Below are 113939 nucleotides of genomic sequence, written 5' to 3'. Positions count from 1 at the left end.
TGAAGGACAACATCCCCGACCGCGACGCGGCGGTGGTGACACGGATGCGCGAGTCCGGTGGGCTGTTCCTCGGCAAGACGAACACGATCGAAAGCGGCTACCACTGCGGGAGCACCGACAACCACCTCTTCGGCCCCACACACAACCCGTGGAAGCACGGCAGCATCGCCGGCGGGTCGAGCGGTGGGGCGGCCGCCGCCGCGGCGGCCGGGATGGGGCAGCTGCACGAAGGCAGTGACGGCGCCGGTTCCGTGCGTTCGCCGTCTTCGCTGTGCGGGGTCGTCGGGCTGAAGCGGGCGGGCGGATCCCGCAGAGCATCCTGCCGGGCCGCTACAACACCTGGGTGCACCACGGGCCGATCACGCGCACGGTCACCGACAACGCGCTGATGCTGAACATCCTCGCCGGCCAAGGACTCCTCCGACCCGACGAGCCTGCCTGACGACGTGATCGACTACGTCGCGGAGATCGACCACGACATCAAGGGCTGGCGCGTCGCCTACTCACCGGACCTCGGTTACGCCCACGTCGACCCGGAGGTCGCCGAGATCTGCCGGACGGCGGTGGCGGCGTTCGAGGAGCTGGGCGCCCATGTCACGGAGGCCACGCCGGCGTGGGGCGACCCCGTCGAGGCGATGTGGAACGGCGTCTGGGTGCCGGGCATCGGCAGCGGCTACGACCTGGTCGACTGGGAGAACGAGCGCGGCCGCGTCGACGACAACCTCATCGAGCTGATGCACGAGGCCGAGCGGCTGACCGGCGTCGACGTCGCGCGCGCCGACGTGTTCCGCGGCGCCATGTGGGACACCTTCGCCGAGTTCATGACCGGCTACGACCTGCTCGTCTGCCCGACGTTGACCGACGCGGCGTTCCCGCTCACGCAGTTCGCACCCGACCGGCTGCTCGACGCGCCGCTGCGGCGCCAGGCGCTGGAGTGGGTGCTGACCTTCCCGTTCAACATGCTCACGACGCCGGCCATCTCCGTGCCCGTGGGCTTCACGTCCGACGGCCGTCCGGTCGGCCTGCAGATCACCGGGCGCCAGCAGGCGGACGCCGCCGTGCTGCGGGCGGCGGCCAACTTCGAGCGGGCTCGGCCGTGGGCGCAGCATCGTCCGTGACAGTGTTTTAAAACGGTGTTATGGTTCTCCTCCCAGAACGGCTCTGGGAGGAGAAAGCCATGCACGGACTGGTCCAGCTGTTCACCGTCATCGTCCTCGTGTCGCTGCCCACCGTGATGTACGGGGGTTACGCGCTGATGGGGCTGCTCAAGCGCGGGGTGCTCAACGACCAGCAGGAGAGTTTCTTCCGCGCCGGCCACGCGCACGCCGGAGTGCTGCTCGTGCTCGCGCTGGTGGCGTTGCAGGTGCTCGACCACAGCGGGCTGTCGGATTCGCTGCGGTGGGTGGTGTGCCTCCTGCTGCTGTTCGGCGTGCTGGCGCAGTCGGGCGGGTTCTTCCTGGCGATGCTGCGCACGCGGGTCGGCATGTCGATCACCACCGCCGGAGCCGTGCTGCTCGGCGCGGCCATGCTGATCACGGCGTACGGGGTGGCCTTCCTTTAAGGGTTGGGCGCGGTCGTTAAGCTTGATGACGTGCCTGAATACCTGTCGACCGCGCCTGTCAAGGGGACCCGAGACTTCCTCCCCGCCGAAATGTCCGTTCGCACGCAGGTGTTCGGCCATCTCTACGACGTCCTGGAGCGCTACGGCTTCCTCCGCTACGACGGTCCCGTGCTGGAGCCCGCCGAGATCTACGAGCGGAAGTCGGGCCAGGAGATCGCCGACCAGCAGCTGTACACGCTGACGACGAAGGGCGGCGAGCGCCTCGCGCTGCGCCCGGAGATGACGCCGTCGGTGGCCCGGATGATCGCCGGCAACGCGAAGTCGCTGTCGTTCCCCGTGCGCTGGTACAGCCACCCGAACTGCTTCCGCTACGAGCGCCCGCAGCGCGGCCGCGTGCGGGAGCACTGGCAGATCAACGCGGACATCTTCGGTTCCGAGAGCGCGAACTGCGAGATCGAGATGTTCGAGCTCATCCACGACCTCATGGAGTCGGTGGGCGCGTCTTCGGACATGTTCGCCGTGCGCGTGAACGACCGGAACCTGCTCACGTCGGCGCTCACCGACGTCGTGGGCGTCTCCCCGGAGCACCTGCCGGCCGTGTTCGGCCTGGTGGACCGCTGGGAGAAGACATCGGCGGAGGAGCACGCGACGTCGGCCGAGGAGATCGGGCTCACGGACAAGCAATTCGAGAAGCTCACCGAGGCCCTCGGCTCCGGCGCCGCGCTGCTCGACGAGCTGCCCGCGGAGGTCAAGGAGCAGTCGAACCTGGTGCGCGTGCTGTCCAGTTCGGCCGCGAGCCTGGTGAAGTTCGAGCCGATGATCGTGCGCGGGCTGGCCTACTACACGTCGACCGTGTTCGAGGTCTTCGACACCTCGCCGAAGAACCGCCGCGCCCTCTTCGGCGGCGGTCGCTACGCCGACCTGGCGTCGATGTTCACCAAGGAGCGCATCCCGGGCATCGGCTTCGGCATGGGCGACGTGACGCTCATCGACTTCCTCGACACCCACGGCCTCACGCCCACCCCGCGCAACGAGGTGGACGTCATGGTCATCCCGGTCACCGAGGAGCTCGCCGACGCCGCTCGCCAGGTCGCGACTTCCCTGCGCAAGGCCGGTCTCCGCACGTCGACCCCGATCGAGCACCGCAAGCTCGGCAAAGAGCTCACCCGCGCCGACAAAGCCGGCGCCGCGGCCGTGGTGATCGTGGGCCAGGAGGACTGGGACGGTGGCAATGTGACCGTCCGGAGCCTGGCCACGCGGGAACAGCAGCAGGTCGCGCTGGCCGACGTCGCCGCGACCGTGGGTGGGCTGGTTACGCCGGCTTGAGTTTTTCCTTGTAGATCACACGAAACAGCCCCGCCCGGCGCAAGCCCGGCGGGGCTGTTTCGTGTCTCCCGCGCAGCCGCTGCAGCGGTCCCGCCCCCTCGGCGGGGCCGGGTCAGGGCCGGAGGGAGAAGGAGGCGACCAGCGAGGCGACTTCGGCGGGCTGGTCGACGAACGGGGTGTGGCCGGAATCGAGGAACGTGACGTCGGCACCGGCGGTGCGGTAGCGGGTGGCGGCGGAGGTGTGGTCGTAGAGGCGGTCGCGGCGGCCGAGGATCGCGAGGGTGGGCAGGCCGAGCGCGGAGATCTGCGCGTCGAGCGGGTTGGCGGCCAGGAGACGGCGCCGTTCGGTGAGGACGGCGTGGGCCATGGCCGGGCTGGTGGCGGAGAAGTCGGCGTGGGCCTGGCGTAGCGGGGTGGGGCGCAACACGAAACCGATTGGGGCGAACGAAACCAGGTGGTGCAGCAAGCGGCCGGCGAACGGCGCCGCGAGCAAACCGTTGCCCGGCGGGAAAGTGGCGTGGCTGTAGTCCGGTGCCTGTCCGATGAGGACGGTCCGGGTCACGGCCCCCGAAAGCGTTGCCAGCGCCAGCACCACGTCGGCGCCGAAGGAGTGGCCGACGGCCGTCGCGTGGTCGGCGCCGATCAGCTTCAGGGCGCCGGCCAGGGTTGTGGCCTGGGAAACGGCGTCGAGGCCCGTGTGGCCGCCCGTGCAGCCGTGGCCGCGCAGGTCGGGACGCAGCACGCGGAAGCGGTCGGCCAGCAGGGGCGCCAGGCGGTCGAAGGAGTGCAGCGAGCCGCTGAAGCCGTGTACCAGCAACACCACCGGCGCGTCGGCGGGGCCGTCTTCGCGCAGGTGCAGGGCGACCCCGTCGACGTCGAGGACGGTGCCGGTCGTTCGCCGCGTCACTTCACCGCCCGGGCCATGGCGCGCCCGGCGGCGCGGCCGGAGAAGATGCAGCCGCCGAGGAACGTGCCCTCCAGCGCGTTGTAGCCGTGCACGCCACCGCCGCCGAAGCCCGCGATCTCGCCCGCTGCGTACAGCCCGGGCAGCGGCGCACCGTCGGCCCGCAGCACGCGCGAGTCCAGGTCCGTCTGCACGCCGCCCAACGTCTTGCGCGTGAGGATGTTCAGCCGCACGGCGATCAACGGCCCGTGCGCCGGGTCGAGGATCCGGTGCGGCTTCGCCACGCGCGCCACGCGGTCACCGACGAACTTGCGCGCGTTGGCCACCGCCATCAGCTGAAGGTCCTTCGAGTACCGGTTGCCGACCTCGAGGTCACGAGCCACGATCTGGCGCTCCAGTGAGGAAACGTCCAGCGCCGGCCCGCGAGCGATCTTGTTCATCCCGTCGACGAGCTGCGCCAGGTTGTCGGCCACCACGAAGTCGACGCCGTGCCGCTTGAACGCGTCCACCGGCCCCGGCGCGCCCTTCGCGGTGCGGCTGAGCAACGTCTGCTTCAGGTCTTTCCCCGTGATGTCCGGGTTCTGCTCGGAGCCCGACAGCATGAACTCCTTCTCGAGGATCGACTGCGTGAGCACGAACCACGAGTAGTCGTAACCGGTCGACAGCACGGCCTTCAGCGTCTGCAGCGTGTCGAACCCCGGGAAGTTCGGCGCGGGCAGCCGCACCCCGTTGGCGTCGAACCACATCGACGACGGTCCGGGGATGATCCGGATCGCGTGGTCCGGCCAGATCGGGTCCCAGTTGTGGATGCCCTCCACGTAGTGCCACATGCGATCCCGGTTCACCACGCGCGCGCCCGCGGCCTCGCTGATGCCGATCATGCGACCGTCCACATGGGCCGGAACGCCGGGGATCATCGTCGCCGGCGCCGGGCCCAGCCGGTCGACGGGCCAGTTCTGCCGCACCAGTTCGTGGTTGTGGCCGATGCCGCCGGAGCTCACCAGCACCGCCGGCGCCGACAGCTCGAACTCGCCGGCGGCGACCCGCGAAGACTTCTTGCCCCGCGGCAGATCACTCGGCTCCAGCACGGTCCCGCGCACGCCCGTGACCACGCCGTCGGTCTCCACCAGCTCGTCGACCTGGTGCCGGAACGCGAAGCGCACCTGGCCGCGCTGCTCCGCCGCCAGCACCGGCTCGGCGAACACCCGCACCACCTCGGGCCCGGTGCCCCACGTCAGGTGGAACCGCGGCACGGAGTTGCCGTGCCCGCCCGCCTTGCCGCCGCCGCGCTCGGCCCAGCCGACCAGCGGCGTCACGCGCAGGCCCAGCTCATGCAGGTAGTCGCGCTTTTCGTACGTGGCGAAGCGGACGTAGGCCTCGGCCCACCTGCGCGCCCACAGGTCCTCGTCCTCGCGGTCGAAGCCGGCCGAGTCGAGCCAGTCGCGCAACGCCAGCTCGTAGGAGTCCTTGATCCCGAGCCGGCGCTGCTCGGGGCTGTTCACGAACAGCAGCCCGCCCAGGGACCAGAACGCCTGGCCGCCGAGGTTCGCGCGGTTCTCCTGGTCCAGCACGAGCACGCGGCGCCCGGCCTTCACGAGCTCGTGGGTCGCGACCAGCCCGGCCAGGCCGGCGCCGACCACGATCGCGTCCGCAGAAGCTGCGTCCAACTCAAGTCTCCTCGGTGTAGGCCGTGATCACCTGCACGCACAGTTCACGGCGTCGCTGCCACACGAGCGGGTTGTCGGGGTCCATCAGGCATTGCGCGCTGGTGCCGTCGTGCATCGCGACGAGCGCCTGGCCCAGCGCAACGGGGTCGGGGATCGAGCGGCCGGCCCGCGCGAGCAGCTCGACCATCAGCGGCATCAGCGCTTCGGCGATGGCTTCCTCCCGCGCGGTCATCACGCGCCGTAGGCTGGGGTTGCGCAAGGCGTGGGCGGTGAACTCGGCGCTCACCCGGAACCACGCGTCGTCCACGGGGATCGCGGGCAGCACGTGCTCGACGACCGCCCGCACGTCGGGCAGCTCGACCGGCGTGAACGCGTCGAATGCCGCGCGCACGGCCGCGATCATCGCCGCCGACCGCCCTTCCCACATGGCCAGGAACAGCTCGTCGAGCGAGGCGAAGTTCGAGTAGAACGCACCGCGTGTGTAGCCCGCGCGCTCGCAAATCTGCTCCACTGTAGACCGTCCGAAGCCCTCTTCGGCGAACACCGGAAGAGCGGCTTCGAGCAGGCGCCGGCGGGTCTCCGCGCGACGGCGCGGCACGCGGTCCGCCGTCGGTTCGATCATCAGGCCTCCCGCTTTCGATACGCCAGCGTACTCAATGCACCGATGTATCGAAAGGGAGCGTGAGCAAGGTCAAGATCGACCCTGTTCAGTGACTCAGTACTTCAGCAAGTGAGTAGCTCAAGAAGCCGCGACGCCGCGCGCTATGACCAGCAACGGCTTGCCCAGCGCCGCCAGCTCGGCCAGCGGATCACCGTCGACCACCAGCAGGTCGGCCGCCAGCCCGGGCTCCAGCCGGCCCGTGACCGCGCCCAGGCCGAGGCCCGCCGCGCTGTCCTCGGTGGCGATCTCGAGGATCCGCCGCCGCGAGAAGCCGAGCCATTCGTACAGCTCCAGCGCGCCCACGGGGTCGTCGAACGTCGAGCCGGGCAGGCCCGCGTCGGTGCCCGAGAGCAGGCGCACGCCGTGTTCCTCCAGCCACGGCAGCCGCCCGTAGACGCGCCGTGCGAGCTCCTCGCCCATGCGCTCGACCATCATCCGCCAGTTGCGGCTGCTCGTGGAGCACGCCGAGACGCCGCCCTTGGCCATGCGGCGCGCGACCTCCGGGCGCAGGTCGGTCTGCTGCGGGCCGGTCATGAACGTGCAGTGCTCGATCGTCGAGACACCGGCCTCGACGCAGTCGGCGATCGCGCCGGCGCCGTGGGCGTGCGCGGCGACCGGCAGCCCGCGCCGCGCGGCCTGCGAGACGACCACACCGAGCTGCCGCGCGTCGAACTGCGACTCCCACATCTGGGCGCCACCCGGCGTGATCTGGCCGCCGCCCGCCATCACCTTGATCACGTCGGCGCCCGCGGCCGCGTTGGCGTCGATCCGCGCGCGGATCTCGGCGTCGGAGGAGACCACGCCGCCGAAGAAGTGGCAGTGTCCATCCGGGACGGTCAGCGGCGGCCCGGCCGCGAGCACCCGCGGTCCGCCGGCCGGCTTCACCACGGTGCGGCCGCCGAGGTCGCGCACGGTCGTGACGCCGCTGCGCAGCAGTTGCCCGAGCCGTTCCTCCGCGCCGTTCGCGACATCGGTGTCATCACCGGCCAGGAAGTTCGGCAGCATCTCGCGCGTGGCGTCGAAACACAGGTGCACGTGGGAGTTGAACAGCCCCGCCAGCACGGTCGCGTCCGGGAAGTCGCGCACCACGGGGTCGACGGCCGCCGCGGCCACCTCGTCGGGCCGGCCGACCGCGACGATCTCGCCGTCGCGCACCAGCACGGCGCCACCGTCGATCGGGGTCGAGGGCCGGGGCAGCACCCGGGCCGCCGTGATCAGGGTGTCCACGTTCAGTTTTCCTTTCCCACAAGCGTTGCCGACAGCGACAGCAGCGGTCGCACGTCCGATTCCAGGTCCGCGCCGCCGCCCGGCAACACGAGCTTGGCCCGCCCGTCGCTCGCTTCACCCGAGGCCTGGCGGGCCAGCGCGGTCCGCAGTGCCGCGGCCGCGGCGGAGGGATCGTCGGCCGCGAGCGAGGCCAGGTCCGTCTCCAGGTACGGGCTCAGCTGCACCAGCCCGTCGCGGATCTCGATCACGCGCCGGTAATAGCGGCGGTGCACGGCGAACCGGTCGCGCAGGCTGTTGCCCGGCGGCGTCCGCAGCACGATGCTCGGGTACGCGGCCACCAGCAGCGTCCACAGTGGAGCGAGCCGGTGGTGGTCGGCCCGGTGCCTGCGCCGCCGGACCACAGCCGCCACGCGAGCCCGTACGCCGGGATAGGTGATGCCCGCGAGGAACAGCACGCTGCCGAGGATCACCAGCGGCACCCCGAGCCACAGCAACGCCGGCACGGTCACGTCGAACACCCACGCCAGCACCAGGTAGATCGCCCGCAACACGCTGCCGGCGGCCGCCGCGACGAGGCTCGCCGCACCGATGCGCAGACCCGTGCGCAGGTGCGGGTCGGCCACGCGCTGGTAGCGCACGATCCACACCGCACACGCCGTGATCGCGTAGATCAGGTACGCCCCGCCACTGAAGTAGAACAACGCGATCCCGGGCTCGTGCACCGTGCCCGGCCCGAGCGCGGCGCCCCGCAGCGGCACCGGCGTGATCGCCACCGCGAACGTCATCACGGCGATCGCAGCCGCCAGCGGCACGAGCTCCAGCGCGACGCGGCGCGCCTGGCGCGGGCCGAGCGCGGAGCCGAGGAAGAAGATCAGCAGCGAGCAGACGCCGGACGAGAGCAGCACGTTGTTCGCCAGTCGCGCGCCACCCGGCGCGGTCAGGCCGTCGAACCACGTGGTGACCCCGCGTTGCTGCGCGAGGAACGCCAGCGCGAACGCGGCGATCGTGACCGTGACGGCCCAGTTCGGCAGCCGTGGCGAGCGCGCCAGCTGGAAGAGGCGCCAGGCGAGCGCCGCGGCGAAGAGGACGAAGATGGCAGCGGTCACAGCCAGCCCTGGTGGTCGCCCAACGTACCTTGGATGCGCCGCAGGTCGTGGTCGGCCGCGGCGCGCGGGATCGTGTAGTTCAGCACCGACGCCCACTCGAGGATGATCGTGGCGACCGTCTCGGCCTCCCACTCGTGGGCCTCGTCGTAGGAGGTGCGGCGCAACGCGCGGCGCACGGCGTCCCCGTCGAGGCTTTCCACGGCCGGACCCCGCAGAAAATCGGCCGGTTCCGCGTCTCCGCCCGGTTCGTGGTCGGCGAGCAGGTGGCCGAGCTCGTGCAGGATGATGTGGTCCTGGTGGGCTTTCGTGGTTTCCTGCTGGAAGAAGATGTAGTCGGCCGAGGCGGTCGCGATCCAGCAGCCGAACGGGCCGGGGACTTCGAGCGGGTAGGCCATGAGCCGGATCGGGCGGTCGCGGCGCTCGCCGAGGCGTTCGCAGAGCTGCCCGACGTCGAGCGGCGGGCTGATGTCGAGGTCTTTCAGCAGCCGCCGGCAGCGTTTGCGGAGTTCGCGTTCCTTCACGGCCCGCTGGGGCCTTCCCGTTCGGCGCGCTCGTAGCGCTCGACGAGATCGAGCAGGTCCATCACCTGGCGCCTGCCCTGCGGCGAGAGCTCCTGCGCGCGCATGGCCATCAGCTTGGCCTCGACGGCCGGGGCGTCTCCGGAGGCGCGCTCGTCCTCGTCGTCGAAGAAGTAGGTGACCGGCACGCCGAACAGCTTCGCCAGCGCCTCGACGTAGTGGATCTTCGGGTTGATCCGCTTTCCGGTCGCCAGCTGCTGCAGGTACGCCGGGGACATCGCGGGCCCGCCCGCGCGTTCGATCGCCGCCGACATCTCCCGGTAGCTGTGCGGTGCGCGGCCGTCCGCCCGGGACGAGTCGATGAGCGTGCTCAGCTTCTCCGCGAAGGTGCGTCGCCGTGGCATCACCGCCCCCTTCTCCCTTGTCCGGATAGTACTGTGCCGTCTGTTGCCGATCCGACCACAGCGACGGCGGGAATGGTTGCCGGACGCGGGAGCGTCCGGCTCGGTGCCCGCCTGCTTTCGGCCGGATTGGTGACGGCGGGTCTACTGTACGCACTTGTTGACACCACCTGTATGCAGTGGTTTACAGTGGCCCGCGTCCCGCTTCGGACACGTCCGCACTCTGGGGGTGTTCGGAACCCGGAGCGGGATCTTGTCCTGCGCCTGGCTCGCCGTGATCAGCCATTTGTAGTACGCTTGAGTGGTCAAGGTTGATCGCCTCGTTGCGAACCCTTGATCTGGCCTGTTGCCGGAGGTCGACCCCCAGGGCTTCCGGTGACAGGCCCCTTACTTTTCCAGGGCCGGGTCTTCGGTGGCCCGTCTATGGGGCCTGCCTGTGAGCGGGTCAGCCCATGAGTGTCGCGGCCACTGTCGCGCCCAGCTCCTGCAACGCTTCCAGCGCGGCCTTGTCGGGTTCCCCCGTGAGCAGCACGGGGTCCGCCACCTGTGTCCAGCCCAGCCCCGTGGTGATCGACGCGAGCTGGCGCGCGGTGCCGGCCGTGTCGTTGTTCCCGTGCACGTACGCGCCGAACGGACGGCCGCGCGTCGAGTCGAGGCACGGGTAGTAGACGGTGTCGAAGAAGTGTTTGAGGGCGCCGCTCATGCTGCCGAGGTTCGCGGGTGTGCCGAGCAGATAGCCGTCGGCGGCCAGCACGTCGGCCGCGGTCGCGCCGAGCGCGGGGCGGCGGACGACGTCGACGCCCTCGATGTCCGGGTGCTTCGCACCGGCGAGCACGGCTTCGAACATCGCCTGCATCGACGGCGATGGGGTGTGGTGCACGAGTAACAGCGTGGCCATGAGCGCAGCCTGCCACTTGTGCCCTTGTCCACGCGCGGGCAGGCTGGGTCCGGTGATGGGGGACAGACTGCGGCCCCAGCTTGCGGTGGCCGCATTCGTACTGCTCGGCTTGGCCGGGCTCGTCAGCACGCTCTCGCTGGTCTTCGCCGCGTTCGCCGACGCGATCTTCGCGCCCGGCGGCTGGACCAGCGAGGTGGACCGGCTGTGGCCGTGGATGGTGCCCGCGGTGGTCGGCCTGCTCGCCGCCATCCTCTCGCGGCGGCGGGAGTTCATCGCGGCGTTCGTGGTGCTGCTGCTGGTCGACGTCGCCGGCCTGCTCGGGCCGAGCCTGCTGGGCCGGGACCCGGTACCCGGGCCCCCGACCGCGGTCAGCTCAGCAACGTGTTCATGTCCTCCCGCACCGCGCTGAGCCGGGCGGACGCGGTTTCGCGCGCCGCCGCGAGGTCACCGGTCACCGGTGTGACCACCTGCAGGTAGGCCTTCAGCTTCGGCTCGGTGCCCGACGGGCGGATCACCACGCGCAGGCCGTCGCCGCGCAGCCGCAGCACGTCGGCGTCGGGCAGGAGGTCTTCCTGCGTGACAGGTGTGCCGCCGAGTGTCACCGGCGGCTCGGCGCGCAGGGCCGCCATCAGCCTGCCGCGCACGGCAAGGTCGGTGACCCGCAAGGAAACCTGGTCCGTCAGGTGCACGCCGTGGCCGGTGGCGATGTCGTCGAGCACGTCGAGGGGCGTGCGGCCCGCGGCCTTGAGCGCCGCGGCGAACCCGGCGGCGAACACGGAGGCGGCGATGCCGTCCTTGTCCCGCACGAAACCCGGGTTCACGCAGAGGCCGAGCGCTTCCTCGTAGGCGAAGATCAGGCCTTCGCCCGCGCGCACCAGCCACTTGAAGCCGGTGAGCGTCTCGGCGTAGCGCGCGCCCGCGGCCTTTGCCAGCTCGCCGAGCAGCGAGGACGACACGATGGTGGTGGCCACGAGCGGGTCGGGAGTGTCCGTTGTGGACAGCACGTGCGAGCCGAGCAGCACGCCCGTCTCATCGCCGCGCAGCATGCGCCACTCGCCGTCGCGGCCGCGCACGCCGAGAGCGCAGCGGTCGGCGTCCGGGTCGAGCGCCACGGCGAGGTCGGCGTCCACTTCGGACGCGAGCGCCAGCAGCAGGTCGGTGGCGCCGGGTTCCTCGGGGTTGGGGAACGAGACGGTGGGGAAGTCGGCGTCGGGCCGCGACTGCTCGGCGACGAAGTGCACGTCGGTGAACCCCGCCTGCGTGAGCGCCGCTTCCAGCGTCGCCGCGCCGACGCCGTGCAACGCGGTGGCGGCGATCCGCAGCTCGCGCTCCGGGCTCCGGGGCAGGTTCGCGACGTCGGCGAGGTACGCGGCGCGCGGGTCGACGACCTCGGCGCCGGGTGCGCGCGGCACGTCGACCGCGGCGGGCGCGGCCTGGATGGCGTGCTCGATCTCGCCGTCGGACGGCGGCACGATCTGGCCACCGGTGCTGTCGTAGAGCTTGTACCCGTTGTCCGCGGGCGGGTTGTGCGACGCGGTGATCTGGATTCCGGCGATCGCGTCGTAGTGCTTCACCGAGTACGCGAGTAGCGGCGTCGGCAACGGCAGCGGCATCGTCTTCACGGCGAAGCCCGCCGCGGTGAGCACCTCGGCGGCCGCCTGCGCGAACGCTTCCGACCCGTGCCGCGCGTCGCGCCCGACCACGACCACGCCACCTGCGAGGCCCTTGTCGGTGAGCCACTGCGCGACGCCCGCGGTGGTCCGCGTGACGACGGCGACGTTCATCCCGTTCGGCCCCGCGCGCACCGGCCCGCGCAACCCGGCCGTGCCGAACTCGAGCGGTCCCGCCATCCGGTCGGCGACGTCGTCTGCCGCGGTGGCGTCGCCGGCGAGGGCGCGGTCGAGCACTTGCCGCAGCTCTTCGCGCGTCGATTGGTCGGGGTCCTCGGCGATCCACCGGTAGGCGGCGTCGCGCAGGTCGGGAGTAATCGTGTTCTGCACCGGGTCAGCGTACGGGTTTCGGCCGCCGGACTCCGGCCACGACGAGGGCGAGCAGGGCGTCGGCGCGGTCCGCGTCGTCCTCGGTGGCGAGGGATGTTGCGGGTCGCGCGCGAGCTGGCCGACGGAACCGTGACGTGGCTGGCCGGGCCGCGGACGTCGGGGGAGCACGTCGTGCCGTCGATCGGGACGGCAAGCGGGGCTGCCGGTGTGCGTCACCGCAGAGGAAACCTCGGTACGGCAACGGATTTCGGCGGATTTCGCACTGGCGGCGCGCTCGCCGGAATACCGCGCGGTGTTCGACCGCGAGGGCGTGGCCGGCGCCGGCGACGTCGCGGTGGTGGGCGACGAGGACGCGGTCGCCACTCAGCTCGGCCGGCTGCGTGACGCCGGGGTGACCGAATTCTTCTTTTCGCCGCAAGGATCCCTCGCCGAACAACGGCGAACCATCACGGTCCTTGCGGAATTCACCTGACGGGGCGGCACACAAGTCACTACCGTCGCAGTGGTGCGACTTGTGTTCACCTCCCTCGCGTCCCACGGCCACCTCTACCCCCTGATCCCGCTCGCGGTCGCCGCGCGCGGTGCCGGGCACGACGTCGCCTTCGCGACAGCGGAGGATTTCCATCCGGTGCTCGAAAAGGCGGGCCTGCGCGCCGAGAAGGCCGGCCTGACGATCTACGACGCGTTCGCCGCGAAGTACGCCGGTGACCCGGCCCAGCGCCGGCGGGAGGCGTCGGAGGATGAAATGGCCGAGGTCATCGGCCAGGTGTTCGGCCGCGCGCTGCCCGAGCGCTTTGTCGCCGACCTCGGCGCACTGTTCGAGCGGGAGCGGCCCGACCTGGTGATTTACGAGGTCGGCAACTCCGGCGGCGCGTTCGCGGCCAGGAAGGCCGGCATCCCGGCCATGGGCCACGGATTCGGGCGCGTCTCGGCAGACGGACTGATGACGGAGATCCGCGGCGCCCTCGACGACTACGCCGCCGAACTCGGCATCACCGGCGGAGACCGGCCTTCGTGGGGCAACCCGTTCGTGGACATCTGCCCGCCGTCGGTGCAGTCGCCCGAGTTCATCGCCCGAGCGCGGAGGCTGCCGTTGCGGCCGGTGGGCTGGAGCGAGCCGGGCGACCTGCCCGCGGGGGTCGTGGACCACGGCCGCCCGCTCGTCTACCTCACGCTCGGCACCACGCCGATGAGTCAGGCGCACATCCTCACCGCGGCGATCACCGGGCTCGCGGCGCTCGACGTCGACGTGCTGGTGGCGACCGGACCGTCGGTCGACGTCGCTTCACTCGGCGAGGTGCCGGCCAACGTGCGGCTCGAAGCGTGGGTGCCGCAGTCGGAACTGCTGCCGCACGTCGACCTCGTCGTGCACCACGGCGGCAGCGGTACGACGATGGGCGCGTTTTCCGCCGGGGTGCCGCAGCTCGTGCTGCCGCAGGGCGCCGACCAGTTCACCAACGCCGAAGCCGTCGCCGGGTCTGGCGTTGGCGAGCGCCTGCTGGGCAACGCGGTGACGGCCGAGGCAGTGCGGGAGAGCGCGCGGCGGCTTCTGGCGGACTCGACGGTGGCCGACGCCGTGCGGGCATTGGCGGCGGAGGTGGCGGCGATGCCGTCGCCGGACGAGGTTGCCGCGCAGCTGCCCGACTACGTCTGACGACGGGTGAAGGGCACCTCGCGTTCGAGGTGCCCTTCACCGCACGTCGTCACGCGCGGGCGATGAGCTCCTTGAGCAGCGAACCCATGCGCGTGGCCGCTTGTCGGCCGGCTTCGAGGACCTCTTTGTGGTTGAGCGGCTCGCCCGTCATGCCGGCGGCGAGGTTGGTGACGAGCGACAGCCCGAACACCTCGACCCCGGCGGCGCGGGCTGCGATGGCCTCCAGAACCGTCGACATGCCGACGAGGTCCGCGCCCATCGTGCGCAGCATGCGGATCTCGGCGGGCGTCTCGAAGTGGGGGCCGGTGAGGCCGGCGTAGACGCCTTCCTCCAGCGAACCGTCGATCTCCTTCGCGAGACCGCGCAGGCGGGCGGAGTAGAGGTCGGTGAGGTCCACGAAGTTCGCGCCGACGATCGGCGAGCGGGCCGTGAGGTTGAGGTGGTCGGAGATCAGCACCGGCTGCCCGACGCTGAAGCCCTCGCGTACGCCGCCGGCAGCGTTGGTGAGCAGCACGGTGCGCGCGCCGGCCGCCGCGGCGGTGCGCACGTTGTGCACCACCGGGTCGATGCCCTTGCCCTCGTAGAAGTGCGTGCGGCCCAGCAGCACCAGTGCGCGCTTGTCGCCGATCTTCAGCGACCGGGCGGTCCCGCTGTGCCCCACGGCGCCGGGAGTGGTGAAACCGGGCAGCTCGCCGAACGGGATCTCCGCCTCGGCCGTCCCGATCACGTCCGCGGCCGGGCGCCAGCCCGAGCCCAGCACCACGGCGATGTCGTGCTTCTCGACGCCGGTCCGCTCGGCGATGGCGGCCGCGGCCGCTTCCTCGTGGTTGGTCATGGCGCCGAGCGTATCCGGGCACTGCGCAGCGCCAGGAACACCACCAGCCCGAACGGAGACAGAAAAATCGTCAGCACCAGCACCGGGCTGACCTGCCACCACGGGATCCCCCGCTCCCGCGCCTCGAAGAACATCCACCGCCCGAGGAACAGGTCGAACGCGATCAGCTGCGCCCACAGCAACGCCGCCCCCGCCGACGACCCCGCAAACGCTTGCAGCAGGGCGAGGTCCGGCCGGCTCACCGCCTGCCACAGCTGTCCGAAGTGCGGGATCGCGATGGCGAAGTAACACGCCAAGGGCAGCAGCGGCACCCACGGCGAAGCCATGATCTGCCGCGTCCGCCGCCAGGTGGGGGCGAAGATCATCAGCGCCCAGAAGGGCGTCGCGAGGGGGAAGGTCCAGGTGAACAACTGCTGGGTCATCGCACGAGCTCCCGATGGGTTGGGCGGCCCGCCGACCGCGCGGCGGCCCGGCCGGCGCGCCGCCGCGGAGTGCGGGCGGCGGAGGGTGCCTCGCCGCCGCCGAAGGTGACGGTGAACGCGGTCATCGCACGAGCTCGCGGGTCGGGCGATACACCGAGGCGAAGCCGCCCAACGCCACCGCGACGAGCAGGGCGCCTGCGGCCGCGAGGGTCGCAGCGGTGGGGTGGATCAGCGACTCGCCGCGCAACGCCTGCCAGGTCACGAGGGCGACCAGGCCCGCGTAGCCGAATGTCGCGACCCACACCAGCCGGACACGAACCGCACTGTCGCGAAGCCGCGGCACCCGCGTGGCGAGCAGGCCCAGCCCCAGGGCAACCAGCGGCAGCAGTTGCAGCGCGTGCATCCCCGTGAAGTGCGGGATGCGCAGGTCGCCGCCGGTGGTGCTCCAGCCGAGGATGGGCAGGCCGGGGCCGCCGTCGGGGACGCCGACGCTGTGGGCGCCGACGAGGGCCGACACGCCGGTCGCGTTCAACGCCTGCTGCTGGGCGGCCGTCGGGCCGGTCATGAGCGCGCCGAGGCCGATGCCGATCAGTGAGATGACCGCTCCGGTGCGGACGGCCCAGTGGGTGGCGCGGTCTTCGAGGCGCGTGAACATCAGGAGCACGGTGAGCACGAGCGTCGCGATCCAGATGGTGGCGACCATGCCGCCCATGAGCTGGAACAGCGTGTTGTCCAGGGGTGTCGCGTTGTTGAAGTGGCTGGGCCGGCCGCGCACCGCCTGGAAGACCATCACCACGTACTCGGCGGCGAACAACACGATCACCACACTCGTGGCGCGTGCGCGGTCCGGCGGAAGCGCGGCAGCAGCGACACCAGCCAGCCCCACGTGAAGAAGTACAGCGCACCCGAAATGGCGAACTTCAGCAGCTTCGCCCACACGGGTGCGCCGAGCACCGTGCGCTGATCCACCACCATCGCGACGACGCAGGCCAGCGCGGTGACGACGAGCCCCGCCGCGAAGAGCGTGGACGGCCGGTGCCAGGTGTTCGTTCGGCTCGGAAGCAAGGTCATGGTGCCCTCCCAGGATGGATAGTCACAGTATCCATTATGGAAAGCTAGACTATCCAAGCTGAGAAGTCCTCAGGGATGTCCCTGAAATGACCCGAGTCCTGAACTGACCCGAGTCCCGAGTTCAAGGGAGTTGATGCGGCCGTGCGGATGGCCGAACTGAGCGCCGAGTCCGGCATGCCGGTCGCGACGATCAAGTACTACCTGCGCGAAGGCCTGCTCCACCCGGGCGAGCGCACCAGCCCCAACCAGGCGCGCTACGGCGACGAGCACGTGCAGCGCCTCAAGCTCATCCGCGCGTTGCTCGACGTCGGCGGCCTGTCGGTGTCCACCGTCGGCGGCGTGCTCGCGGCCATCGACGCGGGCGAGCCCACCAATGAGGTCCTCGGCGTCACCCAGCGCGCCCTCGTGGGCGGCACGACCGACGTCGACGAGGAGGCCCGCGCGTGGGCGCTGAACCTGCTGGAAAAGCTGACCGCCGCCCACGGCTGGAAGTTCGCGCCCGAGCACCCCGCGGCGCCCGGGCTGATCACCACGCTGTGCACGATCCGCGCGCTCGGTCACCCCGCCCTGCTGGACCGCATCGAGGACTACGCCACGCTCGCCGACCGCATCGCCGAGGTCGACCTCGACACGCTCGCCGCGCAGCCGTCGCTGGACCGGATCGTGGAGGCGGCCGTGGTCGGCACGGTGCTCGGCGACCGGCTGTTCGCGGGCCTGCGCCGCCTCGCGCAGGCGGCGGAGTCGGGCCGGCGCTACCCGGGCGGCCTGGGCTGAGGCCCTACTGGTCGCCCGGGAACGACAGCGTCTGCTTGATCCGGTCCCACGTTGCGGCGCCGTCGGGCTCGATCTCCGGCGGCACAGTGAGCGAGACGGCCCACAGCGACTCGCCCGAGGTCTTCAGCAAGGCGAAGGTCGTGCGGGTGATCGAGGAATCGGGGCCGTTCTGCGCGGAATCGCCGTGCTCCACGGTGCGGTAGATCATCTCGGTCCCGGAGCCGGTCTGCTCGGGGACCTTGGCGAAGGCGAACCCGCCCGGGTCCGCCGAGGCTCGCAGGCTCACCTCGTAGGTCGAGACGTCGTGCTTCCTGAGGAAGTTCGGGAAGCGTTCGATGCGCAACGACTGGTGCCCGTCCGGCGACACGTACTGCACCACCGTGGACGATCCGACGATGTTCGACGACCGTCCGGCGATGAAGCGCTGCCAGCCTTCCGGCACCGAGACGACGTACTCGGTGTCGCGCGTGGCGTTGGCCGTTTCGCTCGCTTTGCCGCGCTGCTCCACCAGCTTCACCTCTTGCGGCGGCACCGTCGTGCCCGGCGCACCGGCGGAGGCCGCGCTGCCGGCGGGCGGGATCAGCGACTGCCCGCTGATCAGGCGCGCCAGCGCGAACCCGCCGACACCGGCGACCAGGAACAGCACCACCGCTGCGACGGCCAGCAACGCCGACGACCGCGGGTTGCGTCGCGGCGAAGCAGAAGCAACCGGAGCGGCGACAACAGGAGCCGGAGCGGCGCCCTGCCGCAGGAACGGCAACGGACCCGGGTCCGCCGCCAGTGCGCCACTGGCCTCCGACTTCTTTTCGGTCGGTGCCACCGTCTCCAAGACCTGCGTGTCGGTCGCGTCGAGCTGCGCCGAAGTCTTCTTCCCGTCCGGCGTGCGGAACAGCTCCGGTCCGAACAGGTCCAGCGCCGTCTTGCCCTGCAACGGGTACAGCCGGTGACGCACCTCGCGCAGCGAGATCCGCTTCTCCGGCTCCTTCTTCATCAACGCGGCGATCACGTCGGCCAGCGGGCCCGGCTTCGGCTTGGGCACCGAGCCGTTCACGACCTTGCCGACTGTCTCCAGTGGATCGCCGTCCGCGTCGTACGGCGGCGCGCCCTCGACGGCCGCGAACAGTGTCGCGCCCAGGCCCCACAGGTCGGCCGCCGGCGTGACCGCGCCGCCCGACGCGACCTCCGGCGCGATGTAGGCGGGCGAACCGAGCATGATCCCGGTGCGGGTCATCGTGGCTTCGGAGACGTTGCGCGCGATGCCGAAGTCGGTGAGCTTGATCCGCCCGTCTCCGGCCACGAGCACGTTGCCCGGCTTCACGTCGCGGTGCGTGATGCCCGCGTCGTGCGCCGCTTCGAGCGCGGCGGCGACGGCGATGCCGACGGCGGCCGCCTGCTCCACGTTCAACGGCCCGTGGTCGCGCAGGATGTGCGCGAGGCTGCGCGAGGGCAGCAGCTCCATGACCACGAACGGTTCGTTGTTGTCGCGCGCGACGTCGTGAAGGATGATCACGTTCGGGTGGGACAGCACTGCGATCGCGCGCGCCTCGCGCAGCGTCCGCTCACGCAACTCGTCCGCTTGCGACGCCGGGACGCCCGGCGGCAGCTTCATCTCCTTGACGGCCACCGGCCGGTGGAGGAACTCGTCGTAGGCCGACCACACCGTGCCCATCGACCCCGAGCCGAGCACGGATCGCAGCCGGTAGCGCCCGGCGACCACACGGGACTGCGGCTCGGCTGCGCTCGATGGTGCTGGGCTCGGCTCTTCCTTCGAGGAGGACACCCCCTGATTGTGTCGTAAGGCAGCGACACTGTTCGACCCAGTGTGCAAGACCTGCCCACCCGTGTTCCGCGGATACCCCCGAACACTCTGGTGGGGCGACTAGAGTCACAGGTGCCGGCACTGGCGTGCCTCTACCATCACTGGGTATGACGAACGTGGCTGGGCCGGAGTCGGTGCCGATCTCCGAAGCTGAGCTCGCGCTGGCGGCCGAGTTTCCGGCCGCTGACCGGGCCCGGTGGCAGGAACTCGTGGCGGGAGTGCTGCGCAAGAGCGGCCGCCTGCCGGAGGACTTCGCGGGCGCGCCGGAGAGCAAACTCGTCACCCACACGTACGACGGCATCGACATCCAGCCGCTGTACACGCGCGAAGACGCCGTCGGCGAGCCCGGCTATCCGGGACTGCCGCCGTTCGTCCGCGGCGCGCGGCCCGAAGGCGTGATCGGCACCGGGTGGGACGTGCGCGTGCGCCACCTGCGGGCCGACGCCAAGGCCACCAACACCGCGATCCTCGCCGACCTCGAAGGCGGCGCCACGTCCGTGTGGCTGCGCGTCGGCGGCGAAGCGCTCCCGCTCGACGCGCTGGCCGACGCGCTCAACGAGGTCTACCTCGACCTGGCGCCGGTGGTCCTCGACGCCGGCGCGGAGTACGCCGCCGCGGCCGACGCTCTGCTGGACGTGTTGGCCGAGCGTGAAATTCCGCCCAGCGAGGCGGTCGCCGTGCTCGGCGCGGACCCGATCGGCGTCGGTGCGCGGGCGGGCGAAGCGCTGCCTGTCGCCCCTGCCGCCGAGCTGGCCGCGCGCGTCGCCGCGAAGTACCCGAAGGTGCGCACGCTCGTGGCCGACGGCCTGCCGTTCCACGAGGCCGGCGGTTCCGACGCGCAGGAGCTGGGCGCGACGATCGCCGTCGGTGTCGCGTACCTGCGGGCGCTGACCGAAGCTGGTCTGGACGTCTCTGCCGCGGCCGGGCAGCTGGAGTTCCGCCTGGCCGCCACGGCCGACCAGTTCCTCACCATCGCCAAGTTCCGCGCCGCCCGCCGGCTGTGGGACCGCGTGCTCGAAGTTTCGGGTGCGCCCGCCGCCGCGCGTGGTATGCACCAGCACGCCGTGACCTCGCCCGCGATGCTGACGCAGCGCGACCCGTGGGTGAACATGCTGCGCACCACCGTCGCGTGCTTCGCCGCGGGCGTCGGCGGCGCCGACGCCGTGACCGTGCTGCCGTTCGACTCCGCGATCGGCCTGCCCGACGCGTTCTCCGCGCGCATCGCCCGCAACACCAACGCGGTGCTGCTGGAGGAGTCGAAGCTGGGCAGTGTGATCGACCCGGCCGGCGGCTCCTGGTACGTCGAGCAGCTCACCGACGAGCTGGCGAAAGCCGCGTGGACCGAGTTCACCGCGATCGAAGGCGCCGGCGGCGTCGAGGCCGAGCTGGCATCGGGCGCGTTGGCCGCGCGGCTGGCCGCGACGTGGGACAACCGCGCGAAGCGCCTGGCCACGCGCCGAGACCCGATCACCGGCGTGAGCGAGTTCCCGAACCTCACCGAGAAACCCGTGACCAGGGAAGCAGTAAGATCTACTGTGGACGGTGGCCTGCCGCGCCACCGCTACGCCGAAGCGTTCGAGCAGCTGCGCGACGCCTCCGACAAGTACCTGGCCGAGCACGGCGAACGGCCGAAGGTCTTCCTCGCCACGCTCGGTCCCGTCGCCGCGCACACCACGCGCGCCGGGTTCGCCGCGAACCTGTTCCAGGCCGGCGGCCTCGAGGCCGTGAACCCGGGCGCGATCGACGACCTGCCCGGCGCGTTCCGGGAAAGTGGTGCGCGCATCGCGTGCCTCTGCGGCACCGACGCCGCGTACGAAGAGCAGGCGGCCGACGTCGCCGCGTCGCTCGGCGCCGAGACGGTGCTGCTCGCGGGCAAGGCGAGCTACCCGGGTGTGAGCGGCAACGTCTTCGCCGGCTGCGACGCGCTCGAAGTCCTGACCGGCATCCACGTACAGCTGGGAGTGTCAGCATGAGCGCAGCTTGCAAGCGAATCATCGATATTCATGCCGACGCCTCCGGGCCAGTCGGCGTGCAACTCCTCATGGAGGCGTCGGCATGAGCATCCCGAACTTCGCCGACGTGCCGCTCGGCACCCCCGAGCCGGGAGACCGCGCCGCGTGGGCGCAGGCCGTGCAGGAAGCCACCGGCAAGGGCCCCGACGCGCTGGCCTGGGAGACACCCGAGGGCATCGGCGTGAAGCCGGTGTACACGGCCGAGGATCTGTCCGATGTGGACTTCCTGGACACCTACCCGGGCATCGCGCCGTTCCTGCGCGGGCCGTATCCCACGATGTACGTGAACCAGCCGTGGACGATCCGCCAGTACGCCGGGTTCTCCACCGCGCAGGAGTCCAACGCCTTCTACCGCCGCAACCTCGCGGCCGGGCAGAAGGGCCTGTCGGTGGCGTTCGACCTGGCCACCCACCGCGGCTACGACTCCGACCACCCGCGCGTGTCCGGCGACGTCGGCATGGCGGGCGTGGCGATCGACTCGATCTACGACATGCGCCAGCTCTTCGACGGCATCCCGCTCGACAAGATGAGCGTGTCGATGACGATGAACGGCGCCGTGCTGCCGGTGCTGGCGCTGTACGTGGTCGCGGCGGAGGAGCAGGGGGTGAAACCGGAGCAGCTCGCGGGGACGATCCAGAACGACATCCTCAAGGAGTTCATGGTCCGCAACACCTACATCTATCCGCCGCAGCCCTCGATGCGGGTCATCTCCGACATCTTCGCGTTCACCTCGCAGCACATGCCGAAGTACAACTCGATCTCGATCTCCGGCTACCACATGCAGGAGGCCGGGGCGACCGCCGACCTGGAGCTGGCGTACACGCTCGCCGACGGCGTCGAGTACATCCGCGCCGGCGTCGACGCGGGGCTGGACGTGGACAAGTTCGCGCCGCGGCTGTCGTTCTTCTGGGCGATCGGCATGAACTTCTTCATGGAGGTCGCGAAGCTTCGGGCGGCTCGGCTGTTGTGGGCGAAGCTGGTGAAGCAGTTCGATCCCAAGAGCGAGAAGTCGCTTTCGCTGCGCACGCACTCGCAGACGTCGGGCTGGTCGCTGACCGCGCAGGACGTCTACAACAACGTGGCGCGCACCTGCGTCGAGGCGATGGCCGCGACCCAGGGTCACACGCAGTCGCTGCACACCAACGCGCTCGACGAGGCGCTCGCGCTGCCCACCGACTTCTCCGCGCGCATCGCCCGCAACACGCAGCTGCTGCTGCAGCAGGAATCGGGCACCACGCGGGTGATCGACCCGTGGGGCGGCAGCGCGTTCGTCGAGAAGCTGACCTACGACCTCGCGCGCAAGGCGTGGGGCCACATCACGGAGGTCGAGAGCGCGGGCGGCATGGCGCGCGCGATCGACGAGGGCATCCCGAAGCTGCGCATCGAGGAGGCCGCCGCGCGCACGCAGGCGCGCATCGACTCCGGCCGCCAGCCCGTGATCGGGGTGAACAAGTACCAGGTCACCGACGACGAGCAGATCGATGTGCTGAAGGTCGACAACGACGGCGTGCGCACCCAGCAGCTGGAGAAGCTGCGGCGGTTGCGCGAGGAGCGTGACTCGGCGGCCACGGAAGACGCGTTGCGGCGGTTGACCGAAGGTGCTCAGGGGGGTGGGAACCTGCTGGCGCTGGCAATCGACGCGGCGCGCGCGAAGGCCACCGTCGGCGAGATCTCCGACGCGCTGGAGAAGATCTGGGGCCGCCACTCCGGGCAGATCCGCACGATCTCCGGCGTGTACCGGGAAGAGGTGGGGAAGTCGGACAACGTCGAGAAGGCGCGCTCGCTGGTCGAGAAGTTCGCCGAGGACGAGGGGCGCCGGCCGCGCATCCTGATCGCGAAGATGGGCCAGGACGGCCACGATCGCGGCCAGAAGGTGATCGCCACCGGCTTCGCCGACCTGGGCTTCGACGTCGACGTCGGCCCGCTGTTCTCCACGCCCGGTGAGGTGGCGCGGCAGGCGTCGGAGGCCGACGTGCACGTGATCGGCGTGTCTTCGCTGGCTGCCGGGCACCTGTCTTTGGTGCCGGCGCTGCGCCACGAGCTCGCCGAACTGGGCCGGTCGGACATCATGGTCGTCGTGGGCGGCGTCATCCCGCCGCAGGACTACGACGAGCTGCGCGCCGCCGGTGCCGCCGCCATCTTCGGGCCCGGCACGGTCATCGCCGACGCGGCGATCGGCCTGCTGGAGCAGCTCGCGCACCAGGAGTCCTGAGCCTTGCCGCGCAGGATCGACGTCGCCGCCTACGCGAAAGGCGTGCTCGCGGGCGACCGCGGCACCCTGTCCAAGGCGATCACGCTGGTCGAGTCGCACCGGGCGGACCACCGGGCACAGGCGCAGGAGCTGCTCGTCGAGCTGCTGCCGCACGCCGGGGGCGCCCAGCGGGTCGGCATCACGGGCGTGCCCGGTGTCGGCAAGTCGACTTTCATCGACCAGCTGGGCACGGACCTCACGGCGGCCGGCCACCGCGTCGCCGTGCTCGCCGTGGACCCGTCCTCCACCCGCACGGGCGGCTCGATCCTCGGCGACAAGACGCGCATGTCGCGGCTGGCCGTGGATCCCCGGGCCTTCATCCGCCCGTCCCCGACGTCGGGGACGTTGGGCGGAGTCGCGCGGGCGACCCGCGAGACGATCGTGCTGATGGAAGCCGCCGGCTTCGACGTGGTGCTGGTGGAGACCGTCGGCGTCGGGCAGTCCGAGGTCGCCGTGGCCAACATGGTCGACTCCTTTCTGTTTTTGACGTTGGCCCGCACGGGCGACCAGCTGCAGGGCATCAAGAAGGGCGTGCTCGAACTGGCCGACGTCATCGCCGTGAACAAGGCCGACGGCCCGCACACCCGCGACGCCACCCGCGCCGCCCGCGAGCTCTCGGGCGCACTGCGGATGATCTACGGCAAGGACGCACCGTGGACGCCACCCGTGCTGACCTGCAGCGCCCTGGAGGGCTCCGGTCTGGACGAGGTATGGGCGACCATCGGCCGGCACCGCACGCTGATGCAGGAGTCCGGTGAGCTCTCCGACCGCCGCCGCCGGCAACAGGTCGACTGGACCTGGTCGATGGTGCGGGAGCAATTGCTGGACCGCCTGACGTCGCACCCTTCGGTGCGAGCCCAGGTCGCGGACATCGAACGCGCGGTCCGCGACGGCGAACTGACGGCGACGCTGGCGGCGGAGCGGATCTTGACGGCTTTCGGGGAGCCGACGGACGGCTGAGCTGTCTTTGTGTCGGTTGCTTGTCTTTACTGGACAGCCGCCTGCGGTGGTTTCGGCCGCTCGGCAGCCGTCTCGCGGGCGGCATGCGGCGCTCTGGTTGCTGGTTGCCGGCTGTTCGCGGTGGGCGGTTGATCATGGAGACCGGCCGAGTCCACTCGGCCGCGATCGCCCGCAGCGCCGCTGCGAGTCGGTGGACCCGATCCCCGATCTCGATCCGCGCGGCCACGCTCAAGGGCCGACACCGCCGTTGCCACAGCCGTCTGGCAGCCTGCGCAGCTGCCGCCGCCTCGGCTCCTCGCCAGTTTTCGCCATTTGATGTTTGGCTAGTTGATCCTCAGTCGCCCGTCGGTCCGTACCTCGGGACAGCCCCCGCCCGCCAGACAGCCCCCGCCCTGCCTTGGGGGCGTCCCCATCCCAGTCTATCGGCCCCTGACCTTGAAAAACGGCCGAAACGGAATCTGTGGACAACTCGGCTCATCGCGAGCGCCCTGTGGATAAAAGGGGAGCCGCCACCCGTCAACCCCGTGGATATCTGCGGAGCCGCCACCGCCATCCCCGCAGTCATTTGCCGAGCCGCCACCGCCATCCCCCGCAGATGACTGCCGCGACAAAGGACGGCCGGCGGCCCTTGCGTGTGTCGCCATAGAGCGTGAACTGGGACACCACACGCAGATGCCTGCGGAGCCGTCACCCCCCGCCACCGCCCGCCAACCCCGCAGATCCCTGGAAGCCACCACCGCCAACCCCCTTTCGAGCCCGCGAGGCGAAAAAAGGCCCGCCGAACCCACCCTCGGTGGCCCACCGGCCCCGTTCGGCTTGACGAACGGTCCCCCGAAGTGACTTTGGTCTGACCTCACGACCGCTCCACGCTCCGTGACGACCGGTCACCGTGTGAAGAGGCGATCGGCGGGCGATGGCACGGGCTGAGCGCGGGGCCTCCACCGCGTGGCGGCTGACGTCGCGGCCGTTCGGCGGGCAGAATGCGACGCAGTGCCGTAGAAGGGATGTCATGGCGAAGGTGCGGGGACTGCTGCTGGTCGGCCTGCTGGGCGCGCTGTTCTACTGCGCGGCTCCGGCTCAGGCGGCCGTCGTCGAGGCGCCGGCTCAGGCTCAAGCCCAGGTCCAGGCGCAGGCCGCGGCATTTGCGGAAGCACTGCTCCCGGCCCCGCAGCAGGCGGCACCGGGTCCGGTGCTGGACCCGACGCAGACCGACAAGGCCAACGCGCAGAAGACGCGGAACAAGCTGATCGCGGGCGGTGTCGCCGTCGTGCTGCTCGCCATCGTGTTCTTCGGGCGGCGGAAGCGTAAGAAGGGCAACGGCTGAATCGGCCCGGTTCACCCTGACCGAATTTCGTCGGGCCGTTCAACGCAGATCCGGTACCGGCCGTCTCGGGTCCCCCGTCGCAGGGCGCGGCTTGCCACCTGCATGGTGCACGATCATCTGCAAATGCGTACGACAGATCGAACGGCACGGTGCGGGTCCCCAAGCGCCACCCGTGTTGCGGGAACGGGAGGAGGTGCGGCGTGACTGTGCTTGACTCACGTCCGGACGTTCCAGGTGACCCCGAGGGTCGCATGGCCAACCCGATCGAGGCGCCCACCGCGCTGATCACCGAAGCCGGCGTCAGCATGGCACCTGTGGACGATCTCGGTGCGGGGCGTGGCCCGTTCTGGCTGGACGACTGGCTGCGGGCCAACGTCACCGACGTACTCGCGTGGCGCCGCCACATCCACGCCCACCCGGAGCTGTCGCGGCACGAGTTCGCGACCACGGAGCTGGTCGTGTCGCTGCTGCGCGCCGTCGGGCTCAAGCCGTGGGTGCTGCCCGGCGGTACCGGTGTGGTGTGTGACATCGGCCAGGGTGAGCGCTGCGTCGCTCTCCGTGCCGACATGGACGCGCTGCCGCTGACGGAGGACACGGGTCTGCCGTATGCCTCCACCACGGAGGGCGCGGCCCACATGTGCGGGCATGACGCCCACACCGCGATCCTGCTGGGCGCGGCCCGCGCGCTGGCCGGAGCTTCCGAGCTGCCCGGCCGCGTGCGCCTGATCTTCCAGGCCGCCGAGGAGGTCATGCCCGGCGGCGCGCTGGACATGATCGCGGCGGGCGCGCTCGAAGGCGTCGAGCGGATCTTCGGCCTGCACTGCGACCCGCGGCTGGAGGTCGGCAAGGTCGGCACCCGCGTGGGTGCCCTGACCTCGGCCGCCGATCTGATCGAGCTGCGGCTCACCTCGCCCGGCGGCCACACATCGCGGCCGCACCTCACTGCGGACCTCGTGTACGCCCTGGGCACGGTCATCACGTCGCTGCCGTCGGTGCTGTCCCGCCGCGTCGACCCGCGCTCGGGCACGGTGCTCGTGTGGGGCGCGGTGCACGCCGGCCAGGCCGCCAACGCGGTCCCGCAGGACGGCGTGCTGCGCGGCACCCTGCGCACGGCCGACCACGAGGTGTGGACGGCGCTCGAACCGCTCGTCGCGTCGTCCGTGGAGTCGCTGCTCGCGCCCACCGGGGTCGGCTTCTCGCTCGACTACCGCCGTGGCGTGCCCCCGGTCGTCTCCGACCCGGAGAACACGGCGCTGCTGCGCGCGGGCGTCGAAGCCGCGCTCGGGGAGCAAGGCCTGGCCGGCACGGAGCAGTCCTCCGGCGGCGAGGACTTCGGCTGGTACCTCGAGCACGTCCAGGGCGCGTTCGCCCGCCTCGGCGTGTGGCCCGGTCCGCCGGCCCCTCAGGCCGACATCCACCGCCCCACCTTCACCCTCGACGAGCGGGCGCTGATGGTCGGTGTCCGCACGCTGGTCCACACCGCGCTGGCCGCTCTGGCCTGAGTTATCCGCAGCCTCACCCGCTTGAGTTATCCACAGCCCAGCCGAGCTGTGGATAACTCAAGCGGGTGGTTTTTGCGTCCAGGCAAAGCCCTGTGAACACCTATTTCACCCGGTCTCGTGAACCCTCGTCGAGCCGCCGACCCGCCTATTCACAGCGGGTGATCAACAGTCACCGAGGCACTTCCGGGAAAGTGGTTGAACGAGCGTTTTTACCTACGCCCCAACGACTCCCTGCCGCCTATAGGCACCTTTGACAACTCGCGCGACGGTCGCAAAACAAAGCGTCGCAAGCAGAAAACGTGAAGCGGTGTCAGAGCTTTGCCGGCTGATGGTGAACACCGTTCATGATGCCCAGGTCGGCGCGTAAATCCGCCGAGTTGTCCACAGGGCTGTGGTCAGCCGGTGATCCCGGAGCACGGCCGGGTGCGCAGGTCATCCACATAGTCGGCGGGGGCTCCGGCGGCCTCGGCCGCGTCGGCGAGCACGCCCAGGTAGCGCGCGGACGGCAGGCCGCCCTCGTAGGCGTCGACCACATACAGCCAGGCGAGCACCGAGCCGTCCATGGTCTGGACCCGCAGGCGGATCTTGTTGTGCATGCCGAGCTCGCCGCCTTCCCAGCGGTCGAGCCCGGCCTCGTCGAGCGAGGTCACGTCGTAGAGCACCACGAAGACCCGGGAGGCCGGGTCCTCGACGATGGTGGCCAGCGCGCCTTCCCAGCCGAGGTCCTCACCCCCGAAGGTCAGCCGCCAGCCCTCCAGCCAGCCGGTGCCGGCCATCGGTGCGTGCGGGGCGCGCTCCAGCATCTGGGCGGGCTCCATGTTCGATCCGTAAGCGGCATACAACGGCACGGGCGACAGCCTAGCGACCCGCTCAGCGCACGAGCGGATGCACATGCCGTGTCCGGCCACTTCGCTTGGCGACGGACCCCTCCGCGTACCGTTGGACCCACCGGCCACACGCGTATCGAGGAGGACCTCAGGTGACCAGGATCGTGATCATGGGCGGGGGCCCGGCGGGTTACGAAGCCGCCTTGGTCGCCGCTCAGCACGGCGCCGACGTGACGATCGTCGAGCGCGATGGCCTGGGCGGCGCTTGTGTCCTCTACGACTGCGTTCCGTCGAAGACGTTCATCGCGTCGTCCGGCGCGCTGGCGAAGATGCACGACCTCGGTGAGCTGGGCATCAACACCGATCTGGCCGACACGAGCGTCGACCTGCTGACCGTCCACGGCCGGGTGAAGGGCCTCGCGCTCGCGCAGTCGGCCGATATCCGCGCCCGCGTGCAGCGTGAGGGTGTGCGCGTGATCAACGGCACCGCCAGCTTCTGCGACGAGGAGCCGGGCCTGGCGACGCACAAAGTCGCCGTGACCCACGCCGACGGCACCACGGAGGCCGTGGGCGCCGACGTCGTGCTGATCGCCACCGGCGCCACCCCGCGCGTGCTGCCCGGCGCCGTGCCCGACGGCGAGCGCATCCTCGACTGGCGCCAGCTCTACGACCTCACCGAGCTGCCCGAGCACCTCGCCGTGATCGGTTCGGGTGTCACGGGCGCCGAGTTCGCCTCCGCGTACACCGAGATGGGCGTGAAGGTCACCGTCGTGTCCAGCCGCGACCGCGTGCTGCCCCACGAGGACGCCGACGCCGCCGCGGTGCTCGAAGAGGTCTTCTCGCAGCGTGGCACCACCGTCGCGAAGCACGCGCGCGCCGAGCGCGTGGAGCGCACGGAGAAGGGCGTTGCGGTGCACCTGGCCGACGGCCGGGTGATCGAGGCCAGCCATGCGCTGATGACCGTCGGGTCCATCCCGAACACCGCCGACATCGGCCTCGACCGCGTGGGCATCGAGCCCGGCCCCGGCGGGTTCATCACCGTCGACCGCGTGTCGCGCACCAGCGTGCCCGGCATCTACGCGGCGGGTGACTGCACCGGCCTGCTGATGCTCGCGTCGGTGGCGAGCATGCAGGGCCGCATCGCGATGTGGCACGCGCTGGGCGAGGGCGTCGCGCCGATCAAGCTGAAGACCGTGGCCGCCAACGTGTTCACGCACCCGGAGATCGCGACCGTCGGCATCAGCCAGCACGCCATCGACTCCGGCGAGGTGCCCGCGCGCACGATCATGCTGCCGCTGGCCACCAACGCTCGCGCCAAGATGGAAGGCCTCCGCCGCGGTTTCGTGAAGCTCTTCTGCCGCCCCGCCACGGGTGTGGTGGTCGGCGGTGTGGTCGTGGCGCCGTCAGCGAGCGAGCTCATCCTGCCGATCGCGCTGGCCGTGCAGAACCAGCTGACGGTGGACCACCTGGCGCTGACGTTCTCGGTGTACCCGTCACTGTCGGGCTCGATCACCGAGGCGGGGCGTCAGCTGATGCGCCACGACGACCTCGACTGATCCCGGCCGATCTGGTTCGGACAGTTTTCCATTTCCGCGCAACCCCGCGTGGCTCGCCGCGTCTTGTGCGGTGACAGGCTGATGACTGAGCGGGACAAGGGGCCGAGGGTGCGCAAGAGGGCGGTTTTCGTTGCGGCGATGGCGATCGGGACGGTCGCCGTGGCCGGACAAGCGGTGGCGGCGACCGGAGGGCCCGCGCCCGCGGCGGCGCCCGCGCCGGCCGTGACCGTGCAGCTGAACCAGGACACGGCGGCCCTGCGCGGGCTGGTGAACCACTTCCAGCGCGGCGAGTCCAACGTCGCCCTCGCCGACTGTCCCGGCGCCAAGGCTGGCTCGACCACGTTCAGTTCGCCTGTGCTGAAGTTCGCGAACTACGACTTCGGCCCCTTCATCGGCGTACACGCCACCGTCTCCGCCGACGCCGACCTCGTGTCCGGCACCGCCGCCGGCGACTACCCGCTCACGGTGGCGTGCGGCGGAAAGACCTACGCCGCCACGTTCACCGTGCCGGCCGCCCAGGTGGCGACGGTTCCTGCGGGCGCGGCGAAGGCGGGCGACGGAAGCCTCGCCGAATAGCGCAGCCAGACTTACTGAAAAGCCGCCGGAAACCATTTCCGGCGGCTTTTTCGCGTGTGCAACCCGAGTTCCCGGCGTGCTTGAATCGTTACGCTGATTGACAACCCGGTGCAGGTCGGAGACGTCTTCATGGTGTCGGAGGAGCACCGCCGCGTGGCAGGGGGAACTGTACGCGTGGGGTTGCGGAATCCGCTGTCCTCCGTTGTGGAAAATCAGTCGAGGGGAAATTCCATGAAACGCATTGCGGTTTTTTCGTCGATTCTCGCGGCCGGTCTGCTCACCGCGGCTCCGGCCTTCGCGGCCGAGTCCACCGCGCCGACCACGCCCGCGCAGCCGACGTCGAGCACCTCGACGCCGGTCCCGCCCACGTCGGACAAGCCCACGCCGCCGACGGGCGAGCACCGGCAACCCAAGCCGTCGCTCACGGTCCTGCCGCGCGCGGCCAGAGCCGGTGACTCGGTCACGGCGCGCGTGGTGTGCCCGCCGAAGACGAGCATGAAGCTGTCTTCGACGGTGATCACGTTCGGGGAGCTCGAAGCCGTCGGGACCGAGCAGCCGCTCGAGACCGCGTACGTCTACCAGACGCCGGCCGATGTGAACAAGAACGCGAAGCCGGGGACCTACACCGTCACGTTCCTCTGCGGCAAGGCCAAGCTCACGCAGAGCTTCAAGGTCCTGCCGGCCAAGGACGCCGTGGTGACCACACCGACGACGCCGAAGGAGGTCACCAAGGTGCCGATGGGGGCGCCGCAGACCGGTGGCACCGACGGTCCCGTCGACGATTCGTCCTCCGGGCTCGCGGTGGCCGCGGGCGCGATGGGCGTGCTGGCCGTCGGCGGCGCAGGCATGGTGCTGGCGCGGCGGCGCTCGCGCGGCTGACGAAACCCGGTCGCCGGAGGGCAGTCGCGGCCCCTCCGGCGACCGCGCTCGGTCACCTGGTTGGGTGCTCAGTGCGCCCTCGGGACCCGAAGGGGGAGACATGTTCAGAAAGACTTTCGCCGCGGTGGCTCTGGCGGCGCTGGCCGTGCTCGGTGGCTGCGCCGCTCCGTCCGCCTCGTCCTCGCCGCCGCAGGTGGGGCATTCCCTGACGCCGCCGGCGCCCGAGACGTCCGTGGTGCTGCCGAAGTCCAAACCAGTGTCGCTGGACATCCCGAAGATCGACGCGCACTCCACGCTCGTCCCGCTCGGGCTCAACGCCGACAACACCGTGCAGGTGCCGCCGGTGAGCACGCCGTTGCAGGCCGGCTGGTACGAGTACTCGCCGACGCCGGGCGAGCGCGGGCCGGCGGTGGTGCTCGGGCATGTGGACGGCAACAAGCACGAGGGGATCTTTTTCCACCTCAAGGAAATGGCGCCCGGGGACCAGGTCTCGATCAAGCGGGAAGACGGCAGCACGGCGCGGTTCGAAGTGACCAAGGTGGACCAGGTGCCGAAGGACGTGTTCCCGAGCGACGCGGTGTACGGCGACACTCCCGACGCGCAGCTGCGCCTCATCACGTGCGGCGGCGCGTTCGACCGCGCTGCGCACAACTACGAGGACAACGTGATCGTCTACGCGCGGCTCGTCGCCCACGGTCACTGATCGCTGCTCGTTCGTGATGGTTCTCCGGTTTTGTCGGTGGCCGGTGCAAGACTGTGGCCGCAGACACAATCCGCATCGCAACTGATCATGGGGAGTGCAGATGTTGTTCCGCGACGAACGCTGGCCCGACGGCACGCCGTGCTGGGTCGACCTGATGGTGCCCGACAGAACCGCGGCCAAGACGTTCTACGAGAGCCTGCTGGGCTGGGACGTTCAGTTCGGCGGTCCCGAAATGGGTTACTACGGCATGGCGCAGCTCGCCGGCCGTCCGGTGGCCGGGGTAGGGGAGACTCCGGCGGACCAGGCGGGCATGCCGGCCGCCTGGACCACGTACCTGGCCGTGTCCGATGTGGACAAGACCGTGGCCGCCATCACCGAGGCCGGCGGCAGTGTCATCGCCCCGCCGATGGACGTGATGACCCAGGGCCGCATGGCGATCGCGGCCGACCCGACGGGGTCGGTGTTCGGCCTCTGGCAGGCGGGTGAGCACCACGGCACGGAAGTCACGCTCGCGCCGGGCGCGCCGGCGTGGAACGAGAACATGTCGCGCGACTTCGCAGCCGCCAAGGACTTCTACGGCAAGGTCTTCGGCTACTCGTTCAACGACATCTCGAACGACGAGTTCACCTACGCCACCCTCGACATCGACGGCCGCCCGACCGGCGGCCTCGGCCAGGCGAACGGCGACTACGAACCGGGCTGGATGACCTACTTCTGGTCCGCCGACGTCGACGCCGCCGCGGCCAAGATCCCCGAGCTGGGCGGCACCGTGACCGAGAACCCGGTGGACACGCCGTTCGGGCGGATGCTCATGGCCAAGGACAACCAGGGCGCGTCCTTCCAGCTCATGGCACCCAACGAGCAGTCCGGCACCCAAGAGGGCTGGGGCGCCTGACCCGAACGCCTGCCGTATCCAGGAATGCGAACGACCCCCGTCCGAAACCGGACGGGGGTCGTTCGCCGAAACGAAGCCGCGGGGTCAGTCGACCCAGTCGAACGTCTTCGTCACGGCCTTCTTCCAGTTGCGGTACTCCGCTTCGCGGCGCGACTCGTCCATCGACGGGTCCCACTGCTTGTCCTGCGCCCAGTTCGTGCGGATATCGTCCTCCGACTCCCAGAACCCGACGGCCAGGCCGGCCGCGTAGGCCGCGCCCAGGGCGGTGGTCTCGGCGACCACCGGCCGGATCACGGGCACGCCGAGGATGTCGGCCTGGAACTGCATGAGCAGCTCGTTCACGACCATGCCGCCGTCGACCTTCAGCGACTTCAGTGGCACGCCGGAGTCGGCGTTCATCGCGTCGATGACCTCACGCGACTGGAACGCGGTCGCCTCGAGCACGGCCCGCGCGAGGTGGCCCTTCTTGACGAACCGCGTGAGGCCGACGATGGCGCCGCGCGCGTCCGAGCGCCAGTACGGTGCGAACAGACCGGAGAACGCCGGCACGAAGTACGCGCCGCCGTTGTCCTCCACCGTGCTGGCGTGCTCCTCGATCTCCGCCGCCGAAGCGATCATGCCCAGGTTGTCGCGCAGCCACTGCACCAGCGAACCGGTGACCGCGATCGAACCCTCGAGCGCGTAGACCGTGTCGTTGGCGCCGATCTTGTAGCAGACCGTGGTGAGCAGGCCGTTGTCCGACATGACTTTTTCAGTGCCGGTGTTGAGCAGCACGAAGTTGCCGGTGCCGTAGGTGTTCTTGGCCTCGCCGGGCGAGAGGCAGGCCTGCCCGAACGTCGCGGCCTGCTGGTCGCCGAGGATCCCGGCGATCGGCACACCCGCGAGGGCGCCCTTTTCGCGGACCTTGCCGTACTCCTCCGACGACGAGCGGATCTCCGGCAGCATCGAAAGCGGAATGCCCATGTCCGAGGCGATGTCGGCGTCCCACTGCAGCGTGTCGAGGTCCATCAACAGTGTGCGAGACGCGTTGGTCGGGTCCGTGACGTGGATGCCGCCGTCGACGCCGCCCGTCATGTTCCACAGCACCCAGGTGTCCATGTTGCCGAAGATCAGGTCACCGGCCTCGGCTTTCGCGCGGGCGCCGTCGACGTTGTCGAGGATCCACTTGACCTTCGGGCCGGAGAAGTACGTCGCGAGCGGGAGGCCGACCTTCTGGCGATAGCGTTCCTGGCCACCGCCCAGCGCGCCGAGCTCGCCGACGATCTTGTCCGTGCGGGTGTCCTGCCAGACGATCGCGTTGTACACCGGCTTGCCCGTGGTCCGGTCCCATACCAGCGCCGTCTCGCGCTGGTTGGTGATGCCGACGGCGACGATTTCGCGCGTGTGCAAGTCGGCCTTCGCGACCGCGCCACCGGCGACGGCGCGCGTGTTCTCCCAGATCTCTTCGGCGTTGTGCTCGACCCAACCGGCCTTCGGGAAGATCTGCTCGTGCTCGCGCTGGTCGACGGCGACCACTCGGCCGGAGTGGTCGAAGATCATGCAGCGGGTCGACGTGGTGCCCTGGTCGATCGCGGCTACGTACGAAGTCATCGTTGCTCCCTCGCTCTGGCGAGATCCATCGGAACGGTGATCTTGCCGGTCATTCGGCGCTCGTCCGCTGGCTCTCGGCCGATTGGTCGGCGGGAACGCGCCCCGGCTCGGGCAGGAACTCGCCGGGAGCCTTCTCCCGGGCCGTCAGGACCTGGCCGATGAGCAGGTCGTAGATCAGGATGCCGACCAAACCACCGACGAGGGGCCCGACGATCGGGATCCACCAGTAGTTGCTGAACCAATCACCGTTGCCGGGGAACGCCTTGTTCCCCCACCCCTCGAACAAGGTCAGCAGCCTCGGTCCGAAGTCACGCGCGGGGTTGATCGCGTAACCGGCGTTCGTGCCGAACGACAGCCCGATCCCCACGACCACGAAGCCGATCAGGGCCGGCCCCAGATTGCTCTCGGGGGCATTGTTCCGGTTGTCGATCAACGCCGCGATGATCCCGACGAGGATCGCGGTGCCGACGATCTGGTCGAGCAGCGGTCCCCAGACCCCGTTGCCGAAGTACTCGGCCGGGAAGGTCGCGAAGATGGAGAACGTGCCCAACGAGTTCGGTCGCGACAGTGGTGGGTTCTGCGCGGCGTTGAAGGCGTCGATGGCATCGTGGTACACGGCGTAGACCACTGCGGCCCCTGCCAGCGCGCCGAGCACCTGGGCGAGCCAGAACGGCGCCACCTTGGCCCACGCGAACTTCCGCCGGACGGCGAAGGCCAGCGTCACCGCCGGGTTCAGGTGCGCGCCGCTGACGCCGGCGGACATGTAGACCGCGAACATCACCGCGAAGCCCCAGCCGAACGCGATGATCAGCCAGTTGGACGCACCGAAATCGACCGATTGCCGGCCGGACCCGGGGAGACCCACCACCGCGACCGCGACCGAGCCACAGCCGAGGAGGATGATGACGGCTGTCCCGAGAAACTCGGCGAGCATCTCGCCGCCAATTGTCGAGCGTAGCCGGCTCCACCCGGTTGACCTTTGAGAGATTTGCTCGCTCATCGCTTCCCCTCCCAAGTCGACGCCACCTTGCGTCGAGATCTACCATGCTGCTCTGCCTCGCCGGAACGGACAAGTTTCCGGCCGGGCGGAACGCTCGGTCCTCGTGCGATGCTGGGGTGTGCACAACAGCAAGTCGCAAGGAGGGCAGCCGCTGTGACGGAAGCGAAGCTGGGACCGGCGGTGCGCGAGGAGTCCTGGCAGCGCCTCGGCAAGGAGACCTTCGACCTGGTCGTGATCGGCGGCGGCGTGGTGGGTGCCGGGACGGCGCTCGACGCGGCGACGCGCGGCCTGCGCGTGGCCCTCGTAGAGGCCCGTGACCTGGCATCCGGCACGTCGAGCCGGTCGAGCAAGCTCTTCCACGGTGGCCTTCGCTACCTGGAACAGCTGGAGTTGGGGCTGGTCCGCGAAGCGCTCCACGAGCGCGAGCTGATGCTGACCAAGCTGGCCCCGCACCTGGTGAAGCCGGTGAGCTTCCTGTACCCGCTGACCCACCGCGGGTGGGAGCGGCCGTACACCGCCGCGGGCCTGTTGATGTACGACACGATGGGCGGCGCGCGGTCCGTTCCGGGGCAGAAGCACCTCACCCGAGCGGGTGCTTTGCGGATGGTTCCCGCGTTGAAAAGGTCGTCGCTCATCGGTGGCATCCGCTACTACGACGCGCAGTCCGACGACGCCCGCCACACCATGACCGTCGCCCGCACAGCCGCGCACTACGGCGCCGTGGTGCGCACGTCGACCCAGGTGGTGGGGTTCCTGCGCGAGGCCGACCGCATCTCGGGCGTGCGGGTGCGCGACGTCGAGGACGGGCGCGAGACGGAGATCCAGGCCGGCGCGGTCATCAACTGCACCGGCGTGTGGACCGACGAGCTACAGCGGCTGTCGGGCGGGCGCGGGCGGTTCCGCGTGCGGGCGAGCAAGGGTGTGCACATCGTGGTGCCGCGCGACCGGATCGTCTCGGAGTCGGGACTGATCCTGCGCACTGAAAAATCTGTCCTCTTTGTCATCCCGTGGCGCAACCACTGGATCGTGGGGACGACCGACACCGACTGGCATCTCGACCTGGCGCACCCCGCGGCCACGAAGCACGACATCGACTACATCCTCGACCACGTGAACACGGTGTTGGCCACGCCGCTCACCCACGACGACATCGAGGGCGTGTACGCCGGCCTTCGTCCGCTGCTGGCGGGCGAAAGCGAGGAGACGTCGAAGCTCTCGCGTGAGCACGCCGTCGCGCGCGTGGCGCCGGGCTTGGTCGCGATCGCGGGTGGCAAGTACACGACGTACCGCGTGATGGCGGCCGACGCCGTCGACGCCGCCGTGGTGGACCTGCCGGGCCGGCCGCCGTCGTCCATCACGGACAAGGTGCCGCTGCTCGGCGCAGACGGCTACCACGCGCTCGTGAACCAAGCCGACCACCTGGCCGCGCAGCACGGCCTGCACCCCTACCGCGTGCGGCACCTGCTCGACCGGTACGGCTCGCTGGTCCACGAGGTCCTAGCGCTGGCCGAAGGCCGTCCCGAGCTGCTCAAGCCGATCGACTCCGCGCCCGATTACCTGGGCGTCGAGGTCGTCTACGCCGCCAGCCACGAAGGCGCGCTGCACCTGGAAGACGTGCTCGCGCGGCGCACCCGCATCTCCATCGAGTACGCCCACCGCGGCGCCGACTGCGCCGACCAGGTCGCGCGCCTCGTCGGCGAGGTGCTGGGGTGGTCCGCGGAGACGATCAAGCGCGAGGTCGACGTCTACACGGCCCGGGTGGAGGCCGAACGCGAGTCGCAGTCGCAGCCGACGGACGAGTCGGCGGACGCCTTGCGCGCTTCGGCGCCGGAGGCTCGGTCGGGGATCATCGAGCCGGTGAGCTGAGGTCTGTGAAGGGCACCTTCAGGGGCTCGGATTCCCTTAAGGTGCCCTTCACGGCTTTGCACCGAAGGGCGCCCCGGCTCGGCCGAGGCGCCCTTCGCTGAATTTTTCACCGCCGGTTCAGGCCTTTCGGATCCACCGGATCAACGGCTCGCCGGTCGGCGCCGGCGTCCGCTCCGGTCCCACGTACGCGAACCCGCACTTCGCGGCGACAGACGCCGACACGACGTTGCTCTCCTCGTGCCGGTAACTGATCTCCTGCAGCCCGAGCCCGCCGAAGCCGTAGCGCAGAGCCGCGCTCAGCGCCGTGCTCGCCACGCCCTTGCCCCGCTCCGTGGGATGCGTCCAGACGGAGGCCTCGGCGGTGTCGAACGTCAGGTCCAGATCCCGCAACCCGACCTCCCCGAGCAGCCGTCCGGTCGTCGGCTCCGCGACCGCCCACGAGCACCGCTCGTCGCACGACCACTGCGCTGTGCGCAGCGCTATGTACTCGGTCGCTTCGTCGAGCGTCCGCAGCCGGTAGTTCAGCACGTACCGCTTGTGCTCCGGATCGGCGAACGCCTCCAACAGCGCGGCCCGGTCGTCGAGGTGCCGGTCCGCCCGCAGCTGGCGCAGGTAGTACGCGCCCGCGTTGATCTCCACGGGTTCCACGTCACGAGCGTAACCAGAGCCGGGCCCTCAGCGCTCCCAGATGACGGGTGCGCCACCCTCGTCGAGCGGCCCGTTGGACACGATTCCGCCGATCGTGCCGTCGTCGCCGACGGAGTGGACGTCGCCGCTGCGGTAGCCGTCGGGCAGGGGCAACTTGCCGAGTGGCGTGGTGTCCTGCCAGGCGAACGGCGCGCCGGCGTTCGGCGTCGTCAGATTGGGCAGCTGACCGGCGCTCAGCCCGGTGCTGTTGACGAACCGGGCCTGGTCACCCTGGGGCAGCGGTTCGGGGCGGTCCGGGGCGGTCCACCTGAACGCCTGGCTCGGCGGCGGGCCGTCCGGGTTTGCGAACCCGACCACCACGCCGTCGCGGATGGCGAGCCCGAACGCCGAGGAGTAACCGGCCGGAAGGGTCAGCGGCCTGCTCACCCCGTTCTTCCACAGGTGGTCCGAAAACAGCACGGTGCCGTCCTCGTCGAGGTCGCGTGCGTCGGCCCACTCGCCGGTGTGCGGGACGATGACCAGGCCTTGCCCGAGAACGGGCCACAGCGCGACGGCGTCCTTGGCCGGGTCGTCGGCGAAGAGCAGCGCCAGCACGTCGCCGCGGTCGTTGAGCGCGGTGGCCTGGCTGCCGACGTAGCTCCCAGGCGCCGGCAGGAGGTGGAAACCGTTGCCGTCCAAGAGGAATCCGCGGCTGAGGCCGGTGTCGTAGTCGACCGCGTCGCCGAGGACGACTCCGGAGCTGTTCTCGTCGACCACCCTCGCGAACTCGTAACCCGCCGGAAGCCCGCGCACGGTGGGCTGCCCGTTGGTCCACGTCACGACCTGTGAGGTGCCGTCGATGGCGAACTCGCCGGCGAAGCCGCCGTGGCCATCGGTGCCCATGAGGAAGCCGGTCGCGTCCTCGTGCCCCTTCGGCAGGGGCAGCGAGGTCGCGTGCCAGGTGTCCGCGCTCGCCGGCACCGCCCCCAGGCCGGTCACGACGACAGCGGCCGCGGCGACCGCCAGTGCTCTGAGCTTCATGTAGTTCCTCCCCTTTGTCGGAGAGTTCACGAAGCAGACGAACCGGACGTTGCCCGGCAAACGGGTGAAGGTCAGAGCAGCCCGCGCCGGTAAGCCTCGCCGACGGCGGCCGCACGGTCGTTCACGCCCAGCTTGGCGTAGACGTGCAGCAGATGCGTCTTGATGCTCGCCTCGCTGATGAACAGCTGGTTCCCCGCCGCGCGGTTGGTGGCGCCGGCGGCGACCAGCCGCAGGACGTCGAGCTCACGGGAGGTCAACGCGCCCGGCTTGGGGCGGCGCAGCGGCTCCATCAGGCGGGCAGCCACCGCGGGCGCGAGCACGGACTCGCCGCGGGCGGCAGCACGGACGGCGTGCTGCAGGTCGGCGACGGGGGCGCGTCCTTCAGCAGGTAACCGGTGGCGCCCGCCTCGATGGCGGGCAGGACGTCGGACTCGGAGTCGTACGTGGTGAGGACCAGCACGCGCACGGCGGGGTGCTCGGTGGCGAGCCGGCGGATCGCGCCGACGCCGTCGAGCTCGGGCATGCGCAGGTCCATGAGCACGACGTCGGGGTGGTGGCGCGCGACGAAGGCCAGCGCCTCGACGCCCGTGGCCGCCTCGCCGATCACCTCGATGTCGGGACAGCCATCGAACGCGCCGCGCAGGCCGTCACGGACGATCGGATGGTCGTCGGTGAGCAGGAGGCGGATCATCGGTCCGCCGGGATGGCCGGGAGCTGCACGTTGACCGCGGTGCCTTCGCCCGGTGCCGATTCGAGCGCGAACGTCCCCGCCACGCGCCGCACGCGCTGGCGCATCGCCTGCAGGCCGAAGCCGGTGCCGTCGCCACGCGCCGGTGACGCAGGGTCGAAGCCGGCGCCGTCGTCGCGGACGTCGAGGAGGACGACGTCGCCGGCGTAGGTGAGGGAGACGGCGATACGCGAAGCGCGCGCGTGTTTTTCGGCGTTGGCCAAGGCTTCCTGCGCCACGCGGTACAGCGTCACCTCCAGCTCCGGCAGCAGCGGCACGGGTTCGCCGGAGGTCTCGGCCGTCACCGCGACGCCCGAGGTGTCCCTGACGCGACGCGCCAGCTCCGCCAACGCTTCGGGCAACCGCGAGTCCGTGAGCGGCTCGGGCCGCAACGCCTGCACAGCGCGGCGGGCCTCCGTGAGGCTGTCCTTGGCGAGCGTGTGGACCTGGGTGAGGTGGCGCTGCCGCGACTCCGCGGACGACGCCCGGTCCGCGGCCTGCAGCTGCGTGACGATGCCGGTCAGGCCCTGCGCGAGCGTGTCGTGGATTTCGCGCGCCATGCGCTGGCGTTCGTCGTGCACGCCGGCCTCGCGTGCCTGCGTGAGCAGCTGCGCGTGGAGCCCGGCGTTCTCCTCGAGCGCGGTTTCGAGCCGCGCGTTGGCCTCGGCGAGGGCCGCGTTGGCGCGTCGCCGCTTGTCGTTCTCCGCGCCGACGAACCACGCGGCATACAGCATTGGCCCGACCACCGAGGCGACGAACACCCAGGCCGGCGTCGGCGTGTCCGTGCCCCAGATTCCCTTGGCCAGCAAGGGAACCACGGCCGTCGCGGTCACGGCGAAGATGCTCCAGCGGGCGGCGAACAACACGAACGCGATGGGGTAGCCGATCGACGCGAAGGCCGTATACGTGGTGTCGAGCGTCGTAAGGGCGGCCGCCCCGGTCAGCAGGCCGGCGAAGAACCCGACCGCGAGCCACGGGTGCTGCGCCCGTCGCGGGAACAAGGGCACGAGCAGCAGCAGCCACGCCGCCGACAGGCCCGCGACGACGAGCGTCACCGAACTGACGTGGTCACCCGCCGCCCAGATCGTGCACACGGCGAGCGCCACGATCCCGATCGCGGCGAACAGCGGCCCGGCCAGCCGCTCGCCGCGCGGGTGCACGGCACCCGGCACCACACCCATCATGGGCGCGATTCTCGCAGCTCGACGCGCACGCCGGGGTCCACCGTTCGACGCCGGCCTCCACCGATCGGTGGATCAGCGCCGGCGCCAGCCCGTGATCAGGAGGATCGCCAGGGGCAGCGCGAAGACGAGGATGAGCCGCCCGCGCGACAGCACGAACACCGCGATCGCCACCACCACCGCGATCGGCACGGCGAACCGCAGGGCGAAGCGCATCAACGCACTGTCGCCGGCTGGACTCGGAGCGGGCACGGCGGTGGCCCCGGGCCGCGAAATGGCCAGCAGCGCGCTCGGCCGGGGTGAGGGCAGGTCGTCGAACAGCGGTTCCAGGTCGCTGACCCGCTTGGCGGCCGTGACCTTGGCCGAACGGGTGCCGTATTCGTCGACGTCCAGGCGGCCGGTGCGGACGTGCTCGGAAAGCACGTCGAGGGCGTCCTGGCGTTCTTCGTCGCTCAACCGCATGTCGGACACGGGGGTGCGCCTCACCAGCGGTCGCGTCGGCGACGGAACTCGTCGCGCATCTCGTCGCGCATCTCGCGACGGGCTTCGCGGTGGTCGATGCGGTGCTCGCGGTGGCGGTCCCGGTGGTCGTGGTGGTGGTTGCCGCCGTGGCCCCACAGTGCTCGGCCGATGATGCTGAGCGCGATCGGCGCGATGACCAGCGGCCACGCGGGCAGCGTGCTCGTCGCGATAAGCGCGATGGTCGCGATCCACACCAGCGGTACCAGCGCGGCCACCACTCGCTGGCCACCGTTCCACCCGTCCGGCCGGGCTACCGCCGTCTGCGGAGCAGGGGCGGGAACCGGAGGCGCGCCGGGAACGGGCGCCACAGGCTCCGCACCGCCGTAGACCGGGTGCGGAGCAGGGAGGTCGCCGAACAGCCCCGCCAGCTCACCCCGCGTCTTGGCTGCGGTGATGCGCGCCGAGCGCTCGCCGTACTCGTCGATGTCGATCCGCCCCGCGCTCATGTGCTCACCGAGCGCATTCAGCGCGGATTCCCGTTCCTGGTCGCTGATCCGCAGTTGCGGAGACGGAACCTCTGTCACATCGACGATGGTATGCCGCCACGGGCCCGGGAACCCACGACATTCGGCACAACTTCAGTCCTTGAGCTCCAGAAGTTGCGTGCCCTGGGTCACGGCGGCGCCGACCTCGACCGAAAGCCCCGTGACGGTGCCCGCTTTGTGCGCCGTGACCGGGTTTTCCATCTTCATCGCCTCGAGGACCACGATCAGCTCGCCCGCCTCGACGTGCTGGCCTTCCTCCACCGCGATCTTCACGATCGTGCCCTGCATCGGCGCCGTGACGGCGTCGCCACTCACCGCGGCCTTCGCGCCGCCCGAGCGCTTGCGCGGCTTGGCCTTCGTGGCCGCCGCCCCGCCGCCCGCGCCTTCGAGCGCGAAGCCGCCCGGCAGCGACACCTCGAGCCGCCGGCCGCCGACCTCGACCACCACGTTCTGCCGCGGTGCCTCTTCCTCGGCCTCGGCATCAGGTGCGACGAACGGCTCGATCTTGTTGTCGAACTCGGTTTCGATCCAGCGCGTGTGCACGGAGAAACCGTTCTCGTCGCCGATGAACGCCGGGTCGTCCACGATCACGCGGTCGAAGGGCAGCACGGTCGCCATGCCCTCCACCACGAACTCGGCCAGCGCGCGCCGGCTGCGCTCGAGCGCGTTGTTGCGGTCGGAACCGGTGACGATCAGCTTCGCGAGCATCGAGTCGAACTGGCCGCCGATCACGCTGCCGGACTCCACTCCGGAGTCGACGCGCACGCCGGGGCCGTTGGGCGAAATGAACTTCGTGACCGTGCCCGGCGCCGGCAGGAAACCGCGGCCGGCGTCCTCGCCGTTGATGCGGAACTCGATGGAGTGCCCACGCGGCTCGGGGTCTTCGGTGATGCGCAGCTTCTCGCCGCGCGCGATGCGGAACATCTCGCGCACGAGGTCGAGGCCCGTCGTCTCCTCGGACACGGGGTGCTCCACCTGCAGGCGGGTGTTCACCTCGAGGAAGGAGATGGTGCCGTCGGTGGCCACGAGGTATTCGACGGTGCCGGCGCCGTAGTAGCCGGCTTCCTTGCAGATCGCCTTGGCCGATTCGTGGATGCGCCGACGCTGGTCGTCGGACAGGAACGGCGCGGGCGCCTCTTCGACAAGCTTTTGGTGGCGGCGCTGCAGCGAGCAGTCGCGCGTGCCGACGACGATCGCGGTGCCGTGCTGGTCGGCCAGTACCTGCGCCTCGACGTGGCGCGGCTTGTCGAGATAGCGCTCCACGAAACACTCGCCGCGGCCGAACGCGGCCACCGCCTCGCGCGTCGCGGACTCGAACAGCTCGGGGATTTCCTCACGCGTACGGGCGACCTTGAGGCCGCGCCCGCCGCCGCCGAACGCCGCCTTGATCGCCACGGGCAGGCCGTGCTCGTCGGCGAACGCGATGATCTCGTCCGCGTTCTTCACCGGCTCCTTGGTGCCGGGCACGAGCGGCGCGCCGGCGCGCGTCGCGATGTGCCGCGCGGTCACCTTGTCGCCGAGGTCGCGAATGGACTGTGGGCTCGGGCCGATCCACGTGAGCCCGGCATCCAGTACGGCCTGGGCGAAATCGGCGTTCTCCGACAGGAACCCGTATCCCGGGTGGACGGAGTCGGCGCCGGAACGCTTGGCCACGTCGAGGAGTTTGTCGATGGAGAGGTAGCTCTCGGCGGCGGTCGTGCCGCCCAGCGCGAACGCTTCGTCGGCCAGGCGCACGTGGGGTGCGTCGCGGTCGGGATCGGCGTACACGGCCACACTTTCGAGACCCGCGTCCTTCGCCGCCCTGATCACGCGGACCGCGATCTCACCGCGGTTGGCGACGAGAATCTTGGTCACCGGACCACCCGTGCTCGCGACGTCCTGCTCGGTCACCCGGTACCTCCCGTGAGCTCCACTGCCTGGTGTCCCGGAGTCTACGGACCGCACTACCCACTGGGATGAGAGCTGGACCACCCGGTGGTTTCGTTATACCCGCGCGGTGTGCCGCAGCTCGACCGGGAGTTCGGAGTCGAGCACGATCACGTCGTAGGGGTTGACCTGGTGGATCTTCGGCAAGTGCTCGGTGTTGATCATGATCCACGGCTGGTGCTCGCCGCAGCAGTCGATCAGCCGGTCGAGCGCGGTGAACGCGACCAGGGCCACGCGGCCATCGGGGGTGCGGCGCAGCTCGATGTTGGCACCGGTGCCGCCGTCGGTGGTCCCGGAGACCGGGCCGGTCGGCAGGTACAGCGCCGGGGGGAGATTGGGGTTCGTCACCGGAACAACATAGACGGCCACCGTCTGCAAGGTCGCCTACAGTCTCGGATATGCGGATCTCGCCGACCCGGACCCCGCGGTCCGCGCTGCTCACGGCGGTGCTCGCCGCCGTGGTGACGGTGGCGGCGCTGGTGGTCGTCGTCGTGCTGCGCCCGAAACCCGACGGCGCGCCCGGCGTTCCGCCCGTGAGCTTGGAGCCGGCGGCGCCCACCGCGGCGACCTGCGGCAGCGGCGCGTGCCGCCAGCTGGCCGCGATGACCGTGGGCGGTACCCCGGTCGTGCTGCTCTCCGACGCGTCCGGCGGCTGGGGGCGCGTGCAAGTGGGGCCGCAGCCCGGCACGGAGTTCGAGCTCGCGATCACCACGATGGGGGCGAAGCTCACCGCGGAGTCGTTGCGCTGCATCGCGGGGGAGACGTCGGCGTGCCTCGTGACCGGCGACGTCGGCGGGGGCGACGGCGCGGGCGGCGCGTTCGGCGAGCTGCTCGTCGGCTCGGGCGGGGTGTGGCGCGACTTCGGGAAGCCCTACTTCGCCGATGCCGGCACGCTTTCGCTCTTCGACGTCGACACCGACGGCCGGCCCGACGTGATCGTCGTGCGGCACGAGTGTCCGGATGCGACACCGGGCACGCCCAAGTGCCAGGCCGCGCCGGTGCTCGCCGAGGTCTACCAGCTCAACGGTATGGAGCTCGGCTGTACCAAGAAGGTGGCGTCGCCGTCGGATCTGAGGGGGTGGCCGCAGGTTGAGGTGCGGGCCTCGGAGCTGCGGCCGTGTGCGGACGGCGGCTGAGTTCGGCTGGTGCTGTTGCCCAGCCGCCGTCACGTCGGATCAGGCTGCTTGGTCAGGCGATTTGGTCAGGCGATTTGGTCAAGCACTGACCGGCTCGGCCTGGACCTTGGGGGCCGGGGTGTCGCGCACCGTGTCGTCGAGCAGGCCTTCGGCGCGGGCGACGATGGTCGGGACCACGATCTGACCGGCGACGTTGGTGGCCGTGCGCATCATGTCAATGATCGGGTTCACGGAGTAGATGAGCGCGATGCCCAGCGCCACCTGCTTGGCGTCGAGGCCGATGAACGCGGTGGTGAGCGTGAGTGCGGTGAGCCAGCCCGTGGTGCCCGCGGTGGCGAGCGCGCCGAGCACGGCGACCACCACGATGCCCACGTACTGCCCGATGCTCAGCTGCACGCCCGAAAGGTTGGCGATGAAGATGGTGCCGATGGCGGGGAAAACGGCGGCGCAACCGTCCATTTTGGTCGCACTGGCGAGCGGGGTGGCGAAGGCGGCGTAGGACGGTTCGACACCCAGGTTCACCGCGGCCTGGCGGGTGAGCGGCAGCGTCGCGGCGGAGGACTGCGAGGCGAACGCGAACTGGATCGCCGTGCCGGCCTTGGCGAAGAACGTCGCCGGGCTGATCTTGGCGACGAACTTCAGCAGGATCGGGTAGACGACGAACAGCACCAGCAGGCAGCCGACGTAGACCGCGGCCGTGGTGGAGAGCAGCGGGCGGAAGAGGGCGTCGCCGTAGTTGGACACGGCGGCGCCGATCAGGCCGGCGATGCCGAGCGGGGCCAGGCGCACGATCCAGCCGAGGTAGCGCTGGATGATCTCGAAGACGCTCGTGGTGAAGTCGACGAACGGCTTGGCCTTGTCGCCCAGGCTGTAGGCCGCGGCGCCGATCAGCACGGCGAGGAAGAGCACCTGCAGGGTGTTGCCGTCGGTGAAGGCAGAGAAGAAGTTCTGGGGGAGCAGCCCGTCGATGAAGGAGTCCCACGAACCCCAGCTGCTCACGCTCTTGGCGGCCTTGTCGGCGTTCTTCGCCGTGGCCGCGATGCCCGCGCCGAGGCCGCCGGCGCCGGGGTTGAACAGCTTGCCGATCGCGATGCCGATCAGCGAGGCGATGAACGACGTGATGGCGAACCACAGCACAGTCCGGCCGCCGAGCCGCGCGGCCGTGCGCCCGCCGCCGAGGCCGCGCAGGCTGGTGATGCCGACCACGATCGCCGTGAAGACCAGCGGGATCACCGCGATCTGCAACAGCGTCGTGAAGATTTCGCCGATTTCGTGGAGGACGTTGGTGAGCGTTGTGGCGCTCGTCGTCCGGGCGAGGACGCCGAGCGCCGCGCCCACGACGAGCGAGCCGATCACCGCGGCCGCGAAGACTCGAGGTTTGGTGTACGCGCGGAGGAAGGACACGAAGCCACCCCAGAGGTCGAAAGTTCCCGTTCAGGCCCGAACCGGGCCGAACATGAACTTTCTTCGATCACTCGGTGGAGTGAAAGTCTTCTCAGGATGTGGGAGGCGTCCAGAGATCCACGACACTCACGCCGACCTCGGTCAGCAGGCGGCGCACGAGCGGCAGGCTGAGCCCGATGACGCTCGACGGGTCACCCTCGATGCCCTCGACGAACCAGCCGCCGAGCCCGTCGAGCGTGAACGCGCCCGCCACCTGCAGCGGCTCGCCGGTGGCGATGTAGGCGTCGAGCTCCTCGGCGCTGGGCCGTCCGAAGTGGACGGTGGTGCGCTGCGTGCCGGCGGCTTCCTTGGTGCGGTGACCGTTCTCGACGCGGATGACGGCGTGGCCGGTCAGCAGTTCGCCGGAGTTGCCGGCCATCACCTCCCACCGCCGCCGCGCGACCTCCGGCGTGCCGGGCTTGCCGACCATCTCGCCGCCGATCGACAGCATCGAGTCGCACGCGACGATCACCGCGTCGGAGTGGATACCGGCCACCTCGGCGAACACGGCGTTGCCCTTCGCCGCGGCGAGCGCCATCACGAGCTCATCGGGCGCCGGATCGGTGAGCGCCGCCGCCACGGCGTCCTCATCGACGCCGGACACCACGACACTCGGCTCAAGCCCGGCGGCGCGCAACAACGCAAGACGGGCGGGGGACTGGGAAGCAAGTACGAGACGCACGGGTGAAAGCTACCGCGCGTAGCGAGCGTTGCCGAATTGTGACCTGCAACACCCGATCGTGGAGCTAGTTTGTTGTTGCTCGCAACATATCGACCTCAGCTCGTCTCGACGGTATCAAGGCAGATGCCGGGAAGGACCACGGTGCCGCATGACGGTCCGGGTGATGGAATCCACGCCGCCGACCAGGCTGCGCTCCGCGTGGTGGGCACGCCTGCGCGCGCCGAAACACCGCGACCCTGTTCGTGCTGGTGGTTCTGAGGCGCTGAAGAGCTCCCCGCCTGTGCGCGGGTGAGCTGTGCCGGTGACCGGCCGGTTGGCCCCAGCCGCACCTGACTGCTGACCCCTCGACGTTCTCTCCCGCGGTAAACGTGCCGCCCCTCGGCCCCGGCTCCCGCACCGGAGGCCGAGGGGCAGCACGTCTTTTCGGCCGTACTGGCCAAGTCCCGTGAGTGTGGGCTGGTTGGCGTCGGCGAGAACCGGCCCGTACGCTCGCTGGCCGGCGGCGGCCGAGGCCACGGAGGACGCGACCGGTCCGGCAGGCGGGGATAGGTCGGTGCGGCCTCGCGCCGCTAAGGTGATCCGGCTTGGTGGGTTGAGCCCGGCGCTCAGCCGGGTTTCGGCGCTGCGCATTGCTCTGCTGATCATGAATCTCGCTGCCACCCTCGACATCCGCGATGAAGATCTGTGTCTTGCACGTCCTCATGGCAGCGTCGAGCTGAGCCCACCGACCTGACAGCAGGGGGCGGCTACTCCAGCGAACGGCGTGCGGCCCGCGAGCCTTTGAGTCGTTCTCCAGCTGTGCTCTCCGCCATTAACTTGTGAGCCCTGGAGCCGGTGAGGACCGACCCGCACACTCACAGCCCAGCGGCTGCCGCCGTCTCGACGCAAACCGAATCCCGAGGCCTGATGGTGGCAGGTGTATCGGGCGGCTGACGCCGTTCGACACGCGATTACCGCTCCGCCGGCGCGGATGGGACGAGAGCCGCTCGAGTTGCGCCCTCGCCAAGCCTCGCGAGCGTCAGTTGAAGCCCGCGCTCACGAGGCTTGGCGTGCCTGCCGAGTCAGGCGGTGACCGGGGTTTCCGACGTGGTCGGGGTGGTGGCCGTCGGGGCGGGGCGGGGGGTCACGCGGCGCAGGAAGGCCGCCGAGAGGACGCCCAGGATGAGCACGGCGATCGGCAGGATCAGCGTGGCGCGGGCGGCGTCGGTGAGACCGTTGTGGACGGCTTCGGAGGCGAGGCGGCCCGCCTGGGCGGCGATGTCGGCGGGGAGGCCCGGGATGGGCGCGGCCGGGCCGGCGGAGGAACCGAACTCGCCGGTGGACGCGGCGGCGTGGGCGATTCCGTCGGCGAAGGGCTGGCGGTACTGCTCGGGCAGCTGCGCCGCGGCGGTGGTGGCCTCGTCGGCGATGGAGGCGCTGATGCGGGCCTGCAGGAGCACGCCGATGGCCGCGCTGCCGAGGACGCCGCCGACCTGGCGGGCGGTGTTGAAGATGCCCGACGCGGTACCGGCGAGCTGGGGCCGCACCGAGGCCATGGTCAGGTTGCTCATCGGCGAGAAGATGCAGCCGATGCCGAGACCGCAGACGAGCAGCGCCGGGATCAGCGCCCACGGGCTGGTGTCCGGGCGGGCCTGCGCGGCGATGATGCCGATGCCCAGCGCGAGCAGGGAAAGCCCGCCCATCACGAGGTACTTGCCGTTGATGCGGTCGGACGCGCGGCCCACGAACGGCGCGATGACGCCCGACAGCAGCGACATCGGCGCGGTCAGCACACCGGCGAGCGTGGGGCTCAGGCCGAGCACCGTCTGGATGTAGATGATCAGCGGCAGGAACATGCCGGTCATCGTGAAGCCGACCGTGGTGGCCGTGAGCGTGCCCGCGGAGAAGTTGCGGTTGCCGAACACGGCGAGCGGCACGAGCGGTTCGCGGCGGTTGTATTTCTGCCACAGCACGAACGCCACGAGCAGCACCACGCCGGCGCCGATGAACTCGAACACCGTGATGCCGGCGAAGACCGTACCCCAGTCGTACTGCTGGCCGTTCTGCACGCCGAACACCAGGCAGAACAGCCCGGCCGCCGACAGGAAGATGCCGATGAAGTCGAAGGCGTGCGCGTGTTTCGGCTGCCAGTCGGGCACGAGCAGCACCGTCAGCACGATGGCGATCACGCCGATCGGCACGTTGACGAAGAAGATCCACTCCCAGCCGAGGTGGTCGACCAGCACGCCGCCGAGCAGCGGGCCCGCGATCGTGGCCAGGCCGGCGACGCCGCCCCACGCGCCCATCGCCGGACCGCGCTTGGCGGGCGCGAACAGGTGCGTGATGAACGCCAGCGTCTGCGGCGTCATCAGCGCGGCGCCGAGGCCCTGCACGGCGCGCGCCGCGATGAGCATCTCGACACTGCCGGACAGGCCGCACCACAGCGACGCGCCCGTGAACACGACCAGGCCGGCGAGGAACACGCGCTTCGGCCCGAAGCGGTCGCCAAGGCGGCTGGTGAACAGCATCGGCACGGCGTAGGTCAGCAGGTAGACGCTGATCACCCACACCACGGAGTTCAAGCCGGTGTTGAGCTTGCTCAGCATGTTCGGCACGGCGATGGACACGATGGTGGTGTCCAGCAGGATCATGAAGAACCCCAGGCACAACGCGCTCAGCGCGGCCCAAGGGTTAGCTTGTCTTGCGTTCATGATTTTCCTTGGTGATGAGGCTGAGGGAGGGCTTCTCGTCCTGGAACCGGATGCGCCCTGAGGAAAGATCGGCCTGCAGGCGTTCGCACCACTCGAGCTCGAAAGCCCGGTGGGCGGCCGCGTAGCGGAAGTCGAGCCAGTAGATCTCGGGGACCGCGTTGTCCCGCACGTTCTCGAACATCACCTGGTCCGCCGCGACGCTCGCGCGCAGCAGTGTGAGGCGATGCTCCAGCTCGGCCAGCGACTTGTCCCGGCCGAGGTCGTCGATGACCGCCAGCCCGCTGAGGAACTCCGGGTACTCCTGGGCGACGTCGCCCAGCATTTCCCGAGCTCGCTGCTCGAACACGTCCTTGCCGGCCGCTGTCATCGCGTACACGGTCCGCTCAGGCCGCCGACCGTCGCGCTGGGTGTCGACGATCTCGACGAAACCGTTGTGCTGCAACCGTTCCACGGTGTGGTAGAGCGACCCGGCCTTCAGCTTCACGCGCTGGTCCACGTAGCGCTCGCGCATGAGCTGAGCCATCTCGTAGGGGTGCATCGGCTTCTCGTGGAGAAGCTCCAGCACGGCCACCCCCAGAGCGGTCAGCTTCGCCGCAACCATGGCTGTTGATCCTTTCGAGTGGTCCGGCGTGGTTATTCCATGTGGACTATATGCAATGGGACTATACGACTTCGCGCACTGGCGGGTCCAGTGTGATTTGCGCTGGTGAGCGCGCTGTCGCGCACGGTGATGGCAAGGCTTGGACCCGACGAAGACACCGTAACCGGCGGCACCGACAAAACCGCGGTCGCTGTGCGTGACCAGCGCAAACGACGGTGCCCGCCGCCCCGGGCAAGGGGCGGCGGGCACCGAAAGGACTCCAGAACCTCAGTCGGCCACGTGCTGCAGCTGCTTCCGAGCCTCCCGCGCCCGCTTCCCCCACAGCGAGTACCAGCCCGAAATACCCGTGCCCACGGTCAGCGCGGCCGCGCTCAACCCCAGCGACCAGTGCACCCCCACCGCCGCGCCGAGCAGGCCGACGGTGAACCCGCTCCCGGCGCGCAGGCCGTTGGCGGAGACGTTGTAGACCCCGATCACCCGCCCGCGTTCGGCCGGTTTCGCCAGCAGTTGCACCACCGTCTGCCCGATCGACATCGACGCCAGGTTCGCGACGCCGCCGATCACCAGCAGCACCAGCGCCAGCGGATAGCTCGCCGTCATCGCGAAGAACAGGCTCGACAACCCGTAGATCGCCGTGCTGACCACCGCCGCGAACACGCTCGGTTTGATCCGGCCCGTCGCCTCCAGCAGGATGCCGCCGAGCACGCCGCCGGCGCCGTTGGCGAACAGCAGCACGCCGTACGCCGTGCCGGCGCTGCCCGCGCCCAGGTCCTGAGCGAAGATCGGCATCGCGCTCTGCAGGGAAGCGCCGACGAAGAACGCGCCGAGCCCGGCCAGGATGATCATCCCGACCATCGTCGGGTTCGCGCCGACCTCACGCAGTACCCGCACCGAGTCGAACAGTCCCACGCGCGGCCGTGCCACGATGCCGCCGTCGCGCGTGTGGCCGGTGAACTTGGTGCGGAACAAGAAGATCGTGAGCGGCAGGTAGAACGCGACGTTCACGAAGATCCCCGCCACCGGCCCCAGCCCGAGCAGCAGTGCCGACCCGACGACCGGGCCGAAGAGAATTCCCAGGCTGCGGAAGGTCGCGTTGAGCCGCACCGCGCTCGGCAGCTCGGACGGGCCGACGAAGTCGTGCAGCATCAGCTGTTCGCCCGGACCCCAGACCGCGCCCGCGACACCGTGCAAGATCAGTAGCACGCACGCGCTCCAGACCTGCAGCGTGTCGGTGAGGATCAGCACGCCCCACAGTGCCGACACGAGCATGAACAACACCTGCGCGGCCTGGATGATCCGCCGGCAGTCGTGCCGGTCGGCCAGCCCGCCGAAGTACACCGAGAACAGCAGGAACGGCACCCAGTGGCTGATCACTTCGAAGCCGGTGAGCGCGGGCGAGTGGAACTTCTCCCACAGCACCCAGTACGTGATGACGTGCTCGATGTTGTCGGCCATCATCGCCAGCGCCGCGCCGAACAGGTACGGGCGGCAGTCCTTGTTGTACAGCGCGGCGAACTTGCGCGGCGCGGTCGCGACGGCGCCGTCCCCGCCGCCTTCCTCCAGGACGTGCGTCGGCACGCCACACGCGGAACACATGTCGAGTGACCCCCTTTTGCCGCGGCCTACGCTAGACGCGACGTTGCGTCTTGTCTAGAAGGCCGATTAGGCTCGCCGAGGTGGGAAACACCACTGCACCGGACACGCGCCGGCATCACGGGAACCGCTACGGCCGCAGCGAAGACGCACGCCGCGCCGTGCTGGAGGCCGCCGACGACCTGCTGGTGGAACACGGTTTCGCCGGGCTCACGATCGAGCGGATCGCGGCGGCCGCAAGCGTGGCGAAGCAGACGATCTACCGCTGGTGGCCGTCCAAAGTGGACATCCTGCTGGACGCGCTGGGCGACGACCTCGCCGAGGAGCTCGTGCCGCCCGACCACGGCGACCTGCGCCGCGACCTGCGGGAGCACCTTGCGGCTGTGGCGACCTTCCTGACCACGGCCGACGCCGGCGCGGTGTTCCGCGCGCTGATCGGCCAGGCACAGCACGACCCGGAGCTGGCCGCGCGGCTGCGTGCGGAGCAGATCCACGGGCAGCACGAACGCGACCGGCTGCCGTTCGAACGCGCGGTCGCCCGCGGCGAACTCCCCGCCGACACCGAGCTCGACTGCCTGGTGGAGCAGGCCATCGGGCCCGTCCACTACCGCGTGCTGGTCACGGGCGCGCCGGTCACGCGCGAGTTCACCGACGCGCTGGCCGACCGCGTCGTGAACGGTTGCACGGGCATCTGACGCCCGGCCTCAACGCGGCGTTGGTTGCGTTGAACGCACCGAATGCCACATTGGGTGCGGTGGGTGCACCGAATGGTTCCCGGGCCCGCGACTCGGCGTCCGAGCCAAGGCAGTCGGGATCCAACTCGATCGTTCCGGTCGCGCGCCGCCCCGTGGGATGCGGTGAACGACTCGGGCGATCCGACCGGGTGCAGGCCTATGAGTTCCTGGCGCAGGCCGCAACCGTCCCGCCACCTCGACGACGGTCCGTTTGCTCCCCACTGAGGCGGCCGCGAGTGTCCATCGGTCTGGGTCCAGCAGCGATGCGAAGTAGCCGTATTCCGGCACGCGGCAGCGCTCGGCCGGGCAGAGTTGGTCGTCGGTGATCGAGAAGGCGAGGTCACCGAGAATCTCGACTCGGACCACAGGGCTGTGCGGGTCCGCCAGATGCGCTGCGGGATGGACGGCGTGGCCGATGACGCCCATGAGGACGTTGTGCCACAACATAATTCTATGTCGCCCGACCGCACGCTCACCCCGGGTTCGGCTCGGCCGACCGCAGTTCAGCGCCGTGCTCGCGGGGACCGCGCGCGGGTCAGCGCGGCAGCGCCGAAGCCCGCCACGCGCCGTCGCCCGGCTGCGGCATCGTGCCCAGCCGCGTCGCGCGGTCGTTCCACCACGATGTCCGCCGCTCGGGCGCGGGCGAGCCACCCGAAGACGCCGCCACCGCCGCGACAACAGCGGTGAGCGCGGCGAGTTCGGCGTCGTCCGGGTTGCCGCGGACGACGCGGAGCAAGGGGCGATCGCTCACGGGAGACCTCACAGGGGGATGTTGCCGTGCTTCTTGGGCGGCAGCGTTTCGCGCTTGGTCTTCAGCAGCGCCAGCGCCTTCGTGATGTGGCCGCGCGTGTGCGCCGGCACGATCACCGAGTCGACGTACCCGCGTTCGGCGGCGGCGTACGGGTTCAGCAGCGTGTCCTCGTACTCCTGGATCAGCTCGGCGCGCAGCGCGTCGACGTCACGCCCCTCGGCCGCGGCGGCCGCGAGTGTCTTGCGGTGCACGATGTTCGCCGCGCCCTGCGCGCCCATCACGGCGACCTGCGCGGTCGGCCAGGCCAGGTTGACGTCGGCGCCGAGGTGCTTGGAGCCCATTACGTCGTACGCGCCGCCGTAGGCCTTGCGCGTGATCACGGTGACCAGCGGGACCGTGGCCTCCGCGTAGGCGTAGATCAGCTTCGCGCCGCGGCGGATGATGCCGTTCCACTCCTGGTCGGTGCCGGGCAGGAAGCCGGGCACGTCCACGAAGGTGAGCACGGGGATGTTGAACGCGTCGCACGTGCGCACGAACCGCGCTGCCTTCTCCGACGCCGCGATGTCGAGGCAGCCGGCGAACTGCGTCGGCTGGTTCGCGACCACGCCCACGCTCTGGCCGTCGACGCGGCCGAAGCCCACGAGGATGTTGGGCGCGAAGAGCTCGTGGACCTCGAGGAACTCGCCGTCGTCGAGCACGCGGGTGACGACCTCGTGCATGTCGTACGGCGTGTTCGGCGAGTCGGGGATGATCGTGTCGAGCTCGCGGTCGGTGTCGGTCACGTCGTCGAAGAACCCGGCGGGCTCACCCGGCTCGAAGGCCGGCGGCTCGGACAGGTTGTTCTGCGGCAGGTACGACAGCAGTTCCTTGACGTAGGCGATCGCGTCCTCGTCGTCGGAGCCGAGGTAGTGCGCGACGCCGGACTTGGTGTTGTGCGTGCGCGCGCCGCCGAGCTCCTCGAAGGTCACGTCCTCGCCCGTCACGGTCTTCACGACGTCCGGGCCGGTGATGAACATCTGCGAGGTCTCGTCGACCATCACCACGAAGTCGGTGAGCGCTGGGGAGTAGACGTGCCCGCCGGCGTTCGCGCCCATGATCAGGGAGATCTGCGGGATCACGCCCGACGCGTGGGTGTTGCGGCGGAAGATCTCGGCGTAGAGGCCGAGGGAGACCACGCCTTCCTGGATGCGCGCGCCGCCGCCCTCGTTCATGCCGATGATCGGGCAGCCGGTCTTGATCGCGAGATCCATGACCTTCACGATCTTCTCGCCGTACACCTCGCCGAGCGCGCCGCCGAAGACCGTGACGTCCTGGGAGAACACGCACACGGGCCGCCCGTTGACGGTGCCGTAGCCCGAGACCACGCCGTCGCCGTACGGACGGTTCTTCTCCAGCCCGAAGTTGGTGGAGCGGTGGCGCGCCAGCTCGTCGAGCTCGACGAACGAGCCCTCGTCGAGCAGCAGGTCGATGCGCTCGCGGGCCGTCTTCTTGCCCTTGGCGTGCTGCTTCTCGATGGCACGCTCGGATCCGGCGTGCACGGCCTCGTCGTAGCGGCGGTAGAGGTCCGCGAGCTTGCCGGCCGTGGTGTGGATGTCCGGTTCTTCCTCGGGCGGAGTCCCGAGCGGCTGCGTCGCACTGCTCATGAAGCGGAGCTTAGCTACCGCCAGGTCGCTTCGCGTGTGGCGTACGCCTCCCCGGGCATAGGCTGGCGGCGTGCTTCCCGTCCGCCCGCTCGGGCCCGCCGACCTGTCCGCCTGCCTCGATCTCGGAGCCGACCGCGACTGGCCGCGGGAGCACCGCAAGTGGTCGATCCTGCTCGACGTCGGCCGCGGCTTCGGCATCGACTCCCCCGACGGCGGGCTCGCCGCCACCTCGATCCTGGTCGAGACGGGACCGGTCGCGTCGATCTCGATGGTCGTGGTCGCCGCTCGGCACGAACGTCAGGGCCTGGGCGGCCGCGTGACCTCCGCAGCGGTCGAGGCCGCCGGCGACGCCACGGTGTTCCTGCACGCGAGCGACTTCGGGTTGCGGCTGTACGAGTCGCTGGGCTTCGTGGTCGACGGCGGCTGCGAAGGCCACATCGGCGTGCTCGCCGACGACGGTGGTCCGGCTTCGCGGCCGATCACACCGGCCGATGTGGCCCGGGTGTACTCGCTCGACGCCGGCGCGCAGGGCTTTGCGCGAGAAGCGCTGCTGGACCGGCTGCTGTTCGAGGCCGAGCACGTCCACGTGACCGACGACGGGTTCGCTCTGGGCACGGTGCTGGACGGCGTGACGGTGATCGGTCCGGTGGTCGCGCCGGACGAGGAGCAGGCCCGGGCGTTGGTCCGCGGCATCGCGCGGGCGGCCGGCGGGCGGATCCGGGTGGACGTGGATCTGGCCCAGGCGGGCCTTTCCGAGTGGTGCCGCGCGTCGGGGCTGCTGCCGATCGGCCCGGCCCCCCGTCTGGTCCACGGCGGTCGGTCGCTGCCGGGCGAAGCGGCGCGGCGGTTCGCGCCGTACAACCGCGCGCTGGGCTGAGCTTGTCGAGGGGGTCGGCGTCAGGCGGTTCGGACTGACGCGATCGCGGCCGCCAGTGACGGGTCGGCGCCCGCCTTGTCGAGCGCGGCCGTGAGCGTGGTGCGGTAGGTCGTCTCGACCTCGGCGTGCCGGGCGCGGCCCGCTTCGGTGATCACGGAGTAGACGCCCCGGCGGTCGTCTTCGCAGAGATCGCGGACGCTCAGGCCCCGGTCCTCGAGGCGCGCGACCATGCGGCTCACCGAGCTCTGGTTCAGCCCCACCGCCTCGGCCAGCTCCTGCATCCGCAGCTCGCCCTTGGGCGCCGCGGCCAGCTTGCCGAGCGCCCGGTACTCGGACAACCCGATGCCGTGCTTGCGCTGCAAGGCTTTCGCCAGCTCCTGCTCGACCCGGGTGTGGAGCAGGAGCAGCCGGCCCCAGGCGTCTTCGTCGTTGCTCATCGGCCCTCCCCTTGACGACAGAGTACATGCAGTGACAACATTTGAATGCACATGCATAGATCTGACCGGGGAGAGATCGTGATGGATCGGAGCTTCTTGTTCCTGGCGGCAGCCGCTCGCGCCGGGGGCAACACGGAGATGCTGGCCCGGCGCGCCGCGAGGGAGATCCCCCGGCAGCACGAGCAAACGTGGATCCGGCTGCCGGAGGTGCCGCTGCCCGCGTTCGAGGACCGGCGGCACGGCTTCGGTGAGCACCCGGAGCCGGCGGGCAACGAGAAGGTGCTGATGGACGCGACGTTCGCGGCCACGGACCTGGTGATCGCCTCGCCGGTGTACTGGTACTCGGTCGCGGCGAGCGTGAAGCTGTACCTGGACTACTGGTCGGGGTGGATGCGGGTGCCGGGGGCGGAGTTCAAGGCTCGGATGAAGGGCAAGACGCTGTGGGGCGTCAGCGTGCTGAGCGAGGGGCCCGAGCAGGCCGACCCGCTGGTGGGCACGCTGGAGAAGACCGCCGCGTATCTGGGCATGCACTGGGGTGGTGTGCTGCTGGGCAACGGGAGCAGGCCCGGCGACGTGCTGGCCGACGACACGGCCATGAAGTCGGCCGCGTCGCTCTTCACCGGGTAGGCGTCAGCGACCGCGCGCGGGCAGCGCGCCTCGGGTGGTGGCGATGTGGTGCATGTTCGTCTCGCCCCCATTCGCCGAGACTCAGCAGTGCGGTGTTGAGCGCCTGCCCGCGCTCGGTGAGCGAGTACTCGACGCGCGGCGGGATCTCGGTGTAGGCCTCGCGGTGCACGATCCCGTCGTGCTCCAGTTCGCGCAACGACTGGATCAGCATCTTCTCGCTGATCCCCGCCACGCTGCGCTTGAGATCCCAGTAAAGCCACCCCGCAGCATCGGTGCCATGGAAAGGAATCCGAAGCAGGTCAGCGTGCTCGGGCTGGGGCGGATGGGCTCGGCGCTTGCGGCGGCGTTCAGGCGCGCCGGGTGCGACGTCACCGTGTGGAACCGCACGCCCCGGGAAGGCCGCTGGGTTCGCCGTGTTGGCCGACCCCGCCGAGGCACGTGAGGTCGTCGTCACCTGTCTGTCCACATACAACACCCAGCGGCCGGTGCTCGAACGGCTCCCCGCCGGGACGACGCTGGTGAACCTGACCTCCGGCACGCCCGCCGAAGCCCGTGCCACGGCAGAGTGGGCTTCGCAGCGCGGCATTACCTACGTCGACGGCGTGATCAGGGCCGTGCCGCAGGCAATCGGCACGCCGTCGGCCCGGCTTCTCTTCGGCGGTCGGCGGCGAGGGTGTGGCGCCGGAGCGGTTCACGCCGGTGGCGACGGGCTGGCTCGACGCCGTGGGGGCGAACCTGCCGCGGCTCGGAGAGGCGGTGGCGTCAGGGGACTACCGCACGGAGGTGTCCTCTGTGGACATCAACGTGCGCGGGCTGGCGCACCTCGTCGAGGCGTCACAGGGTCTCGACGCACGGGTGCCGGCGGCGGTGCGTGAGCTGTTCGACCGGGCGGTCGCGAAGGGCCACGGAAAGCACGGTGTGGCCAGCGTCGTCGAGGTGATCCGGCAGCCCTCAGCCGAGGTGAACGTCCAGGCCTGAGCGGCCGGGGGCGACTTCGGGCCGAAGCACCAGGTCACGGCCGTAGTCGCCGCCGTTCTGGGGGCGGAACGGGAGGGGCTCCGTGCATGCGAGATCCCGCAACCGCGAACGGAGACCGGAAGCGGCTGAAGCGAACGCGCACGCCGTCATGCGGTCCGCGTCGTACACGGCGAAGGGCGGTAGCACCGACATGCCGGTGTAGAAGAGCGTGCCGTGCTGCAGCCCGAACAGCAGGTCCGGCAGCGGGCCGTTGACGCCGCGCGGGCCGAGGGCCGGGGCGGGCGAGCCGGTGGTCACGACGACCAGTGCGCGTTTGCCGGCCAGCGCGCCTTCGCCGTAGCGGGCGGGGCGGCCGTCGGGGCGGTGGACGTCGTAGGCGTAGCCCTTCACGAAGACGCGGTCGAACCAGCCCTTCAGCGTGGCGGGCGTGCCGTACCACCAGAGCGGGAACTGGAAGACCACGGCATCGGCCCAAGTCAGCTTGGCCTGTTCGGCGCGGACGTCGTCCGGAACCGTCGCGATTTCGTCGACGACCGGGTTCCAGTGCATGGCGTACAGGTCCGACTCGCGCACGTCGTGGCCGAGGGCGCGCAGCGTCGCCAGGCCATCGTCGCGCAGCGCGCCGCCGAGGGAGTGCGGGTCGGGGTGGGCGAAGAGCCAGAGGACGTTCATGTCGTCAGGGTCGCTCCCGGCTTGGCTCGGGAAAAGTGGCCCGATGGACAACCTGTGAAAGAATCGGGCCATGTCCGTTTTTCGGCACCCGGAGAGGCACCACGTGGCGGTGCTCGTGCGCCACGGCATGCTCGTGATGGAGCTCGGCATCGTGCACCGGCTGTTCGGCCAGGCGCGCTCAGCCGAGGGCGAGCCGCTGTACGAGGTGGTCACCTGCACGCCCGAGCCCGGCGACGTCCGCACCGACTCCGACGTCGTCATCCCCGTCGCGGTCGGGCCGGAGGCGATCGCCGAGGCCGACACGGTGGTGATCCCGGCGTCGTCGCTCGAGTACGAGCCCACCGGCCGCGAGTACCCGCCGGCGCTGGCCGGCGCCATCGACCGCATCCGCCCCGGCGCGCGCATCGCGTCGATTTGCACCGGCGCGTTCGTGCTCGCCGCCGCGGGCCTGCTCGACGGCCGCCGCGCGACCACGCACTGGCGTTCGGCGTGTGATTTCCAGCTGGAGTACCCGCGCGTGAAGCTGGACCCGGACGTGCTCTACACCGAAGACGGCAACGTCTTCACCTCCGCCGGCGTCGCGTCCGGCATCGACCTCTGCCTGCACCTGATCCGGCGCGACTTCGGCGCGGCCGTGGCCAACGAGGTCGCGCGCGGCACCGTCGTCTCCCCGCACCGCGAGGGCGGGCAGGCGCAGTTCATCCGCCGCCCGGTGCCCGAGCCGCAGGCCGCCTCGACGGGCGCCGCGCGGGCGTGGGCGCTGGAGCACCTCGACCGGCCGCTGACGCTGCGCGATCTGGCGTCGAAGGAGGCGATGAGCGTGCGGACGTTCACGCGGCGCTTCCGGGAGGAGGTCGGGATCTCGGCGTTGCAGTGGCTCACTCAGCAGCGCGTGGAACGCGCGCGGCAGCTGCTGGAGGAGACGGACCTGCCGATCGACCGCATCGCGACCGACTGCGGCTTTGGCACGGCGGCGTCGCTGCGCCAGCACCTGCAGAGCGCGCTCGGGGTGTCGCCCAGCGCCTACCGGAGCACATTCCGCCGCACGGCGTGAAATCGGCGGTCCGTGGGGCACCCTTCGCCCGGGCCACCCCACGGACCGACCCCCAGAATCCGTCGAAGACGGGGGAGGCACGCCTTCGCTGCGATCCATTTTCCGGCGGGAACGGGGTGTTCGGTACCGACCTGACCAGGTCTTACAGAATCTGACAGCGTCAGGGGACGACGGTCACCAGCACGTACACCGGACGCTTCGTCGTGAAGAACTCCGTGCCCGCCGCGTCGACCATCTTCCAGCCGATCCAGCAGCGGCCCGGCGCGTCCGACGCCGTCACCGGCACGCTGATCATCACGTGCTCGCCGGGTGCGGTGTCGCCGATCAGCACGCGGTCGGGCGTGCGGCAGGTGCCCGGCGCGGGCGGCAGGTCCATGCGCTGCAGGTAGCGCTCGTGCCAGCGGACCGAACCCGAGTTCTCGAGCTCCCACACCTTCTGCACGGTCACGCCGACGTGCACCGCCGTGCCGTCGGGCACCGTCACGTCGGCGATGAACTTGGTGTTGTCGCCGGGGACGCGGGCGCTCGCGTCGCCCGCCGGGGTGCTCAGCTTGCCGGGGATGACGAACGCGGCCACCGCCGCGAGCACGGCGATCACGGCAGCGGCCACGACCAGCGCGTTCCGCCGGGTGGAGCGTTTGCGCGGCGGCGGGGCGAGGCGGACACCTTCGACGTCCGGCTCGGGACTGCGAGGCTCGGCAGGACCCGGCGCGGCCTGCGCGGCGACCGCGACGGGTTCCGGCACCGGCGGCACGCCCTTGAGCTCCACCCACCGCGCCCGCCACGGCTCTTCGTCCGCGCCACACGCCTTCACGAACTCCCGCGTGGTCTCCCACGACGGGAACCGCGTGCCCTTCACAGCCTCGTGCAAGGTGGTGTGGGAGATGCAGCCGGAGCGCTCGGCCATCTTGCGGAACGACGGGTTGCCGGCGCTCGCACGCAGCGCGGCCAGCTCCGCGGCGAGCACGTCGGCCGGGTCCGGCTCCGTGCTCATCGCTCTCCCTCGGTGTCAGATCCGCTGTTCCGGACAAGTCTGACACTCGTCGGGGTCCGGGCGACGATCAGCCCAGCGCCGCCGGCGACTCCGCGTCCGGCACGAGCACGCGCGGCACTCCGCTGCCGTCGGCCGGCACCGTCCAGACGTCCGAGTGCTGGGTGCCGCGCGGAATGGCGTACGCGACGGAGCGCTCGTCGAGCCACGCCGCCTGGTCGTCGACGCTGCGGGTCTCGGCCAGCGGCGTCACGCGGCCCGACGCGAGGTCGAGCACCGACAGGCGCCAGCCCTTCGCGGGGTCGTCGTCGATGGCCGACTTGAACGCGATGCGCGTGCTGTCCGGCGACAGCGAGGGGCACTCCACGTTCTCCCGGATGGACACGATCGTGTGCGCCCGGAAGTCGCCGCGCACGAGGTAGCGGCGCCCGGCCGTGGACATCGTGGCGTAGAAGGTGTGGTCGTCGCGGGTGAACGTGACACCCCAGAAGTTGAGGTCCACGGCCTGGTAGGGCTTGCCGTTCAGCGTCACCGCGAAGTCCTCCAGCGACGGCGCCAGCTCGCCCGTGCGCGTGTCGAGGATGCCGGCGCGGGTGGAGAACACGCCGCCGTTGTAGGAGTCGCCGGTGACGAACACCGTCCACGCGACCAGGTTGCCGCTCGGCGAGACGCGCGCGCGGTTGGGCAGGCCGACCAGCGGGATCTCGCGCTTCGACGTGAGCCCGGAGTCGAGCACCGCCAGCTGGTACGTCGTCAGGTCGCCGTCCTGGCGCAGGCACAGGCCGGTGCCCGCGGCGGCGTAGACGCGCGCGCACGTCACCGGAGACACCGCGCGCGGGCCGCCCGGGTCCGTGATCGACACCGTGACGACGTGGCCACGCGAGGCGTCGGCCGTGCTGCGCACGAGCAGCCGCGGGCCGGGAGCCAGGGACACCGTGCCGGTGGCCGCGACATCGCGGTTGCGCGCCGCCGCCATCCCGACGTACACCGCCGCCGCGGCGACCAGCACCACGACGCCCGCCACTGCCACCAAGATCCGCGTTTTCATCGCGCCTTCCGAAGGAGTCCGAACGTCACCACGATCGCGAGCACGGCCGCGCCCGCCGCCACGGCCATCGACGGCCCGATGCCCCACACCTGCCACGCCAGCCCGAACAGCGCGGACGAGACGAAGTACGCCACCGCCTGGCCGGTCTGGATGAGCGAGATGCCCGTGGTCCGCAGGGCTTCCGGCAGCACCGGTCCCGCCAGCGCCATCAGCACGCCGTCGGTGGCCGCGTAGAACGCGCCGTAGAGCGCGAGCGACAGCACCACCAGCGGCCAGCCCGACACCGGCCCGGCCAGCAGCAGGTAGACCACGACCAGCGCGCCGTAGCCGCAGAGCACCACCGGCAGCCGCCCGAACCGGTCGGCCAGTGAGCCGAGCGGCGCGGCCAGCACGAGGTAGGCGAGGTTCGTGCCCACGGCCAGCAGCGGGAACCATCCCGTACCGATGTCTTCCCGGCGTTGCAGCAGCAGGTAGACGAAACCGTCGCCGATGGTCGCCGTCCCGAGCACGCACGCGGCGATCAGCAGCCGCCGCACGGGCGCCGACTTCAGCAACGCTGCCGCCGCGCGAGGGGACACCGTGCCCGTGGCCGGGCGGGGAGTGCGGTGGTCCCGCACGAAGAGGATCAGCAGCAGCACGCCGATCGCCGCGATGCAGAAGCTGGTGACGAACACGGCGTCGAACGCGTCGGTGCTCGAAGCGCCGACCAGCGCGAGCACGCCCAGCGCCACGAGCGGTCCCGCGAACGCGCCGGCGCTGTCCATCGCGCGGTGCACGCCGAACGCGCGCCCGAGCATGTCCTGCGGCGCCGACAAGGTGATCAGCGCGTCGCGCGGGGCGGTGCGCAGGCCCTTCCCGGTGCGGTCGGCGGTGATCACCGCGCCGATCGCGCCCGCCGACGCCCCGGCGGCGACGAGTCCGAGCTTCGCGACGGCCGAGATCGCGTACCCGATCCCGGCGATGGCCTTGCGCCGGCTCACGCGGTCGGCGAGGTAGCCGCCGACGAGCCGCAGCAGCGCCGTCGCGCCGGTGTAGAGGCCGTCGACGAGGCCGTAGATCGCGGGGCTCAGGTGCAGACTGAGGACGAGGTAGATGGGCAGCACCGCCGTGACCATCTCCGAGGAGATGTCCGTGACGAGGCTGACGGTGCCGAGCGCGAGCACGTTCGCGGCGATCTTCCCTCGGGAGACCTTGTGCTCGCTGCGGCCGATGGTGGAGAGGTACACGCCACGCGCCCTTCTGGAGCCCGCGGGCGCGCCCACTGTGCCGAAAGTGTCCACAGTGGACGCGCCCGCGGGAGGGATCACTGCCAGACGTCGAGGATCGGCGACTTGCTCGCCGCGCCCGCGATACCCGGCAGGCCGTAGGAGGCCTCCATGGTGCGCAGGACCGTGTAGTGGTTGATGGATTCGGAGTAGCTGCCCGGCTTCACGTGGGCGCCGACGAACGTGGTGTAGATCTGGTTGACCGAGGTGCCGCTGTCCTCGTCGAACGTGACGATCAGCAGGCTGTTGTGCGTCTTGGCCCACTGCGCGTACGAGTCGAGGTGGCTCTTGAGCCAGGTGTCACCCGTGCCGATCGAGCAGTCGTGCATGTCGCTGCACATGTTCGGCGTCACGAAGGAAACCGTGGGCAGCTTCGTGTAGTCGGTGGGGAAGCTGGAGTAGCGGACGTTGCTGGCCGCCGGGACGTTCGAGAAGTCCACCCAGCTGTTGTGCTTGCGCATGTAGGTGCCGCTGGAGCAGCCGGTGTAACCGTCGGACGGCATGGACTCCGAGTAGCCCTTGAACGTCTTGCCGGCGCCGATCAGCTGCTGGCCGAGGTTGGCCTTGCTGCCGAGGTTGGCGGGGCAGGAGTCGCTCGTGACGCCCTGGGTGGCGCCGGAGAATAGGGCGACGTAGTTGGGCTGGCTCGGGTGGGTGATGGCGAAGGAGCTGGTGAACTTCGCGCCTTGGCTTGCCAAGGACGTGAAGTACGGAGCGGCCGACGAGGTGATGGACGAGGCCTTCGTGTTCTCGAACATCACCAGCACGATGTGGTCGAACGCCGGCACGGCCGCGGCGGCGGGCGCCACGTCCGGTTCACCGGTGTTCGTCACGGCCGCCGTAACCACGCCGGCGGCGGCCAGCGTCGCCGCGGCTAGCGCGGCCACGATCCGCTTGCGGATCATGAGTCCTCCTGGGTCGGGGGGAAGGGCGACTCATGATGGGGACGCCAGCGGGCCGGGGCGTGCCCGGTTGGGGTCCGGCGCGTGGTCGGAAAATGAACAACTGTGTTATTTGCCCCGGATCCGCCGGGGTGGGCGAGATCGCCTTTGAGCCGGCGTCCGGATGGGGCGGTCGGATCGGCCGGGTGGCCGATTGAACCGCCCCATCCGGAAACCGGCGCGATCTCGCGGGGTGGATACGGGTTCAGGCGGTGGCGACCAGGAAGTCCTCTCCGGTGGACGGCGTCGCCGGTGTCGAAGTCCGCGAACACCTCGCGCGCGACGTCCTCGCGCAGGCCGTCCGACGATCGCCACCACGCCGGCGGTGCCTGGACCACGACCCGGTCGCTCGGGCGCTGGTCCCGCTCGACGTAGTCCGACCAGCGCCGCACCAGCCCGGGGTGCTCCGCCGTGGCCACCACGCCGACGAGCGCGAGCTCCTCCAGCACGCTGCCGTAGGCATGGACCGCGGTCGTGTCGAGCAGCCGGTGGCGCTTCAGCTCCGTGCGAGCAGCTCCGTAACCCTTGCCGTCGGGCAAGGTGCGGAGCACGGTCAGCATCGCGCGCAGCACCCAGCGGTCGTGCTCGGACGGAACCGGACGCGGCTGTCCGGCTAGCTCTTCCAGGGCCAGGACGTGTTCCGGCACGTCACCGTCGATCGGCGCGCCTCCGGAACCACTCTTCCGTCTGGGCGAGAACCGGTGATGGCTTCGTCCCGCACACCCGGCAGACGGCTGGTCCCCGATACGGAACGGACTCGTGCTCGGGCAGCCCGCGCGCGAGCAGGACCCCGGTCAGCGCGGGCCGCCACGCCCACAACCCCGCAACCCACACCGACGCCGAGTCGCGGACGTCCCACGCGGTACCGAGCGCCCGGAGCGTGGCGACCGCTTCGTCGTGGGTGGTCCGCCGCAGTACGTCGTGGGGACGACCGGAGGCAGCCAGCACGTCCGCATCGTGCCTCGTCGCGTCCGTGACCCTCGGCAGGGAAATCCCGGCGCCCTTCAGGAACGTCCGGTCCGCGTTCACCCGTGCGTAGCGCGCGAGCAGATCGACCAGCCGCTCACCGGATTCCTGGCTGTGCACGGCAAAAGGCTAACCGGGCCCGCCCGTCGCCAAGACGGCCGAAGTAACGGTGATCAGGCCGGGCGGCCCGCACCCGCGTAGTCGTCGCCGCGGGAGTGGTAGGTGTGGATCTGGATGGCCTGACCCTCGGTGGGCGCGTTGATCATCAGGCCGTTGCCCAGGTACAGGCCGACGTGGTGGATGCGCGTGGCGGGGGAGCCGTAGAAGACGAGGTCGCCCAGCTGGGGTTCACCGGTGACCGGGGGCAGGGAGCGGAACTGGCTGTCGGCCGTGCGGGGCAGCGCGACGCCGGCGCTGTCGTACGACGCCTTCGTCAGGCCGGAGCAGTCGAAGCCCGCGGCGCCGGCGTCGGGGCCGTTGCCGCCCCAGACGTAGGGGAGGCCGAGCTGGCCGAGGGCGAAGCGGGTGGCGCGCACGGCCGGGCTGTTCGCCTTCGCCGGGTCGAGGGAGAGCGTGGCGTAGAGCTGCGCGTTGCCGAGCACACGCTGGCGGAACAGCTCGGTGTCCTTGCTCGCGTACGCCGCGATCGACTTCCACCAGCCCGTGCCCGCGGACAGGTCGGCGCCGCCGGCGCACAGGGCGCGGCCCGCGGCGACCGACGCCGAGCTGGGGTCGGTCAGCGCGGGCTTGTCGATGCCGGGGATCTTCGCGCCGTACTTCTTCCACGCCGTCGGCGACAGGCCCATCGGGTTGTCGCCGTGGCGGCCGTGGTCCGAGCCGGCCTCGCCGACGCCCGCGAGCGTCACCCACGACAGGTGGCAGCCGGGGTCTTCAAAGCGCAGCGCGAGCTCGCCGTTGGCGTAGCCGATCAGCGCGTCGGCGGGGATGTCGAGGGGGCCGGCGAGCGACTCGGCCCACTGCTGCAACGGCGTCTTGCCTCCACCGCCGGAGGCGCCCTGCCCCGGTTCCTGCGCCGCGACGGGCGCGCTCACCTCGAGCACCGACGGTCCGGCCTGAGCCGTGGCGGCGGTCGCGACCGGAGTCTGCGGCGCGGGCTGCTCACGATCGGCCACGAGCCAGCCCGCGGTGACGAGACCGGCCACCAGCGGCAGCGCGACGAGGCCACGGTGGAACGCACCGCGCGCCCAGGACTTGCCTGCCCCCTTGCCGGCAGTGGCAGACGAGTGCGCGGCAATTTCTTCCGGCCCGGTTTTTGAATCCGGCACGTCTTTTGAATCGGGCACAGCGCTGTGCTCGGGGTCAGGCGGCGTCACGGCGTCCAATCTAGGAGAGCGCACCTCTGCGTAACGAGCGAGTCGCTTGCACGTTAGGGGGACTCTCATATTCTGGGCACATGTCTGGCATGGACGCAGCGCGACTGCGCGAGGGACTCGGCGATCGGTACTCCCGGGTGGACGTGGTTGAGTCCACCGGCTCCACCAACGCCGACCTGCGGGAAACCCTGGAAAACGGGGGTGCGGACCGCACGGTGCTGCTCGCCGAGCAGCAGACCGCGGGCGTCGGCCGGCGGGCGCGTTCGTGGAGCTCGCCGAAGGGCGCCGGGCTGTACTTGAGCGTGGCGCTGCGACCCGCGGGCGTCCCCTTCGCGGCGCTCGGCTCACTGTCCGTGGTGGCCGGCCTCGCCGTGCGCGGGGTCGCGGCCCAGCTGGGAGTCGACGCCGTTCTCAAATGGCCCAACGACGTGCTCGCCGGACCCGACCGCGCCAAGTGCGCGGGGATCCTGGCCGAGGCCGTCTCGGACGGCGAGCCGGGTGTCGTGCTCGGCATCGGCCTCAACGTGCTGCCGCTCGGCGAAGACGTGCCGGCCGGCCCCGGCGGCCTGCCCGCGACGTCCCTCGCCGAGCAGGGCGCCGCCGACCCGGACCGCACCGAGGTCGCGCTCGCCCTGCTCACCCGCCTCGACGACCTCGAACGCCGCTGGCGCGCCACGTTCGGCGACCTCACCGCCGCCGGCCTGCTCGACGACTACCGCGCCCACTGCGCGACCCTCGGCCAGGAGGTGCGCGTCGAGCTGCCCGGCGGCCGCGTCCTCACCGGCCACGCGGCCGACCTCGACGCGACCGGGCAGCTGCTGGTCGACGCCACCGACGGCCGCCGCGTGACCGTGTCCGCCGGCGACGTCGTGCACGTGCGCCCGGCGTGACCTGCTGTGCCGATCGTTACCAATCCGACCACAGTCACGGCCGAACGGCTTCGCGGCAACGGTTACGTGCCGCGCGGGGGTCGGCCTACTTTTGGTCGGATCGGTAAACCGCGGTGTCCGGGCGCCGCGAGCGCCCTCGCGCCGGTACGGTGAGTCGACCAGCGAAGACATGAACCAGGGGAGCGTCCGCCGTGGCCTATCCGGACGATTTGCTCAGCCAGAACGAGGAAGTGGTGGTGCACAGCCACCCGCATTTCAAGATGCTGATCTTCCCGTTCGTGGCCTTCGTGATCACGATCGCGGCCGCCGTCTGGCTCATCCTGCTGGCGCAGGACGCGACGGCACCGTGGAACAACGTCGCGATGATCGCCATCGGCGTGGTGGCGCTCGTGTTCGTGGTGTGGCTGTTCCTCGCTCCGCTGGTGCGCTGGCGGACCACGCACTTCATCGTGACCACCGACCGGTTGATCGCGCGAGAAGGCGTGGTGAAGCGCACCGGCATCGACATCCCGATGTCGCGCATCAACAGCGTCCAGTTCGAGCACGGCCTGCTGGACCGGGTGTTCGGCTGCGGCACGCTGATCATCGAGTCGGCTTCGGACGAGCCGCTGAAGTTCGACGACATCCCTCACGTCGAGCGCGTGCACACGGTGATCTACCGCGAGGTCAACGACAATCCGTACGACGACTACCGCGGCGCACCGGGGCAGGGTGGACAGGGTGGTCCCCAGGACACCGAGCCGCTGCCGCCGACGAACCACCCGCCGCGCGGACGGCGGCGCTGACGTGGGCGCCCGCGAAGTCGGCCTGCCCGAACGGGTCGCCGCCGAGGGCCTGCCGCAGCGCGTGACGATCTGGGAGGTCGGTCCGCGCGACGGCCTGCAGAACGAGTCCGCCGTCGTGCCGGTCGAGGTGAAGCTGGAGTTCCTCGACCGCCTCGCCGGCGCCGGCCTCACCACGCTCGAGGCGACCAGCTTCGTGCACCCGAAGTGGGTGCCGCAGCTCGCCGACGCCGAACAGCTGCTCGCCGGCCTCGACCGCCGCGAGGGCGTTCGCTACCCGGTCCTCGTGCCCAACGAGCGTGGCCTCAACCGCGCGCTCGATGCCGGCGTGTCTGACATCGCGATCTTCGCCAGCGCCACCGAGACCTTCGCGCAGAAGAACCTGAACTCCACGCTCGACGAGCAGTTCGCCATGTTCGAGCCGGTCGTCACGCGGGCGCGCGCCGAGGGCCTGGACGTGCGCGGCTACCTGTCGATGTGCTTCGGTGACCCGTGGGAGGGCGTGGTGCCGGCCGAGCAGGTCGTGCGCGCGGGCAAGCGGCTGCTCGACTTCGGCTGCTCGCAGCTGTCGCTGGGCGACACCATCGGCGTCGCGACCACGGGCCAGGTCACGAGGCTGGTCCAGGAGTTCGAGAAGTCCGGAGTGGACGTTTCCGCGCTGGCCGTTCACTTCCACGACACCTACGGCCAGGCCCTGGCCAACACCGAGGCCGCACTTCGCGCCGGAGTGTCTACTGTGGACTCGTCGGCCGGCGGCCTCGGCGGCTGTCCGTACGCGGAGTCGGCCACGGGCAACCTCGCCACCGAGGACCTCGTGTGGCTGCTGGAGGGCCTCGGCGTGGAGCACGGCGTGGACCTCGGCAAGCTCGTGGAGACGAGCGTGTGGATGGCCGGGCGGCTCGGCCGGCCGTCCCCGTCGCGGGTCGTGAACGCCCTCGCGGGCTGAAATGCCCGAGTTCGTCCCACTTGATACGGCTTCGTGGCCGCTGTTCGAGCAGCTCTTCGGGCCAGGTGGCGTGCAGGGCGGCTGCTGGTGCGCGTTCTTCCGCCTGGTCGGGCCGGACTTCAAGGCCGCGGGGCGCGACGGCCGCAAGGCGCACGTGCGCGGCGAGGCCGAATCCGGTGTGCCGCTGGGTCTGCTGGCCGTGGTCGACGGTGAGCCGCTCGGCTGGGTCGCGGTGTCGCCGAAGCCCGACAACCCGCGGCTGGCGCGCTCTCCCGTGGCGGCCTCGGCCGAACCGGGGAACGTCTGGGCCGTGACGTGTTTCTACGTCGACCGCCGCGGCCGTCGGCAAGGACTCGCGACCGAGCTCCTGCACGCGGCCGTCGAGTACGCGGCGGCGCACGGCGCCGACGTCGTCGAGGGCTACCCCGTGGCTGCCGGCGACCGGCCGCCTGCGGATCTTTACCACGGGACGCTCGGCCTGTTCACGCGCGCGGATTTCGCGGTCGTCGAACGACGCGGAGCGGCGCGGGCGTTGGTGAGGCGGAAGATCGTCCGCGCCGGATAAGGTGGATTCACCACCTTGTCCGGTGCCGCGCGGAAGTTCCCCCTATCGGGGAATTGTGTGGAACCGGCTGGCGCGGCGGACGTTTTTCCTGAAGCCGGAGCAACCGAGAAGAGGGTGTCCGTGTCCGAACACGCCGAACCGGTCGACACCGACTTGGCCACCGGGCCCATCCGGCTGCCCGCGCAGTACGGCGGCTTGCTCGACGGCGGGTTCGACGACGTTCCGACACCTCCGACCGGCACCCGCCTCCCGCCCGCACGGCCGGCCCCGCGCCTGCCGTTCGCGGGCCGGCCGCACAACCAGGTCTTCCGCGGGCCCGCGCCGTACCCGGCGCCGCCGCCTCCGCCTCCGCCGATGGGCGCGCTGCGCACCGAGCGCGAGAGCGTGCTGGCGTTGTTCCTGGTCCACATGTTCCCGATCGGGCACCTGCCCGTGGCCGCGGACCGGCCCGCGGTGCAACTGCCGTTGCCGGACAACGGTTCGGGGCCGTTCGACCACCCGGACTCGGCGCTGCTCGACGACACCGCGACGCTCGAGTACGTCTCGCGCGGCCTCCGTCGCACGCCCGCGCCACCCGCCGACCCACAGCCGCCCGCTGCGCTCTTCGAGGGCTACGAGCCGGGCGCCGAGGACACCGCGTGGCCACCGATTCAGGAAGAAAAAGCCGTGGTACTCCCGGAAAACACGTGGCTCGACCGCTTCGGTGACGAGCACGGCCGCCTCTTCGCCGTCGGCGGCACGCCGTTCGCGCAGCGTTCGCTGCCGGAGTCCACGCGCCGCGCCGGCTACCGGCGCTACCGCGTGGTGAAGCCCGTGCCGATGTGGAGCTCGACCGCGCCGGAGTGGTTCGGGCAGCCGGGCGGCGGGATCCGCTACCGTGCCGTGCTGGCCGCCGACGAGCTGGTCACCCTGGGGTTCCTGGCCGACGTCACGCGGGAGGTGCGATGAACACGCAGTCGATCCGGCGCTGGCTCGACCGGCTGGGCGTGCCCGCCGAGGTCGTCTCCGTCGGCACCGAGGCCGACAACGCGTGGTGCCTCATGCCCGCCGACGACGAGGGCTGGGAAGTCTTCTGGCGCGAGCAGGGCAACCGCTACGACTGGGCGCGCTTCACGTCCGAGCAGGTCGCCTGCCACTACCTCTTCGGCCGCCTCGCGTGGTCGCAGGTCGCGCGCGGCGCCGTCGGCGTGCTGCCCGGCCACTGAATCGCTCGTGAGAGCGGGGCGAACCGCCACTCACGAGCTGGTTCAGCGAGCGGCCTTGAGCACGCCGTCGACCAGCGTGAGTAGTTCGTCCACCTGGTCCGCCTGGTACATCAGGTCGACGAGCACGTGGTCGGCGTCGGTCTCGTCCTCGACGCGCTTGATGGTGTCGGCGACGTGCGTGACGACCTCGTCGCTGCGGTCCGTCGGGTAGATCCGCACGATCATGTCCAGCTCCGCCGGGTCACGGCCGGCTTCGGCGGGCATCGCGCGGATCGTCGCCATCGGCTGGTTGATCGCGGCGTCGAGGTCGGTCATGTGCGGCGGAACCACAGCCGGGAGCCAGCCGGCGGCGCGGCGGGCGACACGGCGCATCGCGGACGGCGAGAAGCCTGCGCGATAGATCGGCGGCTTGCGACGGGCTTCAACGCGGAACGCGAGGCGGGAATCTGCCAGAAGCGGCCTTCGTGCGAAGCAGGATCGGCGGTCCACAGTTCATCGAGCACATCCAGGATCTCGTCGAACCGCGCGCCGCGCTCGTTCATGGGCGCGCCGATCGCTCGGAACTCGTCGGGGGACCAGCCCACGCCCAAGCCCGGGATGAGACGGCCGCCGCTGAGCTGGTCGAGCGTCGTGAGCATGCGGGCGAGCAGGACCGGCGAGTACCACGGAGTGTTGAGGATGTTGGAGCCGATCTCGACCCGCTCCGTCGCGGTGGCAGCCACCGCCAGCAGCGCGAACGGATCGAGGATCGCGTCGAACTCGGGCGGGAACGTGTCGGCGCCGTTGTAGCCGACCTCGGGATCGACCGGCGCCAGCGCGCGGTCGATCACCCGCAGGCTGGCGCCGCGACTCGGTGCTGTCCCAGCGGCTCACGACGCTGACCGATGCCGGCCTGGTGCGTCGCACGGTGTTCGAAGGGCCGCCGGTCGCGGTGTCCTACGAGCTCACGGCGCCCGGCAAGGCCCTCATCCCGGTGCTCGGCGACCTGTCACAGTGGGCCGAGGAGCACCTACCCGGCTAGCGCTTGAGCACGGCCAGCGCGGCGTCGTGCAGCGCGCCGTTGCTCGACAGCGCCGAGCCGCCCTCGTAGGTCGCCGCGCCCGTGAGGTCGCTGAAGCGCCCGCCGGCCTCGGTCACGAGGACCTGCGCGGCCGCGACGTCCCACGGGTTCACGATGCACTCGGCCGCGAGGTCCAGCGCGCCTTCCGCCACGAGGCAGTGCTGCCAGAAGTCGCCGAACGCGCGGCTCTCCCAGCAGGCCTCCGTCAGGGCGAGGTACTTCTCGCGGGAGTGGTACTCGGTCCACGTGTTGAGGTCCGTCGTGGACAGGTACGCGTCTTCCAGCGAAGCCACGGCCGACACCGCGAGCCGCCGCACGCCGGCCGTGTCGCTGCTGTAGGCGCCGTCGCCGTGCGAAGCCCACCAGCGGCGGCCCAGCAGCGGCGCGGTGATCATGCCGACGACGGGCGAGCCGTCCTCGACCAGCGCGATCAGCGTGGCCCAGACCGGCACGCCGCGCAGGAAGTTCTTGGTCCCGTCGATCGGGTCGAGCACCCACGCGCGGCCGGTCGCGCCCGCCGTACCACCACGTTCTTCGCCCGCGACGGCGTCGCCGGGGCGCTCTGTGGCGAGGATCGCACGGATGGCGTCCTCGACGGCGGTGTCCGCGTCGGTCACCGGCGTGCGGTCGGGTTTGCGGGACACCGAAAGGTCCAGCGCGCGGAAACGCGCTGTGGTGATCGCGTCGGCGGCGTCAGCCAGCCGGGTGGCAAGGGTCAGATCATCCTCGTAGCCAGGCACGGTCACGATGGTTTCACGGGTGTTCGCCGTAAGGTTGGCGAGGTGAGCATGGTCCTACTTGCCGAAGACGACCCCACCATCGCCGAGCCGCTGTCCCGGGCGCTCCAGCGAGAGGGGTACGAGGTCGAGGTCGTCACTGATGGACCGGCGGTGCTCGGCGCCACCTCCGCCCACCGCGTCGACCTGCTCGTGCTCGATCTGGGCCTGCCGGGCATGGACGGGCTGGAGGTGTGCCGCAGACTGCGCGCCGGCGGCACCGAGCTGCCGGTGCTGATGCTCACCGCCCGCACCGACGAGGTCGACTTCGTCGTCGGGCTCGACGCGGGGGCCGACGACTACGTGGCCAAGCCGTTCCGCCTGGCGGAGCTGCTGGCCCGCATCCGCGCGCTGCTGCGCCGCCGGGTGCCGGAGGTGCTCGAATCCGGGGGTGTCCGCATGGACCTCGGCGCGCGGCTCGTCACCGTCGACCTGCACGAGGTGCAGCTGGCGAACAAGGAGTTCGAGCTCCTGCGCGTGCTGATGAGCCGCGCGGGCCAGGTCGTGAGCCGCGACGAGATCCTCGCCGAGGTGTGGAACGAGCTGGAGTCGAAGACGTCGAAAACGCTCGACATGCACATGTCCTGGCTGCGGCGCAAGCTCGCCGTCGCGGCCGACGAAGCGGCCGGGCGCCCCGCCAAGTCCGCGCACTCCGACGGCGAACGACGCATCGCGACCGTCCGCGGCGTCGGCTTCCGCTTCAACGTCGAATAGCGCCGAGCGATGAGCATGCGCCGCCGCATCCTGATGGCGATCCTGCTGGCCGTGCTCGTGACCGCGGCTGTGCTCGGGATCCCGCTCGGCGTCACGGCCTGGCGGCTGGTGGAGAACCTCAACCGCGAGAGCCTGGCCGAACGCGCGCGCGTGATCGCCGCGACGGTCGACACGCAGGTCGCCAATGGCGACGAGATCGACATCCAGCAGTTCCGCGTCGGCGTGCCGCACGGCGGGTTCCTGGAGGTCCGCGGCGACGGGCTGATCGAGAAGCACCTCGGCGTCAACCCCGGGCCCGACCCGGTCGTGGAGCGCGTGCCGACGGCACGCCACGGCGAGGTGGTCCTGTCGATCCCGAGGGGCCCGGTGCGCACGAAGCAGACGCAGGTGACGCTGCTCGTGGTGCTGCTGGTGGTGCTGTCCGTCGGCACCGGCGCGGTGGTGGCGACGGTGACCGCGCGCCGGCTGGCGAAACCGTTGCGGCACGTCGCGGACCGCGCGTCGCGCCTCGGCGGCGGCGACTTCCGGCCCGACCCGGGCCGCTACCGCGTGGCCGAGCTGGACATGGTCGCGGAGGCGCTGGACACGTCGGCCTCGGCGCTGGCGCAGCTCGTGCAGCGGGAGCGGCAGCTCGTCGGCGACGTCTCGCACCAGCTGCGCAGCCGGCTCACCGCGTTGCAGCTGCGGCTCGAACCGCTGACGGTGCACGGCGACCCCGACGTCGTCGAGGAATCGCGCGCCGCGCAAGAGCAGGCCGACCGCCTGGCCGAAGCCCTCGACGAGCTGCTCGCCGCCGCCCGCGCGGCCCGCGAGGTGGACGCCGAGCCCGTCGACCTGCACGCGACGCTGCCGCAAGTCGCGGAGGAGTGGCGCCAGCTGCTGCGCGTCGAGGGCCGCAACCTGCGCCTGAAGATCGCCGACGGCCTCATGGCCCGCGCGACCCCGGGCCGCCTGCGCGAGGTCATCGGCGTCCTCCTGGACAACGCCCTGCGCCACGGCGCCGGCACCGTCACCCTCGCCGCCCGCCGCGGCGAGTCCGACGCCACTGTCGTCATCGAGGTCGGCGACACCGGCTCCGGCGTGCCCGACGAGCTCGCCCCGCACATCTTCGAACGCGGCTTCTCCGGCGGCGGCTCCACCGGCGTCGGCCTCGCCCTGGCCCGCGCCCTCGTCGAAGCCGACGGCGGCCGCCTGGAGCTGTCCAACAAGCGCCCGGCGATCTTCAGCCTGTTCCTGAAGGTGCCCCGCCCGGACGACGTCGGCGAGGTCCGCTGGCCGGCCGAGCCGGTGCCGCGCTAGCCCGAGCGGCGCGGATACCGGCCGAGGTGGACCGCGAGCTTCGCCGTTTCGAGCAGCGAGAAGCCGTTCTCCACCGGACCCGCGACAACGATCCGCGCGCCGTCGCGGAGCTCGACCTTGCCGACGGCGGTCCAGCGCGTGCCGCCGGTCCGGTGGTGCACGTAGGCGACGTCGGCCCACTTGACCGTCCGTGTGTCGTCGCGGTCGGTATGGACGAAGCCGCCTTCGTACAGGCGGAACTCCTCGTCGCCGTGCCGCACCTCGCGCACGCCGACGCTCACGCCGCTCGCCAGCACGGCGAACGCGAGCCCGGCCAGCGCCGCGAAGCCCCCGATCGGCACCACGTGGTCGCCTGAGTCGTCGCCGAGTGCGGTGAAGTCGACCAAGAGCACGGCCGCGAGCCCGACGAAGCCGATCACCGTGGCCCACAGCGCGACCCGGCGCCTCTGGTGTCGGCCCTCCGAGCGGTGGACCGACACCAGCGCACCCACCTCGACGGGAGCCGGCTTCGTTTCCCTGATCCGGGCGATCTGAAGCACCTGCCGGCGGCGAAACGCCCTGGAGGAGCGGATCTTCGCGGTGGTGTATCAGGTCATGCAGGTCATGCCCACCAGCCAGATCGCGCCGATGACGAGTACGAACTCGGGTACCGCCGGTTCCCGGTCCACCTCGCGCCCCCTTTCCGGAGGCCGAGGCTAGAGCTGCGGCCGGGGACCGGTCCCCGGCCCGGCGACTTCTTCGGCCCAGTCGGCGAACGTCAGCGGTTCGCGGCCCAGCAGCCGTTCCACCGTGTCGAACACGACGTCCTCCCGGCCGGCCGACTGGCGCTTCAGCTCGAACGTGCCGTCGATCGCCTGGGCCGGCCAGCCCAGGGCGAGCATGCGTGCGCGTGCGGCGGCTTCGGGCTCTTCGACGTAGCGCACCGGCCGGCCGAGCGCGTCGGCGAGGATGGCGACCTGCTGGGCGGGTGTGAGGGCTTCGCCGCCGGTGAGTTCGTAGGTGGCGCCCTCGTGGCCGCGGGTGGTGAGCACGAGCGTGGCGACGGCGGCGATGTCGCGGACGTGCACCAGGGCCGACGCGGGGTCGCCTTCGGGCACGTACACGGCGCCGTCCGTGCGGGCGGAGTGGAGCCAGAAGCGGCGGTTGTCCATGAACGCGCCGGGGCGCAGGATCGTCCACACGGGACCGGCTTCGCGGATCGCCTGCTCCGCGCGGGCGTGGGCGAGGGTGATCGGGTCCGTCTGTCCGAAATGGACGCCGGTGGTGGACAGCTTCACGAGGTGGGTGACGCCGGCCCGGGCGGCAGCGACGGCGAGCGCGGTCTCCTGCGCAGCCGAGTCGCCACCGTGACCGGAGGTCAACACGAACACCCGGGAGACGCCGTCCAGCGGCACGGAACCGACGTCGTCGAGGTCGCCGCGCACCACTTCGGCACGGGGATCGATGCGGGCGCGGCCCGGGTCGCGTGTGAGGGCGCGGACGGGGGCACCGGCGTCCAGCAGTGCGGGAACGAGGGCGCGGCCGACCTTGCCGGTGGCGCCGAGAACGAGGATCACGAAAAGAACTCCTTGAGACAGAACGAAAACCGCACGAGGGCGTGCGAGGGCACGAGACGGGAAAAGGTTCCAACCGGCACCCGTGAACGGGTGCGGTCCTCTTCGCGCTCGGCGACCACCTCGGATTCGTCCCACCGGCCCGGTCGACCCCGGGCGGCGTCTCAAGAAGGAACAACAACAAACATGACTCTAGACAAGTCCATGTCTGCGAGCAATTAATTTACCGCGGCAGCCGCGTGACCTGCTCACGCCGGCGTTCGCCGAGTTCGGCCGGGAAAACCCACTTCTTGAAGCCCCAGTACCGGAACACCATCGCCAGCAGCATGCCGATGATCGAGCCGCTCGCGAAGTCGGCGAACTCCTGCATGAACCTCGAGACGAAGGGCTCTTCGAGGTGCAGCACGTACCGCGAGACGTACAGCGGGATCAGGTTCACCACCACCGCCACGCCGCTGATCACGAAGAACAGCGCGGCCTCGTGGGTCCGCTCTCGCCCGCCGCGGGTGCGGAAGGACCACTCGCGGTTGAGCACGTACGACACGATCGTGGCCACGATGATGGCGATGGCCTTCGCCGTCGTCGGCTTCGACTCGAGGACGCTGAGCTTGAGCAGGTACCAGACGCCGTTGTCGACCACGAAAGTCGTCCCGCCGACGATCGCGAACTTCAGCATCTCCCGGTGCTTGATGAGCACCGAGCGCAGTGGCTCCGGCGTGCGGGCCAGCACGGTCTCGACAACGGTCACACCAGCCAGTTTAGAGAACCCGAGGTCACCGCGGGTCTCAGGCGGCCTTCCTGCCGGGAATGTCCGCATCTTCCGATGACCTGACCGCACGCAGGCGGGCACCCTCCGTGGGGAACACCCACTTCTTGAACGCCCACCAGCGGAACAGCGTGCCCAGCAGCGTGCCGATGATCATGCCGCTCACGAAGTCGGCGATCTCCTGCCCGAGCAGCGTCAGGTGCGGCATCTGCAGGTCGAGCACGTAACGCGAGATCCACTGCGGCAGCGCGTTGAGCCCCAGCGCGATGCCGCTGATGAGGAAGAACAGCGCGGCCTCGTGCGTGCGCTCGCGGCCACCGCGCGTGCGGAAGGACCACTCGCGGTTGGCGACGTAGGAGAAGATCGTGGCGATCAGCACGCCGATGATGAGCGCCGTGACGGGGTTGGCCCGCAGCACGGTGAACTTCAGGACGTACGTGATCGCCGTGGTGATCAGGAAGCTGATCCCGCCGACCACGGCGAACCGCAGCAGCTCGCGGTGCTTCGCCAGGAACCCTCGCACCTGGGCGACGCTACCCCCTCAGCCAGTCGAAAAAGCCGCGGGGCTCGATCGACGGCGGGGTCTCGCCGGGTTTGCCGGAGTTGCCGCTTCCCGGTGTCGGGGGCGCGCTAGTTGTGGTCGGCGGCGTGCTCGGCGGGGTCGTGGTGACCGGGTCCGTCGGCTTCGCCGGCGGGGTGCTCGACGGCGTCGGCTTCTTGTGCGGCGGCTTCTTCGACGAGCTGGACGATTCGGAGGTCTCCGAGGTCGTCGTCGAGGAAGAAGACGGCGTCGGCGGGACTCCGGTCGTCGGGTACGGCACGTCGCAGATGCCGAGCCAGCAGCCGAACGACACCGTGGCCTGCTGCGCCGCCTTGCCGAGCGTCGCGTTCACGGTCACGGCCGCGTTGTGCGCCGGGCGGCCCTTGAGCCGCACCCACAGGTTCACGTGCTGGCCGGGTGCGAGCGCGCCCCGCGTGGTGCACGTGGCGCCCGTGTCCGTGGAGTGGCACGGGAAGCCGCTGAGGCTCCACGACTGGTACAGCTCGTGATCGAACGTGACCGTGACCGGCTTCATGGTTTCACCGGTGTTGCGGACGCGGACGTAGACGAGCGGGTTGCGCGTCCACGGGAACGCCGAGAGCCCGTCGGTGTCGGCCTGCAGTGCGAGCAGGTCGGGCGGCGACTTCACGGTGACCTTCACGCTCACGGCGACCTTGATCGTCGCGCCCGCGGTGACCGAACCCGTGACGGTGCCGCCCTGCGCGGAGTCGTCGGCCTGCAGGCGGAAGGTGAGCACGGCCGTCTGGCCGGGCTGCAGGCCGGAGCCCGTTTTGCACGTCACGGTGCCGGTGCCGCCGGGGCAGTCGACGCTCAGCTGGGTCGTCGCCGGTGTATCGGCCTGGCGCGAGAAACCGCTCACCGCACCACCGCCACCTCCCGCGGGCACCGCGGACACACCGGGCGGCAGGTTCAACGCGACCTGCACGGGGTCGGACGGGCTGCCGCCGTCGTTGCGGACCGTGATCGGCAGGTTCACCGGCCCGGCGCCGGGCTGCAGCTCGAGATCACCCGAAGGTGTGGTTGCCGACATCTTCGCCGCCGCGGGTGTCGCCGGGGGCGGCGGTGCCGCGGGCGGCGCGGCGGGCGGCTGGACGGGCGGGGGCGCGGGGACCGCGGGCGGCGGCGCCTGCGGCGGTGCGGGCGGGGCCGGGGGTGCGGGAGGCGCGGGCTTGGCCGGCGGCACCGCGGGCGCGGCGGCCGGCGGCGGGACCTGCGCGGCCACGTGGATCTCCTGCGGCGAGCCGGCCGCGGCCAGCGCGACCGCCACCGTCGCCACGATGGCGGCGCCCGAAGCCGCGACGCCGGCGAACTGGCGTGGCGCGGACGCGGCGGCCGCGGCGCCGGCCTTGGCGCCACCCGCCGCGGCGGCGCCGGCACCGACGGCGGCACCCGCCGTGGCCGCGCTCGCCTTCGCGGCGCCGATCGTCGCGAGGTAGCCCAGCGCGGCGCCGCCCAGCACGATCGGTGCGATGATCGCGCGCAGGCCGCCGTTGACGTCGGCCAGTTCGGCGGCCAGTCCGCGGCAGTCCTCGCACTCGTCGAGGTGGTTCTCCACTTGGGAGCGTTCGCGTTTGGACAGCCCGTCGCGCGTCCACGCGCCGAGCCGCTCGGCCGTGGCGTGGCAGCGTTCGGCGGCGGTTTCCTGCAGGTGGACCTGCAGGTACGCCTGGCGCAGGCCCTCTCGGGCGCGGTAGGCGAGCGCCGACACGCCGTTCGCGGTCAGACCCAGCAGCGGCGCGACCTCGGCGGGGCTCTGCTGCTCGATCTCGGTGTGCCAGAGCACGGCCTGCCAGCGTTCCGGCAGCCGCGCGAACGCTTTCGCTGCCAGCGTGCGCTCGAGCCCGGCCACGGCGGTGTCGGAGAACGGGACGGTGAGCGCCTCGCCGACAGCCCCGCCGGCGTCGCTCATGTCCTCGTTGAGGTCGACGCGGCGGTCGCGGCGGGTCTTGTCGTACGCGGTGTGGCGCAGCGCGGTGAGGAGGTACGCGCGGAACGCGGTGTCCGGACCTTTGCCGCCGCGCAGCGTCTCGAGGACCTTCGAGAAGGCTTCGGACACGAGGTCGTCGGCTTCGGAACTCGAACGCGCGAGCTGGCGGGCGAGGTTGTGGGCGGCGCCGCTGTGGCGTTCGTAAAGGGGCCCGTAGCTGGCGATGTTCCCGGAGCGGACCTCGGCGATCAGCTCGGCGTCGCTCTTACCGGACAGATCGGCGGGAACGGTGGACACGGGGCTCCTTCATCTGGCGCACGCGGCCTGGCCAGCCACGATCTACCTCTGTAACGCGAGCACAAGTGTGACGGACGCGGCGATACGCGTCACCTCGTGGTCGGTGTGTTGACTCCGTCGGCGCAACAAGTTCACCCGGGTCTGGGGTGTGTCGCTGCGGCCGTCCTGCGAAAAAGACCCCGGAACGCCGTCACGCGGACGGCGGTGTCACGTCCCCTGAGTGGAGCAGGACAAGATCGACATCGACCGGGAAGGAGCGGTGGCCAGTGGATGTACCGGCGACCGGGGCACTGTCCGGTCCCGCCGGCGAGCAGGAGTCCCGCGCCCGGTTCGACCGGGATCGGAACCTGCGCGCCCTGCGGGCCAGATGGCGCACCGCCAGTCTCGCCGCGGGGTGGCGCTTCCCCAGCGACTGGGCACTGCCCGAAGTGGACGCCGTGTGCGCCGCCGTGGTCCGCCACGGCGCGACGGGCGCCGAGACGGCGCTGGCCGGCCTCGGCCGAGCCCGGGCCGCCGCGGGCGCGAACCTCGCGGAGACGCTGTCCGACCTGGCCGCGCTGCACGCGGTGCTCGCCGACCCGGACGCGGTCGACGGCTTCGTCTCACCGGACGTCGACGCGACACCCGCGCGGTTACTGCGCGTGACCGCGCTGGCGTGGGCGGACGTGGCGACCGATCAGCTCGTGCACACCGAGGTGACCGATCCGTTGACCGGGTTGCCTTCCGCGGCGTATCTGCGAACGCGGCTGGCGGAGGTCTACCGGGCGAGTGCGGCCGACGAGCACGTGCTGCTGGTGGTGGCGATGGACCTGACCACGGTGTCCGGCTGGCCCCGGCTGACGGGGATGATCTTGGTGGCCGACGCGATGCGCGCGGTTTTCGACACCGGCGAGAGCCACGCGACGTTGGGGCCGTCGGTGGTCGCGGTGCTGTGCCGCCGGGACGGCCGGCTGGCTTCGCGGGGAGTGGCTTTGCGCCGGGCGCTGAACGACCGGCTGTCGATTGACGCGCAGCTTCGGGAGGTCAACCGGCCGCGCGTCTCGGCGGTTCGCCTGCCTGCTTCGCACGACGGTGCGTGCAATTTGCTGGCGGACCTCGCCCGGGGCTGACACTCGGCCGCGGCCCGACCCATCGGGCCTGCTCCCGCGCGTTCATGATTTCCTGGTGTGGTGACCAGGACCGTACCCTCCGCCGTCGACGGCGAAGTTCCGGCGAGCGCTGCTCAGCCTCGCCTGGCCCTGCGCAAGTCACTCGCCAGGCTGTCGATGCGGCCGCGGTCGATCCTGATCTTGTCGGTGATCCCGCTGGTCGCGATCGGTGTCGGGATCTGGGGCTGGACGCACGAGTGGGGGCTGGGCGTCGACAGCGCGGTCTACCGCGGCGGCGCGCTCACCCTGCTGCACGGGGACTCGCTCTACGACACCAACACGCTGTCCACCGAACCGTGGTGGGCACTGCTGCCGTTCACCTACCCGCCGACGGCCGCGTTGTTCTTCGTGCCGCTGGCGCTCGTGCCGACGCAGGTGGCGTGGGGGTTCCTGACGGCCGTCTCGCTGGGCGCGCTCACGCTGTCCGTGCGGATCTCGATCGGCGCGCTGCCGCGGCCGGAGGAGGACGGGCCGCGGTGGTGGGCCTCGCCCGCGCGGTCGACGATCGTGTTCTTCGTGGTCTTCCTCGGCCTGGAACCGGTGTGGCGCACGATCTTCCTGGGCCAGATCAACCTGATCCTGATGGCCATGATCCTGCTGGACATGCTCGTCCTCGGCGCGCGCGGCAGCCGGTGGGGCGGCGTGCTGGTGGGCGTCGCGGCCGCGATCAAGCTGACGCCACTGGTGTTCCTGGGGCACCTGTTCATCACCGGCCGCCGCAAGGACGCCTTGCGCGGGCTCGCGACGTTCGTGCTCCTGCAGGGCCTGATGTTCCTGATCAACTCCCACGACGCGTGGCGCTACTGGACCTCGACGCTGCCCGACACCAGCCGCATCGGGCCGGTGCACTGGGCGGGCAACCAGTCCCTCAACGGGCTGATGAACCGCGCCACCGACCTCGCGCCGTGGGCGTCGAAGGCGGCGATGGGCGTCGGGCTGCTGCTGGCGATCCCGGCGCTGTGGCTGCTGATCCGCTTCCACCGCAAGGGCCAGGCGCTGGCCGCGCTGCTCGTCACGGCGTTCTGGACGCTGCTGATGTCGCCGATCTCGTGGTCGCACCATTGGGTGTGGGTGGCGCCGCTGATCGTGCTGCTCGTGTCGCGCCTGCCGAAGACGACGCCCGCCACGGCGTGGAAACGCTGGCTGGGCACGGGGCTGGTGGCGTTCGTGTTCGTCAGCTGCGTGCTGCTGATCCTGCCGAACGGCCGCAACGTCGAGCTGCACTGGAAGGTGTGGCAGAACGTCCTCGGTGACGCGTACATCCTGATGCCGGTGGTGCTGGGGGTTGCCTTGATCCTGCGGTGGGGGCTGCAGCGGCGGGCGCGTAATCGCGGTTCGGGCCCAGGTCCGGATTCGGGGCCGGATTCCGGTTCTGGCTCGGGTTCGGGTTCAGGGGAGGCCGCGGACCGTGCCGACGCCACGCCGGCTCACTGATCCGCGCCTGCCGGCGCTGCCGTTCCTCGCGCTTGTCCTCGGAGTCGTCGTCTGGCTCACCCACCGCCACCTCGGCGCCGACAGCGCCGTCTACCGCGCCGGTGCGCTGACCCTGCTCAAGGGCGAGCCGCTCTACACCACCGGCGATCTCACGACCCTGCCCGACTGGGTCCGGCTGCCCTTCACCTACACCCCCGCCGCGGCCGCGCTGTTCCTCCCGCTCGCGCTCGTGCCGGCCGGGCTGGTGTGGGGCGTGGTGACGGTGTTGTCGGTGGTGTCACTGACCGTGGTGATCGCGGTCGTCGCGCATCCCTCGCGCTGGTGGCTCCTCGGCGGCACCGCGTTGGCCCTGGCTCTGGAACCGGTGTGGAAAACGCTGTTCCTGGGCCAGATCAACCTGATCCTGATGGCGTTCGTGGTTGTCGACGTCCTGGTGCTTTCGCTGCGTGGCTCACGCTGGGCGGGCGTGCTGATCGGCGTCGCCGCGGCCGTCAAGCTGACGCCCCTGATCTTCGTGCCGCACCTGTTCTTCACCGGCCGTCGGAAAGACGGCCTGCGCGCCCTTATCACCTTCGTCGGCCTCGAGGCCGTCATGTTCGCCGTCATCCCGCACGACGCGTGGTTCTTCTGGACGAAGTCCGCCACCGACCCCAGCCGCGTCGGCTCGGTCACGTGGATCTTCAACCAGTCGCTCAACGGCCTCGTCAACCGCGCCTCGGCCCTCGCCCCGTGGTCGCTCACGGTGGCCGTCGCCGTCGGCGCGGTGCTCGCCGTGCCCGCCGTGTGGCTCGTGATCCGGCTGCACCGCCGCGGCGAACCGAAGGCCGCCCTGCTGGTGACGGCGTTTTACGGGCTGCTGCTTTCGCCCGTTTCCTGGTCGCACCACTGGGTGTGGGCCGTGCCGCTGATCGCCCTGCTCGTCACCACTGGCCGCCGCTGGTGGGCCCTCGCGGCCACCGCCCTGTTCGCCTCGGAAGTCGTCATGCTCGTCCCGAACGGCGCCGACGTCGAGTTCACGTGGGGCCTGGGCTGGTCGATCCTCGGCAACGCCTACGTCGTTGCGGCGGCTTGCACGATCGTCGGCCTGGCGGTGCGTGAGCTGCGGCTGAGGGCTCCGGTGGCGAGGCTCGCGAAATAGCGTCGCCGCTCCCCAGCGTCGAATCCGCGTCGTACAGTGGAACGACTGCCGGGAGGTGCATGGCGGTGGTGAACGGCGAGACGGCCGAGCGGGCCTTCGCCGGACAGGCGTGGCGGGAGGTGTACACACGGCTCACCGGAGGCCGTGCGTCGCTCACCGCGGAAGATCTCGTGCGTCTTTCGACGGCGGCTTATCTGCTCGGGCACGACGACGAAAGTTTCGAATCGCGGGAGCGCGCGTATCTCGAGTATGTGCGGGATGGTGGGCTGGCCGAGGCTGCCCGATGCGCCTTTTTCCTGGCCCTGCCACTGCTGCTGCGGGGTGAGCCGGCGCGGGCGAACGGCTGGCTGGCGCGGGCGCGGCGGCTGCTCGACGAGCACGGGCTGGACTGCGTCGAACGGGGTTACCTCCTCGTCCCGGTCGGCCTCCAACGCATCCAGGGCGGTGACACCCGGGGCGCGCACGACGCGTTCACCGCCGCCGTGCAGATCGCTTCCCGCTTCGGCGACACGGACCTGCTGGCGCTGGGCCGGCACGCGCAGGGCCGGGCTCTGATCAAGCTGCACCGCACCGCCGAAGGACTGGCCCTGCTCGACGAGGCGATGGTCTCGGTGACCTCGGGCGAGGTGTCGCCGATCCCCGCCGGAGTGGTCTACTGCAGCGCGATCGAAGGCTGCCACGAGGTTTTCGACGCCATCCGGGCACAGGAGTGGACGGCGTCGCTGAGTGCGTGGTGCGCGGCGCAGCCGGACCTGGTGCTGTTCCGGGGCCAGTGCCTGGTGCACCGTTCGCAGGTGCTGCAGGCTCTCGGTGCGTGGCCGGAAGCCTTGGTGGAGGCCCGCCGCGCCGGTGAACGGCTCTCCGGCCTGCGCCGTCAGCCGGCGCTCGGCATGGCGCTGTACCAGGAGGCCGAGCTGCGGCGGCTGCGTGGCGAGCTCGCCGCGGCCGACGACGGTTACCGGAAAGCCGGCGAGTACGGCCATCCCACCCAGCCCGGCTGCGCGTTGCTGCGCCTGGCCCAGGGCCGGACGGCGGCGGCGGTCTCGGCGATCGGCCACGCCGTGGCCGAGGCGGCGGACGATCACCTCGTGCGCGCCCGGATGCTCGCGGCGCAGGTGGAGATCGTGCTGGCCGCCGGAGAACCGGGTGCCGCCCGCGGCGCGGCCGACGAGCTGACGGCGATCGCCGCCGAGATCGGGATGCCGCTGCTGCGGGCGACGGCCGCGCACGCGCGGGGCTCGGTCCTGCTGGCGGAGGGCGATCCCTCGGCCGCGCTGGCCGAGCTGCGCGCCGCGTGCGAGGGGTGGGCCGAGCTGGACGCGCCCTACGACGGAGCCCGCTCGCGCCTGCTCATCGGCCGGGCCCGGCAGCTGACGGGCGACGACGACGCGGCTGAGGTGGACTTCGCCACCGCGCACGAGGTCCTGCACCGGCTCGGTGCCGGCACCAGCGTTTCGCCGGCCCCGCCGACCTCGCTGACCGAGCGGGAACTGCAGGTGCTGGCGCTGGTGGCCGAGGGACTGTCGAACCGGCAGATCGCGGCGCGGCTGGTGATCAGCGAACACACCGTGCGCCGGCACCTGCAGAACGTGTTCGCGAAGCTCGGCGTGCCCTCGCGCGCCGCCGCGGCCACCCACGCGGTGCAGCACCACCTCATCTGACCCGTGGTACGGACGGACCATCCCGCCCCGGACCGAAGTGGTACGGCTGTTCGATGCCGACCGCGCGGGCGGCTCCTAACGTGCTGGTCAGGAGGTATCACTGATGAACGAGCACGAGCGCACCGAGACCGTGATCATCGGGGCGGGGCAAGCGGGCCTGTCGGCCGGCCACTACCTCGCGCGGCGGGGTCGCGACTTCGTGGTCCTCGACGGCAACGACCGGATCGGGGACAACTGGCGCTGCCACTGGGACACGCTGCGGTTGTTCACCCCGGCCCTGGCGGCAGGGCTGCCCGGCATGGCCTACCCGGGCCCGCCGATGCACTACCCGACCAAGGACGAGATGGCGGACTACCTCGAGACCTACGCTCGCCGGTTCTCGCTGCCCGTGAGGGGTGGGCAGCGCGTGGCGAGCGTGAGGCGAACCGAGGCCGGTTACGAGGTCAGCACCGGGACCACGACGTTCACCTGCGACAACGTGGTGGTCGCGACCGGTACGTTCGGCCGTGCGCCGCGGGTCCCGGAGTTCGCCGGCGGGCTCGACCCCGGGATCCGGCAGCTGCACTCCAGCGAGTACCGCAACCCGGCGCAGCTGAAGCCCGGGCCGGTGCTGGTCGTCGGCGCTTCGCACTCGGGCGGCGACATCGCGTACGAGGCCGCTCGGGCGGGTCATCCGACGGTGCTCAGCGGGCCGATCCGCGGCGAGTTCCCGTTCGACATCAACCGGCGCCCGGCCAGGGTCATCTTCCCGGTGCTGTTCTTCGCGGCCAAACACGTGCTGACCCTGCGGACGCCGCTGGGCCGTGGGCTGCGGCTCGAGATCCGGGCGCACGGCGGACCGTTGATCCGGGTGAAGCGCGCCGACCTGACCCGCGAGGGCGTCGAACTCGTCGCCGACCGCACGACCGGCGTCCGCGGCGGGGTGCCGGTCCTCGGCGACGGCCGAGCGCTCGACGTCGCCAACATCGTGTGGTGCACCGGGTTCCGCCAGGACTTCTCCTGGATCGACCCGCCCGTCACGGACGACTCCGGCTGGCCGCGTGAGGAGCGCGGCGTGGCGACCACGGCACCGGGCCTGTACTTCGTGGGGCTGTCGTTCCAGTGGGCGTTTTCGTCCATGCTCGTGGGCGGCGCCGGCCGCGATGCCGAGTACGTCGTGAAGCACCTGGCCGCGCGCACCAAGGCGGCGGCCGGGGAGCGGAACGGACGCGCGCGGCTGGGTGCGGGTGCTGGTGGCGTGGCTCACTGAGCCGGTACCCGCAGCTCCGCCAGGTCTCGCCAAGTAACCTGAGCGGCGCTATGGACAAACGAACCGGTCTTCCCGTGGTGGGCATGGTGGGTGGCGGGCAACTGGCCCGCATGACGCACCAGGCGGCGATCTCCCTCGGTCAGTCGCTGAGGGTCCTGTCGGCGAGCGCGGACGATTCGGCCGCGCTCGTGGCGTCCGATGTCGTCATCGGGCACCACACGGACCTCGAGGCGCTGCGGAAGTTCGCGCAGGGTGTCGATGTGCTCACGTTCGACCACGAGCACGTGCCTGGTGAGCACCTGCTGACGCTCGTGATGGAGGGCGTCGTGGTGCGGCCGGCGCCCTCGGCGCTCGGGTTCGCGCAGAACAAGCTCGTGATGCGCGAGATGATGGCCGGGATGGACGTGCCGGGGCCGGACTTCGCCGAAGTGTCCACTGTGGACGACGTGATCGCGTTCGGGGCGGCACACCGGTGGCCGGTGGTCCTCAAGGCCGCCCGCGGCGGGTACGACGGCCGCGGCGTCTGGATGCTCGACACGGCGCGGCACGCGCGCGAGGTGGTGCCGCGGCTGCTCGACGCGAGCACGGCACTGCTGGTCGAGGAGAAGGTCGAGATGAAGCGCGAGCTGGCGGCGCTGGTCGCCCGCTCGCCGTTCGGCCAGGGAGCCGCGTACCCGGTGGTCGAGACGGTGCAGACCGGCGGCATCAACACCGAGGTCCTCGCCCCCGCGCCCGGCCTGTCCGAGGAGCGCGTGCACGAAGCGCAGGACCTCGCGTTGCGCATCGCGTCGATGCTGGACGTCACGGGGCTGCTGGCCGTCGAGCTGTTCGAGACGGAGAAGGGCCTGCTCGTGAACGAGCTGGCCATGCGCCCCCACAACTCCGGCCACTGGACGATGGACGGTGCGCGCACGTCGCAGTTCGAGCAGCACCTGCGCGGCGTGCTCGACTACCCGCTGGGCCGCACCGACCTCGTCGCGCCCGCGTGCGTGATGGCCAACGTGCTCGGCGCCGACGTCGAGCCGCAGATGAGCCCGGACGAGCGCGTGCACCACCTGTTCGCGCGCTACCCCGAGGTGAAGATCCACCTCTACGGCAAGCAGGACCGTCCCGGCCGCAAGCTCGGCCACGTCAACTTCGTCGGCGACGACATGGACGACCTGCGCAACCGCGCGCTGCTGTCGGCCCACTGGCTGTCCCACGCCGTCTGGCTCGACGGCTACGAGATCCACTGAAGGGAACACATATGGCGCCGCAGGTGGGCGTGATCATGGGCAGCGACTCCGACTGGCCCGTCATGGAGGCCGCCGGCCAGGCCCTGGCGGAGTTCGGCGTGGAGTACGAGGTCGGCGTCTACTCCGCCCACCGCACGCCGCAGCGCATGCTGGACTACGCCACGTCCGCCGCCTCCCGCGGCCTGCGCGCCATCATCGCCGGCGCCGGCGGTGCCGCCCACCTGCCCGGCATGGTCGCCTCCGCCACCGTGCTGCCCGTCATCGGCGTCCCGGTCCCGCTGAAGTACCTCGACGGCCTCGATTCGCTGCTCTCCATCGTCCAGATGCCCGCCGGTATCCCCGTCGCCACGGTCTCCGTCGGCGGCGCGCGCAACGCCGGCCTGCTCGCCGTGCGCATCCTGGCGGCTTCTGACCTGCAGCTGCAGTCGAAGCTGGCGGAATTCCAGTCGAGTCTGGAGACGCTGGTGCTGGAGAAGGACGCGGCGCTGCGCGAGAAGGCCGGCCAGTAGGTCAGGGCAGCTGCTTCCGAAGCTCCCGCTTCAGCACCTTCCCCGCCGCCGACACCGGGATCTCGTCGACGAAGTACAGCTCCCGGATCCGCTTGTACGGCACCACCTTCTCGTTCACCGCGGCGATCAGCCCCTCGGCGTTCAGGTCCGCATCCGGCTGCCCCACGACGAACGCGACGGGCAGCTCGCCGACGTCGGCCTGCGGGCGGCCGACCACGGCGGCCGTCGCGACGCCGGGCAGTGCGATGAGCAGCTCCTCCAGCTCGCGCGGGAAGACGTTATATCCCTTGTACAGCAGCATGTCCTTCTTTCGGTCCACAATGGACAGATAGCCGTCTTCGTCGAGCACGCCGATGTCGCCGGTGTGCAGCCAGCCGTCGACGAGCGCCGCGGCCGTTTCGTCCGGCCGGTTGCGGTAGCCGCGCATCATCTGTGGCCCGCGCAGGCACACCTCGCCTTCGGTGCCGGCGGGCAGCGGGGTCTCGTCGAGGCCGACGATCTTCACCTCCGTGTCGAAGATCGGGCCGCCGACGGAGCCCACCTTGCGCACGCCGGAGCGGTACGACGGCGAGATCACCGCGCCCATCGTCATCTCGGTCAGGCCGTAGCCCTCGGCGATCACGACGCCGGGGAAGCGCTCGTGGAGCGCGCGGATCATCTCGTGGTTCATCGGCGCCGCGCCGGAGCCGATGCTGCGCACGGACGACAGGTCGGCCGTGTGGAACGCGGGCGTCGCCAGCAGCGCGGCGAACAGCGCGGGCGCGCCGCCGAGGGACGTCACGCGCAGGCGTTCGGCGTCGGCGACGTACGCGGCCGGGTCGAAGCGCGCGTGCAGCACGGTCTGGGAACCGCTGAGCAGCGCGGCGTTGAGTCCGGCGATCACGCCCATCGCGTGGAACCACGGCGTCAGGTTGATCGCGACGCCGGTGCCGAGGCGTCCGACCCACTCGTCCTCGCTGCCGATCTGGTCGAGGACCACGTCGCCATGCGTGTCCAGCGCCGGGATGGAACCACTGCTCCAGCACGCACTCTGCAGCGTGTTCGCCACGATGTTGCGGTGCGTGAGCTCCACGCCCTTCGACCGGCCGGTCGTGCCGCCGGTGTAGGCGAGGTGGGCGAGGTCGTGGTGGACGTCGATGGCCACATCGGGCCGGGTGGCCGGCGCTTCGGCGAAGAACTGCTTGAACTCGACGACGGCGTCGGACCAAGCCGGCGCACTCGGCGCGACCACGATCGTCAGCCGGGCCGGGATCCGGTCCGCGACGGCCGCGACGGTGCCCGCGACCGGCCCGAATGTGACCACCGCGGCGGCCTCGCAGTCGGTGAGCTGGAAGGCCAGGTCGTCGGGCGGGAGCAGCGGGTTCGTCGGGCTGAAGGTGGCGCCGGCCAGCAGGGTGCCGTAGTAGGCGACCGGATAGGCGAGGCAGTTGGGCAGGTGGATCGCGACCACGTCGCCGTGGCCGATGCCGCGCGCGAGCAGGGCGTTGGCGAACTTGCACGCGCCTGCGTACGTTTCGGTGAAGGTGAGGCTGTCGTCGCCCATGGCGAACGCGGTGCGATCACCGAAGCGGGCGGCGGCGCCGGCGAGTATCGAACCCACCGGAACCTCGGGGTAGGTGAGTGAAGCGGGCAATCCGGGCGGCGGCGTCGACGCGGTGATGGCCATCACCCGACCTTACGAAGAGTGCGGCCAAGGACACAAGAACGAGCGGCGCGCCCTGCGTGAACGAGCGCTAACATCGACAAAACTCTCCCCATTGCTGCAGAGAAGGTGACGGAAGTGGCCGAGGGCCTGTACCAGCTTGCCGAGGAGCACGAGGAGCTGCGGGCCGCGGTCCGGGCTCTGGCCGAGAAGGAGATCGCGCCGTACGCGGCCGAGGTCGACGAGAACGAGCGGTTCCCGACCGAGGCGCTGCAGGCGCTGACCAAGTCGGGCTTCAACGCCGTGCACATCGGCGAGGAGTACGACGGCCAGGGTGCCGACGCCGTGGGCGCCTGCATCGTGATCGAGGAGGTCGCTCGGGTCGACGCGTCGGCGTCGCTGATCCCGGCGGTGAACAAGCTCGGCACGCAGCCGATCATCCTGTCGGCTTCGGAAGAGCTGAAGAAGATCGTGCTGCCCTCGATCGCGCGGGGCGAGGCGATGGCGTCGTACGCGCTGTCGGAGCGCGAAGCCGGCTCGGACACCGCGTCGATGCGCGCACGGGCGAAGCTCGACGGTGATCACTGGGTGCTCAACGGCACCAAGGCGTGGATCACCAACGCGGGTGAATCTTCGTGGTACACGGTGATGGTCGTGACCGATCCGGACGCGGAGAAGAAGTCCAACGGCATTTCCGCGTTCGTCGTGCACAAGGACGACCCGGGCTTCTCTGTGGGGCCGAAGGAGCGCAAGCTCGGCATCAAGGGCTCGCCGACGCGCGAGATCTACTTCGAGAACTGCACGATCCCGGCCGAGCGCATCATCGGCGAACCGGGCACGGGCCTCAAGACCGCGCTGAAGACGCTCGACCACACGCGCCCGACCATCGGCGCGCAGGCGCTTGGCATCGCGCAGGGTGCTCTGGACGCCGCGATCGCGTACGTCAAGGACCGCAAGCAGTTCGGCAAGGCGATCGGCGATTTCCAGGGCGTGCAGTTCATGCTCGCCGACATGGGCACGAAGATCGAGGCCGCCCGCCACCTCGTCTACGCCTCCGCCGCCGCCTCCGAACGCGGCGACAAGCGCGCGGGCTTCATGGCGTCCGCCGCGAAGGCCTACGCGTCCGACATCGCGATGTCGGTGACCACCGACGCCGTCCAGCTCTTCGGCGGCGCCGGCTACACCCGTGACTTCCCGGTCGAGCGCATGATGCGCGACGCGAAGATCACGCAGATCTACGAAGGCACCAACCAGATCCAGCGCATGGTGATGGCTCGGGCTCTGCTCAAGGGCTGAGGTTCTTGTTGCTCGGCCCGCGCACCTTTTCCGGGTGCGCGGGCTTTTTTATTGCCGTCGCCACCCGGCGCGGATCTTGGCGGCGTCTTCGATGCGGTAGAGGACGTCGAGGCAGATCAGTTCTTTTTCTTCGAGTTGCAGCAGCCTTGACTCGGTTTCGGGATCGGTCGTGTCGGCGTTCTTCGCCAGGTTGATCCGCTGTTGTTTGAACGATTCCCGCTGCTCGCTCCAGGTGCCGGCCAGGCGGTGCAGGTCTCGCGCGGTGTAACGCAGGATCTCTTGCAGGCTGGGGACTTCGCGTTCGACGAAGCGGCTCTGCAGCGTGCGGACTTTTTCCTCGGCGTCGTCGCGATGGCGATTGGCTGTGTCGGCGGCGTCGGTTGCCGATTCCAGTTCTTCTGTCGCGTGCGACAGTTGTTCGAACAGGCTCGAGCGCGCGGGCAGGACCATGTTCGCGAGCGAAGTGTTGAGGACTTTCGCTATGGCGACGGCTTCACTGAGGCGAATTGTCCGCCCGGTGGTGCCGTCGGCGTGCTTTTCGATGCGGGTGATGGCTGTGCTGTCGAGCTGGATTCCTACTCGTTCCAGCTTCTTCGCGAGGCCCGCCTGGGAGACGCCCAGTTCTTCTCGCAGCGCGCGCATGTTCAGGGCGAAGGTGCGCTCGGCTTGGGCGCCGATGGCGTCGCCGGGTGCTTCGCGCGGTGGTTCCGGGTGATCCTGCACGAGGAGCAGTGTAGTGCTTGACGCGCAGCGCCGTTTGAGGCACTCTGGGTGACAGTGGTGCTGATGGAGCACCGTGCTGCGCGAGGAGCACTGGATGGACTTGCTGTGGAAGGGAGTCGGATGGGGTTCGCGGAGGAGGCGTTCGCCGCGTTTCGGCGGGGTGAGACGGAGGTGGTCGAGGGTCTGAGCCAGCGCGAGCTGGAGCGGGCGCGTGGAGCCGGCGACGCCGCGGGTGAGGTCGACGCGCTGTGCATGTTGGCCCGGGTGGCGGTGCGACGTGGGGATCTGACCGGGTGTCAAGAGCTGGCCACGAAGGCGTTCGAGGTGGCGGCCGGGCAGGCCGACCGCGCGCTGCGGCGAGGGCCGGTGCACGTGCTGGCCGCTGTGGCACGGATGCGGGGCGACCTCGAAGCCGCGCGAAGTCTGTTCTTGGAGAGCGTCGCATTGCGGGAGGAGGCGGGACTGGCTGATCTCGTGGTCTGGGAGCGGCTGAACCTCGGATACGTCGAGCTGGAGTCCGGCGACGTCGGGCGGGCTCGGGAGTTGTTCGAGGGAGTTCGGCGGTACGCGAGGGAGCACGGCGTCGGTGACCTGGTGCCGTACGGCGAACTCGCGAGTGCCGTGCTGGCGGAGAAGGACGGAGACGCCGCGCGGGCAGTCCGGTTGCTGGCGGAAGCGGAGAGGGCGTTGCGGGAGCGGGGTCAGGTGCTCGATCCCGATGACGCCGAGGTGCGGGAGGCGTTGCGGGCGCGTCTTGTCACAACGCTGGGAGAGGAGGGGTTCAAGGTCGAGCACTCGAGGAAGGCTAACCGTCCACTGTGGCCGGTGACGTCCAGCTCGCCAGGAGGCGCAGGCGTTCTTCGGAAGGAGAGCCCGGCTCGACGGTCGTGATGCCAAGGGTTTGTTCGGGGTCGTCGACGGGGGTCATGGCTTCGTAGCCCAGCGTCAGCTCGCCGACGAGCGGGTGGTGGTAGTGCTTGACGCCGTGGGTGCGTTCGAAGACGTCGTGGTCGGCCCACCAGCGGCGGAAGTCCTGGTCGCGCAGGGAGAGTTCGCCGATGAGTTCCGCGAGCGCCGGGTCATGGGGGTGGCGGCCGGCATACAGGTGGAGGGTGGCGACGACGCCACGGGCGGCGCCTTCCCAGTCGGTGTAGAGGCCGCGGACGGTGTCGTCGAGAAAGATGAGGCGGGCCATGTTGCGGGAGCGAGGAGGGAGGGCGTCGAAGTCGGTGTAGAGGGCGTTGGCGAGGCGGTTGGCGGCGAGTACGTCCATGCGGCGGCCGAGCACGATGGCCGGCACGTGGTGGAGGCTGTCGAGCACGAGCTGCAGGCCCGGGCGCACGCGCTGGGGCGGCAGGGGCCGCGGCCGTGAGCGTGTGGGCTTGGCGAGGGTGAACAGATGGGTGCGCTCGAGGTCGTTGAGCTGCAGGGCTCGGGAAATGGCGTCGAGGACGGACTCGGAGACGTTGAGGTTGCGGCCGCGTTCGAGGCGGACGTAGTAATCCACGCTCACCCCCGCGAGCTGCGCGACCTCCTCGCGGCGGAGGCCGGGCACGCGCCGGGGGCCGGGGTGCGGGGTGAGGCCCGCGTCGGCGGGGGTGATCTTCGCTCGGCGCGAGCGCAGGAAGTCCCGGAGTTGCTCACTCATGCGACCCAGCGTAAGGCCGATCGCCGCCCCGAGAGGGGGGTCTGCTGGACCCCCGGTTGAGGGAGTCTTCTCACCTCGGGTCCGAACGGTGGTTACGTGGGAAGCATGAAACGACGCATTCTCGGCGGCACCGGCATCTCCGTGAGCGAATACGCCCTCGGCACGATGATGTTCGGCGCCGTGGGCAACACCGACCACGACGAGTCCGTGCGCATGATCCACGCGGCGATCGACGCCGGCATCAACTTCCTCGACACGGCCGACGTCTACTCGACCGGGGAGTCGGAGGAGATCGTCGGCAAGGCGCTCGCGGGCCGGCGCGAGGGCGTGGTGCTGGCGACCAAGTTCGGCCTCCCCATGGGTGAGGACCCGAACCAGCGTGGCGGCTCGCCGCGCTGGGTCAAGCGGGCGCTGGAGAACAGCCTGCGCCGCCTCGGCACCGACTACGTGGACCTCTACCAACTGCACCGGCCCGACCCGGACACCGACATCGACGAGACGCTCGGCGCGCTGTCGGACCTCGTGCGGGAGGGCAAGGTGCGGGCGATCGGCAGCTCGTTCTTCTCACCGGAGGAGACCGTGGAAGCGCAGTGGACGGCCGAACGCCGCGGCCACCACCGCTTCCGCACCGAGCAGCCGCCGTACTCGATCCTCGCGCGCGGCGTCGAGCAGCGCGTGCTGCCAACGGCTCAGCGCTACGGCATGGGCGTGCTGACGTTCGGCCCGCTCAACTCCGGCTGGCTCTCCGGCCGCGCCGACCCGACGGCCGGGCATCGCAACGCCGGCCGCGGCGCGCAGATGTTCGACCTCTCGCGGCCGGGCGTCCAGGCGAAGGCCGACGCCGTCGCGGAGCTGACCAAGCTCGCCGCCGACACGGGAATCTCCGTGCCGCACCTGGCGATCGCGTTCGTGCGTGCTCATCCGGCGGTGACGTCGGTGCTGATCGGCCCGCGCAGGCCCGAGCACCTCACCGACCTGCTGGCCGGCGCCGACGTGGAGCTGAGCGACGACGTGCTGGACCGCATCGACGAGATCGTGCCGCCGGGGGTCGACGTGCACGCGGGTGACTTCTACATCAACCCCACGCCGGCGATCCTCGACAAGCGCCTGCGCCGGCGCTGAGCACTGAGCCACGGCGAGTTACTTCGCGGTGGCGAGCAGCAGCCCGATGACCTGTACGGCGTCGTCGAGCCGCGGCTCGCCCCCGAGAAGCTGGGAGTACATGAACGAGTCGCCGATGCGGATCACCGCCTGCGCGACGGCCGCCGTCGGCGCGTCGAAGCGCAGGCCGTTGCGGTCGAGCAACTCGGTGAACAGGCGCGCCGCCCGGGACTCGACCTCGCCGGGTGACATGATCACCTTCGCGAACAGCACGGGGTCGCGCCGGGCTAGGTCCTTCAGCGGCGCGAGCGTGACGACGGTGCGCATGAACCGCTCGACCACCACCAGCGTCCGCGCGAGTCCCGGGGGACCGGTCACGCCGGCCTCGATCGCGAGGTAGGTCCGTTCGGTGCTGTCGGCGAGCACGCGCCCGAGCAGCTGCTCGTGGTTGCCGACGCGGCGGTACAGCGTCGCGCGGCTCAAGCCGAGCTCGGTCGCGAGTGCCGACATGTCGATCGTCCGGCCGCGCAGGTACGCCTCGGTCGCCGCGCGGACGACGTCGTCGGTGGAGGGAGGGCCGGTCATCCGCGCAGTATGGCCGAGTCCGCTTGCCAAAACACCCTGAACGTGAGACAAAACGTCTGACTGTCTCAATGCGGAGGTGCGGTGTGGCCACGGTGACCGTGAACGGTGGGCAACAGGTCCACTACGTCGACCACGGTGGCGACGGCCCGGCCGTCGTCCTGCTGCACAGTTTCCTGATGGACGTCGACATGTGGCTCCCGCAGGTCGAGGCGTTCCGCGGGGACCACCGGCTGATCGCGATCGACGAACGCGGCCACGGCGAGACCCCGGCCGACGGGCCCTTCGACTACTGGGACGTCGCCCGCGACGCGCTCGCGGTGCTCGACCACCTCGGCTTCGACCGCGCCGCGGTGATCGGCACCAGCCAGGGCGGGTTCGTCGGCCTGCGCATGGCGCTGCTCGCCCCCGAGCGCCTGACCGCGCTGGCCGTGCTCGGCACGTCGGCCGACGCCGAGCCCGACGAGGTCGCCGCCGTCTACCGGCAGCTCGGCGACGTGTGGGCGCAGAACGGCCCCGACGGCGTGATCGACGGCGTCGCCGCCATCTGCTTCGGCGACAGCTTCGACGCCGCGGCGTGGAAGGCCAAGTGGTGCGAGCACTACCAGGGCGAGCAAGCCGGCCTGCTGATCGGTGTCCTCGCCGGCCGCGACAGCCTCCTCGACCGCCTCGGCGAGATCCAGACCCCCGTGCTGGTCCTGCACGGCACGGCGGACCGCGCCTACCCCATCGAGAAGGCGGAGGAGCTCGTCAACGGCCTGCCGAACGCGAAACCGCTGGTCACGATCGCGGACGGCGCGCACTTCCTCAGCCTCACCCACGCCGCCGACGTCAACCCGCACCTGAAGGGTTTCCTCGCCGCGCACACCGCCGTGAACTGACCCGCGCGGCACCGGCGAAACCACGGCACCGTCGGGCATTCGGGTGAGGATTTCCCTGCCTCTTGCCCGATCCGGGTGCATGTGAGACATGTGCCATGCTGATCCCCAACGCGGAGGTGTCGGATGGCGACGGTGACTGTCAACGGTGGGCAGCAGGTGCATTTCGTCGACTACGGCGGTGATGGCCCCGCTGTCGTGCTGCTGCACAGCTTCCTGATGGACATCGACATGTGGGAGCCACAGGTCCAGTCCTTCGGCGCGGACTACCGGCTCATCGCGATCGACGAACGCGGCCACGGCGGCACTCCGGCCGACGCGGACTTCGACTACTGGGACGTCGCCCGCGACGCCTTCGGCGTGCTGGACCACCTCGGCATCGAGCGGGCCGCCGTGATCGGCACGAGCCAGGGCGGGTTCATCGCCCTGCGGATGGCTTTGCTCCAGCCCGAGCGCGTGACCGCATTGGCCGTGCTCGGCACGTCCGCAGAGAAGGAAGCCGAAGGCACCGCCACGGTCTACCGGCATCTGATCGCCGCCTGGCTCGAAGCCGGGCCGGAGCCGCTGGTCGACGGCGTTGCCACCTTCTGCCTCGGCGACTACGAAGCGTCCGCGTGGAAAACGAAGTGGCTCGAGGTCCCGGGGGAGAAGTTCCAGCGGATCATGGAAACGCTCGTCAGCCGCGACAGTGTGCTCGAACGCGCGGGCGAGATCCAGGTGCCGGTGCTCGTGCTGCACGGCAGCGGCGACAACGAGTATCCGATGGCTCGCGCCGAGTCGCTCGTGGCCGCGCTGCCCAACGCCGAACCGCTGGTCACGATCGTGAGCGGCGCGCACTTCCTCAGCCTCACCCACGCGTCGGACGTGTACCCGCACCTGAAGAAATTCCTCGAAGCCCACGCCGCGGGCAAGTAACCCACTCGGAGGAGTTTCCGTTCCTCTCGCGACGCGTTAACTGATCAGGTGACTGGGGTCACCATCGGTTCACAGAGAGGTGGAGCGGATGGGTGTGCGCGCGTTCGGGCGTCGGGTGGTGGTTTTCGTGGCGGCGCTGGGAGCAGTCGCCCTGAGTACCGGCACCGCGGACGCGGCGGTGAAGGAGCCGACCGGTCCGGTCCAGCCGAACATCATCTCGGCCGCGCTGTACTCCGTGGTGCAGCCGACGATCGCCCCACCCGGCGCCAACGACTGGAACTGCGAGCCGTCGGCCGAACACCCCAACCCCGTTTTGCTGTCCAACGGCACCACCGCCAACGCCTACGAGAACTGGGCCAACCTCTCGAAGGTGCTCGCTGACCACGGTTACTGCGTGTTCGCCGGCAACTTCGGCGGCTCGCCGGGCAGCTTCCTGCAGACCGTCGGCCCGGTCGCGAACACGGCCGCGCAGCTCGCGGCGTTCGGGGACAAGGTCCTCGCGGCCACGGGGACGGCGAAGCTCGACGTCGTCGGGCACTCCCAGGGCGGCATGAACCCGCGCTACTGGATCAAGTACCTCGGCGGCGCCTCGAAGATCGGCAAGCTCATCGGCCTGTCGCCGTCGAACTACGGCACGAGCCTGTACGGCCTCCTCAGCACGCTGCAGGCCATTCCGCCGGTGCGTGACCTCGTGGGCCTGGCGTGCGCGTCGTGCAATGAGCAGTCCACCGGTTCGGCGTTCCTGACCGACCTCAACGCCGGCGGCGACACGGTGCCCGGCATCGACTACACCGTGATCCAGACCAAGTACGACGACGTGGTCACGCCCTACACCAACGCGTTCCTCAAGCCAGCTTCGAACGTCAAGAACATCGTGCTGCAGAACGTCTGCTCGGCGGACTTCACCGACCACCTGGGCATTCCGTACGACCCGATCGCCGAGCGCGAGGTGCTCAACGCGCTCGACCCGGCGCACGCGCAGACTCCGAAGTGCGTGTTCGTGCCCCCGGTGATCAGCTGAGCGACTGGAACATCACGTGCAGCCCCACGTACCCGTGCACCGGGTGGTGGAACGCCCCGGGCACCGTGCCGATCACGGTGAAGCCGAGTGACTTCCACAGGGCGACCGCGCGGGTGTTGGTTTCGACCACGGCGTTGAACTGCACCCCGCGGTAGCCCTCGGCGCGCGCCCACTCCAGCATGTGCGTGCCGAGCGCGCGGCCGACGCCTCGACCGACGGAAGCGGGCGCCACCATAAAGCTCGCGGTCGCGATGTGCGAGCCTGGTCCGTCGCGGTTCGGTCCCATCTTCGCCGAGCCGAGAATGTCGTCGGAATCGTTTCCAGCGACAACGGTGCGGCCGGGCGAGGACATCAGCCAGAAGTCGCGCGCGGCCTGTTCGCCCAGGTCGCGGGGCAGGGCGTAGGTCTCGCCGGCGGCGGCGATGTCGTGCAGGAACGGCCAGATGGCAGGCCAGTCTTGGCCCGTCGCGTCGCGGATCAGCACGTAACGAGGATTCCAGAAGTAGGTACAAACGCGAACTCTTTTCGTCCCGTTGTGCCATTCCAGTTGTGCAGGCCCGCGGCCGAGTGTCACAGTCGTCGACATGTTCTGGCCGGTCCCTGACACCTGGAAGCCGAGCGACGACGCCGAGCTGGTCGCCGGCTGGCGCCTGTGGCTCGAGCTGAGCGACCGCGCCTGGCCCACGGCCGCGTGGGACGGCACACCCGCCGACGCGGTCAAGCAGCTGCGCGAACTGCTCGACGCGTGCGACGACATCGAGACCGTGTACCGCGAGACCTCCACCGACCCGTCGGAGGAGTTCGTGCACGTCATCCAGTCGCTGGCGCTGTGCGCGAGCGCCGTGATCGGGCTGTGGTGGGACGACTTCGCGCCACTGGACTCCGACCGTGCGCCCAAACTCCACGAAGATCTGCAGCGCTTCGCCGCGCACGCCGAGCAGGTGCTGACGCTGCTGGCCACCCACGGCGGCTGGGCCGCGCTCGACTCGGTACGCCGCCGCCCGGCCTGAGTCCATTCGGGACAGTCCGGTTGCGCTGAATGGCCCAATCGGCCCCGGTTTTCGTGTCACGCGGGCGAAACCCGGGCACTCCGGCAACGGAGGTGCCCGGATGAACGCACTCAGAACGAGAATCCCGATCGGCCACACCCGCGGCAGCACGACCGCGCGAGCACTCGGCCGCGCCGGCATGGCCTGTTACGGGGTGGTGCACCTGATCGTCGCGTATCTCGCGCTGCGCATCGCGTTCGGCGGTGGCAGCGGTGTACCCGCGGACCAGAACGGTGCGCTGCAGGAGATCGGCTCGAACGCGGCCGGCCGCGTAGTCCTGTGGGTGCTCGCGATCGGGCTGCTCGCGTTCGGGTTGTGGCAGGTGCTCATGGCCGCGACCGGCTACCAGTGGGTGTCCGGCGGCGAACGGGTCCGCAAGCGCCTCGGCTCGGCCGGGCGCGCGATCGTGGTGTTCGCGCTGGGCTACAGCGCGATCCGGATCGCCGTGGGCGCCGGTTCGGCCGCGGGCAACCAGCGTCAGCAGGAGGCCACGGCGGAACTCCTCTCGCTGCCGGCCGGGCCGGCGATCGTCGTGGTGGCGGCTTGTTGCGTGGCCGCGGTGGCCGTCGCGGCCGGCGTGAAGGGCGTGCGGCGGTCGTTTATGGAGGACCTCGACACCTTCGAGCTGCCGCGGGCCACCCGGCGCTGGGTGGCCCGCCTCGGCACCGGCGGTTACCTGGCGAAAGGCGTGGTTTTCGCCGTGATCGCCGTCCTGCTGGGGTACGCCGGTCTGCGGTCGGACGCGCGTGCGGCCGGTGGCCTCGACGCGGCGCTGCGGACGTTGGCCGGGCAGCCGTTCGGCACGGTGCTGCTCACGATCGTCGCGTTAGGACTCGCCGCGTTCGGCGCGTACTGCTTCGGGGCCGCGTGGGCGCACCGGCGGTGATGCTCAGCGCGGCCGGTACTCGGCGAACTCACTGAAGAACACCCCCTCGCCCTGCGTCAGTGCGGGCAACGCCTGCTCGAACTCGTGCACGGACGCGGCCGGGATCGTGCCGGTGACGGTGCAGCCGGTGGCCGTGACCGTGGGCTCGTCGGGCACCGCGCGAAGCTCCACGAGCTTGCGGAGCACGCCGCTCACCGCGTTCGCCGGGGCCTCGGCTTCGAAGCTGTGCACGGGTTCGTGCACGCGGGTGGCGGCTGCGCGCAGGGCTTCGGCGAGCGTGAGCGCGGTCATGCCGCGGAAGTCGCCGGCCGTGGTGAGTGGCGGGAAGAACGCGGCCTCGGTCAGGGTCACCACGCAGTCGATCACCGGGCGCGGACGGTGGCGCAGCTGTTCGTGCACGGTCTCCTCGATGGCCTTGTGGAACGCCAGCGGCAGTGAGCCGAGGTGCACTGCCAGCCGGTACGCGACGCCGGAGGCGGGCGGACCGGGTTCCACGCGCAGTCCGACGGTGGCCCAGAAGTACACGCGTTGGTCAGGCGCGCGGTGGCCCACGGCGTGGCCCGCACGGCAGAGGCGTTCGACGAGCAGGATGCGGGACTCCTCGAACTCCGCGGCCAGGCCGAAGTCCTCGGCCAGCGTCGAGCGGATCACCTCTTTCTGGACCTCGCCGTAGAGCCGCACGGAGACTTCGTGTTCGTGGCGGCGGACGCTGATCAAGGGGTCCTGTTCGGACAGTCGTTCCAGCGCCGAGTAGAGGGCCACGGCGTCGTCCGGGTCGACGGGCCGCACCACCGTCTCCAGGCTGGGCGGGGCGAAAAATCCGGGCTCGACCAGCGTGCCGGAGGGACCCAGGTGGTCGCCGATCCGCACGTCCTTGAGACCCCACACGCGGGCGACGTCGCCGGCGTGCGCCGGGCCGTCGACCGGGGTGGCGCCGTGTTCGTAGACGCGCACGGCGGACGCGCGGCCGGTCAGCTCGGTGACCGTGCCGTCGGGTTCGCGGCGGTGGAAGGGAAACGGCGTGCGCGGGCTCAGTGAACCCGACCGCACCCGGACGTACGCGATCTTTTCCCCGGCGCGCCCGCGTTCGATCTTGAACACGGTGGCGGCCAGCTCGCCGGCCTCGGTGCGTTCCTTTGCCGGGAACAGCTCCCGCACGCGCGAGACGAGCGCGGCCACGCCCGAGCCGGTGATCGCCGAGCCGAAAACCACCGGGTGCACGGCTCCGCGCGCGACCTGGCGGACCAGGGCCGCTCGGTAGTCCGGCTCGCGTCCCTCCACATAGGACGCCAAGAACTCGTCGTCGTCCGCCAGCGCTTCGGCCAGCTCGTCGCCGGGTGGCAGCGGCACGGGTTTCGCCTGCGGTGTCCCGAGTCCGGTCACGGTGTCGAGTGCGACGCAGCGCGGGGAAAGCCGCGTGCGCAGGGCGTCGAGCAGGGTGGATTCCTGCGCGCCCACGCGGTCGATCTTGTTCACGAACACGAGCACGGGGATGCCGAGGCGTGTCAGGGTCCGCATGAGCACGCGGGTCTGCGCTTGAACGCCGTCGGCCGCGGACACCACGAGCACGGCGCCGTCCAGCACACCGAGGGCGCGTTCGACCTCGGCGATGAAGTCGGAGTGGCCGGGGGTGTCCACGAGCGTGAGCCGGTGCTCGCCTGTGGTCACGGCGACCACAGCCGACTTGATGGTGATTCCGCGGCGGCGTTCTAGCTCCAGGGAGTCGGTCTGGGTGTCGCCGGAGTCGACGCTGCCGAGGTGGCGGATCACGCCGGTCTCGAAGAGCAGGCGCTCGGTCAGGCTGGTTTTACCGGCGTCGACGTGCGCGAGGATGCCAAGGGTGAGTGTCTTCAGTTGCGGGGTCATGAACGGGTGAGGTCCTCATCGATGCGATGGACAGGCCGAACTGGGGTCGGTCGGACTGTCGGCGCATCGGGGTCTCCTCACCGTCTCGAACAGGGCGGTCGGCACGATACCGCTCGGTGACGGACGCGTACAGCGAGTATTTTCCGGTGCCTGTCGGTTTCCTGTCGATCACTCGCCGAAGCGGGCTTCGGCGGCGCCCTCCGACCTACTGTGGGCCGGGACAGTGGGAAGATCACCGATCAGGAGTTTTCATGTTCGCTCGAGTCAAGGACGTCGCACTGCTGCTCGGCCGCATCGGCGTGGCTGTGGTGTTCTTCGCCCACGGCCCGCAGAAGTGGAACAGCGGGGTGGGCGCCACCGCGGACTTCTTCGGCCAGGTCGGCGTGCCGCTGCCCACGATCGCGGCGGTCTTCGTGATCATCCTCGAGGTGCTCGGCTCGATCGCGTTCGTCGCCGGCTTCCTGCTGCCGCTGCTCGCGGTCGGCTACGTCGTCGACATGGCGGGCGCGCTGCTCTCCGTCCACGCGCCCAACGGCCTCACCGGAACGGGCGGCTACGAGCTCGTCCTGGTGCTCGGCCTGGCCGCCCTCGCCCTCGGCTTCAACGGCGGGCGGCTTTCCCTGGACCACGTCCTGTTCTGGCGCAAGCGCGAGGCCCGCGCCACCCCGATGGCCGAGCTGGAAACCGTGTAACCACAGCGTCAGCGGGCTTCGGCCAGCACCGTCCGGATCACGTGCCGGGCGGTGTTCGCCATCGCCGGATTCGTCTCCCGGTAGTACGGCAGGGCGACCAGCGCTTGGGAAAGCGTGCGGGCCCGGCCTCGGGCCCAGGTCGCGTCGTCCACGCCGAGCGCCTCGCGGAAGACCTCCCGCGCACCGGCCGGCAGCAGGTTCCACGCGGGGAACAGATCGCAGGCCGGATCACCCGTCCCCGTGCAGCCGAAGTCGATCACCGAAGTCAGCCGGCCGTTCTCGAGCAGCAGGTTTCCCGGCATGAGATCGGCGTGCAGCCACACCGGCTCTCCGGTCCAGCCCGGCGCGCGCAGCGCGTGCTCCCACACGGCGAGCGCGGCGTCGCAGTCGACGCCCTCCTGAGGCAGGCCGCGGAGTTCGCCGATCGCGGCCCGCGTCCACGGATCGAGCTCGATGAGCGGTCCGCCGCGGTGGGCCCGCGGCGCTCGCGGCACGGTGATGCTCCGCATGGCCGCCACGAACGCGGCCAGGTCCTCGGCCAGCGCCAGCGGCTCGGCGAGCGCTTCCGCTTCGGGGTGTTCACCGGTGCGCCAGCCGTAGACCGACCACGGCCACGGATACCCCTCGGCGGGCTCGCCGGCCCCGGCCACCTCCGGAATGGCGGTCGGCAGGCGCGGGGCGAGGCGAGGCAGCCACTCCTGCTCCACTGCGACGTCCTTCGCCCCGCTTTCGAGCAGCGGCAGTCGCACGGCCAAGTTCTCGCCGAGCCGGTACACGGCGTTGACCGTGCCGCCCGAGGGATGGCGCCGCACGGGCAGCGCCGCCCACCTCGGGAACTGCTCGGCGACCAGCCGCCGGACGAGGTCGTCGTCGAGGGGGTGCGGTTGTGCGGGGGTCATGGCACGTCATCCGACCCGGGGAAACCGTTGGCCGTCAACCGGGTTTCCGCCGCGGCCGGTCAACCGAGGTCGGTGGTGGTGCGTTCGGCGTCGCGTTTGCGGTCGAGCTTCGCTTGGTCCGCGTGGGTGACCTGGACGAGGTGGGCGCTCGCGGCCAGGGGCACGAGGAAGCCGTCCAGGACGCCGTCGGGGATGGTCCAGTCCAGCGTGGACAGGGTGCGGTCGGTGGCGCTCAGACCCAGCTTTTCGGCGCGCGCGCGGGCTTCCGCGAGCACCTCGTCCACTGTGGACGAGCCGAGCGCGGGAGTGTCCCCGGGGATGGGGGACATCGGTGTGAACTGGTCGCCCGACATCCGCGCCTCGGTGAGGTAGTCGAGGGCGCCGCCCGCCGGGGGAGCGGACAGGCCCCGGCCCATCGGGTCGAGGGAGACCACGGCGACGGCCGGGGCGTCGACGGAAGCGTCCGGCCCGATGAACACCACACGCGCGCCGTTGGGTTCGGGAACCACGCGGGCGCCGCACCACCAGGCGCCGAGCAGGATGCCGGCGGTCTGCCAGTGGGCGGGCAGCTGCACGGCGACGTCGTCGCCCGGCTCGACGTCGAACTCGTCGACGAGCCAGTTGGCGGTCTTCGCGGCCCAGTTCAGCGTGGTCGCCACCGACAGCTCGACGCGGCTGCCGAGCTGGTCGTCGTAGTGCGTGATCAGCGGTTTCGCGGGCGACGCCAGCAGCGGGCGCAGCAGCTGTTCCGTAAGGCTCATGAACCCCAGGCTAGCCGGGGCCTCAGTCGACGCAGGGCACGCCGGGGATGCCCGACTGCAGCTGCGCTGCGGGCGCGCCGGCCGCGGCCCCACCGCCGCCGGTGGGCGCACGTCCGACCAGGCCGGCGACGAACTTGCGCACCGCCGCCGGGTCGATCTCGACGATGCTCTGCCCGTCGGCGCTGCGGCCGTTGGCCGTGATCACCGGCACGGTCGTGAAGTTCAGATCGCCGGACGCCACGCCTTTCACCTGCTGCGCGAAGTCGAGCACGTCGAGGCCGTCGTCGAGCGTGATCGAGCGGTGCACGGCGTCCATGAGGCTGCTCATCGTCGACGGGCTGGTCAGCGTGCCCGCCGACAGCACCTGGTGCAGCGCCGAGGACAGGAACGCCTGCTGCCGCACGATCCGGTCGAGGTCGCCGTGGGGCAGGTTCTTGCGCTGGCGTACGAACGAAAGCGCCTCGCCGCCCGACACCGTCTGCACGCCGCGGCGGAAGTCCGCACCCGAGTCCTTGTCCGACGTCGAGTGGTTCAGGCACACCTTCACGCCCCCGAGCGCCTCGGTGAGCAGGTAGAAGCCCAGCAGGTTGATCTCGGCGTAGTGGTCCACCCGGATCTTCGTGAGGTCCTGCACGGTCTGGACCAGTACGCGCCGGCCCTCGCTGTCGGAGTCGCGCTCGATCTTCGCCTGGTCGCGCTCGCCCTTGGCGCGCTCGGCGTCGGCGAACTTGGCCTTCGCCACGCCGTACGCCGAGTTGATCTTCGCCTGGCCGCGGCCAGGGATATCGACCCAGCTGTCCCGCGGGATCGAGACGCCCGACGGCTTGCTGCCGTCCTTCGGGAAGCGCAGCAGGATGATCGTGTCGGTGTTGATCCCCGCCTTCTCCTCGGTGCGCAGCGACTTCAGCATGCTCAGCGGCAGCGGGTTGCCCTGCGCGTCAGTGCGTGCGTCGCTGCCGACGAGCAGGATGTCGGTGGCGCCGTCGTCGGCGGGCGGGGCCGGCGGTTCACCCGCGCGGGGGGTGAGGACGTCGGTGGTGGGGACGTTGCTCTGCAGTTGGTCCTTCGTCACGTATGCGTAACCGGTGGCGCCCAGCGCCAGCACCGAGACGAGCCCGAGCGCGATCCGACGGGTGATCCGGCCGGCGCGGCCCGGACGGACACGCGGGGTCCGCACCGTCGGCTGCGGCAGGTCCAACCGGGGGTAGGGCGACGGCTTCCAGTCGGAAGACTGTGCCGATTCGTCACTGTCCGTGTCCGAATCCGGCGTCTCGGCAGCCTCAGCCGGCTCGACGGCTTCGTCCGACGACAGCTCCGTCGGATCCGCGCCCTCGGCCCGGTCCGGCTTGTCCTCGTTCTCGTCCACCCCACGTACCTCCCCATAGCCCAGCCTAGAGGCCGCCCCCGGCCGCCACGCTGAGTGCCCGACTCTAGTTGACGCAGGGCACTCCGCCGGCCGTAATCGGCGGAGCTGGTGGTGCGGCCGGCGCGCTGGGTTTGGTCGGGGTGCTCGTCACGGTCGGGGTCGACCCCGACCCGGCACCCGCTCCGCGGCGGTCCTTGCCCAGCAGCACGCGCACGTGCCCGGCGGTGACGTCGGAGTCCGGCTCGGCCTCGAGGTCACCGCCGAGGGCCTGGCGGACCAGCGCGAGCGCGGCGTCGTCGGCCGGGTTGTAGCGGATCACCGTGCTCGCCCGGGTGGACAGCTTCGTGTCGCCCGCGAGCTTGAAACCCTTGCCCTGCAACAGGATGTGGGTCTGCGTGGCGACGTCGGCGCCGCTGCCGTCGAACAGCTCGACCGTCACGGCGCCGGCGCCGGGCAGCGTGGCGGGCGTCGAGGTGGGGGTGTCGGGCGTGCCGTCGGAGGTGAGCCGGTCGACTTCCGCCTGCACCTGGGCCGGGTCGACGCGCAGCACGTCGGCGCCGCCGATCACCGCGTTGCCCTGCGTGGGGATGGTGTGGAACTCGACGTTGCCGCCGGTCAGGCCGCGCATCTGCTCCGCGAACTCGGTGAGGTCCCAGCCCTCGGAAAGCACCACGGACTTCTTCACCGCGGCCACGAGCTGCGCGATCTTGGCCGGGTTGGTGAGCACGTCGCCGGAGAGGACCTTGTTGGCCAGCCCCGAGAGGAACGCCTGCTGGCGCGCGATGCGGTCGAGGTCGCCGTTGGGCAGGCCGTAGCGCTGGCGCACGAACGCGAGCGCCTGCACACCCGAGATGCTCTGGCGGCCCGCCGGCAGGTCCACGCCGGACTTCTTCTCCTTCACCGGCGCCTTCAGGCATACGTCCACGCCGTCGATGGCCTTCGTGATCTCGTAGAAGCTCGCGAGGTTCACCTCGGCGTAGCGGTCGATCATGCCCGGCTTGCCGATGAACTTCTCCAGCGTGGCCACGAGGTTCTTGCGACCGGCCACCTTGGACTTCTCGTCGACGTCCTTGAGGTCGGCGTCGCCCTTGTTCTGCAGCGTCTTGAACGTGTCGTTGTAGGCGTACACATAAGCGCTGTTGAGCTTGTGCTTGCCGAAGCCGCCGGTGATCTCCACCCACGAGTCGCGCGGGAACGAGATGGCGACCGCGTGCTCCCCGTTCTGGGGAATGTGCACCAGGATCATCGTGTCGGTCTGCTTTTCACCGTCCGCGATGCCGGCGTGGAGCATGTCGAGCACCTCGCGCGGCAGCGGGTTGCCCTGCGCGTCGGTGCGGCTGTCCTGGCCCACGAGGAGGATGTCGATGGCGCCGTCGAGCGGTTTGGCGTGCGCCTCGGGCTGGTCGAAGATCTGCGTGGTCGTGAACCCGGTCTGCGGGTCGCCGATGAACTGCCAGCCGTACCAGGTCAGCGCCAGGACCACGATCGAGAACATCGAGAGCACGACCTTGCCACCGCGGCGCAGCACCACGAGCACGCCGCGGCCGTGCGTTGCCGGTACCCGCTGCGACGGCAGCGGCGACCCAGGCCACTCGGTCACGCGTTCCTCCCCCACCCATGCCCTCGGGGGCACCGGAGTGCCTCCAGGAGACTCTACCGAGTCTCGTGTGAGTCATCCGTAGTCTGGTGGTCGGATTGCCCGGTCGGGCACGAGAAGCGGGCACGAAGGGTGGAGAAGGATGCGAGTCCTGGTCACGGGCGGTGCAGGGTTCATCGGATCGCACTACGTCCGGCAGGTGGTTTCGGGTGCCTACCCGACGCTGCGTGACGCCGAGGTCGTGGTGCTGGACAAGCTCACCTACGCCGGCAACGAGGCGAACCTCGACCCGGTCGCCGGCAGCCCCCGCCTGCGGTTCGTCCGCGGCGACATCTGCGACGCCCCCCTGGTCTCGGACCTGATGCGCGGCGTCGACCTGGTGGTGCACTTCGCGGCGGAGTCGCATGTGGACCGTTCGATCCTGGGCTCGGCCGACTTCGTGCTCACCAACGTGCTGGGTACCCAGAGCCTGCTGCAGGCCGCGCTGGAGGCGGGCGTCGGCAAGTTCGTGCACGTGTCCACCGACGAGGTCTACGGGTCCATCGCGGACGGTTCGTGGTCGGAAGACCACGTGCTGGAGCCGAATTCGCCGTACTCGGCCTCGAAGGCGTCGTCGGACCTGATCGCGCGCTCCTTCTTCCGCACGCACGGGCTGCCCGTGTGCGTCACGCGGTGCTCGAACAACTACGGCCCGTACCAGTTCCCTGAAAAGGTCGTCCCGCTCTTCGTCACCAACCTCCTCGACGGGCTGAAAGTGCCCCTCTACGGCGACGGCCTGAACGTGCGCGACTGGCTCCACGTCGACGACCACTGCCACGGCATCCAGCTCGTCGCCGACGGCGGGCGGGCCGGCGAGATCTACAACATCGGCGGTGGCACGGAGCTCACCAACCGCGAGCTCACCGGCCGGCTGCTCGACGCGGTGGGCGTCGGCTGGGAGCGGGTGGAGCCCGTGGAAGACCGCAAGGGCCACGACCGGCGCTACAGCGTCGACATCAGCAAGATCAGCTCCGAGCTCGGTTACGCTCCGCGGGTGTCCTTCGAGGACGGTCTGGCGGGTACGGTGCGCTGGTACGCCGACAACCGCGCGTGGTGGGAGCCGCTGAAGGGCCGCGCCGCGCTCGGCACGTCCTGACGTTCTCGAAGTTTCCTGTGTGGAGGTAAGACGGTGCGGCTCGCTCTGCTCGTCCCCGGCGGTTCCGGCCAGCTCGGCCGCGACCTGGCAGCGCTCGCGGGTTCCGAGGTGGAGGTGGTCGCGCCGGCTTCGGCGGAGCTGGATCTCCGCTCGGCCGGTGAGGTCGTCAGGGCGCTCGACGCCCTGGTTTCCCGCGCCGCCGCCTCGGGTGCGGCCCCGGTGGTCTTGAACGCGGCGGCCTACACGGCAGTCGACGCGGCCGAGCAGGACGAGGTTCGTGCGTTCGGCGTGAACGCCGACGGGCCGCGGGTGCTCGCCGCGGTGTGCTCGTCGCGGCGGGTGCCGCTGGTGCACGTGTCGACGGACTACGTGTTCCCGGGCGACGCTTCGCGGCCGTACGAGGTCACGGACGAGCTGGGCCCGAAGAGCGCGTACGGGCGGACCAAGGCGGCCGGCGAGGACGCGGTGCTCGGATCCGGCGCGTCGGCCTGGGTGGTGCGCACGAGCTGGGTCTACGGCAAGAACGGGGCCAATTTCGTCAAGACCATCCAGCGGCTGGAGGGCGAGAAGGAGCAGCTGACCGTGGTGGACGACCAGGTCGGGTCGCCGACGTGGTCCGCGGACCTGGCCGGTGGGCTGGTGGAGCTGGCCGGGCGGATCGCGGCCGGCGAGGGTCCGTCGTCGCGGGTGCTGCATTGCACGGGCGAGGGCGAGGTGACGTGGTGCGGGTTCGCGAAGGCGATCTTCGAGGAGATCGGCGCTGATCCCGAGCGGGTGCGGCCGTGCACGACCGAAGAGTTTCCGCGGCCGGCGCCGCGGCCCGCGTATTCGGTGCTGTCCAATGCATCCTGGCGCGAGGCGGGGCTGACGCCGTTGCGGCCGTGGCGCGAGGCGCTGGCGGAGTACTTCCGGAGCTGACTCGTGAGGGCGCGCGCCGGTTCCGTCGGCGGGCGCCCTCACGAGCGGATCAGCGGTCGGCGGCCCGGCGGTAGGCCTCGACGGTCAGCGTCGCGCAATTGCGCCAGGTGAAGCCGGCGGCGTGCGTGCGGCGGGCCGTGGACGTGGCCGTCGCGTGCGGATCGAGCACGGCTTGCCGCAACGCCGTCGCCAACCCGTCGACGTCGTCGTAGGGCACGAGCGTCGCACACGGACCGGCCACTTCCCGCAGCGCCGGAATGTCCGTGCAGACCACGGGAACGTCGGACGCCATGGCCTCCAGCACCGGCAGCCCGAAGCCCTCGTCACGTGAGGGCAGCACCAACGCGGCCGCCCCGGCGACGACGGTCCTGAGGTCCACATCGGACAGATAGCCCGTCTGCCCGGACCGCGGCAGCCGCGGGAACGGACCCGGCCCGGCGAAGACCAGCGGCGGCAGATCAGGCGCCGACGCGTGTGTGCGGGCCAGCCAGTCGAGGCCCTTGCGCGGCCCGGCGGCACCGGCGAACAGCAGGTACTTCTCGGGCAGGCGAAGCTTCGCGCGCTGGCCGTCGTCCGGCGGGCGCGCGGTGAACCACGCCGGGTTCACGCCGAGCGGGGTGACGACGATCTTGTCGCGCGAGACGTCCAGGCGCTCGGCCACCGAGTCGGCGACGGCCGAGGTGGGTGTGCAGATCACGTCGGCGCGGCGGGCGCCGCGGCGCACCAGCTCCGGCAGCGTCCGGTCGGACGGCGCGAGCTCACCGGGTTCGTCGAGGAAAGCCAGGTCGTGGATGGTCAGCACGCCGGCGGCGCGCAGGCGGCCGGGGAGGACGAAGTTGGTGCCGTGGACGACGTCGGTGGGGCCGGCGAACAACTCGACCGGCGGGAGCTCGGAACGCAGCCACGCGCGGCGCAACAGCCGCGCGGGCACCGGCATGCCACGGGCCCGCGCGCCGTGGGGCAGGACGCCGCGCAGCTTTCGCCAGCCGCGCAACGTGAACGCCACCGCGCGAGGGTCCACTTCGGACATCGACGCCAGTTCCTCGCTCAACGCCGCCGTGTAGCGGCCGATGCCCGTGCGGGAGCCGAGCAGCGGGGTGCCGTCGAGCAGCACGCGCAGCGGTCGGTCAGCCACGGCGCAACCGTTGCCGGGCGACCTTCACGACGCGGCCGCCGACGCGGCGGGCCAGCTCGCTCGGGCCGCCCTGCGCGAGGTACTCGCGGACGAGGTCGACGTCGCGGCGGACCAGCGCCGTGCCGCGGACCGGGGCGGTGGTCGTGAGGTCCGCGGTGCCCGGCAGCCGGTCGGCGGCGGGCCGCGGGTTGCGGCAGAACTCCACCAGGGGCTTCAGCGCCTCCGGCCACGCGTAGCGGCGCGCGACCTCGGCGATCCGCTCGACGCAGCCGGCCGCGAACTCCTCGTCGTACAGCGACTTCTCCAGCGCGGCTGCCAGCGCCTCCGCGTCCTCGGCCGGCACGACGACCCCGAGCCGCTCGGTGCGGACGAGGTCGGCGAACGCGTCGCCGTCGGTGGTGACGATCGGCAGGCCCGCCCACAGGTAGTCGAGCACGCGCGTGCGGAAGGCGAACGTGGTCTCGACGTGCTCGTAGTGCGTGGTCACGCCGCAGTTGGCGTCGAGCAGCCAGTTCTGGCGCTCGCCGTAGGGCACCCACTGCTCGTTGAAGAACACGTGCTTGTCGGTGAGGCCCAAAGAGTCGGCCAGGCGGATGGTGCGGGCGCCGATGTCCATTTCGGCGACCTCGGGGTTCGGGTGCTTCATGCCCAGGAACACGAGCCGTGCGTCGTCCCGGTTCTGGCGGAGCAGATCCATCGCGCGGATGAGCGTGAGCGGGTCGAACCAGCTGTACACGCCGCCGGCCCACAGCACCACGCGGTCGGACTCGCCGAGGCCCAGCGACGCGCGCAGGCCGGGGCCGGTGCGCACGGGTTCCTGCGGCGAAAGGCCGAAGGGGACCACGGCCAGCAGTGACTGCGTGGTCGGGTCGGCGTCGTAGAGCCGCGGCGACAGCCGGCCCAGCGCGGCGAGGTGGCCCAGCCAGAAGTGGCGCTGCCGCTCTGACGCGCAGAGGAAGAAGTCGGCGCGCTCCAGCTGTGCGTCGAGGACCTTCGTGACGCCCGCGAGGTCGAGCGCGCGCTGGTCGTCGGCCACGCCCTTGCCCTGCTCCAGGAGCTCGAGGTGCATGGGGTCGTAGACGTCGGCGACCACGATCTTGTTCGCGTGCTGCTTCTTCAGCGTCGGCGCGAGCTCCAGGACGTGGCCCTGCAGGATGATCACGTCGGCCCACTCGACGGGCGCGTCCAGGTCGCGGAACTTACCCGAGCTGATCTTGAAGGCCGCGGGTGGCGGCGACAGCAGCGGGTTGGTGGTCATCAGGTGCACTTCGTGCTCGGCGGCGAGCGTGGCGGCGATGTTCCACGCGCGGATCGCCGGGCCGGCCATGCGCTCGGTGATCGAGTCGCCCGTGAGCACGAGGATTTTGCGGCGCCGGCCGAACACGGCCTCGATGCCGAAGGCTGCCACGAGGATGTCGTGGGCGCGCAGGTAGTCGGGCAGGGGATACGCGGGCTCCAAAGCCTTGCGCAGCAAGGGAAGCAGGTCGGCGTCGGTGCGCACGCGAGCGGCCTGCTCCTCGGCGCGGGACTCGGCGAGCGACGGCATCATCTCCACGAACCGGTCGATGGCCAGCACACCCGCGACCGTCGTCCGGGGCACCGCGAGATCGCCCGTCTCGACCGGGCCGACGCCCTTTTCGAGGTTGAGCTGCTCGGGGTCCAGCCCGCCGCGGGCGGTGGCGCGCCGGACCGCCAGTGCGAGCGCCGCGGGCAGGGCCTTGGCTAGCGACTCGTCGGACAGGTTCTTGTAGAGCGCGGCGAGCGCGTTGCGTTCCAGCAGGAAGGTCTCGCGGCCGGTCTCGGGCGCGTCGACGGCCGACATCGTGCCGTGGTGGCGGTGATACGCCAGCGATTCCGGCACGTAGCGCACGCGCCAGCCGCGCAGGTTCAGCCGCCAGCCCAGGTCGACGTCCTCGTAGAACATGAAGAATCGTTCGTCGAAGCCGCCGAGCTCGGCGAACACCGAAGCGCGCACGAACATCGCCGAGCCGGTGCCGAACAGGACGTCCTTGGCGACGTCGTGCTCCGCCTCGGGCACGTCGGCCAGCGGGCTGCCCGCGTGACGCTTGTAGCCCATGCCGAACCAGGTCAGGCCCGCGTCGACGAAGTCGGTGCCGGTGCCGTCCCAGTCGACGACCTTGCTGGCCACCGCCGCGACGGTCGGCTGCGCCCGCAGCTCCGCGACGGCCGCGGAGACCCACGCGGGCGCTGGGCGCGCGTCATTGTTGAGGAAGGCGAGGACGGTGCCTCCCGCGTGCTTCGCGCCGAGGTTGCAGCCCCCGGCGAAGCCGCTGTTCACGGGCGACTCGATCAGCGTCACGTCCGGCACGGCGGCGCGGATGCGCTCGGCGTCGTCGCCCCCGGAGGCGTTCTCGACGCAGATCAGCTCGACGTGCTCGTAGTCCAGCTCGGCCGACAGCGCGCGAAGGCAGGTGATTGTGTCTTCGGCGCCGCGGTAGTTCACCACGATCACCGAGACGAGCGGTTGCGGTTCCCCCAGCGGCAAAACGAGCTCCTGTCCGTGATGTCGGGCCCGCCCAGCTTAAAGGCCCGCCCAGGCGTCCCAGATCGCCCCTCGGCCGAGGGTGGTGATCGCGCCTGTGCGTCTGCGGGCGCGCAGGGTGGCAGGGAGCCTGATCGCGACTTCGGCCAGCACACGAGCGCGAAGGCCGACGTGGAAGTTGGCGGCGTCGGACTTGTTGCGGCGGAGGGGGAGCAGGGCGGTGATCAGGGCGAAGCGGACGATTTCGCGCACGGCGATCGCGGCCGGGGCGCAGCGCAGGAGCATGAGGAGACGGTTGCGTTCGTTCCAGCGGTGGAACAGGGGCGAGCCGGGTTTCGTGCTCGCGCCGTGGAGGTGGCGGACGCGGGCCTTCGGGGCCGAGACGACGTGCCACCCGGCCAGGCGCAGGCGCCACGCGGTGTCGGTGTCTTCGTAGTAGCAGAAGAAGCTCGCTGGGACGCCGCCGACGGCGCGCACGGCGTCGGCCCGCAGGAGCGCGGCGCCGCCGCAGAAGCCGAACACCTCGTCGACGGATTCGGTGAGGTCGGCGCCGTGGCCGTCGGCGGTGAGGCGGACGCCGGTCGACTGCGTGGTGCCGTCGGCGAGCTCCAGGTGGCTCGTGACGGCGGCGGCGAGCGGCTGTTCGTCGAGGGTGTCTTCGAGCTCGGCGAGCCAGGTGGGTTCGGGCGCGGCGTCGTCGTTGAGCCAGGCGATGGTCGGCGTTGTCGTGCGCTCGAGGGCCACGGCCATCGCGCCCGCGTAGCCCGTGTTGCGCCTGAGCCGGACGACCTGCGGGTTCGACGGGTGGGCCGTCAGGAGGGCGGCCGTGCCGTCGTCGGAGGCGTTGTCGATCACGAGCGTCCGATGTGGACGCGTCTGGGCGGCGAGGGCGTCGAGGCAGGCTTCGACGTGAGCCGCGCCACGCCAGGTGACCACGACGACGGTGCTGCCGGTTTCCGCGCTGGTCACCTGGGTGAGAATAGCGGCGTGCCCGAACTGGTAGTGCTCGCCGAGCAGCTGCTCGCCCCCGTCCCGGGTGGTACGGGCCGATACACCGCCGAACTGCTGCCCGCGCTGGCGCGCACCGCGCCGCCGGGCTGGACGGTGTCGAGCGTGGTCGCGCGCCACAGAGACGACGCGGCGGTTTCCTCCATTGAGTTCGAAGGCGTCGAGGGGCCGCGCGTGCTCCCGGTGCCGCCGCGCGCCCTGGTCGGCCTGTGGCAGCTCGGCGTGCCCTGGTGGCCGGGCGGCGACGCGGTCCACGCGCCGACGCCCTTCGCGCCGCCGCGCCCGCCCGCGGGCCGGACGCTCACCGTGACCGTCCACGACACCGTGCCGTGGACGCACCCCGAGACCCTGACCGCCCGCGGCGTGAGCTGGCACCGGTCGATGATCGCGCGGGCGGCGCGCCGGGCGTCGACCTTGATCGTGCCCACGCGAGCGGTGGCCGACGAGCTGGCCGTGCTGGTGGACGTGACCGTGCCGGTGCGCGTCGTGCCCCACGGCGTGACAGTGCCTCAGGGTTCGGCGGCGCTCGATCTGCCGTCGAAGTACGTCTTGGCCATCGGCACGATCGAGCCGCGCAAGGGCATCGACGTGCTGGTGGACGCCGTCGCCGCGGTGGGCGATGTCGCCCTGGTGTTCGCCGGGCAGCCCGGCTGGGGCGGCATCGACCCGGTGCAGGTCGCGGCTTCGCGCGGCCTGACGGACGTGCACGTCCTGGGCAAGGTCACGGACGCGGAACTGGCCACGGCCCTGCGTGGCGCGAGCGTCCTGGCCGTGCCCAGTTTGGCGGAGGGCTTCGGGCTGCCGGTTTTGGAGGCGATGGCCTCCGGAGTGCCTGTGGTGCACAC

General features: G+C 70.8%; 110 protein-coding genes and 5 pseudogenes (1 of these 115 running past the window's edge). 53 read left to right on the top strand and 62 right to left on the bottom strand.

Features of this window, described 5'->3' with window-relative positions; genetic code table 11:
- The 3 genes and pseudogenes from AB0383_RS12950 to hisS all read left to right on the top strand — a co-directional run.
- Positions 1–1118: pseudogene (locus AB0383_RS12950) on the top strand (amidase family protein) (it extends 136 nt beyond the left edge of the window).
- Positions 1119–1177: 59 nt separating this feature from the next.
- Positions 1178–1561: a hypothetical protein gene (locus AB0383_RS12945; RefSeq protein WP_366187080.1), complete on the top strand. Its 384-nt coding sequence runs from the start codon at positions 1178–1180 to the stop codon at positions 1559–1561.
- Between the two features lie 30 nt (positions 1562–1591).
- Positions 1592–2887, top strand: coding sequence for a histidine--tRNA ligase (hisS, locus tag AB0383_RS12940; protein ID WP_366187078.1), 1296 nt, complete (start codon positions 1592–1594; stop codon positions 2885–2887).
- Positions 2888–2999: 112 nt separating this feature from the next.
- Here hisS and AB0383_RS12935 read toward each other — a convergent pair whose 3' ends face one another.
- From AB0383_RS12935 to AB0383_RS12900, 8 genes are all read right to left on the bottom strand, one after another.
- Positions 3000–3794, bottom strand: coding sequence for an alpha/beta hydrolase (locus AB0383_RS12935; RefSeq protein WP_366187076.1), 795 nt, complete (start codon positions 3792–3794; stop codon positions 3000–3002).
- The gene (locus tag AB0383_RS12930) at positions 3791–5458 is read right to left on the bottom strand and encodes an FAD-binding dehydrogenase (protein ID WP_366187074.1); all 1668 of its coding nucleotides are present in this window, start codon (positions 5456–5458) and stop codon (positions 3791–3793) included. The genes AB0383_RS12935 and AB0383_RS12930 overlap by 4 nt, the downstream gene beginning before the upstream one ends.
- Before the next feature lies 1 nt (position 5459).
- On the bottom strand, positions 5460–6080 hold the full coding sequence (locus tag AB0383_RS12925; RefSeq protein WP_364181563.1) for a TetR/AcrR family transcriptional regulator: 621 nt from the start codon (positions 6078–6080) through the stop codon (positions 5460–5462).
- A gap of 117 nt (positions 6081–6197) precedes the next feature.
- The gene (locus AB0383_RS12920) at positions 6198–7346 is read right to left on the bottom strand and encodes an amidohydrolase family protein (RefSeq protein ID WP_366187072.1); all 1149 of its coding nucleotides are present in this window, start codon (positions 7344–7346) and stop codon (positions 6198–6200) included.
- Positions 7347–7348: 2 nt separating this feature from the next.
- A complete protein-coding gene (locus tag AB0383_RS12915; protein WP_366187070.1) occupies positions 7349–8452 on the bottom strand; it encodes an MAB_1171c family putative transporter in 1104 nt (367 codons plus the stop codon).
- Positions 8449–8973: a hypothetical protein gene (locus tag AB0383_RS12910; RefSeq protein ID WP_364181557.1), complete on the bottom strand. Its 525-nt coding sequence runs from the start codon at positions 8971–8973 to the stop codon at positions 8449–8451. Before AB0383_RS12910 ends, AB0383_RS12915 begins: the two co-directional genes overlap by 4 nt.
- Complete coding sequence (locus AB0383_RS12905) at positions 8970–9374, bottom strand: helix-turn-helix transcriptional regulator (protein WP_366187068.1); 405 nt, start codon at positions 9372–9374, stop codon at positions 8970–8972. The genes AB0383_RS12910 and AB0383_RS12905 overlap by 4 nt, the downstream gene beginning before the upstream one ends.
- A 442-nt stretch (positions 9375–9816) precedes the next feature.
- Entirely contained in the window at positions 9817–10269 is a 453-nt protein-coding gene (locus AB0383_RS12900; RefSeq protein WP_360583500.1) for an NAD(P)H-dependent oxidoreductase, read from the bottom strand.
- Positions 10270–10321: 52 nt separating this feature from the next.
- Here AB0383_RS12900 and AB0383_RS12895 point away from each other — a divergent pair, with 52 nt between their 5' ends.
- Positions 10322–10678 (top strand): hypothetical protein, encoded by a 357-nt coding sequence (locus AB0383_RS12895; RefSeq protein ID WP_366187065.1) that lies wholly within the window; start codon positions 10322–10324, stop codon positions 10676–10678.
- On the opposite strand, the gene AB0383_RS12890 is transcribed toward AB0383_RS12895, so the two are convergent.
- Positions 10638–12269: a phospho-sugar mutase gene (locus AB0383_RS12890; RefSeq protein ID WP_366187063.1), complete on the bottom strand. Its 1632-nt coding sequence runs from the start codon at positions 12267–12269 to the stop codon at positions 10638–10640. The genes AB0383_RS12895 and AB0383_RS12890 overlap by 41 nt on opposite strands.
- A gap of 292 nt (positions 12270–12561) precedes the next feature.
- Between AB0383_RS12890 and AB0383_RS12885 the strand changes: the two genes are divergently transcribed.
- Positions 12562–12741, top strand: coding sequence for a hypothetical protein (locus AB0383_RS12885; RefSeq protein WP_366187061.1), 180 nt, complete (start codon positions 12562–12564; stop codon positions 12739–12741).
- A 33-nt stretch (positions 12742–12774) separates the two neighbouring features.
- Positions 12775–13923, top strand: a complete 1149-nt coding sequence (locus AB0383_RS12880) for a glycosyltransferase (protein ID WP_366187059.1) — start codon at positions 12775–12777, stop codon at positions 13921–13923.
- Positions 13924–13972: 49 nt separating this feature from the next.
- Here the strand turns inward: AB0383_RS12880 and AB0383_RS12875 are convergent, their stop codons facing one another.
- From AB0383_RS12875 to AB0383_RS12865, 3 genes and pseudogenes are all read right to left on the bottom strand, one after another.
- The gene (locus AB0383_RS12875) at positions 13973–14758 is read right to left on the bottom strand and encodes a purine-nucleoside phosphorylase (RefSeq protein ID WP_364181542.1); all 786 of its coding nucleotides are present in this window, start codon (positions 14756–14758) and stop codon (positions 13973–13975) included.
- Positions 14755–15180 carry an ABA4-like family protein gene (locus AB0383_RS12870; protein ID WP_364181539.1) on the bottom strand — a complete coding sequence of 142 codons (426 nt, stop codon included), beginning with the start codon at positions 15178–15180 and terminating at the stop codon, positions 14755–14757. The genes AB0383_RS12875 and AB0383_RS12870 overlap by 4 nt, the downstream gene beginning before the upstream one ends.
- Positions 15181–15301: 121 nt before the next feature.
- Positions 15302–16251: pseudogene (locus AB0383_RS12865) on the bottom strand (hypothetical protein).
- A gap of 147 nt (positions 16252–16398) precedes the next feature.
- Here AB0383_RS12865 and AB0383_RS12860 point away from each other — a divergent pair.
- Complete coding sequence (locus tag AB0383_RS12860; RefSeq protein ID WP_366187373.1) at positions 16399–17025, top strand: MerR family transcriptional regulator; 627 nt, start codon at positions 16399–16401, stop codon at positions 17023–17025.
- Positions 17026–17029: 4 nt separating this feature from the next.
- On the opposite strand, the gene AB0383_RS12855 is transcribed toward AB0383_RS12860, so the two are convergent.
- A complete protein-coding gene (locus AB0383_RS12855; RefSeq protein ID WP_364181849.1) occupies positions 17030–18742 on the bottom strand; it encodes a serine/threonine-protein kinase in 1713 nt (570 codons plus the stop codon).
- A gap of 209 nt (positions 18743–18951) precedes the next feature.
- Here AB0383_RS12855 and AB0383_RS12850 point away from each other — a divergent pair, with 209 nt between their 5' ends.
- The 3 genes from AB0383_RS12850 (at position 18952) to meaB (ending at position 24067) form a co-directional block, all read left to right on the top strand.
- The gene (locus AB0383_RS12850) at positions 18952–20817 is read left to right on the top strand and encodes a methylmalonyl-CoA mutase subunit beta (RefSeq protein ID WP_366187056.1); all 1866 of its coding nucleotides are present in this window, start codon (positions 18952–18954) and stop codon (positions 20815–20817) included.
- Between the two features lie 82 nt (positions 20818–20899).
- Positions 20900–23068, top strand: a complete 2169-nt coding sequence (gene scpA / locus AB0383_RS12845) for a methylmalonyl-CoA mutase (protein ID WP_364181530.1) — start codon at positions 20900–20902, stop codon at positions 23066–23068.
- A gap of 3 nt (positions 23069–23071) precedes the next feature.
- On the top strand, positions 23072–24067 hold the full coding sequence (gene meaB, locus AB0383_RS12840; RefSeq protein WP_366187053.1) for a methylmalonyl Co-A mutase-associated GTPase MeaB: 996 nt from the start codon (positions 23072–23074) through the stop codon (positions 24065–24067).
- 600 nt (positions 24068–24667) lie between these two features.
- On the opposite strand, the pseudogene AB0383_RS12835 reads toward meaB, so the two are convergent.
- Positions 24668–24739 (bottom strand): annotated as a pseudogene (locus tag AB0383_RS12835) (D-aminoacyl-tRNA deacylase); the annotation flags it as partial.
- A gap of 337 nt (positions 24740–25076) precedes the next feature.
- Between AB0383_RS12835 and AB0383_RS12830 the strand changes: the two are divergent.
- Positions 25077–25391 carry a hypothetical protein gene (locus AB0383_RS12830; protein ID WP_366187051.1) on the top strand — a complete coding sequence of 105 codons (315 nt, stop codon included), beginning with the start codon at positions 25077–25079 and terminating at the stop codon, positions 25389–25391.
- A 200-nt stretch (positions 25392–25591) separates the two neighbouring features.
- Positions 25592–26893 carry an amidohydrolase gene (locus AB0383_RS12825; RefSeq protein ID WP_366187049.1) on the top strand — a complete coding sequence of 434 codons (1302 nt, stop codon included), beginning with the start codon at positions 25592–25594 and terminating at the stop codon, positions 26891–26893.
- Between the two features lie 395 nt (positions 26894–27288).
- Here the strand turns inward: AB0383_RS12825 and AB0383_RS12820 are convergent, their stop codons facing one another.
- Positions 27289–27741 (bottom strand): gamma-glutamylcyclotransferase, encoded by a 453-nt coding sequence (locus AB0383_RS12820; protein WP_364181519.1) that lies wholly within the window; start codon positions 27739–27741, stop codon positions 27289–27291.
- 131 nt (positions 27742–27872) lie between these two features.
- On the opposite strand from AB0383_RS12820, the gene AB0383_RS12815 reads away from it, so the two are divergent.
- The 5 genes from AB0383_RS12815 to AB0383_RS12795 all read left to right on the top strand — a co-directional run bounded on the left by AB0383_RS12815 (position 27873) and on the right by AB0383_RS12795 (position 32329).
- Positions 27873–29276, top strand: coding sequence for an NAD(P)H-quinone dehydrogenase (locus AB0383_RS12815; protein WP_364181517.1), 1404 nt, complete (start codon positions 27873–27875; stop codon positions 29274–29276).
- Positions 29277–29414: 138 nt separating this feature from the next.
- Entirely contained in the window at positions 29415–29852 is a 438-nt protein-coding gene (locus AB0383_RS12810) for a hypothetical protein (RefSeq protein ID WP_364181514.1), read from the top strand.
- Between the two features lie 231 nt (positions 29853–30083).
- A complete protein-coding gene (locus tag AB0383_RS12805; protein WP_366187046.1) occupies positions 30084–30731 on the top strand; it encodes a hypothetical protein in 648 nt (215 codons plus the stop codon).
- 100 nt (positions 30732–30831) lie between these two features.
- Positions 30832–31434, top strand: coding sequence for a class F sortase (locus tag AB0383_RS12800; protein WP_364181508.1), 603 nt, complete (start codon positions 30832–30834; stop codon positions 31432–31434).
- 100 nt (positions 31435–31534) lie between these two features.
- On the top strand, positions 31535–32329 hold the full coding sequence (locus tag AB0383_RS12795; protein ID WP_364181505.1) for a VOC family protein: 795 nt from the start codon (positions 31535–31537) through the stop codon (positions 32327–32329).
- Between the two features lie 84 nt (positions 32330–32413).
- Here the strand turns inward: AB0383_RS12795 and glpK are convergent, their stop codons facing one another.
- Together glpK and AB0383_RS12785 are read right to left on the bottom strand one after the other, a co-directional pair.
- Positions 32414–33919: a glycerol kinase GlpK gene (glpK, locus tag AB0383_RS12790; RefSeq protein ID WP_366187043.1), complete on the bottom strand. Its 1506-nt coding sequence runs from the start codon at positions 33917–33919 to the stop codon at positions 32414–32416.
- A 49-nt stretch (positions 33920–33968) separates the two neighbouring features.
- On the bottom strand, positions 33969–34919 hold the full coding sequence (locus AB0383_RS12785) for an MIP/aquaporin family protein (RefSeq protein ID WP_364181500.1): 951 nt from the start codon (positions 34917–34919) through the stop codon (positions 33969–33971).
- A 108-nt stretch (positions 34920–35027) separates the two neighbouring features.
- On the opposite strand from AB0383_RS12785, the gene AB0383_RS12780 reads away from it, so the two are divergent.
- Positions 35028–36785, top strand: a complete 1758-nt coding sequence (locus tag AB0383_RS12780) for a glycerol-3-phosphate dehydrogenase/oxidase (RefSeq protein ID WP_364181497.1) — start codon at positions 35028–35030, stop codon at positions 36783–36785.
- Positions 36786–36902: 117 nt separating this feature from the next.
- On the opposite strand, the gene AB0383_RS12775 is transcribed toward AB0383_RS12780, so the two are convergent.
- From AB0383_RS12775 to AB0383_RS12740, 8 genes and pseudogenes are all read right to left on the bottom strand, one after another.
- Positions 36903–37433, bottom strand: a complete 531-nt coding sequence (locus tag AB0383_RS12775; protein WP_364181494.1) for a GNAT family N-acetyltransferase — start codon at positions 37431–37433, stop codon at positions 36903–36905.
- 27 nt (positions 37434–37460) lie between these two features.
- A complete protein-coding gene (locus AB0383_RS12770; RefSeq protein ID WP_364181492.1) occupies positions 37461–38453 on the bottom strand; it encodes a hypothetical protein in 993 nt (330 codons plus the stop codon).
- Positions 38454–38524: 71 nt separating this feature from the next.
- A pseudogene (locus AB0383_RS12765) lies at positions 38525–39144 on the bottom strand (response regulator transcription factor).
- Positions 39141–40364, bottom strand: coding sequence for a sensor histidine kinase (locus AB0383_RS12760; RefSeq protein WP_366187039.1), 1224 nt, complete (start codon positions 40362–40364; stop codon positions 39141–39143). The pseudogene AB0383_RS12765 and the gene AB0383_RS12760 overlap by 4 nt, the downstream one beginning before the upstream one ends.
- Before the next feature lie 72 nt (positions 40365–40436).
- Positions 40437–40832: a DUF1707 domain-containing protein gene (locus tag AB0383_RS12755; protein WP_364181489.1), complete on the bottom strand. Its 396-nt coding sequence runs from the start codon at positions 40830–40832 to the stop codon at positions 40437–40439.
- Positions 40833–40843: 11 nt separating this feature from the next.
- Complete coding sequence (locus AB0383_RS12750) at positions 40844–41407, bottom strand: DUF1707 domain-containing protein (RefSeq protein WP_366187037.1); 564 nt, start codon at positions 41405–41407, stop codon at positions 40844–40846.
- Positions 41408–41461: 54 nt separating this feature from the next.
- Positions 41462–43258: an acetyl/propionyl/methylcrotonyl-CoA carboxylase subunit alpha gene (locus AB0383_RS12745; RefSeq protein WP_366187035.1), complete on the bottom strand. Its 1797-nt coding sequence runs from the start codon at positions 43256–43258 to the stop codon at positions 41462–41464.
- Positions 43259–43351: 93 nt separating this feature from the next.
- Complete coding sequence (locus tag AB0383_RS12740; RefSeq protein WP_285970436.1) at positions 43352–43642, bottom strand: SAV_915 family protein; 291 nt, start codon at positions 43640–43642, stop codon at positions 43352–43354.
- Positions 43643–43692: 50 nt separating this feature from the next.
- Here AB0383_RS12740 and AB0383_RS12735 point away from each other — a divergent pair, with 50 nt between their 5' ends.
- Positions 43693–44430: a hypothetical protein gene (locus AB0383_RS12735; protein ID WP_364181482.1), complete on the top strand. Its 738-nt coding sequence runs from the start codon at positions 43693–43695 to the stop codon at positions 44428–44430.
- A gap of 78 nt (positions 44431–44508) precedes the next feature.
- On the opposite strand, the gene AB0383_RS12730 is transcribed toward AB0383_RS12735, so the two are convergent.
- From AB0383_RS12730 to AB0383_RS12710, 5 genes are all read right to left on the bottom strand, one after another.
- The gene (locus tag AB0383_RS12730) at positions 44509–45834 is read right to left on the bottom strand and encodes a dicarboxylate/amino acid:cation symporter (protein WP_366187033.1); all 1326 of its coding nucleotides are present in this window, start codon (positions 45832–45834) and stop codon (positions 44509–44511) included.
- A 91-nt stretch (positions 45835–45925) separates the two neighbouring features.
- Positions 45926–46555 carry a nucleoside triphosphate pyrophosphatase gene (locus AB0383_RS12725; protein ID WP_364181477.1) on the bottom strand — a complete coding sequence of 210 codons (630 nt, stop codon included), beginning with the start codon at positions 46553–46555 and terminating at the stop codon, positions 45926–45928.
- A gap of 1061 nt (positions 46556–47616) precedes the next feature.
- Positions 47617–49245, bottom strand: a complete 1629-nt coding sequence (locus tag AB0383_RS12720) for a DHA2 family efflux MFS transporter permease subunit (RefSeq protein ID WP_366187032.1) — start codon at positions 49243–49245, stop codon at positions 47617–47619.
- Complete coding sequence (locus AB0383_RS12715) at positions 49226–49846, bottom strand: helix-turn-helix transcriptional regulator (RefSeq protein WP_364181468.1); 621 nt, start codon at positions 49844–49846, stop codon at positions 49226–49228. Before AB0383_RS12715 ends, AB0383_RS12720 begins: the two co-directional genes overlap by 20 nt.
- Positions 49847–50113: 267 nt before the next feature.
- Positions 50114–51424: an MFS transporter gene (locus AB0383_RS12710; RefSeq protein WP_366187030.1), complete on the bottom strand. Its 1311-nt coding sequence runs from the start codon at positions 51422–51424 to the stop codon at positions 50114–50116.
- A gap of 98 nt (positions 51425–51522) precedes the next feature.
- Between AB0383_RS12710 and AB0383_RS12705 the strand changes: the two genes are divergently transcribed.
- Entirely contained in the window at positions 51523–52134 is a 612-nt protein-coding gene (locus AB0383_RS12705; RefSeq protein ID WP_366187028.1) for a TetR/AcrR family transcriptional regulator, read from the top strand.
- Between the two features lie 574 nt (positions 52135–52708).
- Here the strand turns inward: AB0383_RS12705 and AB0383_RS12700 are convergent.
- Both AB0383_RS12700 and AB0383_RS12695 read right to left on the bottom strand, forming a co-directional pair.
- Entirely contained in the window at positions 52709–52924 is a 216-nt protein-coding gene (locus tag AB0383_RS12700; RefSeq protein WP_364181459.1) for an acyl-CoA carboxylase subunit epsilon, read from the bottom strand.
- A gap of 8 nt (positions 52925–52932) precedes the next feature.
- Entirely contained in the window at positions 52933–54567 is a 1635-nt protein-coding gene (locus tag AB0383_RS12695) for an acyl-CoA carboxylase subunit beta (RefSeq protein ID WP_220246313.1), read from the bottom strand.
- Between the two features lie 70 nt (positions 54568–54637).
- Between AB0383_RS12695 and AB0383_RS12690 the strand changes: the two genes are divergently transcribed.
- Positions 54638–55444, top strand: coding sequence for a GNAT family N-acetyltransferase (locus tag AB0383_RS12690; protein WP_364181455.1), 807 nt, complete (start codon positions 54638–54640; stop codon positions 55442–55444).
- Between the two features lie 20 nt (positions 55445–55464).
- Here AB0383_RS12690 and AB0383_RS12685 read toward each other — a convergent pair whose 3' ends face one another.
- Positions 55465–55881, bottom strand: a complete 417-nt coding sequence (locus AB0383_RS12685) for a MarR family transcriptional regulator (RefSeq protein ID WP_220246315.1) — start codon at positions 55879–55881, stop codon at positions 55465–55467.
- An 81-nt stretch (positions 55882–55962) separates the two neighbouring features.
- On the opposite strand from AB0383_RS12685, the gene AB0383_RS12680 reads away from it, so the two are divergent.
- The gene (locus AB0383_RS12680; protein ID WP_364181452.1) at positions 55963–56508 is read left to right on the top strand and encodes an NAD(P)H-dependent oxidoreductase; all 546 of its coding nucleotides are present in this window, start codon (positions 55963–55965) and stop codon (positions 56506–56508) included.
- On the opposite strand, the gene AB0383_RS12675 is transcribed toward AB0383_RS12680, so the two are convergent.
- A complete protein-coding gene (locus tag AB0383_RS12675; RefSeq protein ID WP_364181846.1) occupies positions 56498–56797 on the bottom strand; it encodes a winged helix-turn-helix transcriptional regulator in 300 nt (99 codons plus the stop codon). The two genes, AB0383_RS12680 and AB0383_RS12675, sit on opposite strands and share 11 nt — an antisense overlap.
- Here AB0383_RS12675 and AB0383_RS12670 point away from each other — a divergent pair.
- Both AB0383_RS12670 and AB0383_RS12665 read left to right on the top strand, forming a co-directional pair.
- Complete coding sequence (locus tag AB0383_RS12670; RefSeq protein WP_364181844.1) at positions 56786–56950, top strand: NAD(P)-binding domain-containing protein; 165 nt, start codon at positions 56786–56788, stop codon at positions 56948–56950. The two genes, AB0383_RS12675 and AB0383_RS12670, sit on opposite strands and share 12 nt — an antisense overlap.
- Before the next feature lie 233 nt (positions 56951–57183).
- Positions 57184–57486, top strand: a complete 303-nt coding sequence (locus tag AB0383_RS12665; RefSeq protein ID WP_366187024.1) for a hypothetical protein — start codon at positions 57184–57186, stop codon at positions 57484–57486.
- Here AB0383_RS12665 and AB0383_RS12660 read toward each other — a convergent pair.
- Entirely contained in the window at positions 57460–58158 is a 699-nt protein-coding gene (locus AB0383_RS12660; protein WP_364181447.1) for an NAD(P)H-dependent oxidoreductase, read from the bottom strand. The genes AB0383_RS12665 and AB0383_RS12660 overlap by 27 nt on opposite strands.
- Before the next feature lie 70 nt (positions 58159–58228).
- On the opposite strand from AB0383_RS12660, the gene AB0383_RS12655 reads away from it, so the two are divergent.
- The gene (locus AB0383_RS12655; RefSeq protein ID WP_366187022.1) at positions 58229–59212 is read left to right on the top strand and encodes a helix-turn-helix domain-containing protein; all 984 of its coding nucleotides are present in this window, start codon (positions 58229–58231) and stop codon (positions 59210–59212) included.
- Positions 59213–59372: 160 nt separating this feature from the next.
- Here the strand turns inward: AB0383_RS12655 and AB0383_RS12650 are convergent, their stop codons facing one another.
- The 7 genes from AB0383_RS12650 to AB0383_RS12620 all read right to left on the bottom strand — a co-directional run bounded on the left by AB0383_RS12650 (position 59373) and on the right by AB0383_RS12620 (position 65679).
- Positions 59373–60206, bottom strand: a complete 834-nt coding sequence (locus AB0383_RS12650; RefSeq protein ID WP_364181442.1) for an NBR1-Ig-like domain-containing protein — start codon at positions 60204–60206, stop codon at positions 59373–59375.
- Positions 60207–60273: 67 nt separating this feature from the next.
- Positions 60274–61251, bottom strand: a complete 978-nt coding sequence (locus tag AB0383_RS12645; RefSeq protein WP_366187020.1) for a hypothetical protein — start codon at positions 61249–61251, stop codon at positions 60274–60276.
- Entirely contained in the window at positions 61248–62477 is a 1230-nt protein-coding gene (locus tag AB0383_RS12640) for an MFS transporter (RefSeq protein ID WP_366187018.1), read from the bottom strand. The genes AB0383_RS12645 and AB0383_RS12640 overlap by 4 nt, the downstream gene beginning before the upstream one ends.
- Positions 62478–62554: 77 nt before the next feature.
- Positions 62555–63421 carry an alkaline phosphatase family protein gene (locus tag AB0383_RS12635; RefSeq protein WP_366187016.1) on the bottom strand — a complete coding sequence of 289 codons (867 nt, stop codon included), beginning with the start codon at positions 63419–63421 and terminating at the stop codon, positions 62555–62557.
- Positions 63418–64104, bottom strand: coding sequence for a hypothetical protein (locus tag AB0383_RS12630; RefSeq protein ID WP_366187014.1), 687 nt, complete (start codon positions 64102–64104; stop codon positions 63418–63420). Before AB0383_RS12630 ends, AB0383_RS12635 begins: the two co-directional genes overlap by 4 nt.
- Position 64105: 1 nt before the next feature.
- Positions 64106–64543, bottom strand: a complete 438-nt coding sequence (locus AB0383_RS12625) for a hypothetical protein (protein WP_366187012.1) — start codon at positions 64541–64543, stop codon at positions 64106–64108.
- Between the two features lie 53 nt (positions 64544–64596).
- Positions 64597–65679, bottom strand: a complete 1083-nt coding sequence (locus tag AB0383_RS12620; RefSeq protein WP_366187369.1) for a C40 family peptidase — start codon at positions 65677–65679, stop codon at positions 64597–64599.
- A gap of 158 nt (positions 65680–65837) precedes the next feature.
- Between AB0383_RS12620 and AB0383_RS12615 the strand changes: the two genes are divergently transcribed.
- The 6 genes from AB0383_RS12615 (at position 65838) to AB0383_RS12590 (ending at position 70145) form a co-directional block, all read left to right on the top strand.
- Entirely contained in the window at positions 65838–66647 is an 810-nt protein-coding gene (locus AB0383_RS12615; RefSeq protein ID WP_366187010.1) for a biotin--[acetyl-CoA-carboxylase] ligase, read from the top strand.
- Positions 66648–66838: 191 nt separating this feature from the next.
- A complete protein-coding gene (locus tag AB0383_RS12610) occupies positions 66839–67432 on the top strand; it encodes a PH domain-containing protein (RefSeq protein WP_364186762.1) in 594 nt (197 codons plus the stop codon).
- Between the two features lies 1 nt (position 67433).
- Entirely contained in the window at positions 67434–68375 is a 942-nt protein-coding gene (locus AB0383_RS12605) for a hydroxymethylglutaryl-CoA lyase (RefSeq protein ID WP_364186759.1), read from the top strand.
- Between the two features lies 1 nt (position 68376).
- The gene (locus AB0383_RS12600) at positions 68377–68940 is read left to right on the top strand and encodes a GNAT family N-acetyltransferase (protein ID WP_366187007.1); all 564 of its coding nucleotides are present in this window, start codon (positions 68377–68379) and stop codon (positions 68938–68940) included.
- Positions 68941–69060: 120 nt separating this feature from the next.
- A complete protein-coding gene (locus AB0383_RS12595) occupies positions 69061–69888 on the top strand; it encodes a TNT domain-containing protein (RefSeq protein WP_364186753.1) in 828 nt (275 codons plus the stop codon).
- A complete protein-coding gene (locus AB0383_RS12590; protein WP_220246333.1) occupies positions 69885–70145 on the top strand; it encodes a hypothetical protein in 261 nt (86 codons plus the stop codon). Before AB0383_RS12595 ends, AB0383_RS12590 begins: the two co-directional genes overlap by 4 nt.
- Before the next feature lie 42 nt (positions 70146–70187).
- Here the strand turns inward: AB0383_RS12590 and AB0383_RS12585 are convergent.
- Positions 70188–70867 (bottom strand): annotated as a pseudogene (locus tag AB0383_RS12585) (LLM class flavin-dependent oxidoreductase).
- Positions 70868–70998: 131 nt separating this feature from the next.
- On the opposite strand from AB0383_RS12585, the gene AB0383_RS12580 reads away from it, so the two are divergent.
- Positions 70999–71166 carry a helix-turn-helix domain-containing protein gene (locus AB0383_RS12580; protein WP_364186750.1) on the top strand — a complete coding sequence of 56 codons (168 nt, stop codon included), beginning with the start codon at positions 70999–71001 and terminating at the stop codon, positions 71164–71166.
- On the opposite strand, the gene hisN is transcribed toward AB0383_RS12580, so the two are convergent.
- Entirely contained in the window at positions 71163–71951 is a 789-nt protein-coding gene (hisN, locus tag AB0383_RS12575; protein ID WP_354871105.1) for a histidinol-phosphatase, read from the bottom strand. The genes AB0383_RS12580 and hisN overlap by 4 nt on opposite strands.
- Positions 71952–71993: 42 nt before the next feature.
- On the opposite strand from hisN, the gene AB0383_RS12570 reads away from it, so the two are divergent.
- Positions 71994–72695: a response regulator transcription factor gene (locus AB0383_RS12570; protein WP_364186810.1), complete on the top strand. Its 702-nt coding sequence runs from the start codon at positions 71994–71996 to the stop codon at positions 72693–72695.
- A gap of 15 nt (positions 72696–72710) precedes the next feature.
- Positions 72711–73994, top strand: a complete 1284-nt coding sequence (locus AB0383_RS12565; RefSeq protein WP_364186808.1) for an ATP-binding protein — start codon at positions 72711–72713, stop codon at positions 73992–73994.
- Here the strand turns inward: AB0383_RS12565 and AB0383_RS12560 are convergent.
- From AB0383_RS12560 to AB0383_RS12540, 5 genes are all read right to left on the bottom strand, one after another.
- Complete coding sequence (locus AB0383_RS12560) at positions 73991–74473, bottom strand: hypothetical protein (protein ID WP_366187004.1); 483 nt, start codon at positions 74471–74473, stop codon at positions 73991–73993. The two genes, AB0383_RS12565 and AB0383_RS12560, sit on opposite strands and share 4 nt — an antisense overlap.
- 216 nt (positions 74474–74689) lie before the next feature.
- Complete coding sequence (locus tag AB0383_RS12555) at positions 74690–75550, bottom strand: NAD(P)H-binding protein (RefSeq protein ID WP_366187002.1); 861 nt, start codon at positions 75548–75550, stop codon at positions 74690–74692.
- A 220-nt stretch (positions 75551–75770) separates the two neighbouring features.
- A complete protein-coding gene (locus AB0383_RS12550; RefSeq protein ID WP_354871113.1) occupies positions 75771–76295 on the bottom strand; it encodes a GtrA family protein in 525 nt (174 codons plus the stop codon).
- 37 nt (positions 76296–76332) lie between these two features.
- Positions 76333–76836: a GtrA family protein gene (locus AB0383_RS12545; protein WP_364186738.1), complete on the bottom strand. Its 504-nt coding sequence runs from the start codon at positions 76834–76836 to the stop codon at positions 76333–76335.
- A gap of 10 nt (positions 76837–76846) precedes the next feature.
- Positions 76847–79099: a sigma-70 family RNA polymerase sigma factor gene (locus tag AB0383_RS12540; protein ID WP_366186999.1), complete on the bottom strand. Its 2253-nt coding sequence runs from the start codon at positions 79097–79099 to the stop codon at positions 76847–76849.
- 266 nt (positions 79100–79365) lie between these two features.
- Here AB0383_RS12540 and AB0383_RS12535 point away from each other — a divergent pair, with 266 nt between their 5' ends.
- The 7 genes from AB0383_RS12535 to purE all read left to right on the top strand — a co-directional run bounded on the left by AB0383_RS12535 (position 79366) and on the right by purE (position 87473).
- Complete coding sequence (locus AB0383_RS12535) at positions 79366–80208, top strand: GGDEF domain-containing protein (protein WP_364186732.1); 843 nt, start codon at positions 79366–79368, stop codon at positions 80206–80208.
- 60 nt (positions 80209–80268) lie between these two features.
- Entirely contained in the window at positions 80269–81681 is a 1413-nt protein-coding gene (locus AB0383_RS12530) for a glycosyltransferase 87 family protein (protein ID WP_366186997.1), read from the top strand.
- A 7-nt stretch (positions 81682–81688) separates the two neighbouring features.
- The gene (locus AB0383_RS12525) at positions 81689–82819 is read left to right on the top strand and encodes a glycosyltransferase 87 family protein (RefSeq protein WP_364186805.1); all 1131 of its coding nucleotides are present in this window, start codon (positions 81689–81691) and stop codon (positions 82817–82819) included.
- Between the two features lie 59 nt (positions 82820–82878).
- Entirely contained in the window at positions 82879–84480 is a 1602-nt protein-coding gene (locus AB0383_RS12520) for a LuxR C-terminal-related transcriptional regulator (protein ID WP_366186995.1), read from the top strand.
- Between the two features lie 103 nt (positions 84481–84583).
- Positions 84584–85729 carry an NAD(P)-binding domain-containing protein gene (locus AB0383_RS12515; RefSeq protein WP_366186993.1) on the top strand — a complete coding sequence of 382 codons (1146 nt, stop codon included), beginning with the start codon at positions 84584–84586 and terminating at the stop codon, positions 85727–85729.
- Between the two features lie 50 nt (positions 85730–85779).
- On the top strand, positions 85780–86964 hold the full coding sequence (locus AB0383_RS12510; RefSeq protein ID WP_366186991.1) for a 5-(carboxyamino)imidazole ribonucleotide synthase: 1185 nt from the start codon (positions 85780–85782) through the stop codon (positions 86962–86964).
- Positions 86965–86975: 11 nt separating this feature from the next.
- A complete protein-coding gene (gene purE, locus AB0383_RS12505) occupies positions 86976–87473 on the top strand; it encodes a 5-(carboxyamino)imidazole ribonucleotide mutase (RefSeq protein WP_364053176.1) in 498 nt (165 codons plus the stop codon).
- 1 nt (position 87474) lies between these two features.
- Here purE and AB0383_RS12500 read toward each other — a convergent pair whose 3' ends face one another.
- Entirely contained in the window at positions 87475–89139 is a 1665-nt protein-coding gene (locus AB0383_RS12500) for an AMP-binding protein (RefSeq protein ID WP_366186988.1), read from the bottom strand.
- Positions 89140–89244: 105 nt separating this feature from the next.
- Here AB0383_RS12500 and AB0383_RS12495 point away from each other — a divergent pair, with 105 nt between their 5' ends.
- Positions 89245–90411, top strand: coding sequence for an acyl-CoA dehydrogenase family protein (locus AB0383_RS12495; RefSeq protein ID WP_364186716.1), 1167 nt, complete (start codon positions 89245–89247; stop codon positions 90409–90411).
- Positions 90412–90459: 48 nt separating this feature from the next.
- Here the strand turns inward: AB0383_RS12495 and AB0383_RS12490 are convergent, their stop codons facing one another.
- Complete coding sequence (locus AB0383_RS12490; protein WP_366186986.1) at positions 90460–91134, bottom strand: helix-turn-helix transcriptional regulator; 675 nt, start codon at positions 91132–91134, stop codon at positions 90460–90462.
- Positions 91135–91254: 120 nt separating this feature from the next.
- Here AB0383_RS12490 and AB0383_RS12485 point away from each other — a divergent pair, with 120 nt between their 5' ends.
- A complete protein-coding gene (locus tag AB0383_RS12485) occupies positions 91255–92025 on the top strand; it encodes a hypothetical protein (RefSeq protein WP_366186984.1) in 771 nt (256 codons plus the stop codon).
- Here AB0383_RS12485 and AB0383_RS12480 read toward each other — a convergent pair.
- Positions 91940–92782, bottom strand: coding sequence for a helix-turn-helix transcriptional regulator (locus AB0383_RS12480; protein ID WP_364186708.1), 843 nt, complete (start codon positions 92780–92782; stop codon positions 91940–91942). The genes AB0383_RS12485 and AB0383_RS12480 overlap by 86 nt on opposite strands.
- Before the next feature lie 105 nt (positions 92783–92887).
- Between AB0383_RS12480 and AB0383_RS12475 the strand changes: the two genes are divergently transcribed.
- Positions 92888–93904 (top strand): aldo/keto reductase, encoded by a 1017-nt coding sequence (locus AB0383_RS12475; protein WP_366186981.1) that lies wholly within the window; start codon positions 92888–92890, stop codon positions 93902–93904.
- 18 nt (positions 93905–93922) lie between these two features.
- Here AB0383_RS12475 and AB0383_RS12470 read toward each other — a convergent pair whose 3' ends face one another.
- Complete coding sequence (locus tag AB0383_RS12470) at positions 93923–94468, bottom strand: QsdR family transcriptional regulator (protein WP_364186703.1); 546 nt, start codon at positions 94466–94468, stop codon at positions 93923–93925.
- Positions 94469–94551: 83 nt separating this feature from the next.
- Here AB0383_RS12470 and AB0383_RS12465 point away from each other — a divergent pair, with 83 nt between their 5' ends.
- The 3 genes from AB0383_RS12465 (at position 94552) to AB0383_RS12455 (ending at position 97279) form a co-directional block, all read left to right on the top strand.
- Positions 94552–95346: an alpha/beta hydrolase gene (locus tag AB0383_RS12465; RefSeq protein WP_366186978.1), complete on the top strand. Its 795-nt coding sequence runs from the start codon at positions 94552–94554 to the stop codon at positions 95344–95346.
- A gap of 123 nt (positions 95347–95469) precedes the next feature.
- The gene (locus AB0383_RS12460) at positions 95470–96258 is read left to right on the top strand and encodes an alpha/beta hydrolase (protein ID WP_364186698.1); all 789 of its coding nucleotides are present in this window, start codon (positions 95470–95472) and stop codon (positions 96256–96258) included.
- An 88-nt stretch (positions 96259–96346) separates the two neighbouring features.
- Entirely contained in the window at positions 96347–97279 is a 933-nt protein-coding gene (locus AB0383_RS12455) for an alpha/beta fold hydrolase (RefSeq protein WP_366186976.1), read from the top strand.
- Here the strand turns inward: AB0383_RS12455 and AB0383_RS12450 are convergent.
- The gene (locus AB0383_RS12450; RefSeq protein WP_366186974.1) at positions 97272–97763 is read right to left on the bottom strand and encodes a GNAT family N-acetyltransferase; all 492 of its coding nucleotides are present in this window, start codon (positions 97761–97763) and stop codon (positions 97272–97274) included. The genes AB0383_RS12455 and AB0383_RS12450 overlap by 8 nt on opposite strands.
- Positions 97764–97863: 100 nt before the next feature.
- Here AB0383_RS12450 and AB0383_RS12445 point away from each other — a divergent pair, with 100 nt between their 5' ends.
- Both AB0383_RS12445 and AB0383_RS12440 read left to right on the top strand, forming a co-directional pair.
- On the top strand, positions 97864–98289 hold the full coding sequence (locus tag AB0383_RS12445; protein ID WP_364186690.1) for a hypothetical protein: 426 nt from the start codon (positions 97864–97866) through the stop codon (positions 98287–98289).
- Positions 98290–98389: 100 nt separating this feature from the next.
- Entirely contained in the window at positions 98390–99214 is an 825-nt protein-coding gene (locus AB0383_RS12440; protein ID WP_364186689.1) for a DUF1206 domain-containing protein, read from the top strand.
- A gap of 3 nt (positions 99215–99217) precedes the next feature.
- On the opposite strand, the gene AB0383_RS12435 is transcribed toward AB0383_RS12440, so the two are convergent.
- A complete protein-coding gene (locus AB0383_RS12435) occupies positions 99218–101080 on the bottom strand; it encodes a translation factor GTPase family protein (RefSeq protein ID WP_364186686.1) in 1863 nt (620 codons plus the stop codon).
- A 251-nt stretch (positions 101081–101331) separates the two neighbouring features.
- Between AB0383_RS12435 and AB0383_RS12430 the strand changes: the two genes are divergently transcribed.
- On the top strand, positions 101332–101772 hold the full coding sequence (locus AB0383_RS12430; RefSeq protein ID WP_366186971.1) for a DoxX family protein: 441 nt from the start codon (positions 101332–101334) through the stop codon (positions 101770–101772).
- 8 nt (positions 101773–101780) lie between these two features.
- Here AB0383_RS12430 and AB0383_RS12425 read toward each other — a convergent pair whose 3' ends face one another.
- The 4 genes from AB0383_RS12425 to AB0383_RS12410 form a co-directional block, all read right to left on the bottom strand.
- Positions 101781–102671, bottom strand: a complete 891-nt coding sequence (locus AB0383_RS12425) for an aminoglycoside phosphotransferase family protein (protein ID WP_366186969.1) — start codon at positions 102669–102671, stop codon at positions 101781–101783.
- A gap of 59 nt (positions 102672–102730) precedes the next feature.
- Positions 102731–103432, bottom strand: coding sequence for a TIGR03089 family protein (locus AB0383_RS12420; RefSeq protein WP_364186681.1), 702 nt, complete (start codon positions 103430–103432; stop codon positions 102731–102733).
- 22 nt (positions 103433–103454) lie between these two features.
- On the bottom strand, positions 103455–104609 hold the full coding sequence (locus tag AB0383_RS12415) for an LCP family protein (RefSeq protein WP_364186803.1): 1155 nt from the start codon (positions 104607–104609) through the stop codon (positions 103455–103457).
- A 253-nt stretch (positions 104610–104862) separates the two neighbouring features.
- A complete protein-coding gene (locus AB0383_RS12410) occupies positions 104863–106398 on the bottom strand; it encodes an LCP family protein (protein WP_366186966.1) in 1536 nt (511 codons plus the stop codon).
- A gap of 139 nt (positions 106399–106537) precedes the next feature.
- Here AB0383_RS12410 and rfbB point away from each other — a divergent pair, with 139 nt between their 5' ends.
- Both rfbB and rfbD read left to right on the top strand, forming a co-directional pair.
- On the top strand, positions 106538–107530 hold the full coding sequence (gene rfbB / locus AB0383_RS12405; RefSeq protein WP_366186964.1) for a dTDP-glucose 4,6-dehydratase: 993 nt from the start codon (positions 106538–106540) through the stop codon (positions 107528–107530).
- A 33-nt stretch (positions 107531–107563) separates the two neighbouring features.
- Complete coding sequence (gene rfbD / locus AB0383_RS12400; protein WP_366186962.1) at positions 107564–108448, top strand: dTDP-4-dehydrorhamnose reductase; 885 nt, start codon at positions 107564–107566, stop codon at positions 108446–108448.
- Positions 108449–108497: 49 nt separating this feature from the next.
- Here rfbD and AB0383_RS12395 read toward each other — a convergent pair whose 3' ends face one another.
- Genes AB0383_RS12395 through AB0383_RS12385 form a run of 3 tightly spaced genes read right to left on the bottom strand, consistent with a single transcriptional unit; the run spans position 108498 to position 113055 of the window.
- The gene (locus AB0383_RS12395; RefSeq protein ID WP_364186670.1) at positions 108498–109583 is read right to left on the bottom strand and encodes a glycosyltransferase family 1 protein; all 1086 of its coding nucleotides are present in this window, start codon (positions 109581–109583) and stop codon (positions 108498–108500) included.
- Entirely contained in the window at positions 109576–112089 is a 2514-nt protein-coding gene (locus AB0383_RS12390) for a glycosyltransferase (RefSeq protein ID WP_366186959.1), read from the bottom strand. Before AB0383_RS12390 ends, AB0383_RS12395 begins: the two co-directional genes overlap by 8 nt.
- Before the next feature lie 36 nt (positions 112090–112125).
- On the bottom strand, positions 112126–113055 hold the full coding sequence (locus AB0383_RS12385) for a glycosyltransferase family 2 protein (protein WP_366186957.1): 930 nt from the start codon (positions 113053–113055) through the stop codon (positions 112126–112128).
- Positions 113056–113073: 18 nt separating this feature from the next.
- Between AB0383_RS12385 and AB0383_RS12380 the strand changes: the two genes are divergently transcribed.
- Positions 113074–113939, top strand: an 866-nt coding sequence (locus AB0383_RS12380) for a glycosyltransferase family 1 protein (protein WP_366186955.1), incomplete at its 3' end; no start/stop codon positions are given.

The sequence above is a fragment of the Amycolatopsis sp. NPDC051373 genome (genome assembly GCF_040689465.1).
In the GTDB taxonomy this organism is placed as follows: domain Bacteria; phylum Actinomycetota; class Actinomycetes; order Mycobacteriales; family Pseudonocardiaceae; genus Amycolatopsis.
This window is presented reverse-complemented; position numbering and strand designations above follow the sequence as displayed.

Bases quoted from the DNA above. Each gene is read 5' to 3' on its own strand.
- AB0383_RS12785 (WP_364181500.1), bottom strand. From the start codon at position 34,919: ATGAGCGAGCAAATCTCTCAAAGGTCAACCGGGTGGAGCCGGCTACGC.
- AB0383_RS12590 (WP_220246333.1), top strand. From the start codon at position 69,885: ATGAACACGCAGTCGATCCGGCGCTGGCTCGACCGGCTGGGCGTGCCC.
- AB0383_RS12735 (WP_364181482.1), top strand. From the start codon at position 43,693: ATGCGGATCTCGCCGACCCGGACCCCGCGGTCCGCGCTGCTCACGGCG.
- AB0383_RS12670 (WP_364181844.1), top strand. From the start codon at position 56,786: ATGGAAAGGAATCCGAAGCAGGTCAGCGTGCTCGGGCTGGGGCGGATG.
- AB0383_RS12945 (WP_366187080.1), top strand. From the start codon at position 1,178: ATGCACGGACTGGTCCAGCTGTTCACCGTCATCGTCCTCGTGTCGCTG.
- AB0383_RS12655 (WP_366187022.1), top strand. From the start codon at position 58,229: ATGTCCGTTTTTCGGCACCCGGAGAGGCACCACGTGGCGGTGCTCGTG.
- AB0383_RS12635 (WP_366187016.1), bottom strand. From the start codon at position 63,421: ATGATCCGCAAGCGGATCGTGGCCGCGCTAGCCGCGGCGACGCTGGCC.
- scpA (WP_364181530.1), top strand. From the start codon at position 20,900: ATGAGCATCCCGAACTTCGCCGACGTGCCGCTCGGCACCCCCGAGCCG.
- AB0383_RS12460 (WP_364186698.1), top strand. From the start codon at position 95,470: ATGGCGACGGTGACTGTCAACGGTGGGCAGCAGGTGCATTTCGTCGAC.
- AB0383_RS12485 (WP_366186984.1), top strand. From the start codon at position 91,255: ATGGGGTTCGCGGAGGAGGCGTTCGCCGCGTTTCGGCGGGGTGAGACG.
- AB0383_RS12500 (WP_366186988.1), bottom strand. From the start codon at position 89,139: ATGGCCATCACCGCGTCGACGCCGCCGCCCGGATTGCCCGCTTCACTC.
- AB0383_RS12565 (WP_364186808.1), top strand. From the start codon at position 72,711: ATGCGCCGCCGCATCCTGATGGCGATCCTGCTGGCCGTGCTCGTGACC.
- AB0383_RS12680 (WP_364181452.1), top strand. From the start codon at position 55,963: ATGGATCGGAGCTTCTTGTTCCTGGCGGCAGCCGCTCGCGCCGGGGGC.
- AB0383_RS12570 (WP_364186810.1), top strand. From the start codon at position 71,994: ATGGTCCTACTTGCCGAAGACGACCCCACCATCGCCGAGCCGCTGTCC.
- AB0383_RS12430 (WP_366186971.1), top strand. From the start codon at position 101,332: ATGTTCGCTCGAGTCAAGGACGTCGCACTGCTGCTCGGCCGCATCGGC.
- AB0383_RS12870 (WP_364181539.1), bottom strand. From the start codon at position 15,180: ATGACCCAGCAGTTGTTCACCTGGACCTTCCCCCTCGCGACGCCCTTC.
- AB0383_RS12435 (WP_364186686.1), bottom strand. From the start codon at position 101,080: ATGACCCCGCAACTGAAGACACTCACCCTTGGCATCCTCGCGCACGTC.
- AB0383_RS12685 (WP_220246315.1), bottom strand. From the start codon at position 55,881: ATGAGCAACGACGAAGACGCCTGGGGCCGGCTGCTCCTGCTCCACACC.
- AB0383_RS12695 (WP_220246313.1), bottom strand. From the start codon at position 54,567: ATGAGCAGTGCGACGCAGCCGCTCGGGACTCCGCCCGAGGAAGAACCG.
- AB0383_RS12515 (WP_366186993.1), top strand. From the start codon at position 84,584: ATGAACGAGCACGAGCGCACCGAGACCGTGATCATCGGGGCGGGGCAA.
- AB0383_RS12830 (WP_366187051.1), top strand. From the start codon at position 25,077: ATGGCGAAGGTGCGGGGACTGCTGCTGGTCGGCCTGCTGGGCGCGCTG.
- AB0383_RS12645 (WP_366187020.1), bottom strand. From the start codon at position 61,251: ATGAAAACGCGGATCTTGGTGGCAGTGGCGGGCGTCGTGGTGCTGGTC.
- AB0383_RS12860 (WP_366187373.1), top strand. From the start codon at position 16,399: ATGGCCGAACTGAGCGCCGAGTCCGGCATGCCGGTCGCGACGATCAAG.
- AB0383_RS12650 (WP_364181442.1), bottom strand. From the start codon at position 60,206: ATGAGCACGGAGCCGGACCCGGCCGACGTGCTCGCCGCGGAGCTGGCC.
- glpK (WP_366187043.1), bottom strand. From the start codon at position 33,919: ATGACTTCGTACGTAGCCGCGATCGACCAGGGCACCACGTCGACCCGC.
- purE (WP_364053176.1), top strand. From the start codon at position 86,976: ATGGCGCCGCAGGTGGGCGTGATCATGGGCAGCGACTCCGACTGGCCC.
- AB0383_RS12925 (WP_364181563.1), bottom strand. From the start codon at position 6,080: ATGATCGAACCGACGGCGGACCGCGTGCCGCGCCGTCGCGCGGAGACC.
- AB0383_RS12720 (WP_366187032.1), bottom strand. From the start codon at position 49,245: ATGAACGCAAGACAAGCTAACCCTTGGGCCGCGCTGAGCGCGTTGTGC.
- AB0383_RS12455 (WP_366186976.1), top strand. From the start codon at position 96,347: ATGGGTGTGCGCGCGTTCGGGCGTCGGGTGGTGGTTTTCGTGGCGGCG.
- AB0383_RS12805 (WP_366187046.1), top strand. From the start codon at position 30,084: ATGAAACGCATTGCGGTTTTTTCGTCGATTCTCGCGGCCGGTCTGCTC.
- AB0383_RS12905 (WP_366187068.1), bottom strand. From the start codon at position 9,374: ATGCCACGGCGACGCACCTTCGCGGAGAAGCTGAGCACGCTCATCGAC.
- AB0383_RS12800 (WP_364181508.1), top strand. From the start codon at position 30,832: ATGTTCAGAAAGACTTTCGCCGCGGTGGCTCTGGCGGCGCTGGCCGTG.
- AB0383_RS12875 (WP_364181542.1), bottom strand. From the start codon at position 14,758: ATGACCAACCACGAGGAAGCGGCCGCGGCCGCCATCGCCGAGCGGACC.
- AB0383_RS12425 (WP_366186969.1), bottom strand. From the start codon at position 102,671: ATGACCCCCGCACAACCGCACCCCCTCGACGACGACCTCGTCCGGCGG.
- AB0383_RS12440 (WP_364186689.1), top strand. From the start codon at position 98,390: ATGAACGCACTCAGAACGAGAATCCCGATCGGCCACACCCGCGGCAGC.
- AB0383_RS12480 (WP_364186708.1), bottom strand. From the start codon at position 92,782: ATGAGTGAGCAACTCCGGGACTTCCTGCGCTCGCGCCGAGCGAAGATC.
- AB0383_RS12770 (WP_364181492.1), bottom strand. From the start codon at position 38,453: ATGAAGCTCAGAGCACTGGCGGTCGCCGCGGCCGCTGTCGTCGTGACC.
- AB0383_RS12795 (WP_364181505.1), top strand. From the start codon at position 31,535: ATGTTGTTCCGCGACGAACGCTGGCCCGACGGCACGCCGTGCTGGGTC.
- AB0383_RS12445 (WP_364186690.1), top strand. From the start codon at position 97,864: ATGTTCTGGCCGGTCCCTGACACCTGGAAGCCGAGCGACGACGCCGAG.
- AB0383_RS12760 (WP_366187039.1), bottom strand. From the start codon at position 40,364: ATGATGGGTGTGGTGCCGGGTGCCGTGCACCCGCGCGGCGAGCGGCTG.
- AB0383_RS12660 (WP_364181447.1), bottom strand. From the start codon at position 58,158: ATGAACGTCCTCTGGCTCTTCGCCCACCCCGACCCGCACTCCCTCGGC.
- AB0383_RS12900 (WP_360583500.1), bottom strand. From the start codon at position 10,269: ATGGCCACGCTGTTACTCGTGCACCACACCCCATCGCCGTCGATGCAG.
- AB0383_RS12420 (WP_364186681.1), bottom strand. From the start codon at position 103,432: ATGAGCCTTACGGAACAGCTGCTGCGCCCGCTGCTGGCGTCGCCCGCG.
- rfbB (WP_366186964.1), top strand. From the start codon at position 106,538: ATGCGAGTCCTGGTCACGGGCGGTGCAGGGTTCATCGGATCGCACTAC.
- AB0383_RS12810 (WP_364181514.1), top strand. From the start codon at position 29,415: ATGGCGATCGGGACGGTCGCCGTGGCCGGACAAGCGGTGGCGGCGACC.
- AB0383_RS12510 (WP_366186991.1), top strand. From the start codon at position 85,780: ATGGACAAACGAACCGGTCTTCCCGTGGTGGGCATGGTGGGTGGCGGG.
- AB0383_RS12520 (WP_366186995.1), top strand. From the start codon at position 82,879: ATGGCGGTGGTGAACGGCGAGACGGCCGAGCGGGCCTTCGCCGGACAG.
- AB0383_RS12850 (WP_366187056.1), top strand. From the start codon at position 18,952: ATGACGAACGTGGCTGGGCCGGAGTCGGTGCCGATCTCCGAAGCTGAG.
- AB0383_RS12470 (WP_364186703.1), bottom strand. From the start codon at position 94,468: ATGACCGGCCCTCCCTCCACCGACGACGTCGTCCGCGCGGCGACCGAG.
- AB0383_RS12600 (WP_366187007.1), top strand. From the start codon at position 68,377: ATGCCCGAGTTCGTCCCACTTGATACGGCTTCGTGGCCGCTGTTCGAG.
- AB0383_RS12615 (WP_366187010.1), top strand. From the start codon at position 65,838: ATGTCTGGCATGGACGCAGCGCGACTGCGCGAGGGACTCGGCGATCGG.
- AB0383_RS12475 (WP_366186981.1), top strand. From the start codon at position 92,888: ATGAAACGACGCATTCTCGGCGGCACCGGCATCTCCGTGAGCGAATAC.
- AB0383_RS12715 (WP_364181468.1), bottom strand. From the start codon at position 49,846: ATGGTTGCGGCGAAGCTGACCGCTCTGGGGGTGGCCGTGCTGGAGCTT.
- AB0383_RS12780 (WP_364181497.1), top strand. From the start codon at position 35,028: ATGCTGGGGTGTGCACAACAGCAAGTCGCAAGGAGGGCAGCCGCTGTG.